The sequence below is a fragment of the Limosilactobacillus reuteri genome, from assembly GCF_020785355.1.
Classification (GTDB): Bacteria; Bacillota; Bacilli; order Lactobacillales; family Lactobacillaceae; genus Limosilactobacillus; species Limosilactobacillus reuteri_I.
Map to the genome: position 1 here is coordinate 1 of NZ_JAJGVH010000077.1, position 87,335 is coordinate 87,335.

Below are 87,335 nucleotides of genomic sequence, written 5' to 3' on the forward strand. Positions count from 1 at the left end.
AGTCATGTGGTAATAAGTCAAGATAAAATTATCACTGACAAACTTGTTTTGACCAGATTTTTGACGCACTTAAATAAGCCTTGATCCCAAGGTGTTTTAAAAGCTAAGCGTCGAGAATCAGTTTATCTTCCTATACCAATTACCTCTTTTCCTGATAGATTTGATGATTTTTGAGTAGGAAGAAAATCACCCTAATAAGTTTACGTGCGGTAAGGACGAGAGCGCGTTTTGATGGGGTATGCTTTACTTCTTGATATTTACGCCGATAATATTCACCAAAAACTGGATCTTGGATTCTAACTCTGTTGGCAGCTTCAACCAAATAGTATCTAAGATAAGCATTACCAGTTCTCTTGAGCGGAGTATTATCACTAGCGTAAGCTCCGGACTGCTTTTCTCGCCAGGAAAGCCCAGCATATTTAGCCAATTTAGCTTCATTATCAAATCGTTCGATTTGACCAATTTCAGCTAAAATACCAGCAGCGTATACTGGTCCAATTCCGGGAATGGAGCGCAAAATCTGTTCTTCATCAGTTACTTGAACTACTTTCTCAATTGCTTTGTCGAGGTCTTTAATCATCTTCTGAAAAGCTTTAATTTCCTCGGCATAAACGGAGAGAACTGTATCAACTGAATTAGCAATTACTTTGTCTAAACGATAAGAAGCACGAACTGCCTTTTGAATTATTTTCGCCAAGGCTTCAGGGTTCGCGAAGCGACCCCGGCCGTGTTCATTCAGATAATCGGCTAAATCAGTAATCGAAAGATTAAGTAAGTCATCAGTAGTCATATCTTCAGTTAGCAGACTCATCATCGTTGAACCAAAGATAGAAGTATTCAGTTCATCAGAAATTACTAATTTATTGAGCTTGTAGTATAGGTTCTCAATAAAGTGTTGCTTAGCCCGAGCTAAGCTTTGAACAAGCTCATATCGGGAACGCGTTAAGCGTTGCAGGGCAATGTAGTTCTCTTGACGAACAATCCCTACTGAATAGCGTCCAACACGTAGGAAGTCAGCAATGTAAAAAGCGTCGATTTGATCATTTTTATCTTCAGCGAAGACATCATGATAGCGCTTAGTTTTCTTAGGATCGATAACCACGGATTGTGTATTGAACTTTTTAAGGTCCGAGTCTTCTTGGAAAAACATTGCTGGGTGAAAGCTGTAAATGGAAGTGGCTTCCATGCCAATCACAACTTGGTCGAGATGATTTGAATTCGCCGTATCGATAATCATGTTTTTTAATTCTGTTGCGCCTTTCAAATCATTAACAAAGTTACCATGGAAAACAACTTCAGTTGTTTCTTCAGAAATCATTGAAGTTACTAAATCTTTTGAGCTAACGTCAATACCGACAAAAAGTTTCATTGGAATGGCCTCCTTTCATTAAAATTTACTGGTCTTAATCTGATCACTGCATGATAGCCCCTAATTACAATCACTAAAAACATCCTCGCAAGTATCAGTATTCATTGGTTAGAGAGTTAAAGCTGCACCTAATCCTACTCTGAATTAGTAAACTATCTAATCGATACAGCATGTGAGTTCGAAAATCAGTAGATTGGCTGGGCGGCAGACTTCATAAGTAGTTAAAAACTACAGGAGGTATTAACCTATACCAGTTGACCAAAGCCAATGATAATTAGAGGTTATCATGCGGTGACCAGAAAACAAGTTGTAATGTAGCAAAATCCGTAAGGATATATTTATAGAATACGAGGGATGTTTAATCATGGACGGTGCGATTTTTTCGTTTAATAATATCTTTGTTAATACAAATAAGTTATCCTTTACTGCATGGCAACGTTTTGCAATGTATGAATTCGGGATGGGATTACCCGGAAAATTAGCTTCCCAATTCGATAACCTTACTCCTTCGCAAGGGCTCTCCCTAGTCTTAGCACATTTTAATGCTAATCCTGCCCCTAGCGAAAAGGCTTCAATGATTGCAGAATGGCAAAAATTTCTTAACGAAGAAGCGGATAGCCTAAGTGAAAAAGATCAACTTCCAGGAATTAAGCGTCTTTTACTAAATCTCTATGATCATTACGTTAAAATTGCCGTGTTAGATGCTAATGGGGATGTGAAAAGTGTCCTCAAACAAATTGGTCTTGATAACTATGTCGATAGTATCGTTAAGACTAATGATAAAGAAAACCCATATCTAACTGCTGTTAATCAATTAAATCTTATCGGATCTAATTGCATTGGAGTTGGAACGACAGCTCATGATATTGAAAATATTCATCATATAAATGCAATTGCAATTGGCGTTGGTGATGCTACAACATTAGCAAATGCAGATTATCAGGTAGTACAAGTTGGTGACTTACGCTACCCAATGCTCCAAAAGATTTGGGAAGATAAACAATAAGATAAAGCCTAAGATTAATTCAGATTAACTTTTTTCTGAATCAATCTTAGGCTTTTTTGATAATTAATTATTATGATGCTTGCTCTTTACTCCAGCTTAACGGGTCTTTTCGCCATTCTTGCAGAGATTTGAGGTGGTCTGCACTAATTTGGTTATTTTCCTTGGCGACCTTAATCAAAGTCATATAATCCGTTACTGAATAGTATTTTAGTCCATTTGCCATAAAGTTTTGCTCGGCGGCAGGCAAATCATAAGTAAAGACAGAAACAACGCCAATTACTTTTCCGCCAGCATTGTTAACCGCCCGTACAGCATTTAGTACACTACCACCAGTTGAAATAAGGTCATCAATCACGACGACTTTTTGTCCTTCTTTAAGAAACCCTTCAATTTGCTTGCCTTGACCATGATCTTTCGGTTTAGTCCGAACATAAATCATCGGTAATTCCATATTCTGAGCAACCCATGCCGCATGAGGAATTCCAGCAGTTGCTGTTCCGGCAATAACATCGGCCTCGCTAAAATGGAGTTTAATTTGTTCAACCATCCCATTAAAAATTGCTTGCCGAACTTCTGGATAAGAAATCGTCAATCGATTATCGGTATAGATTGGGGATTTTAGACCACTTGCCCAGGTAAATGGTTGGTCTGGGTTAAGGGTAACAGCATGAATATCTAATAATGCCTTTGCAACGCGTTGTGAGTATGTCATTTTTCTTCCTCCTCATTTAAGAATGCTTTTTGAACTTCTTGATAAGCAGCAACCGGGTCAAAGCTCTGGGTGATTGGCCGTCCAACCACAATCGCATTGCTTCCATCTATTCTTGCTTGGGCAGGGGTAACCACTCGTTTTTGATCATCTTTTATTGCATGAGTCGGGCGGATTCCTGGCGTTACACATAGGAAATCATCCCCCGTCACTTCACGAATCGCCTTGATTTCATGGGCTGAGCATACTACGCCAGCCAATCCTACTTTTTCTGCTAAGCGCGCGTAGCTTTGGACTGACTCAATCAACGACAAATCAACATGCTGTTGTTCATGAAGAATTTTTTCATCAATCGAAGTAAGTTGGGTAATTGCTAATAACTTTGCTGGTTCAACGCCTGCTTCCTTAGCTCCTTCTTCTAGACCGGCTAATCCGGCAATCAGCATTTCACTGCCCCCCGCTGCGTGAATTGTCGTAAAATCAATTCCCAATCGGCCAATAGCTGCCATTGCGCGATGAACAGTATTTGGAATATCGTATAATTTCAAATCAAGGAATACCTTAAATCCTCGCTTTTTTGCCTCTTTAACAATTACTTGTCCCAGGCCATAATATAATTCCATTCCAATTTTTACGATCGGCTGCGGTTTTACCATTAATTTGTCAAATAGGTCAATTGCTTCCTGCTTAGTTGCAACATCGATCGCCACCATTGGTACGAAGCGTTTCAAAATCTTACCTCCCATAAATCCGTAAGTTTCTTAATCCCGTATCTATCCATTACGATTGGTAAATCAGCTGCAATTTTCGGACAAGCCAATGGATCATGAAAACTAGCTGCCCCGATTTGAACAGCATTAGCACCCGCCATCATAAATTCAAGGACATCTTCAGCTGATTCAATTCCACCCACGCCGATGATCGGTAAAGAAGAAACTTGGCGGACCTGGTGAATCATTCTTAATGCTAAAGGTTTAATTGCGGGACCTGATAAACCGCCCGTTACATTAGCTAAAGCCGGGCGCCGGGTTTTTAAGTCGATGCTTAACCCCGTTAACGTATTAATCATCGTCAGGCCATTAGCGCCCCCTTGCTCAGCTGCTTGCGCGAGGGGAACAATATTAGTTACATTTGGTGTTAGCTTTACATAGATGGGAATTCCTAGGGCAGCTTTAACTACTTGTTTTACTAGTCGTTGAAGTACTTCTGGATCAGTTCCCATTGCCATCCCGCCGTGCTTTACATTCGGACATGATACGTTTAATTCAATTGCTTTCACCCCAGCCGTATTAGCAAATTCACTAACGACTTTAACGTATTCGTCTTCAGAAAAACCAGCAGCACTCGCAATAATCGGTAGTTGCGGATAATTTTTTCGTAACCACGGAATTTTTTCATTAGTTGCTGCGGTAATGCCCACATTCTGAAGACCATTAGCATTAAGCCAACCGGCACTGGTTTCACAAACTCGCGGACGCGGATTACCTTGACGGGGATGGAGGGTAGTGGACTTTAACACAAGGGAGCCTAAATGATTAAGATTATACTTTTTAGCTGCTTCTTGCCCATATCCACAGGTCCCACTTGCCGCAATAATCGGATTTTTTAATGATAATCCCGGCAATTCAACTGCTAATCGTTGTATTTCTTGCATTATCCTTCTCCCTCCAGATATACGAGTTTTCCATCGACATAAGTTCGCTTAGTCATTCCGTATACTTGTTCACCAACAAATGGAGTATTGTGACCCTTAGAGAAAAACTGGTCTGGTTGAATTACATCTTGATGATCGATATCAAATACAGCAATATCTGCTGGGTCCCCTACCTTTAATAATCCAGCGTTATCAAGGTTAAAAATCGCTTGCGGCTTAACGGCCATCCAGTCAATCAATTGGGCAAGCGTAAAGATACCTGTTTTAACAAAGTGGGTATAGAGTAAGGCAAAAGCTGTTTCTGAGCCAACAATACCATTTGGTGATTTAAGAAATCCTTGTTGCTTCTCCGCATCGGTATGTGGCGCATGGTCGGTAGCAATACAATCAATCGTGCCATCTAACAGCCCAATTAAACAAGCCTGTTGGTCAAGACGCTGCCGAAGAGGTGGATTCATCTTAAATTCAGCATCATCCTCTTTAATATCAGCATCAGCTAAAAGTAAATGATGAGGAGTAACTTCACATGTAACGTTAATTCCTTGTTGTTTGGCATGACGAATCAGGTCAATACTTTCTTTAGTTGAAACATGGCAAACATGATAATGAACCCCAGTTGCCTGCGCAATCACCAAATTCCGAGCAATTTGCGCTGTTTCACTAATCGCCGGCATTCCTGGTAGTGCTAGTTTTTTAGCAATAGTTGCCCCATCATTAATTACCCCATTTTGTGCAAGTTGATTATCTTGCGCATGATCACATAACGGAGCGTTAACTTTCGCTAGTTGTTGCATTGCTTGGTATACAACTCCAGCATCTTGAATTCCCGCACCATCATCGCTAAAAAGACGGGCACCTGCAGTATACTGCTCAGCAACATTAACTGCTTGTTTTCCAGCCCGACCAACTGTAACTGGTGAGTATTGGAGGATTTTTACCAGTCCAGCTTTCTCGTTCCGATCAACCTGTTCTTTAAATTTTTCTGGTGTATCACATGTCGGATTAAGGTTAGCCATTGCGGCAATTGTCGTAAAGCCACCATGTGCAGCGGCTTTGCTTCCTGTAGCAATCGTTTCTTTATTGGTATAGCCTGGTTCGCGAAGATGGACATGAATATCAATTAGTCCTGGTGTAATCAAGCCATTATCCAGGTCGACTTTTTCTGCATCACTTGGTGCCTGGATATGCTCGCCAATTGCCTTAATCTTGCCATCTACAATCAAAACTTCAGTCTTAACCAATTCATCATTATAAATTCGTCGGCCATTCGTTAGTAAAACTGCCTTACTCATCGTAATCACCTTTTTACATCAATCCTTGGTAACGAAGAACTCGACTAAGAATTGCCATCCGGGTATATACGCCGTTTGTCATTTGTTGGAAAATGCGGGAATTAGGCGCTTCTACAAGGGAGCTATCGATTTCAACACCCCGGTTAACAGGTGCCGGATGCATAATGATTGCCCCCTGCTTCATCTTTGCGGCTCGCTCTAAAGTTAAACCATAAGCTTGGTGATATTGATTAGCGTCAAAAGCTTGACCGTCAGCAGTCGTTAGCCGTTCATTCTGAACTCGTAGTAAATTAACTACATCCATTTGAGGAAGCAATTCGTCAAAGTCACCAAAAGTTCCATATTGTTCCAGCGTAGGATCATACCATTTTTCTGGGCCAGCAAAATAAACCTCTGCTCCTAGGCGATTAAGCATCATTGCATTTGAGTGCGCTACTCGAGAGTGACTAAGATCACCAATAATTAGTACTTTTAAGCCCTTGAAATCGCCAAATTCTTCATTAATTGTCATCATATCAAGTAAACATTGTGATGGATGTTGGCCGCTACCATCACCACCATTTACAATTCCAATCTTAAGGTCTGAATGGTTAAGCAATTGGTTGTAATATTCATTTTCAGGATGACGGATTACCGCAACATTTACACCAATTGATTCCATTGTCTTAACAGTGTCATAGAGGCTTTCCCCTTTTTTCACTGAACTCGTGCCCGCTTCGAATTCTAGTACATTCATCCCCAACTTCATTTGTGCCATTTGGAAACTGGTCTTTGTTCGGGTTGAGTTTTCAAAGAAGAGGTTAACCGCGTATGCCGGTGCAGTGAGAACCGCTTGCTTTCCAGCTTTATATGCTTGGGCTTCATGAATTAAATCAATTGCATCTGCTGCGTCCATGTCGGCAACTGTTACTAAATTTGGTTGAATTCTTTCTGTACTAATCATCAATAGCGCTCCTTTTCCAGTCTAATTACAACAAAACAGTGATAACTTCCCATTTAAATTTCGAGAGTCATCACTGTTTGCTTTTAGGATATAAGTAGGCTAAAAACAACATACCGTTCTGCTCTCTCTGGAAACAATTAAATGGTCGGTCGTTTCAAAATACCTATTGATTTTACTGGCGTATTCTTGGTGCTACTGCTTAAAAGAAAAACCTTCTCAGCAATAGCTAAGAAGGTGTACTTAAACGCTCAATTAAATCCTTCCTAGCCTCACGGGACTAAGTTAAAGGTATTTTTGTTATTTATGATAATAAGCGTAGTTCGTGAAAATGTCAAATCTTTTTTCTATTTTTCAAAGGATTCTTTTAGAGCTTGCCATAACTCTTCTTGCCCTGCCGTGTGTTCTACATTTTTACGACGAACAAATGCAAGGTTTTGAGTAACTTTGGGAACAATCGGCACCTTAACCACTTTACTATCTAAGTTTTCACTTATTGATTGTTCCATCAACAAGGTTATCCCCATCCCCAAAGCAACCATATTTACTAATGTTTTCCCTTTTTCTCCTTCAAAAACAGAATATGGCTCAAATCCAGCCGCAGCACAAGCTTGTTGAACAAAGACTGCAAACGGATTTTGATGGTTTAGTGTTAAGAACTTTTCTGCTTTTAGATCCGTAAGCGTTAATTCCTTTTGTTTAGAAAGTGGATTCCGCGCTGGAATATAAGCTACTAAATCATCAGTTCCCACTGAAAGCACCTCAAAATCATTAGGAAGTTTGCCAGCATAACTAATAAATGCCAGCTCACTTTCCCCTTGTTGTAGCTGTGCCATTGGATCAATATCTTCAACAATATTCATTTTATGCTGCTGGGCTAATTTTTTAACAACTGGAGCTGCTTGATAATTAGCAAAGCCTGGGACGACAGCAACTTTGATCGCTTCTTCTGCTTCCTTTTTTCGATAATCCGCAACCACCGATAATAATTTAGCGTGTTTTTGAGCAATCTCAGTGATCAACGGTAAAAGTTTTGCCCCGATTTCAGTTAATTCAACTACGCCGCCTTCAGGTCTAATAAGCTTGATGTTGAGCTCTTCTTCAAGTGCTTTAATTGTACGAACCAATTCATCAACCGTTATCCCTGATTTTTTTGCCGCATATTGATAATCCAAAGTATTGGCAAGATTAACAAATGCAATTGTTTGCTTAAAATCCAACGTACTCACTTCCTAAAATAAAAGGGATTGGCTCCTTCGCAAGTTAGAAACCAATCCACTGTTTAAAGCTTAATTTAATTATAACAAAACTACTCTTATAACGCTAAACTCAGAAGCCAAACAGCAACTAATCCAGCAATTACTGAAATCGACATTGACCGTGTAAAGTATGCAATCACAATCACGATCACTGCTGCAATAATTCGTTCTGGATAACCGAATAAAGTAAAATGATAAGAGCCAGTTAAGAAGATCCCTTTTACAACCAGAGTCGCAAATAAACTAACTGGGACATATTTCATCCATTCATTAAACCATTCTGGGATTTTTCGCGTTGAGAAGAATAATACTGGTAGATAACGGGGAATAAATGCCGCTAAAGCTGCCAAGATAATCACTATAATATGGTAAACGATTTTATTACTTAATAGTTGTTCCATGTCTAGCCCTCATCAGGATGTTGATCATCATGTTTTTTCTCTTCATGTTTCTCATCATGGTGTTCAACAACATCTTCAATCTTAGTTTCCAGTTTTTCAACTTCCTTAACTTCTTTTTGTTGCGCTTGTTTATCCTCGATCGTAGTCTTTGTGATCTTCGGCCTAAACATTTTTGTCAAGAACCAGTTCGAATTTGGATGCTTACTATGGTGACGAACTGTATTTTCAATCAAGAATCCAACAAAGGAAGCAATTAAGGTTGCAATAATAATCCCAAGTGTACTTTTAGTTAATGCCTGGAAGTATACACCAAGAACAGCTGCCAAAATGCCAATAACTAGGGTCAAGTGGTTTTGAACCTGCATTACGATCATATATAAGAATAAGGCAGTTAATGCAAAATCAACCACTTCAAGGTCAATCGAAATTGCACCACCAATCAAACCACCAACCATGTTTGAAATCGACCATGCTGCAAGTGAATAATACTCCACTAACAACGCGTCATCGGGGTCCCATTTCTTATCAGTTGCAAACTTCATATAGTTAACAGCATAGTTTTCATCGTTCATTGATGCAGAAAAGATGAGGATGAAACGTGCTGATTTATCCTTAATATATTTAGATAAACTCGATCCTAACAATGCATATCGTAACTCCAAGAAGAAAAGTGAGATAAAGATAGTCCCCAATGGAGCGTTACTTGCTAATAACGATGCCAGAATAAATTGTGCCCCACCAGAGAACACTAATACCGACACCAATAAAATCATTATAAAGTTTAAACCTGCTGCGTGTAGTAAGATTCCACAGGCCAATCCAATCGGAATATAACTAAGACACAATGGCATTGAGACACCAAGCACCTCAAGCCAGCGTGTCCTTTCTGGATTTATTTGTGCTTTAGCCACAGAATTTCCTCCAATAATTTGTATCTTTTATAATATCAAGTGACACAATGCTCTTTTAGTCTACCACATATAAAATTAGTTGAATATAATTGAAAAAGAAAAAAGTCTAAAATCAAATGATTTTAGACTTTTTTCTCATTTTTGGTTGGTTTCTTTAACTTCTTGTTTTAAAGGTAATGTGACAATAAATGCTGTTTCGTCTTCATTTGAAGTAACCTTGACGCTCCCATGATGAAGATCAACAATGCTTTTGACAATCGCCAAACCTAATCCCGTTCCACCAGTAGCTCGTGAACGGGAAGCTTCTGCGCGGTAGAAACGCTCAAATAGGTGGTCAAGTGCTTTTTCAGGAATTGGTGTACCATCATTAGCAACTTTGACGACCACCATATCATTTTCTTGCCGGGCATCGATCCGAATGTAACTTGCACCATTGCCATATTTAAAGGCATTTGAAACTAAATTATTAAAAACTCGACCAAGCTTCTCCGGATCCGCCTCAATCATTAAAGGATTAGGAATAACTGAGGAAGTAATTTCGATTCCGCGGTGCTGGGCTTCTAATTCAAAACTTGCCGTTAACTGTTCAATTAACTGGTTAAGATCGATTTTCATAATATTTACTGGTGCCCCATGTTGCTGAACTTTTGTATATTCAAACAAATCGTCGACCAAGGTCTTCATTTGTTTAGCCTTCTCATAAGCAGTATGGGTGTATTTTAGAATATCTTCCTCACTACGATATTGCTTATCTTCAATCAATCCCAAGTAGCCAATAATACTAGTCAATGGCGTCCGTAAATCATGGCTCACATTAGTAATCAGCTCATCTTTTGACTTCTCAATCTTCCGTTCATCGTCCATTGAACGCACCGCGCTATCAACTAATGCATTTACACTAGTAATAACATGCTGTTGATTTCCTTTTAGCCGAAACGGAATCCGATGATCCAAATGTCCTTGCGCAATATAGTGTAATTCCGCGATAATATGATCCATTTGATAAAGGTGGTACCGGCGACGCAATCGCCACCATACCACCCACACATCAATAATTACTAAAAAGGCAATTAAGATCCGCTGATAGCTCCATATTTGTGCTTGAAGAGGGCCAATCTTCAATGATTGCTTAATCATAAAGATTCCATTGGTTACTCCCGGATTTGACTGAATGGCATCTTGAATAATTACGATAATCGCCATATTCAGCAATAACAATAGAATAACCGTTACTACCCCTTCTAAAATAAGCGAACTCTTTTCACGCCCCGTTAACTTCACAATTTTTCCTCCACATCATTAAGGCTAGGCTTTAGTGGTCTTCCACCTTATAACCAACACCCCACACAGTTTGAATAACCTTTTCACCGTTAGTTGCTTCTTCAATTTTATCCCGTAAATGACTCACGTGAACCATGACTGTTTTAGCTGATACGACACTTTCTTGTTGCCATACCCGTTCAAAAATATCATCTGCTGAGAAAACACGGTTAGGGTGACTGGCAAGTAAGTATAAGATACCGAATTCAAGGGCTGTTAACTGAATTACATCCCCTTTAATCGTCTTAACCTCGTGGGAATCTTTATTGATTAATAATGGCCCAACATTAAGAATATCCGGTTGATCATTTGTCACTTCTCCTTGGCTCCGACGAAGTAATGACTTAACTCGTGCCATTACTTCGAGCGGATTAAATGGCTTAGTAACATAATCGTCCGCCCCAGTGATTAGACCTTGTATCTTATCCATATCTGCCGTCTTAGCTGAAAGCACTAAAATTGGAATATCAGAATCTTTCCGCACCCGCTTAATTACATCCATTCCATCGATTTCTGGCATCATTAAGTCAAGAATAATCAGACCGATATCAGGATTAGTATTTAGCTTTGTTAATGCTTCTTTTCCGTCGTAAGCAGAAATTGGCTCATATCCTTCATTTCGGATGTAAATTTCAAGTAATTGAACAATTTCTTTATCATCATCAACAACTAGAATTTTCATAAGAGGTACTCCTTTTTACAGCATAATATCCTATTGAATATTATAACTAACTATGCGAAAAAAGCGATCATTCTAAGATAGCCTTAACAAAAAGTTTACCCTCCATTATTTCTCGGGAAATAAAAACTGCTGTGACTATCTCTTCACGAATAAAGCCATAGCAGTTTCTTATTTTAATTATTTATAGTTAGGTGCACTACGAGTAATTTGGACATCATGAGGGTGTGACTCAATAAGTCCTGCATTAGTAATTTGGACAAATTGAGCTTTTTCGATTAGTGTTGGAATATCACCAGCACCAACATAACCCATTCCTGAGCGAAGACCACCATCAATTTGGAAAATAATATCAGAAACATCGCCCTTGTATTCTACCCGAGCTTCAATACCTTCTGGAACAAGCTTGTTGGCTTCATTTACCCCACCTTGGAAGTAACGGTCGGAAGAACCATGTGCTTGAGCCATTGCGCCAACCGAACCCATTCCACGATAAGCCTTGTACTTCTTGCCATTGTCTTCAAAAACTTCGCCAGGTGCTTCCGTCGTACCAGAAAGCATACTACCGAGCATTACTGCATTACCACCAGCAGCAAGAGCTTTTACAACGTCACCAGAGTACTTAATACCTCCATCGGCGATAATTGGCTTGTTATATTCACGAGCAACACTAGCAGCGTCATAAATAGCAGTAATTTGTGGAACACCAACTCCAGCGACCACCCGAGTAGTACAAATTGAACCAGGACCGATACCAACCTTTACAACGTCAACACCAGCATCAAACAAAGCGCGAGTAGCTTCACCAGTAGCAACATTACCAGCGATTAAGGTTGCGTCTGGGAAGTGTTCGCGAATTTCCGCGATCTTACGAAGAACACCTGCTGAATGTCCATGAGCTGTATCGATAACGATTGCATCTGCGCCTGCCTTCAAAAGAGCCTCAGCACGTTCAAAAGTATCACTAGTAACCCCAACTGCTGCGGCAACTAATAATCGATTATTATCATCAACAGCAGCCTTAGTTGCGCCTGCAGGTACGACTACGCTCTTTACATTAGCTACTTCTCCTGCTTGGGCTTGGATTGACATGTTTTTGTGAACAACCCCTAAACCACCTTGTAAGGCCATTGCAATCGCCATTGGTCCTTCAGTAACAGTATCCATTCCGGCACTAATCAACGGAATATGAAGCTTCAAATTATCAGCTAACTGTGTACTCAAGTCAACTTCATTTGGTAATACATGACTTTCGGCTGGAATAAGTAATACATCATCGAAGGTTAAGCCCTTCTTGGCAAATTTCGTGTCCCAATTTGACATCTGTAGTGCAACTCCTTTGATTTTTAATTAGGTATACTCTACTAGGATTTCGCACTGAGGTCAATCTAAATATTTAAATTAATTTAAAAAATTAACTAGGCTATTCGCACTCTCCTGATCAATAACCAATGTATTTGCATAACCAGCAGTTAAAACACCATGCACTGCTGGTACCTTAGCAACATTGGCCGCCACTAAAATACTGTGTTTTTTCTTTCGCAACTCTGGGAGCGCAATCCCAATCGTTCGTTGGTTAATATCTTCATTCACTATCTGACCCTTGCTATCAATGAAACGAGAGAAAACATCTCCTACTGCCTCATGTTGTAACGTTAATTGCTCCTGCTTGGTGAAATAACCTAATTTAAATAACAATGCTGAGTCACGTACTGTTCCCACTGTGAAAACAGCAATATTAGATTGCTCCCCTAACTTCATAATATGTTTGATATGGGTATCGTTAGCGACTAATTCACGTGTCTTTGCATGATCAAAGATAACAGGTAACGGCAAATACTGGGGAACGGTATTAAAAGCATTCGCAAAGATATTAACCGTTTCAAACGCATAATTTCGCGTATTAGTATTTGCCATACTGCCTTTCATTTGAACAACAGTAATATCAGTAACGTCTTTAGGTTTCAAATGCAACCCTACTTGATAGACGGTTTTCCCCCAGCCTAATCCAATAATATCTTTATCTTCTACGACTTGTTCGATATATTTAGCACCCGCTGCACCAACTTCTTCAAGTGGATCATCCGTGCCTGGAACAATAATAATTTTATGCAATGATGGATATTTAGCGAGCAAGTCCACTTCCAACTGGTGAAGCGGAGCAACTGGATTATGAATTTTAATGGTTACTAATCCTCGATCCCGACCAAATTGTAATAATCGTGACACTGTTGCCCGGGAAATATTTAGTTCAGTTGCAATATCGCTTTGGTTCCATCCATCACGATAATATAAGGTTGCTACTTTTAGCGCTAATTCAATCTTATTTTTATCATCCATCTAACTTTCCTCCTTTCTCCATATTAAGGGAGCGAGACAGAAGTCACTCGTGACTTCGTTTTCGAGCCCCCGCAAGCAACAATAGGCCTTCAGCGTTCGACTTTGCCGGACGCTGAAGGCCATTGTTGTACTGCGCTGTTCGTATTTTGTGGAAGTAACCTAACTTATGTCACAGCTCCCATTATCTAAACAGCATTTTATTATAAAATGCACTCTCTAGCTTATGCAAGAAGTTACTTTCCAGCAATTGCCGTTTCAAGCGAAATATTAATCATGTCGTTAAATGTTCGCTCACGTTCTTCAGCGGTTGCTTTTTCGTCACCAAAGATTAAGTCGCTAACAGTCAAAACTGAAAGTGCCCGGAAATGAAGCTTAGCCGCTAACAAGTAAAGTCCGGCAGATTCCATTTCTGTTCCTAAAATTCCATAGTCACGAAGCTTTTCCATATCAAGCTCATCATTGTAAAAACGATCGGCAGCAAAGATATCTCCAACTTTTGTTTCAATACCTAATTTACCAGCTACATGATAGGCAGTATCTAACAACTTGAAATCAGCTAATGGTGCGTAATGGAATCCTGGTCCAAATGTATTTACCGTTACTGCTGAATCGGTTGAAGAACCTTGGGCAAGAAGAACATCGCGAACATGAACATCTGGAGCAATTCCGCCACAAGAACCAACCCGGATAATGGTTTTAACACCAAATTCGCGTACCAATTCATTAATATAAATTGACATCGAAGGAATTCCCATCCCAGATCCTTGTACTGAAATACGGTGACCCTTATATTCACCAGTATAACCAAAGGCATTCCGGACTGAATTTACTTGTTTAACATTTTCCAAGAAGTTTTCTGCAATATATTTTGCACGCAGCGGATCCCCCGGAAGTAATACAGTGTCTGCGTAGTCACCCATTTTTGCATTAATATGTGTACTCATTGAAATATCCTCCTGTCTCTTTATTCAATAATTTCATGAATTAACGTTGGTACTTTACCATCATCGCTAATTTTAATGCTTTCTCTTAATAACTGTTCTACGTCTGGAATTTCTTGGCGGTTACTATAGATTGTTAAAATTGGTTCGCCATCTTTAACATGGTCACCCAGTTTATGGTGCAATTCGATCCCTACACTATAGTCAAGGGTGTCATCTGCCTTTTGACGGCCTCCACCTAATAACATGCTAGCAGTTCCAACCTCATCTGCTGAAAGTTTTGTCAATACGCCATCCCGATCAGCTTTGAAAGGAATCTTGTATTTAGCTTGCGGCATTAATTGGTAGTTATCAACAACAGCAGGATCTCCACCTTGTGCTTCTATCATTGCCGCAAACCGTTCAAGGGCTGATCCATCCTGAATAGTTTGCTCTAACATCTTTCGTGCTTCAGTAGTATTTTGTGCTTTTTCACCCATTACAACCATATAACTACCAAGCGTCAGGACTAATTCGGTAAGATCTTTTGGGCCCTTTCCTTTTAAGACATCAATTGATTCCTCAATTTCAAGGGCATTACCAATTTTATTTCCAAGCGGCTGATTCATATCTGAGATTACTGCCATGCACTTTAGGCCTGCTTGTTTACCAATCTCAACCAAGGCTTTAGCCAGTAGTCTTGATTGATCAAGCGTCTTCATAAAGGCACCAGTACCAGTTTTAACATCAATTACAAGCGCATCTGTTCCAGAAGCAATCTTCTTACTCATAATTGAACTAGCAATTAACGGAATTGAGTCAACAGTGTCAGTAACATCCCGTAATCCATAAATCTTCTTATCTGCTGGCGCAACCTCACCAGTCGCACCTACAATTGCTAATTTTTCTTTAGCAACTTGATTAATAAATTCATTTTCGGAAAGTTCTACCCGAAATCCCGGAATCGCTTCCAACTTGTCAAGCGTGCCTCCTGTATGACCAAGGCCACGACCTGAAATCATTGGAACCGGAATTCCTGTAGCGGCGACCATTGCTGCAAGTGGCAAACTCACTTTATCACCAACACCACCCGTTGAATGTTTATCAACCTTAATTCCAGGGATTCGGCTCAAGTCTAATCGTTCACCAGACTCCATCATCTTCATTGTTAGGCTCGTCTGTTCTTCTTTGGTCATATCCTGGAAGTAAATTGCCATAAGAAGAGCACTGATTTGATAGTCAGGAATCGTTCCATTAACGACGCCATCAACAAAGAATTGTAATTGCTCATCGCTTAGGACTCCGCCATTTCTTTTGGTGTCAATGATATCAACCATTCGCATCGTGTTTCGCCCCTTTCCTTAATTAATCTTAATCGTTACTAATTTCCTTGTAGAAACTGGTACCTTTTACTGGCTCAACGTTAAAGTTCTCTAAGATAGTTGCACCAAGGTCTGAGAATGTCTTCCGCAGCCCAAGGGATTGATTTGGTTTATTCATTGAAGGAGAGTAAACCAACAATGGAACATTTTCACGAGTATGATCAGTTCCCTTAAAGCCAGGGTCATTACCGTGATCAGCAGTTACCATCAAAAGATCATCTGGCTTCATTTCATCAAGAACTTTGCCTAGACGCTTATCAAAGTCCATTAATGCTTGACCAAAGCCCTTTGGATTACGACGGTGACCATACATTGCATCAAAATCAACCAAGTTTGTAAAGCAGAAACCGGTAAAGTCTTGCTTCATTACTTCATCAACATGATCCATTCCGTCCATGTTACTTTCGTTATGGTATCCTTTATCGATCCCTTCACCAGAGAAGATATCATTAATCTTACCAACACCAATTACATCGTAACCAGCTGCACGGAGGCGATCCATATCAGTCTCACCAATTGGCTTCAAACTAAAGTCATGTCGATTAGCTGTCCGGGTAAAGTGATCTTTATCTGGGCCAACATATGGACGGGCAATAATCCGACCAACAGTATATTCTGGACCATTAACAAGTGTCCGGGCATATTCACAAATCTTGTAGAGTTCCTCAACTGGAATAACATCTTCATGAGCAGCAATCTGCATTACTGAATCACCAGACGTGTAGAGAATTAATTCTCCGGTCTCCATTTGGCGTTCACCATAATCATGAATTACTTCTGTTCCTGAGTATGGCTTATTAACAATAACTTTTCGTCCTGAGAATTTTTCAAGCTTATCAACGATTTCTTGTGGAAAACCATTTGGGAACGTTGATAATGGCTTCATTACTGGCAAGCCCATCATTTCCCAGTGACCGTCCATGCTATCTTTTCCGGCAGAAACTTCTTCCATCTTACCGTAATCACCAATAGCTGGATCAGCAACTGGAACCCCTTCAATCGGAGTATCACGCAAATTACTAATCCCTAATTTACCAAGGTTTGGTAGCTTCAAGGCACCTTTGTAATACTCACCAACGTGGCCAAGCGTATCTGATCCAACATCATCAAATTTTGCGGCGTCATGAGCGGCACCTGTACCAACTGAGTCCATTACAATAACAAAAACACGTTTATATGACATTTTCTGACTCCTCCTATTTCTGTAAATTAAGATTAGTAATTAAACTTTATTCTTATTGTTTTGCGGCTTCTTCTAAGATTTGAACAGAAGCGGAAACACCTAAACGGTTAGCACCAGCTTCAATCATATCGTAAGCTTCTTGAAGGCTGTGAATTCCACCAGCTGCCTTAATCTTAAAGTCTGGTCCAACTGCTTCACGCATAATCTTAACGTCGTCTACCTTAGCTCCTGAAGTTGAAAAACCAGTTGAAGTCTTAACAAAGTCAGCATCACCTTTTACAGTAAGCTTACTTGCACGTGCTTTTTCTTCGTCAGTAAGAAGAGCATTCTCAATAATAACTTTAAGAAGTTTACCCTTTTCGTGAGTAGCATCAGCAACCGCTTTGATATCAGCAACAACTGCATCATCATTTCCTGCTTTTAATTCACCGATATTGATAACCATATCAATTTCATCGGCGCCATCTTCAATTGCCTGCTTAGTTTCAAAAACTTTGCTTTCTGTTGAAGTTGCACCGAGAGGGAAGCCGATAACTGTACAAGTGTTAATGTCAGTACCTTCTAATCCTTCATGAACTCGCTTAACCCAGTAAGGATTGATACAAACTGAAGCTGTATTGTATTTACGAGCTTCTTCAACTGTCTTATCAATCATTTCAGGGGTAGCTTCTGGTTTAAGCATTGTGTGATCCATGTATTTTGCTAATTGCGCTTGCGTTAACTTCATAATAATATAATCTCCTCTCAACTTTGAATGCGTTTTCATAAGTTTACGTATATATCTTAACAATCTATTGAACATTTGTCCATAGATTCAAAGAAATTTATTTCAAAAAAAGAGCAAAATAAAAGAGCGAGAAAAACCTTCGCCTTTCTCACCCTCATTTATTTTACAAAGATAGCCTGACAAACAGTTCCGTTGTTAAGACTATTTGCTGGTTAACGCCGCGGCGCACGATTACCATAAAGGGAACCTGTAACATGGAATTTAGACCGGAAGTACATATCCCCAATGAAAGTAATAACTCCAATGCCAATGTAGACCCATGGATTAAGCCGTGGGTTGATTACATTTGGCAACATACTTACAAGCATGTAAATAATCAGCCAAGCTGCTAATCCAGCAACTATCAAAAGGATTCGTTGCCATAATGGCTTCTTACTTACCCGCTTACCGTTCTTATCAATTTGCGGTTGAACTTGGGTAGCCACATAACCAAAAATCAATCCTCCAGTGATCGCCACGATTAAGATTGCAGTAATACCACTGCTTCCAGCATTCTTTGTTTGCATTGCAGCTGGTGATAACCAGAACATTAAGCCAAACATAAAAGTAAAGATACTCAAGAAAATCAGCATATTATCAATTGCCAATAGCTTAATTGATTGCTTACTTGTTTCAGCAGGAGTTGGCTTAGGGTTCTTCAATTCTTTAGCATATTCGGTTGGCGTACCGAATAATGCCCGTGCGGTTTGTCCCTTCTTTTGTCCTGCCAGCAATTTATCGATGGTTTCCTTTAGCATTGGGTCTTTCTTATCAGAAGGAACACCGAGACGATCCAACTGTTTATTTAATTGATACATAAAATCTTCATTTTTTCGTGTTAGATCATAGTTGCTAAAAGCATTCCCATTTGCTTGCCGACGTTCCTTTTCTAATCGTTTTTGACGTTGGCCGGCTTGTGCATTCCGTGGTTGTTCTTCACTCACTATAAAACTACTCCTCTCTTATCCTCAGAGGTTTAAACGTTGAACCGGAATTCAACAATATCTCCATCTTGCATTACGTAATCTTTTCCTTCAAGACGGAGCTTTCCCGCTTCCTTTACCGCTGATTCAGAACCTAATTCATCAAGATCTTCAAAGCTCATTACTTCGGCCCGGATAAACCCACGTTCAAAATCAGAGTGAATAATTCCCGCTGCTTGGGGAGCCTTTGTGCCTTTCTTGTAAGTCCAAGCCCGCGTTTCAGGACCACCAGCAGTAAAGAAAGTTTCCAGGCCTAAGAGCTTGTACGCTGCCCGAATCAACCGGTTCAATCCTGGTTCTGTAACACCTTCCATTTCGAGGAAATCAGCCTTATCTGCTTCATCCATTTCGGCAATTTGTTCTTCAGCAGCTGCTGCAACACCAATAACTTCTCCGTCATCTTTTACGTGTTCTTTAATTGCATCCATGTATTTGTTGCTATCTGGATCTGCCATATCTTCTTCGGCAATGTTAGCAACGTATAAGACTGGCTTACTTGTTAACAAGAAAAGCCCTTTGACAATCTTTTGTTCATCATCGCTAAAGTCAATTGAGCGAACACCCTTGCCATCTTCAAGAACCGGCTTAATCTTATTGAGTACTTCTAATTCCGCTAAAGCATCCTTATCACGACCCTTAGCAGCCCGCTGTACTTTTGCCAAGCGCTTATTAACAGCATCTAAGTCAGCCATTACTAATTCCAAGTTGATAGTATCGATGTCTTCAATTGGATCCACTTTACCAGAAACACTAGTAATATCATTATCATCAAATGCCCGCACAACATGAACAATTGCATCAGTTTGACGAATATTTTCCAAGAACTTATTTCCCAGTCCTTCACCTTTACTAGCACCCTTAACAATTCCGGCAATATCGGTAAATTCAAAGGTAGTTGGGACGATCTTCTTCGCTGGAATTAATTCCTGGATCCGGTCAAGTCGACTATCTGGAACTTCAACCATTCCCACATTGGGATCGATTGTTGCAAATGGGTAGTTAGCCATTTCGGCACCAGCTTTAGTAATTGCGTTAAAAAGTGTTGACTTACCAACGTTTGGCAAGCCAACGATTCCTGCAGTTAATGACATAAATTGTTCACTTTCCTTTTCAATTAATCATTTATTATTTTAATCTACAATTAGTTATTTGTGATCATCAATCATTAAAAATATTAATCATCTTGATCCGCTTTTTCGATAACCTTTTTTAATCCCTTATCAAATTTTTGACGGGTCATCATGACAATATGACCACAGCCTTGGCATTCAATTTTAATATCTGCACCCACTCGTGTAATCTTCCAGCGGTTAGTTCCACACGGGTGAGCCTTTTTCATCATTACAATGTCACCTTTATCATATGCTGCCATGAGTTATTCCTCCTTAATCTAAGGTTATATTTAATAATTCAAGAATTCGAGTAAAGTCTTCATTTGACGTATAAGGTATTTCGATCTTTCCTGCGCCTTTTTTCCGACTTTGCGCGACAGCAACTTTTGTACCAAATTTACTCTGCAACTGTGATTCAGCTTCTCGAATATAGATTGGTTTTCGTTGTGTCCGCCGTTCTTCTTTCTTTTTGGCCGTTCCATTAGTCTGCGTTACAATCTCTTCTAATTGTCGCACTGTAAGATTTTGTTCAACAGCTCGTTGGGCAAGCGGAACAAGTTTTGTCTTATCTTTTAAGCCAAGGATCGTCCGTGCTTGACCCATCGATAGTTTGCCAGTATTAAGAAACTCTTTGATCACTTTTGGTAACCCTAGTAATCGCAAGTAATTGGCAATATAAGGCCGACTCTTTCCTAGTCTGCTTGCTACCTGTGCCTGCGTCAATGATAATTTATCCATTAACATCTGGTAGGCTTGCGCTTCTTCAAGTGGTGTAAGGTCTTCACGTTGAAGATTTTCGAGAACCGCGATTTCCATCATCTGGTCATCGCTCATCTTACGCACAATTGCTGGGATAGTCTTTTGTTTAGCGATCTTAGAAGCCCTAAACCGTCGTTCTCCCGCAATCAACTCATAACGATTAAGTTGGGGATCCGTTTGTCGCAGAATAATTGGTTGAAACACTCCTGATTTTTCAATCGATGAAGCTAATTCAGCCAATGCGTCTTTATCAAACGTTCGCCGTGGTTGATAGGGATTAGGATGAATTAACGATAACTTGATATCTTGAACCGTTTCATCCGCAAGTTCAGTTACTTCATTTTCCGCAAAGAGGGCCTCAATACCTCGACCAAGCCCACCTTTTTTATTCTTTGCCATGGTTAGCCAACACTTCCTTTGCTAATTGTTGGTAGACGTGTGCCCCCGTTGAATTTTTATCATAATCAATAATTGCTAAGCCGTGACTTGGTGCCTCTGATAAACGGACATTACGAGGGATAATCGTATCATAAACCTGGTCACCAAAAAACTTTTTGACCTCAGAATTTACCTGTTGTCCAAGATTTGTGCGCCGGTCAAACATTGTCAAAAGGACCCCTTCAATCTTAAGTTGCGGATTGAAGTGTTTACGAACAAGCTTGATGGTATTTAAAAGCTGGCTTAATCCTTCCAAAGCATAATATTCACTTTGGACAGGAATCAGAATTGAGTCACAAGCAGTAAATGCATTAATCGTCAGGAGCCCCAGGGATGGTGGGCAATCGATTAAAATAAAATCATATTTTTGACGAATTTCCCCAAAAGAATCCTTAAGCCGTGTTTCCCGGGCCATTAAATTAGTTAATTCTACTTCGGCACCGGATAAAGCAATTGTTGTGGGAGCAATATCAACTCCTACGTGACTTGTCTTTTGAATGACATCCTCTAATGGCACTTCATTAATTAAAACGTCATAAATACTTTGCTTAATATTCTGTTTTTCAACGCCTAAACCACTAGTTGCATTCCCTTGAGGATCAAGATCAATTAATAAGACGCGCTGACCAGTCTCAGCTAAGCATGCACCCAAATTAACACTCGTTGTTGTCTTACCAACACCGCCTTTTTGATTTGCAAGGGCAATTACAGAACCCATTTTTTGGCCTCCCTACTGTTTCTTCGGAATCTCAATTGTTAATTGATAAGTATCGCCGTTTTCTTCCTCATGTAATTTAATCTCAAAACCTTCATTTGTCGCTAGCTTAATTGATTTTTTAATCGTATTTAAAGCTAACCGTGCATCATTAGCCTGCTGAGTTTTTTTGCTTCGGGCCTTCTTAGCTGTCTTTCGTTTAGGAGCTTGTTTTTTCCCCGTTGTTTTTTCTACTGGTACTTCCTCAACGTCTGCTGTTTCTTCAGCATGGTCCTCAATAGAAGCTAATTCTTTGCGCTTAGCGGCCGCTTTTAATTCTGCAATTTCTGAAGGTAACGGACGCCCTAATAAGCGAGCAACTTCATCTTCCGTCTGCCGAACTGTTAACCGTTCATTAACAATCCGCATTAACATATCACGTTGTTGTTTTTCATCTAAATCTAGCAATGCTCGACCATGACGTTCCGTAATCCGGTGATCTAAAATAGCTGTTTGGACTGGGGTGATCAGACGCAGCAACCGTAATTTGTTAGCAACAAAGGACTGACTCTTACCCATTCCCTTTGCTAATTGCGATTGGGTAAGATGGTTCAGATCCATTAATTGTCGGTAGGCCTGCGCTTCTTCGACCGAACTCAATTGCGACCGTTGCAGATTTTCAATGAGGGCAAGCGAAGCCGTCTCTTGATCACTCATCTTTTCAATGATCGCTGGCGCTTTTTCCCACTTCAAGAGCTTCATAGCCCGGTATCGGCGTTCCCCAGCAATAATTTCATATTTTGCTGGTTCGTATTCACGTAAAACAATTGGTTGTAACAACCCGTGTTCGTCAATTGTTTGTGCTAATTCACGGATACCGTCTTGATCAAATACCTTCCGTGGCTGGTAACGATTAGGAATAATTTGATCAATTTTTACTTCTACGACCTTATTTTTTGTATTATCGGAATTATTTTTTCCAATACCAAATAATGAAAAAGCCATACTTTCAACTCCTTATCTTATTGAATTGGTTTTTTGCTTGGTAAGCCTGGACGACGTGGGTATTTCTTAGGGGTCGCCTTTATCTTATCAATCACAATAATATTACGTTCTTCATCAGTTCCTGGTAAAGTCAATGTCACCGTTTTTTGAACTTTTCCACCAAGCTGTTTAATTGCTGTCCCGCCCTGTTGAAGTTCTTCAGGAGCCGCACTTGCCTTATAAGCAATAAATTCGCCACCAACTTTAGCAGCTGGCAAGCATAATTCGCTTAAAACTGATAGGCGGGCAACTGCGCGGGCGGTAACGATATCAAATTTCTCACGATATGGGCTGTTCTTGGCACTAAAAGTCTCGGCTCGATCATGAATCAACGTAACGTCGGTTAAACCGAGCTTGGCAACTAAGTCTTCAAGAAAAGCAATCCGCTTATTTAACGAATCGACAATCGTTACCTTTAACTGTGGAAAAGCGATCTTCAACGGTAAGGAAGGAAAGCCGGCCCCCGCACCGATATCACATAATGTCAGTTCTTCGCTCTCTAAGCGTGGTTCAGCAAACGCTCCTGTAATTGAGTCATAAAAATGTTTTAAATACACTTCATTCTTTTCAGTAATCCGTGTCAAATTTACATGTTCATTAGTTTCAACTAATAATTGGTAATAGTCAGCAAATTGTTGCATTTGTTCTGCTGATAAGGTGATACCATGATCAGCTAATGCTTGTTGAAATTGTTCAGGATTCATTTATTAGGTCTCCTTTCGTGAAACATTTTTTGTTTCACGTTCTCTACTACTGTACCGTAATTTTGCCATTGTTGCAACCGGATTCCGTGAAAATTGGAGCGCAAAATAAGGGAGTAAGATAGCAGTCACGAGCGACTTTTATCTTGCTCCCTTTCCTAACGTTTTCAACACTTAATCTTAATGCTTCAGAAAGTCTGGATCAATGAAGGCCGGATTGGGATAATTATAAAATCCTTGTCCCGATTCTTTTCCTTCGTGCCCTTCTTGAATCATCTGTTCCATCTTATCGGCAATTTCCTTATGACTTTCATCCTTAGTCTGGGCATAGGCATTCCGTTCAATTTGCGTTGCCGTCCGTAAACCAACCATATCTAAAATACCAAATGGTCCCATTGGTGCACCTGTCGAAATCATCCAATCCTTATCAATCATCGCTGGATCAGCAACTCCTTTAGCCCATAAGCTAAGACCAGATGCAAGTAACGGAATCAAAAGGGAATTCAGAATATAGCCGTGTTGTTCTTTATTAAGGATAACAGGAACCATCTTTATTTCCCGGGCAAACTTTGTAGCTTCTTCAATCACCTCTGGACTTGTTTGGGAGGTGCCCATAATTTCGACCACATTAAATTTCCAAATTTGGTTAGCAAAGTGCATATTAAGAAATTTTTCTGGCCGATCAGTATAAGGAGCTAGTTGGCTAGGGATAAATGTAGAGGAGTTGCTAGCAAAGATTGTTTTTTCAGGGGCTAATCCTGAAACTTCTTCGTAAAACTGCTCCTTTAACTCTAACGATTCTGGTAATGCTTCAATCATTAAATCAGCATCTTTAACCGCGGTCGCAACATCATCAGTAATCACTTTAATATTATCAAGGCCCTGTTGAAATTCCTTATCAGTCAAATGCAAGTCACGTTCATAATCACTTTTCAGCGCCTTAATCCGTCGTTCAGCGGTATCAATATGGTGATTATATACGCTGACATTAAAGCCGGATAAAGCCGTTTGATATGCAATCTGACTACCTAATACGCCAGCGCCGGCAATCATTATATTCTTCATTTGGTATTTCCTCCTTACTTTAACTACTACTATTATATCGTGAAGCGCTTACACTAGAAAGTAATAAAAAGAGCCGAAAGCGAACTCTCAGCTCCTAATATCTTATTTCATTTTGCTTACTTCTTCTAAGAACCACTTATTGAAGTATTCAGCATCAATGTCTAAACAAACTTTTGCGTTAGTCTTGCCATCATGGTAAGCAGCGCGAATGTCACCAACAGTAGCACCGATTGCTGGACCGTCTGTTTGAACATCAACCCACATATCCTTCGTAGTAAATGCTTCTGGATGAAGAAGGTAGAAAATAGTATTAACATCGTGCATTGGACGCCCTTGATCACTACCATCATTATAGTGCGTGATTAATCCATGTAGCATTTCACCAGTCTTATTAAGACTACCAAGTTTTTCAATCGTATCCGCAGTTAAGAGCGCTTTTAAGGTAACATCCAATCCAACAGTTACAATTGGAACACCCGCATTGTACATAATCTTAGCAGCATCTGGATCCGTGAAGACGTTAAATTCAGCTACACTGGTCATGTTACCGCCAGAGAATGAACCACCCATCGCAACGATTTGCTTAATGTGACTCTTTACTTCTGGGTATTCGCTAAAGAGTAATGCAATGTTAGTGTATGAACCAGTTGGAACCAAGATGACTTCATCTTCAGCCATGATTGCGTCATGAAGTGCTTCAACAGCAGTCTTATCAAGAGGCTTACCATAATCGTCGCCAAAGTCATAACCAGGCATTCCCGATTCACCATGAATTCGGGCAGCATCTTCAAAAGGCTTAATCAATGGTTGCTTGGCACCTGCTGCAACTGGAATATCCTTACCGAAGAAGTGAATAATCTTCAAAGCGTTAGCAGTTGTCTTATCAACAGTAACATTACCAGCAACTGTTGTAACTAATTTCAAATCTAATGATGGGTCATTAATAGCCATCGTTAAAGCAGCTGCGTCATCAATACCTGGGTCAGTATCCATAATAATCTTTGTAGTCATAATTTTATCTCCTTTTTATCATGCAAGCGTTTTCGGATTTAATGTTGAAAAAAGCAGCCTTGCCAGCTGCTTTTCCATTTCTACCAAACAAAGAGACCAACAAATGCGGCTGATAATAATGAAACCAAAATACCAGAAAGCATTAAGTAACCAATGTTTGAAGCAATGTAATCGTTGTTTTCTTTGTCAACTAATCCTTTGAAGGCACCAATAATCATACCTAAAGTACCGAAGTTGGCAAATGAAGTTACGAAGACAGTCAAGACAGCCCGTAAGTGAGGTGCGTAACTGTTGATTTCACCAGTAACCTTACCCATAACAACGAATTCGTTAGTAATCAACTTCATACCCATATCTTGGGAAAGCATCCATGCTTGGTGAACAGGTAAACCAAGTAACCATGAGAATGGGAACATGATAACACCTAAGATACTTTCAAGTGAAAGGTCCTTCCAGAACAATGCTAAGATAGCATCGATCAAGGCTGCCAAAGCAACGAAGGCAACAACGTTAGCAATGATGATAAGGATTAACTTACCAGCACCTAAAATTGAGTCTCCCAAGAAACTGAAGAATGGTTCACGCTTATCAGAGTCAACTTCAGCACCAACCTTTTCGATGGTGTCATCTTCAGCTGGAACCTTAACAGGGTTTAACATACTTACAGCAATCAATGAGTTAATAATGTTAATTGGAACAGCAGTCAGAATATATTGTCCTGGCATCATTTCAATATATGCACCAAGAATTGAAGCAGTAACACAAGACATTGACATCATGGCAATCGTCAAATTACGTTCCTTGTTCATGGCACGTAATTGCATACCAGAAACAGCCAAAACTTCAGTGTTACCTAAGAACATCATTTCTACAGCAAAGAATGATTCAAACTTAGGTTCACCAGTAATGAATGAAAGTCCACGTCCGATCCACTTAATAATCCATGGTAATACACCAATGTAGTTTAAGATATCGAACAATGGAACAATCATAAGGATTGGCATTAATGCAGAACAAATGAAGTTAAGGTTCTTTGGTGTGTACCAATCACCTAATGCAAACACAGTTCCTTTTGCAGAGACGTTAACAATCCAAGCAAAACCATCAGCGGCCGCTTTAACCCCAGCACGACCAGCTGCTGAACTTACGAGGAACCATGCTAAAAGTAAGTTCAAGACTACCATGATTCCTACAGTCTTCCAGTTGATTTCCTTTCGATTCTTGGAGAAAAGCCATCCAATTCCAAGAAAGACAATCAACCCAATAATGTTGATAATAAGATACATAGACATGGCTGTGTACCCTCCTTAAATAGAATATTCGTTAACAGCCGTTCCAAATTAAGATACTATAATTGCAATTGTGGCGAGTTAACTATTTAAGAATATCTTTAAATTTGCTTCCTGTAAAGCGCTGTTTTGTAGACAATTTGTGAATTTTTATCATTTTTTAAATTATAATTTTACAATTCGCTCATTTTATTAACTTTTCAACTTCCGGAAATTTCACAAAGTTTTTTTAGAACTTATGAAAACGCTGTCATATGTTAACAAAAAGAAACGGAAAGTTACACGTGGCAAATCGTCTTTGCTATGTGTCTTTCCGTCGCCCCTGCCAAGGTTTTCTATTATACTCAATTAAAATCAATTGAGCAAATGTTCAAATATTTAGAGAAGTAATTTACAGTTTCACTAACTTTAGTATTTCCCAGGAAATAACATAAAATGTTTAGGGTTTAAACTGGCAGAAGCCCGGGACGTTTATCGAAATAACATTCCGGGCTTCTCAACCATGAAGAAGTGGGAAGAAAGGCCGAGTATTATTATTTTTAATTTTTGGTAACTTATCTATCTGCTTAATACGAGGAACTTAAGCTTATCATTATAGGTTCGTTGTAGATATGGCCACTAATTACTTTTAGCTAACATACTTTTTACGGAAACTAAAGCGTTTCATGTGGAGTGGGGTGTTGGTATTTTCATGCAAAAAGTCTAATTAACGTACTTCAAAGTAGTTTTATTATGAGAAGATGTTTGTTAAATTCGGCCTTCTATCTTTCCACACTTTCAGTATAATCCCTCCCCAACAAAAAGACAATTAAACCGCGTCACACCGGGATTTAGATCTCCTCCAACTATTAAACAAAACCAACTTTTCTATTACTTTTTAGCTCTCTCTTAAACTATTCATTATCAAATGCAAAAGAAAAGAGACTCAAAATTTTCGAGCCTCTGCCAAGTTTTTAATTTTTCTTCTTCAAAAATCCATAACCATAAGCGAGCAGTGCGAAAATGACAATTGAAAGGATTAATGGAATTCGTGTTGAATCAATAAAGAGTAAAATCACTAGGACTGCCAAGAAGAAAATAATTGTTAACCAACTAGTAATCGGATATCCTGGCATTCTGAAATTCGTAACTCCCTTTGGATTCTGCCGCCGGAACTTAATATGTGCAACCAAAATAATGATCCACGTAAAAATAAAGGTAATTGTTGAAATTCCAGCAATCACATCGAATATTCCAGCTGGCATAATATAATTCAAGATAACTGTGATAAAAAGAATCAATGAAGAGAAAGTTAATGCATGATTAGGAACTGCCTTCGCACTTAATTCACCAAAACGTTTTGGTGCGTTCCCGCTTCGAGCTAATGAGTAGAGGGAACGACTAGTACTAAAGATCGCACTGTTAGTTGCAGACATTGCAGCCGTCAAAACCACAAAGTTTAAAATCGCAGCTGCTCCTGGAACACCGATTGCTGCAAACACTTGAACAAACGGGCTAGAAGTAGTCTTAATATGGAACCATGGGTAAATTGACATCATCGCAATCATTGATCCGATATAGAATAAACCAATACGGACTGGTAAAGTATTAATCGCCTTCGGAATATCCTTATCCGGATTCTTAGTTTCTCCAGCTGTCAAACCGACCATTTCAATTCCCACAAAGGCAAAGACTACCATTTGGAAAGACATTAAGAAGCCCATCGGACCGGTAGGGAAAAAGCCACCCTGGTTAACTAGGTTTGAAAGAGTTACCGGCCGCCCTTCGACATGACCATGCATCACAAGTAAAACCGCGCCAACTGCTATTAAGGCTAAAATTGCAATCACCTTAATCATGGAGAACCAACTTTCTAGTTCACCAAACAGCCCAACGTTTACCATGTTTACTAACATCAATAAAATAACAATAATTAATGGACCAACCCATTGTGGTAAATTAGGGAACCAATATTTCAAGTAAATACCAGTAGCAGTAAGATCTGCCATTGCTAATGTTAGCCAACATGCCCAGTACATCCATCCAGCAACAAATTCCATTCGGTCACCAAGATATTCCTTAACCGAATCAATAAATGAATGTTTTGAAGTATCAGCTAAAATAAGTTCCCCTAACGCCCGCATCATAAAGAAGCAAAAGATACCGACGATCAGGTATGAAAGAATGATTGAAGGACCTGCTTGGTGAATGGCTGTTCCTGATCCAAGAAAAAGACCGGTCCCAATAGCTCCACCAATAGCAATCATCGTCACATGACGACTTTTAAGCGATCGTTCTAACTTCTGTTGTTGTTTTTCGTCCATAATATGCCTCCTTAAAAATTTAGTTAATAACAAAAACGTTTTCTTAAACAAACAAAAACGTCCCTGGTAATCATCTACCAGGGACGTTTTTTAACGCGGTTCCACCCATCTTTATAGCTCACATTTGCGAACTACCTCTCGGTTGATAAGGAAACCACTCCATTTCAAACGCTCATGCCATTTAATTGGATCCAGCTTTCAGCAAATGCTAGATTCTCTGTCAACCAATTATTAGAAGTTACTCATTATTATAATGATTATCCTAACTTTGTCAAATTTAAATTACTAAAAGTCAGTCGATAATTAAATATTTAGCACTTTATCCAAGAAATTCTTCGTATCTGGATGTTGTGGATTATCAAAAATCTCTTCTGGGGTGCCTTGTTCCCGAATATCACCATTATGGAAGAAGACCACCCGATCAGCAACTTGCTTAGCAAATCCCATTTCGTGAGTTACCACGATCATGGTCATTCCCTCTTGCGCTAACCGTTTCATTACTTCCAAAACATCCCCTACCATTTCAGGGTCAAGGGCACTCGTTGGTTCATCAAAGAGCATTACATCCGGTTTCATTGCAAGGGCACGGGCGATGGCTACCCGTTGCTTTTGACCTCCAGACAGCTTGGTTGGATCTGCCCCTGCTTTATCAGCTAGCCCAACTAAGTCAAGATAGTGCATCGCGTCCTTTTCTGCCTCTTCCTTGGTCATCTTGCCAAGTTGAACAGGTGCCAAAGTGATATTCTCCAAAACATTCATATTTGGAAAGAGATTAAAGTGCTGAAAAACCATCCCGATATTTTCCCGAACCTTATTAATATTTACTTGCGGATCAGCAATATCGTAGCCATCAATATAAATATGGCCGCTATTTGGTTCTTCAAGCTTATTAATGCAACGAAGAAAGGTACTTTTTCCCGATCCTGATGGTCCAATCATGCAAACCACCTCATTGGGTTTTACGTCCAAGCTAATACCCTTCAGCACTTCATTACTTCCATAACTTTTGTGCAGATTTTTTACTTGTACTTTATAGTTTTTATCCATATTAACCCATCCTCTTTTGTACGTAGTTTGATAACCAAGTCAACAGGGTAATGATAATGATATACATCGTTCCAATGATTAACCACATCTTAAATCCTTCCATGTTCTGGGAAATGATAACAGTCCCCGTTTGCGTAAGTTCCATTACACCAATTGCGGAAAGAATTGAGGTGTCTTTCAAGGTAATAATAAACTGGTTAACTAACGAAGGAATCATTAACTTAAATCCTTGGGGAGCAATAACCTTAATCAAGGCTTTGCTATATGGCAACCCTAAGCTCCGTGCTGCTTCCCACTGTCCAATATTAACGGATTCAAATCCACCTTTAACAATGGCTCCAATATAGGCCCCTTCGTTAAAAGTCAAGGTTAAGATTCCTGCCAAGAATAATGGAACTTTATGGCCAATAACATTTGGAATCCCCATGTAAATAAAGAAAGCTAAAACAATCATTGGAATACCACGGAAGATATAAATCAGGGTACTAGAAACAGCATTGGCAAATTTGTTTTGTGCGATACCTAATACACCTAGAATTACCCCAAAGATCATCGCAAAAATAATGCCGACAACGGTTAATTCAATTGTCATCCATAATCCACGAAGCAAGGCTGGATAATTGGCGCGGATTAATCCCAAAATTGTCCGATCAGTCGCGCTGTCCTTCGTTGTTTTGTCACTCTTAGTATATTTATCAATGATTTGATCCATTTGACCAGTATCTTTTAGCCATTTGATCCCATCATTCATCTTTTTCTGTAATTCTAAGTTCTTGCCCTTTTGGTATCCAACGGCAACTGGTTGCGCGTCAATTGGCTTCTTTGTCACAACCTTAAGTGGGACACCTTCCTTAATTCCGTATTCAAGAACAGGACCATCATCAAAAGTAGCGGCTGTGTTCCCAGTTTTCACATCATTCCACATCGTATTTGAAGAATCAAAGTAGCGAATTTTGTAACCGTACTTCTTTTGGTTATTCTTCAAAAACAATGCCGCACTTGTTCCTGATTTGGCAGAAACCGTTTTGCCTTTTAATTGGCTCAGCGACTTAATATTGCTATCTTTTGCAACAGCCATAACAACCCCACTAGTATAGTAAGGGGTGGAAAAATCATACTTTTCTTTTCGTTCATCAGTAACGCTCATTCCGGCAATTACTGCATCAACTTGTCCTGCTTCAAGAGCTTGTAAGTCACCATTAAAGCTCATTGGCTTCAATTCATACTTAAAATGCTCATGCTTGGCAATTTTCTTAAGCATTTCAATTTCAATCCCAGGATTCTTTCCTGAGTAACCACCTTTACTATCTTGAATTTCAAAGGGTTCAAAGGTGTTATTAGTTGCAAACGTATAAGTCGGTTCGGCAGCAGATACCTGCTGAGGTTCGACCATTTGCCACCCCACTACAATTCCAAGAACTGCAACAATGGTGATGATCATATTTTTTATCTTGCTGCTATGCATCTGCACCGACTCCTTTTTAATCAAATTTTAACGTTGATACTACTTTATCATCGCCAGAAAATAAAATAAATATTCTTCATTAAAGTTTGTGTTTATCTAAGATGTCAGCGTTTTAAACAATGATTTTTAAAGATAACAACCAACAAAAAGTTAATTTTATTAAGTCTATTTTATTCGTTTTCGATCTTTTCTTAGACTTTTTTAATCAAAAAAGAAGCTCAGATTTAGCACTCCGAACTTCTTTAGCGAAAAATATTCTTCTATTCTTATTTATTAACTTTATTACGGAAAGGAACCGCATTTTCCTTAGTAATCTTAGTAACACCATGCATGTATGGTATCAATACTTCTGGAATTGTTACGGAGCCATCAGCGTTTTGATAGTTTTCCAAGATAGCTGCCACTGTCCGCCCAACGGCTAAACCAGAACCGTTAAGCGTGTGAACATATTGTAATTTACCATTCTCATCCCGGTATTGGGTGTGCATCCGCCGTGCCTGGAAGTCCAAGCAGTTTGAACAACTCGAAACTTCACGATACTTATTTTGTGCTGGCATCCACAATTCAAGGTCATGTGTTTCAGATGCCGTAAAGCTCATGTCACCAGTAGTTAAGGTAATAACATGGTATGGCAAGTTTAACTTCTTCAAGATGTTTTCAGCGTTAGCAGTCATCTTTTCAAGTTCATCCCATGAGTTTTCTGGCTTAGTATACTTAACCATTTCTACCTTATTAAATTGGTGCATCCGGATTAATCCCCGGGTATCACGACCCGCTGCTCCCGCTTCAGAACGGAATGATGGTGTTAAAGCAGTAACGTAAACTGGTAATTCTTCAGTCGGGATAACTTCACCACGGTAGTAATTAGTTAACGGAACTTCGGCAGTTGGGATCAAAGTCATATCCTCGCCATTAACCTGGTAAACTCCCTCTTTGAACTTAGGAAATTGACCAGTACCGTACATTGACTCAGCATTAACAATGTATGGTGGTAAGACTTCGGTATACCCTTCCTTCATGTGCTCGTCAAGCATGAAGTTGTAAACTGCCCGTTCAAGCTGAGCACCAAGACCCAAGTAGTAGACAAAACGTGCACCAGAAACCTTACCAGCGCGATCAAAGTCTAAAATACCAAGGTTTTCACCGATATCCCAGTGATGCTTAGGTTCAAAATCAAAGTCCCGCACCTTACCTACTTTCCGCAATTCAACAGCACCGTCTTCCGTTAAGCTAACCGGAACACCATCATGAGGAACATTCGGGAGGTGAGCCATCTTATTATGAAGTTCTGCATCATTTGCTTCAACTTCAGCGTCTAGTTCCTTGATCTTATCACCAAGTTCACGAGTTTCCTTAATGGCAGCATCGGCAGATTCACCATTCCGCTTAGCTTCCCCAATCTTCTTTGATGCTTCATTACGTTGCGCCTTCATTGTTTCGGTTTGTTGAAGCAATTCACGCCGCTTCTTATCTAGCGCAATAACTTCATCAATTTCTTCTGGTTTTACACCACGCGTAGCCAACTTTTCCTTATAAAAATCAGGTTCTTGACGAATCTTTTTAATATCTAACATCGTATTTCCTCCTAATTATATAAAAAAGAGCCATTCCATCCTTTATATTTTGGGACGAAATGGCTCTAGTTCCGCGGTACCACCCAAGTTTGACTATCTTTAGTCACCCTTCGAAGTAGATAACGGCTACTATCCGTGCAGAATTACCTGCCCACATATTTTTGCACCGGAGTTTCGGTTGACAGCTTCCACCACCCGCTGCTTCTCTGAACAACCTACTTGAAATGCATTCGTGTTTTCTATTCTGCAATTATCTTATTACACTTTCTCTAATTTATCAATTGAATTTTTATTTAAAACAAAAAAGGATTTTCATTTCTGAAAATCCTTTTTTGGTTAGTTTACGCACAACTAACTTTGGTGATAAGTCCACCATTCAACATTTAAAACCTACCACCAAGCGGCTTACATTACAGTAGGCTAGCACATTTACCATACTGTTGTAATTTCTGTGCCGACTTTTGAGGCATCACTAGTACTATCTGTACTGTTGAATCATTGTTTAGCACAATTGTCATGAACAATAAAAAAACTTTTTGGTAGCAAATACACTTATATGATAAAACTAAACTGTTATCTGCTTATTGCTGTTGGCGTAGACAATAAGACTTTTAAGTTATCTGGGGGAGATATTGCTACTAATGCTTAAAGTTAAGTATTCGGGGGTTTCTTATAAGCATTATCATTCTACCGTTTGACAAATTTATCTAAACAGTGTTCAACTATTTTATGATACCTACTATATAAGGCGATAAACCTTATATCTATTAGGGAGTAGTAGTCGCAACAAACAATGCACAAAAATCGTTGCTTAACACTTAATAACTTGACTTTACCACTATCCAGTCAAGCGACAGCTACCATTATAATTAGCCTAAGTAGGCATCGGGGGGCGCCTCTTTAAGGTTATTATAATAGCCTATATCCGCCAGTTTAAAAGGAGATTATCCCAAGCCACCTGGCACATACTTACCACTATCTTTTGGAGTAAGTTAAGTCATTTAATAAACCATTTTATAAATAAAAGGTAAAGTACTCCTCGAGATAAATAGTAACCATCAAGATCACTACCAGGTGGCATTTCATCTGTAGCTGTCGACCAGATGAATGGTGGCACCTGCTGGCAAGTTACAACCAATCATTTATTAAACAAGTGGCTAAACTAGCAATTTTTAAGAACTTCATTTTATTAAAAAGCTGATAATTAAATGATGATTAATCATTTATCTTGTTGAAACAACATTTTAATAATAACTTTCAATTGTCATTCTACACTCTTAGTAACTTTTTTCAACTGATTTATCATCAGAAAATTTACTTTCTTAATAAAAATCAAATACCATTGTTATTATATCAACTTTTAAGAGCGATAATAGTATGATATTTTCTTTTTTATTCACTTTTTATAAATGAAATGTTGGTCATATGTATAAATAGCCCCCTCTCATTTCTTATCATTTGATCATCGCCAATCAACCAAGTACGCAAAAAAGCCCATGTCATTTAGACATGAGCTTTTTCGTCTGCTTCGAGTTTGTTGCTATGAATCTGTTAAGCCACTATCCATTGCATTATGTGTTAAGTCACTGCAATAAACCATCTTCAAATTAACCACAACTCTCCGCATAACTTATCTTTGACACTTCAAAGAATTATACTAATCTTCTTTGCGCCGTTTCTTTCCTGCAGCCAATAAACCAGTTAAACCTAATGCAGCTAATCCAAGGGCAGCAGCTGAATTATTTTCATTACCAGTTTGTGGTAACTTCTTAGCTTCTTGCTTAGCAGGTGCAGCTGACTCAGTCTTCACTGGAGCTGGCGTCTCTGCTTGTGGGGTAGCAGGGGCTTGTGGAGTTGCTGGTTGAACTGGTTCTGAAGTAGCTGGAGCTTCTGGAGTTGCCGGTTCATCTGGTTGTGGTGTTACTGGCGTCTCAGGAGTTACCGGCGTTGGCGTCGTGTAAACAACTGGTGTATCAACAGTTGGATGAGTTGGCGTTACAGTAGTAACGTTTGGTGTCATTCCGGGAACTGAAGGTACTGGTTCATCTGGGACAACCTTAGTTGGATCAGTTGGGTCATTAGTGTATGGCACAGCTGGAACATTTGGAAGTGGGTTGCCGCTTGGATCAACCGGTACAATGTTTCCAACTTTGCTGTAGGTTACCGTATCTTCGATATTCCGTTGAACCGTTTCCTTAGCTGGAACATTTGCCTTATCTGCAACGTAACCATTGATTACTGGAACCTTAACTTCATCGTAGCTGCCTTTATCAGCGGTCCAACTTTCGTCAGGGTTAATGATTTGACCAGTTACCTTATCGATAATTAATGTCCGAGTCCAAGTTGAAGTTTGTACATCGTCATCACGCATCTTGTTCCCGTTATTGTCCACGAAGTGAACCGTTGAAGTGTATTCCTTCGTGTAAGTGTCCTTAGCAGGCCACTTTGGACCATTTGGTTCATCAGGGTTAACTGGTGTACCTGGTTCGTGTGGATTATTTGGTCCCACTGGAGCCTGACCATGCTTCAAGGCAACAGTAAAGACTTGGTTTTGGTCTGCATTATCATCAAAGGTTGCGCCAGCTGGGAAACCATCAGTTACAAGAACATAACCTTTTGCTTCCAATTCCTTAATTTGGTCAGCCGTACTGTAGTTAATTACCGTACCCGCCTTACCAGTCAAGTTACCGGAAGTTGCGATTTGAGCGTTGTTGTTATCTTGGTCAACGTAGTTAACAATCGCGATTTGATCAACTGCTGGCTTTGGATTTACCGTATCTGGCGTGTACTTAACGGGTGTATCAACACCTGGATCAGTTGGTGTTACCGTTGGTACTTCTGGCTTGTAGCCTGGAATTGTTGGTACTGGTTCATCTGGAGTAACCTTGGTTGGATCCGTTGGATCGGTTGGGTATTGTGGTGTTGGGGCATCCGGAATTGGAGTACCATTTGGATCAACCGGAATAATCTTTCCGTTTGGTACATAAGTAACTGTCGCTTCTTGATCTTCCATTGTGACACTTGGCCCATCAACTTGTGTCCGATCTGAATGGTAACCATTAACAACTGGAGTCTTAACGCCATCATAACTTCCCTTGTTACTTACCCATTCTGTTGAGCTAATAATCTTGCCAGTCACATTGTCAACCGTAATGGAACGAGTCCATTGCGCGTTTTGAACGTTGTCTGCTGGATTATCGTTTCCCGCACCAACATAGTGGACAGTAAACTTAACATCCTTGAGGTAGTCAACATCTTCATTAGTTACCTTCGGTCCGTCTGGGTAGTTAGGGTTAATTGGTTCACCCGGTGTACCTGGTTTATCCGGTTTGAAGGTCGTTGTACCATGCTTCAAGACAACCGTGTAAGTTTGGGTAGTATTGTCATCATTGTCAAATACTGCACCAGCTGGGAAGCCATCACTTACGAGGACATAACCTTGATCTTCAAGTTGCTTGATTTGGTCAGCAGTACTGTAGTTGATTACACTGCCTGGCTTACCAGTTAAGTTGCCCGAAGTTGCGATCTGAGCATTGTCGTTATCTTGGTCAACGTAGTTAACAACAGCTGTTTGATCGTTAACGATTGGGTTGTATGGTACTGGCGTATCCTTACCAGGATCCGTTGGTGTTACCGTTGGAACACTTGGTGTGTAGCCCGGTACATTTGGCACTGGTTCGTTTGGCGTTACCTTTGCTGGATCCGTTGGATCGGTTGGGTACTGTGGAGTTGGTACGTTTGGAATTGGTTTACCTGATGGATCAACTGGAATAATCTTTCCGTTCTTAGCGTAGCTAACTGTTACCGTGTAATCATTTGTTTCATGGTTAACGGTCGTACCATCAACATTGATGTTATCAGTACTATCCCGGCTTACCCGTACAACATGATAACCCTCAACCACTGGTGTCTTTTCGCCAGTTAAGTTTCCATCACCAGTCCAAGTAATTGGTGTAATCCATTGACCAGTTACCTTGTCAAGAACTCCTTCACCGGTAAAGTGAGCAGTTTGTTCTACTGGTTCACTAACCTTATTACCATTTTCGTCCACGTATTGGATTGTCCGAGTAACGTCCTTAGTTACTTGGTCAGAACCATCTGGGTACTTAGGTCCATCCGGATCGTTAGGGTTGATTGGTTCGCCTGGCTTACCGGGGTTAGTTGGTGTTACTGGTTGTTGACCATGCTTCAAGACAACCGTGTAAGTTTGCGTTGTATTATCATCATCGTCAAATGTTGCACCAGCTGGGAAACCATCACTTACGAGAACGTAACCTTGATTTTCAAGTTGCTTGATTTGATCAGCCGTACTGTAGTTAATTACACTACCTGGCTTACCAGTTAAGTTACCGGAAGTTGCAATTTGAGCGTTGTTGTTATCTTGGTCAACGTAGTTAACAACTGCGTTTTGATCATTAACGATTGGGTTGTATGGTACTGGCGTATCCTTACCAGGATCCGTTGGTGTAACTGTTGGAACACTTGGTGTGTAGCCCGGTACATTTGGCACTGGTTCGTTTGGCGTTACCTTCGCTGGATCCGTTGGATCGGTTGGGTACTGTGGCGTTGGTACGTTTGGAATTGGTTTACCAGTTGGATCAACCGGAATAATCTTTCCATTCTTAGCGTACTTAACTGTTACTGTGTAACTGTCATTTTCATGAGTAAGGATTACACCAGCAACGTTGTTGCCATCGCCATCACGATCCACGTTTACTACGTGGTAACCTTCAACTATTGGCGTCTTAACGCCCGCAACAGATTGGCTACCGCTCCAAGTTAATGGAGTGATCCATTGACCAGTTACCTTATCAAGAACACCTTGAGCAGTGAAGTGAACTGGTTGTTCTACTGGTTCGCTGACCTTATTACCATTTTCATCCACATATTGAACCGTCCGCGTAACATCCTTAGTTACTTGGTCAGAACCATCTGGGTACTTAGGTCCATCCGGATCGTTAGGGTTGATTGGTTCGCCTGGCTTTCCTGGGTCAGTTGGCGTTACTGGCTGGGTACCATGACGGAAGGTAACAGTGAAGATTTGATCATGATCCTTATCATTATCAAAGGCAGCATCCGTTGGGAAACCATCATTAACAAGAACATAACCTTTATCTTCAAGGCTCTTAATTTCGTCAGCCGTACTGTAGTTAATCTTGTCACCTGGTTGACCACTTAAGTTACCAGAGTTAGCAAGTTCTTCATTGTTAGTTAAATCAATGTAACGAACTTGAGCATTTTGTGTGTTGTCTACTGGGTGATAAACAACTGGAGTATCGTTTGTTGGTACTTCTGGAGTTACTGTTGGTACTTCTGGTGTATAACCAGGAATTGTTGGTACTGGTTCGTTTGGCGTTACCTTAGTTGGGTCTGTTGGATCGTTAGGATAACTTGGGGTTGGTACGTTTGGAATTGGGTTGCCAGTTGGGTCAACCGGGATGATCTTACCAACCTTCTTGTAAACGACTTCTGTCACAACATTTGGATTGTCAGTGGTTGCTGTCAATCCACCGGCAGTTGTAACTTCAGCAACATAGCCATTAATTACTGGAACGTTAATTGTGCCAAACTTGTGGCTAGTTTCATTCCATGAACCTTCAGTAATTGTCTTACCAGTTACAGAATCAACTACATCTGGTGTCCGAGTGAATTCGCTAGTTTGAACATTGTTTTCACGGAGCGTATTACCATTTTCATCAACAAACTTAATTGTTTGTGAAGCTGGAATATTTTGCCCGTTTTCAGTAGTAGTACCGTTTGGTGCATAGTTTACGTAAACGTCGTAGCTTGAGTCATTGTGAGTAAGTGATACGCCCTTAACGTTAGTATCATCTGCGTCACGACTTACGTAAGTTATGTGCATACCATCAATAGCTGGAGATTGAACAGCCTTTACGTCTTGAGCCGGTGTCCAGCTTAATTTACCTGGGCCAGTAATCTTACCATTTTCAACAGTTACTAACTTACCTGTCACTTTGTCAACTGTACCATTAGCAGTAAAGTTAACCGTTTCAGAAACTGGATCAGCCACTTGCTTACCATCTTGGGTATTTACAAAGTGAATTGTCCGCGTAACTTCTTTTTGTAAATCAGTCTTGTCGTAACCAGCACCTGGATGTTCTGGGTTAACTGGTTCAGTACCATGTGTTAAGTGAACAGTAAAGCTATGGGTACCAGTAGTGGAGAATGTATATCCATCAGCTGGGAAGTCATCGCTTACTAATTCGTAACCTTGACTTTCGTAGTTAGCGATTGAACTCTTAGTTGAGTAATCACTAGGCTTGCCGTCAAGGCCAGTTAATGTATCAGTCTTAAGAGTTGAACCAGTTACATCATCAATGTAAGTTACAGCAGCTTGAACATTTTGACGATAAGTTACTGGTGTATCAGTAGTTGGCTTATCTGGAGTTACTGTAGGCGTATCTGGAGTGTAACCAGGAATACTTGGTACTGGTTCATCTGGCGTTACCTTCGTTGGATCGGTTGGATCATTAGGGTAACTTGGCGTTGGTGTATCTGGAATTGGCTTACCAGTTGGGTCAACTGGAATAATCTTACCAACCTTCTTGTAGACAACCTTATCAGTAACGTTAGGGTTATCAATTGTAGCAGTCTTACCACCGGCAGTTGTAACTTCAGCAACGTAACCAGGGATTACCGGAACATTAACTGTACCGTAAGTATGGCTAGTAGCGTTCCATGAACCTTCAGTAACATTACCTTCTGGATCAGTTACATCTGGAGTCCGGCTAAAGGTGAAGTCACTAACAGCTGGAGCGTGAAGTTCATTGCCGTCTTCATCAACGAATGTAACAGTTTGTGTTGATGGAACAGTCTTAGCGCCATCTTGGTGAGTACCATTTGAAGCATAGTAAACATTTACAATAATGTTACCGCTCTGGTTGTTAACAGTTGTCTTAGCAACGTTATCGCCAGCCTTTTGATCTGTAGGTGTTACGTTTGTTACGTGCATCCCTTTGATCGTTGGTGATACAACAGCATCAAAGTCATGGCTAGCAGCGTTCCAAGTCAATTGACCGTCGCCGGTGATCTTACCATTTTCAACAGTAACTAACTTGTGAGTGACGTTATCAACCGTACCATTAGCGATAAAGTCGAATGATTGACTTACTTGGTTTGCAACAACATCTCCTTGACCATCAAGATAGTTGATCGTCCGAGTAACAGTCTTCTTCAAGTCAGTTGCACTATAACCAGCACCTGGATGATCAGGGTTTACTGGAGAAGTACTGTGAGTCAAGTGGACATTAAAGACATGTTCACCAGTAGCAAATGTGTAGCCATCAGCTGGGAAGTCATCGCTTACTAACTTGTAGCCTTGACTTTCGTAGTTAGCGATTGAACCCTTAGTTGAATAATCACTCTTGTTGCCTTCAACACCTTGTAATGTATCAGTCTTAAGAGTTTGACCTGTAACATCATCAATGTAGTTTACTGTAGCTTGAACATTTTGATGGTAAACAACTGGTGTATCCTCGCCTGGCTTATCTGGAGTTACTGTTGGTACTTCTGGGGTGTAGCCAGGAATAGTTGGTACCGGTTCATTTGGTGTTACCTTAGCTGGATCAGTTGGATCAGTTGGGTATTGTGGTTGTGGTACATCTGGAATTGGCTTGCCAGTTGGATCAACTGGAACAATCTTTCCGTTCTTGGCGTACTTAACCGTTACCGTGTAACTGTCATTTTCGTGAGTAAGGGTTACACCTGCAACATCATTACCTGCCGCATCACGGTCAACGCTTACTAAGTGGTAACCAGCAATTACAGGTGACTTAACGCTAGCAACAGCTTGACTACCGCTCCAAGTTAATGGGGTAATCCATTGACCAGTTACCTTATCAAGAACACCTTGAGCAGTAAAGTGAACTGGTTGTTCTACTGAACTGCTTACTGTATCACCGTTTTCGTCAACGTATTGGATTGTCCGGGTAATGTCCTTAGTTACTTGATCAGAACCTTGTGGATACTTAGGACCATTTGGATCTGGATCGTTAGGGTTGATCGGTTCGCCTGGCTTACCTGGGTTAGTTGGCGTTACTGGTTGTTGACCATGCTTCATAACAATGATGAAGTGTTGGTCCGTGTTGGCGTCATCATCAAACTTAGTGCCGCTAGTGAAGTTTGAACTTACAAATTCGTAACCGCGAGCTTCAAGGGCAGCCTGAGCAGCTTCAGTACCAGTGAAGACAATGTTTTCATCCTTAATACCATCAGCATTGAACTTAGTAGTAATCCCGTCAACAATGATTTGTTGGTTATTATTATCTTGATCAACAATTGTCAAGTCAGCCTTTTGTACTTGGTTGTATATAACTGGCGTATCTTCAGTTGGCTTATCTGGAGTTACTGTCGGAACCGTTGGACGGTAGCCTGGTACGTCTGGAACTGGCTCGTTTGGCTTTACATCTGTTGGGTTGGTTGGATCATTTGGATAGTTTGGCGTTGGTGCGTCTGGAATTGGCGTTTTGCCATCTGGACCAACTGGAATAATCTTACCAACCTTCTTGTAGACAACAGTAAATACCTTATTAATATCTTCCTTACTACCAGTATTTGAAGCGTTGAAGCCACCAGCAACGTACTTACCGCCTTCATTAGTGTATCCAGATACTGCTACATAGCCATTAATTACCGGAACATCTTCAGCAGTAAAGTTGTGGTTAGTTTCATTCCATGAACCCTGCTTAGTGATTTGCCCAGTTGTAGTGTCGTAAACATCACCAGTGTAGTGGAAGCTGAAACCTTGTGACTTAGAATCGGCAAGCTTGTTACCATTTTCATCAACATAGTTTACAACTTGTGAAGCTTCAACATCGCGTTCGTTACGAGTTTCTTCGCCATTCTTAGTGTAAGTTACGGTAATATTGATATCTTGACTATCCTTAGTCAGGCCAGTAATTGCCGCAACATTGTTTCCATCAGCATGGGCAGAAACATCAGTTACGTGGTAGCCATTTTCAGCTGGTGAAGTTACACCATCAAAGCTGGTTTTGTCACTAGTCCAAGTAATTTGTGGTGTTGCAGTGTCGTCAGCATCAATTACCCACTTGCCATCTTCTTGCTTGGCATTTACTAATTGTCCAGTAACTTTGTCAACATAAGCAGTACCAGTAAATGTAGCCGTTTGCTTAGCATTTCCTGGGATCGTACCAGTAAATGTAGTACCGTCAGCATTTACGTAGTTTACAGTCAAGTTAACTTTCTTAGTTAATTGATCTGGGCGAGCTTCTGCTGGAGTATTCTTTGGAACATCTGGAGTTGGCGTATCTGGAGTAACTGGTTGTACACCATGCTTCATATGAACAGTTACAGTGATACTATCGTTTGCTGGAATTTCAGCTGGAATAGTACCATCAGTTAATACATATACATAACCTTGCTTTTCAAGATCAGCAATCGTGGAAGCAGTTGTGTACTCAACCTTAGTACCGGCGTCTAAGTCACCTGAATTGTAGCCAACGCCTGGAATAGTGGTGTTAGTAGTGTCATCGTGGTAGATAACTTGTACTGCACCTTGATCCTTAACGTAAGGAACTTTTACATCTTCACCTGGGTTACCTGGAACTGGGTCAACTGGATCGCCTGGCTTACCAGTTTCTGGGTGGTAGCCTGGAACAGTTGGCTTTGTACCTGGAGTAGTCTTAGTTGGGTCAGTTGGGTCGTTAGGGAATGGTGTAGATGGTACACCTGGAATTGGGTTTCCGTTTGGATCAACTGGAACAACATTACCAACAGGCTTGTAAGTTACCGTCTTTTCAATGTCGGCTTGGGTTACGGCAGTTGCTGGTACGTTTGTTTGGTCTGCGTAGTAACCTTCTACAACTGGCGTATTTACTTGGTCATAAGTAGTTTTTTGACCATCCGGAATTGTCCAGTCAGTGGTGTATTGACCGTTTGGAATAATTTTGTTGGTTACTGCATCAACAGTAACTGTCCGCGTCCACTTAGAGTTTTGAACACTATCAGCTGGAGTCTTGTCGCCCGCACCAACATAGTGAACTGTTTCCTTAACATTCTTAGTCAACTCATTTGGATCTACACCATGCTTATTTGGTGTATCTGGGCCAACTGGAATTTCGTTGTGGTCGTAGTAAACATTAACAGTCGTGTTAGTAGTGTTTTGGTCTACAGTTACACCTGCTACAGTTGCAGCAGAAGTTCCATTGTCAAAGCGTGGAGCCTTGTAACCATTAACAGTTAAGTCTGGTGAAGTTACACTTGCCCAGTTACCATCAACAACATAATCATTGTTAATAGTATATGACTTGCCATCTGCACTTACTGTACCGTAACCAATTACCTTACCATTATTGTCAACAATCTCAGTCCGGTGCATATTAACCGTTTGTGATACTGGGTTGTTTTGGATCAGGCCAGATGGAATCTTTTCACCCGTCTTACCATCTAAGTAATTAATGGTCCGCGTTACTTCTTTAGTCTCAGTCTTACCTGCATGGTATGTTGCTTGCTTGTTGTAAATAACATCAACAGTTAAGTTTTGTGGATCTTGATTATTTACTAAGTAGCTTGATACCGCACCGTTTCCAGCATTGTAGTTACCTGGGTTTACAGAAGTGAAGTTGTAGTCTGAGCCGTTATAAGTAATAGTCGGACGAGCAGCAGTTGCTTCAAATGTGTAAGAACTACCATTTTGAGCAGCTCCACCATCTACTGAGTAAGTCCAAGTTAATTGACCATTTTGGTCCTTGATTGAACCATCAGCATTTAAGTTTACTAAGTTGCCAGTTACAGTATCTACAACACCTGAACCAGTGAAGATAACAGTTGAAGTTACTGAGTCCGCAATCTTGACACCATTGTTATCGACATAGTTAATAGTACGAGTTGCTTGCTTTTGTAAGTCGCTCTTAGTGTACTTGTCAGTTGGGTTTTCAGGGTTTACTGGGTTAGTACCGTGTACCAAGTGAACAGTAAAGCTTTGGTCAGTATTTGCATCAGTGTCGTAGTTACCAAAGTTAGCACTTGCGTAGTTAGTTGTTGATAAAGTTTGACCGTTGTGATCATTTACAACACTAACGAACTTGTAACCATTGTTAAGGTAACCTTGAACAATTGAATCACCATTAGTAAAGCTAATTGGAGTGTTCTCGTCCCCTTGAGCGTTAAGGGTGTTCAAAATTTGACCAGTGGTATCGTCAACAATCTTTAAGTTAGCCTTTTCTTCAGCATTCTTAACCAGGTTAACTGTGACGTTAATGTTCTTATCATTGTGGTTAACAGTAACATTCTTAACAGTACCATTACCATCAACGTTTTGCGCTGTGACATCTTGACCGTTCTGCGTTGCGGAAACTGAATCAACATGATAACCAGCAAGAACAGGGGCATCGTAACCTTTAATAGTTGCTGAATCTGGAGCCCAAGTTAAGCTACCTTGCTTTACTTGACCGTTTTCAACAACGATATTACCGTTAACAATATCAACTAATTGGTTAAGAACTTTGTCCCAATGACCGGTAGCGGAAAAGTCAACACTTTCAGTCTTAGCAGGCAATTGGCTTGATGCTTGCCCATTAACAGTGTACTTAACGTTACGAGTTACAGTAGCCGATACTACTTGGTCATGAGGATTGTTCTTGTTGACATCTTCAAGACCGTGCTTCAAGTGCACTGTTACAGTTCGGTTTTCGTTAGCTGGGATTTCAGCTGGAATCGTACCATCAGTACTTACGTATACGTAGCCCTTATTTTCAAGGTCCTTAATAGTAGTTGAAGTGCTGTAATCAACCTTAGTCCCAGCATCTAAATCGCCAGAGTTGTATTCAGTATTAGGAATTTCAGTATTGGTAGTATCATCGTGATAAATAACCTTAACTGAACCCTTTTCAATCGCCTTTTTCAAGACAACGTTAAATACTGGACCTTCTTGCGCAATAGTCACCGCATTATTCAAGCCAGCCTTTTCAGCCGCTTCTTGAATAGCTGCTTTGGTTAAGCCAGAAACATTGTACTTATTAGTTCCACTCTTAACTGCTTGAGCCCATTGATCATTAACAACATCATAATTGTATCCAGCCGCATTATTTTCGGCATTGCTTAAATCACTAGTATAGTCAGTGTAATCAATGGCATTAGCAGTAGCGTTACCAGCAGCATCAAATTCAACATTACCTTGTGCATCAATCTTTACTGGATTACCAGTTACCGTACCAACAATTGCTTGGCCATTAGCGTTAGTAATCGGTGTGGCAGCATTATTACCATCTTGCTTAAGGTAATTGATAGTAGCAGTTTGCTTACCAACATGAATAATTTCATCTTGTGCTTCGTTAAGAACAGTAGTGGTTGTTGATACACCGTTATTACCCTTTGAAGTATCAAGGGTCTTTTCACCAGTTGATGGATCAACGTTGTAGTAAGTAGTAGTTGTTGTCCGCTTTAATCCTTTAATACCTTGTTGTACAAGCTTAACTTGACCAGGTTGAAGATTTTCATCGTAAACAATCTTAACATTGTAATCTTGCACTTCCTGCTTAGTATCATCTTCTTGTGTAGGGATAGTTGAAGCAACTAAAACAAGACGTTGTGAGTTAAGCGGATCGAAACCAGTGGTATGCCTAGGATCACCATCCCCAGCGTTGTAGTTACCAATTGGAGTCCCAGTCTTTTTATCAACAGGATTATAACCATTACCAGCTGAAATATCATTACCACTAACAACATGTCCTGGCCATTCAGCAGTGTTACCGCTCTTACTATACTTAGTTGCTAAGTGTTCAATATCAGTCCAATACTTATCAGAACTATTTTCAAAGTTTTTAATCGATTGAGCAATACTATTAGAACTTGAATCATCAAAAGTATAATTATTATCATTCAAGTTTCCATTATTCCACTTAAAGACATAGTACTTTTGACCAGTCGCATCAATTAAACCTGCATCCATTGAGTAGAAGAGATTACCCGCTTGACTGTGGCCAATAACTTGAGAATTCTTTTCCCAATTAACATATTTAGCACCATCAATTTGGAAAACAGTTGACGTATTAGCACCGGATGTTAACGAGAATGCAAAAATTTCACCGTAATAATCATCGTAATCACTTTGACCATCAAAGGTAGCATTGTTACCCACATAAACTTCAGGATGGGTATTAGAAGCTTGGGAAATAATGTTGAAATTATCCGCATATGGACGTGCTTCGTTGTTCATTGAATTAGTAAGTTTATAACGGAATGTTGCATCGTGTTCAACACGGAACTTAGCATCTTGACCCATTCCAATATAATTACCGCCACCGTAGTAACCAGATGCATTCTTACCATTGGAAGTCATTAATAATTGAGAATGTGGTGAAACAATAACCGTGCTATTAGCATCAAGAAGCAATCCTTCACCGTTACCTTGGTTATCAATATGAATAATACTGTGGTCCCCAGTTACAAAGGTTGCAGTATCACCTAAAACAAGGCCACCGCGACCGGTGATATTCATCTTGGTACTGTCACCAAGAACCACTGAAGTACGGTGTTTAGCAGCTCTAGATGATTGATCACCTTGACGACCATTTTCCCAGCTATCTAAACCAGCATTATGAATTGTAGCAGTACCACCAAATGGTTCATTAACAACAATTGCACGACCATGACCAGCATGAATATTAATTTCAGCACTATCACCGCTAGTAATCGTACCATTATCATAAATTCGAATACCTGCACTTGCATTATCCATGCTTGAGCTTTGTTCGTTGGCACGTGAAGCAGTTTGAGCATCCTTTAAATTAATATTTAAATGTGAATTAATTCCAGCATTAACAACACCATTATTTGGAGCTTCAATACCATCACCAACAACACTACGATTAATATTTAAAGTAGCACCTTGATCAATATTAACTTTCGAAGCCTTAATATTGGCTTTGTACCAGTTAGTATATGTCCAACCGGTATTGTTATCGCCAGTCCATGTGAGACCAAAGCCACCACCATTTTTAGTACCAATAACATCATCTAAAAGGCTTGCAACTTCACTAGTGTTACCAGTAATTTGACCACTAGTAGCATCAATATTGGAATTAACAGTACCTTTAATGTTTACCGTACCATTACCAGCAATTGCACCATTAACAGTCACATCAGCAAGCGTTAATTGGCCGTTATTATTAATCTTGTTTTGCCCAAGATTTAACACCGCACCATCAATACCATGAATTGTAAAAGTACCATTAATAGTTAAACCATTACCTAGTAAAGTACCAAAAAATCCAGGAGTAATATTACCCTTAACATTTACACCTTTAGCACCACTTAAGACAGCATTTTGAAGGCCATTCCAGTCAGTAACAGTCTCGTAATTACTGTATTCGTCATCATTTGCCGTTGAGTTAGCAACTGATGATTGAGCAGCAGTGTTTGCTTGTGGCATTGCAGCCAAACTAGCAAATACAGATGCATAGTTTAAGTTGTTGTTTACAGCAGATGAACTGACTGTAAATGATTGTGTAGCAACAGCACTTGCGGTACTTGCTTGTGCGTTTGAGCTAGCAGCTGCTGAATTTTGGGCAGCAGATGCACTGTTTTGAGTAGCTTCACTAGCAACATCACTTGAAGCATTAGCAACAGCAGCATTAACAGCAGCTTCGTAATCGTTAGCTGCTTGTGCTTTAATATCCCCTGCTGGATTTTGCACAGCAGCGGATGCATTGTTGCTTTGATTTTCAGCAGTAGCAGACTTCAAAGTAGAAGTGCTTGCTGAATTTAATGTAAGGTTATGATCTGTTTGTTCTGCTGAATCGCTCCCAGAAGCAGAATCAGCATTTGCAGTCGTACTATCTGCTGAGGCGGTTCCCGCAGCAAATGTAACACCAAGCAAAACAGACGCTACACCAACAGATAATTTCTTGATGGTGAAACGTTGCTTTTTGGGTTCATATTTTTTAATTTGTTCTTCCCAATTATTATGCGATAACATAAATTTACGTCCCCCTTGTTAGGTTTGATTGACGAGTAAATAATACAGATTAACAGTACATATAACTTGTTTACAAATACTAATATATAGTTTCTAAGAAAAAAGGCAACCTATTTAGAAAGTATTTTTAAAATGTGTTTTTGCCATTTCTGCTTATTTATTGATAAACCCTTGGTATATCAACATTTATCTTTTTTAAAAAATTTAGACTTTTTATTAAACATTTCGGGAAGATATGAAGAATATTTCATTCGATTTCGGGAGTGAATTATTCAATTTTGTTTATCACCATAAAAAGCACGTCGTTCATTTCAAACCCATATCGTCAAGCTGTGCAAGAATCATTTCCTAAACCACAGTCTATTTTTATCCTCTACGCAGTCCTCTTTCCCTATCTACCACTAAACATTTTATCGTTAGATAAATAATGCAAGAAGTGCGGACACTCACCATTTTTGATGAGTATCCGCACTTCTTTAGTTCAGCACTTTTAATTAATTTATGTCTTTCAAGGGGGGAGAAATGATGTTATCTTAATTATTTATCAGCTTTGCGTTTCTTATCGTGGTCTGCAAAACCGAAGAAACTTGCAACAGCAGCAAGACTCAAGCCAGCTAATGCACTGAACTTAGAAGAATCATTTCCAGTTTGTGGCAATGTCTTCGCTGGTTGCTGGCTAGTACTGTTAGTTACACTATTTTCAGTTGCATTTTCGATTACTGAACCGTTATTAATTTCAGTACCGTTTTGATGATCAATTGAACCATTACCGTAGTGCATGTTTCCACCATTATCAGGAGTTACAGCATCGACATGAACAATAACAGTTACTTCAGAGGTAGTTCCGTCTGGGAAGCGAACTTCAACTACACCAGTGTGATCACCAGGAGTAGAAACATCAGGTTCTTGTTTCCAAGTGTAAGTTGTTCCAGCTGGCATCTGGTCTTTATTCTTAATTGCATCTGCAGGGTTAGGGAGTTGACCTTGATCCGTTGTGATGTTTTGTCCCTCAGGTGCAGGAACATTAACAGTTACTGTAACCGTATCTTCTGAACCGTCTGGATAGGTAATAGTAATCGTTTCAGTATGTGAACCAGGCTTCTTGACATCTTGTGCGACTCGATCTGGATCAGTCCAAGTGTACTTCGTGCCATTAGGGAGATCAGTCTTGTTCTTAATACCATCTGATGCGTCTGGAACTTTACCTTCTGGAGTAGTAATTGGTTGTGTTTCTGGCGTGTACTTATCGGCATCCGTTGCTGGGTTTGTGACGTGAACAACCGTCGGAACTTCATCATTTGAACCATCTGGGTAGGTTACAACAATAACAGCTGGCTTATCACCCGAAGTTGTCGTGTCAGGAATAGTCTTCCAAGTATACTTGGTACTACCTGGTAAGTCACCTTTATTCTTGATCCCATCAGCTGGGTTTGGAGTTTCGCCTTTCTTAACAGTAACCGTTTGTGGTTCTGGACTATATTTATCCGCATCACTAGTAACATTTACATATACTGGTACAACTTCGCTTGAACCATCTGGATAAGTTACCGTTACGTAATGCATTGTTAACCCAGCTTGACTTGTTGATGGGGTACCATTTGTCCAACTGTACTTGGTACCAGCTGGTAAGGCATCCTTGTTGACAATTCCTTCAGGTGCATCATTAGTTAAGTTCGCACCAATAGTCGTAACAATTGTGCCACCTTCTGGAGTGTACTTATCCACATCAGTCGTAGTTCCTGGTTGAGTTTCTGGGTTCTTAACCGTAATAATGACCGGTACGTTATCTTGTGAACCGTCTGGGTAGGTCACAATAACAACTGCTGGTTGAACCCCAACTTTATTAGTGTCTGGAGTTGTTTCCCAAGTGTACTTGGTGTCAGCTGGCAATTCTCTCTTATTAGTAATTGCAGTGGCAGCACCCGGAACCTTAGCGCCCTTATCAACAGTAATGTTTTGACCTTGTGGAGTGTACTTGTCAGCGTCAGTTGAGTTGACATGGACAATCGTAGGAACATCTTCCTTTGAGCCATCTGGATAAGTTACTGTAATTACAGCCGGCTTATCACCAGTAGTTGAAGTATCTGGCGCATTCTTCCAAGTGTATTTAGTACCATCTGGCAAGGTATCCTTATTAGCAATACCCTCACTAGCATCTGGAAGTTTAGCACCACGATCAACATTAACTACTTGACCTTGTGGATTATACTTATCGGCATCTGTTTCGCTTGGAGTTGTCGTATCAGTAACGATAACTGTTGTTGGAACTTGGTCTTGTGAACCATCTGGATAGTTAACAGTAATAATTACTGGCTGCGAGCCAACCTTAGCTGGGTCTGGAGCAACATCCCAAGTGTACTTGGTGCCGCTTGGCAATTCAGAAGCATTCTTAATTCCTTGTTCAGCTGATGGAACTGGGTCACCCTTCTTAATAGTGATAGTTTGGCCTTGTGGATCGTACTTATCAGCATCATCAACAACGTGAACCATTACAGGGACTTCATCAACCGAACCATCTGGGTAAGTTACAGTTACAACACCATTCTTGTTACCAACAGTATTGGTATCAGGCGCGTACTTCCAAGTGTAAGTAGTGCCTTCTGGTAAGTCAGAGTGATTTACAATCGCATTTTCAGCATCAGTTGGTGTCAATACATGGCCCTTATCAACAGTGATATTACCACCATCAGCAGTGTACTTGTCAGCATCTGTTGTTGGGTTAGTTACGCGGATCGTTACTGGAACTTCATCCTTAGAACCGTCTGGATAAGTTACAATAACGGTTCCTGTTTTATCGCCAGCGGTTGTTACATCTGGAGTATTCTTCCAAGTGTACTTAGTTCCTTCTGGTAAGTCACTCTTGTTCTTAATCCCGTCTGCTGGGTCAGGAACAACGCCGGTCTTGGTGTTCACATCTTGACCTTCTGGCGTGTACTTGTCAGCATCGGTTTGAGTAGTACCTTGCTTTTGATAGTTAACCGTTACAGTCTTACCATTTTGTGGAGTCCCATCTTTTTCTACAACATCAACCGCAGGAACTTCGGTAGTCTTTGTACCATCAACATATGAGTCATAGCCAGTGATTTGAGTAACACTAGTTGATGGGAATTGAGCATCCCCATTCTTAACATGCCATGGGTTCCAAGTAATGTCACCAGTTACTGGGTCGCGGTAACCAGCCACACCATCGTTGTCTCGAATATACTCAATCGTTTGTATTACGGGTGTAATTGTTGCATGACCTGTTGGGACTTCATAGTTAATGATTCGGGTTACTGACATATTCATGTCTTTGTTTGAAGGATCGTATGGTACTGGCGTTGAACCTTCTCTGACATAAGTAATAATATCAGTAATGTTTTTAGAGGCAGCAGTTACATCAACGGCCGGAATTTGGTTGGCAGTGTTCTTTTCACCATTTACATAAGTATCGTATCCTTTTTGTGGGGTAATGGTGTAAGCAGGAATCATGTAGGTTGATTGACCATCTTTATCAACCGAACCTTCTGGACCTTGCCATGCATTCCAAGTAATCTCACCAGTTACTAAGTCTTTAATACCTGTACGTTGGAATGGAACAATAATGCTTCGTACTGTCTTAGCTTTATTCTGTCCAACTAGAACTTTTTGGATAGTTTGAGTAATCGTGCGGTAAGTATTCTTGTTGTTCTTATCAACAGGAACGACTGCTGTTCCATGTTCAACTTTGTAATCTACGGGTTGTGGATCATTTGAACCAAACTTGTAAGATCCGATAACTTGTTGGCCTGGAACTAACTTCCAGTTAGTTGGAACATTTTCAGGTACATCAACATTAACAGTTTCATCAGTCTTACCAGGAACATTGTAAGTACCTACCACATTACCATTACCGTCAACATAATTAATTACTAGCATATGTTCATTAGCAGTGTACGTTACATCAACAGTTTCATTTTGAGAATCTGGAGTAATAGTGGCAGAAGCTGGAACGTATTGTTGACCATCATTAGTTTGAATAGTAGCACCAATGGCGGTTGCAGTATAGCCAGGTTTAGTTACATTGAATTGTGAGAAGATAGTAACTGCTTGACCTTCACTATTCTTAGCAGGTGCCCAGTTAGTGTAAGTTACTTGTTGACCTGCTGGCTTAGAAAGATTAGTTACTTTGGCACGACTGTAGATAACGTGTTGAACAACTGGAGTACTTTCACCTTCAACATTAATCGTACGAGTAATATCCCGGTAAATTTCGGAATTAGTCTTGTTATTAATGCCTTGGTCAACTTTAATCACATTTACAGCTACCGGGACATCAAGATAACTACCATCAATAAAGTTAATTCTTACTGTTGCCGGAGCCTTAGCATTTGCTTCTTCAAGTGATGGTAATTTTTGCCAAACAACTGAACTAATTTCAGCATTATGAGCAGCAGTTAAATCACTAGTATTTACAAGCTTTGAAGCATCCCCTAAAGCTGCCTTCAAATCAATTGTATCTGAGTTAACTGATGGAATAGTGCCATTAGCCTCAGCACCATAAATGTAAACTGATGGGAATGGGTAAGTTGATACTGGGCCTTTTCCATAAATCGGCCAGTTTACACTTGAACTGTCAACAGTAGCTGAGTACATTGGATACCCATATTGGTCATTTTGACTACCAGTATAGATTTGAGTACCAGTATTGTTATCATGATCAGAAACTAAGCTTGATGGTTGACCATTACCTTTGATTTCACCTAATGCGTTGCTGAATAAAGGAGTACCAGCTGCGGTCCAATTAATCTTAATTTCACTAGCATTAATAGATTGTGGAGCATTAACAGTTACACCAATTGGATTATCACCAGGTTGAGTCAGAATATATTCAGTCCCAGTACCATTCAAAGTGTAAATATATGGCTTACTATAGTTCTGACCTCCTTCATAGTAGCTTAACTTAAAGTTTTCAATTACTGGTTCACCAATAATGTTCTTGTCTGAAGTCTTGTGAGTTACAACATTATTAGCATGTAAACTGAAGACATGGCCATTATTAATAATAACAACATCGCCGCCACCATTTACAGCAACAGGAATAGTAACTGTTTCAGTAGTTCCATCTGGGTAAGTTACTGTAGCAGTACCAGTAGTTGCGCCCGGCTTTGAAGTATCTGGTTTAGTAGTCCAAGTTGCGCTAGATGGATAACCATCAACTGGAGTAGTACCACCATTATCTAAGTTGGCGATACCTTCAGTAGCAGCCGGATTTCCGTTAACTGTAGTAGTAATTGGTTTAACTTCAGGATTTGCGTCAACAATTATATTAGTTGGTACATTAGCCTTAGAACCATCAGGGTAAGTGACGACAACTACGGCTGGCTTCTTACCTGGCTCATTGTTATTTGGAGTATTTTGCCAAGTGTAAGTTGTGCTCTTTGGCAATTGATCTTTATTCCCAATTCCATCTGGAGCACTAGGAATTTCACCTTGTTTAATAATGATAGTTTGCCCTTTTGGTGCGTACTTGTCAGCATCAGTAGTTACCTTGATTGAGCTTGCTGGAATATTAACGTTCAAGTAGGTTGGTTCACCATTTGCGGCTTTATCGGTAAAGGTGATCTTAATAACACCGTCTTGACCTTGTTCATTCGGCTTAGTTGCCCAAGTGGTAGATGCAATCTCGTCGCTTGGAATATTATTATCTACTAATTGGTTAAATTGTTCACTAGTTAAATCAGATTGATATTGAATGTTAACTGGAACCGTAACATTCTTAGCACCAGCACCCTTAGCATCAATAGTGAATGGATTAGTAGTTACCATATCATTCTTTGAGCCTAGGATGTTCTTAGCGGCATCATTGTTAGTAAAGTCAATCTTAATAGAATTATTTTCAATTTCTTTACCACTAGCAGTAGCAGTTTCAACGTTGGTATCTGGAGTAGTTGTCCAACTGACAGTTGATGGATCAATCGTAATTGGAGTTGCTGTAGTTGAAAGCTTGCCATCTGTTAATTCGTAACCTTCTGCAGTTACAATGCTACCAGCAGAAAGAACTTGTGAATTTTTAGTAGTTTCATGCGCATTAAGCTTAGAGACATCAACTGTCGTGACAATTGCACCATTAACACCCCAAGTTACTGTTTGACCAGCTTTAGTAACGATTACCGGAACAGTAGTGTCATCAGTGCTCTTATCTGAATAAGTTACAATTACTGGGACATTATAAGCACCAGGAGTCACATCGGTACCCGGGTTAACAGTTACAGTACCAGTTGCTGGATCAATAGTAGCCCAGTTTGGTGTATCAGTTCCAGTGGCAAAGGTCGTGCCAGTTGGCGCAGTAACATCCTTGCCATCTTGGTTAGTAAAAGTTGGATTATCAGTAGCAGATTGGCCTTGTTCAACAGTTACTGGTTTATATGATGGAGTGTATTGATTATTTTCGTCTAAGCTTGAGCCAAATTTAACGCCTGAAGTATTCCACCAACTAAAGTGATTAATAAAATTATTCAAAGCTTTTGAGGCCTTGGTTTCACTTCCCTCAGGTACAATTGCGCCATTAGAAAAACTATTTGAGCCAGGATCAGAAGCACTCGGCGTTAATATAACTTCATTAACTCCCTTAGCTGGAGTATTATCATTAACTGATCCATTCATATATTCAGAACCTACATTGTTCCAATCACCAAAATCGCGATATGAACGAAAGGCATACGCATAGTCCCCACCTTGACTAGTATTATTCAAATATTTAACATTCCAAGTTACCGGCTTAGTTTCACCAGCTGGAATTATAGTCAATGGAGTATTGTAGGCACTATCAGGTGAATTAATTACAATATGGGTCTGGTGATATGCATAATCTCCTGCACCTTCAGTTTTAATTAAATATCCTGGTTTGTTAGGTGCTGTCCGCTGTAAATTAATTAATTTCGCATTATTGAAGTTAATGTAGTTTTGACTACTCGTTCCCCACATGGTCAAAATAGCTGGCCAGCCACCACTATACTGACTCTTAGACAAGGTATAGGAGGAAGGCAAGTAGGATGAGTAAGCAGAATCTTGCAAATTCAAACTTCCGCTATTTACTTCAAGATGATAAATTTCACCATTTCCACTGTTTGGTCCCATCGCAAGTAACGGTGCATCAGAATTAGTTACGTTAGTTCTAATAACAGAAAGGACTGCATTGGGACTGATTCTTACCGTACTATCATTAGTATCACCATCATAATCTAATCCAACCAAACCAGCAGAACGAAAGCCAGTACTATTCATTTTGCTAGTGGTAATTTTTAATGAAGAATTATCTTGGAGATCAAGATTACTTGCATTGTTAACTCCCATCGAAGCTCCAGAACCCAATTCCATTGTTACTTGGGCATTAGGCATCAAACGTAATACGCCTGAAGTTGCATTATCAATTGTTTGATTGCCAGCGCCACCTTCAGCAAATGAAATACCTGCCATATTTGAAGTAGCTTCACTGTTAAAATCAACTTGAGCACTACCATCTACCACAACATTACCCGAGGCCTCAATATCTGCTAAGTCACTTGAACTATTATTATTTGCCGTAAATACGGTCGACCCATTACTAAAGTTAACATTATTTGCTTGAATTAAAGCTGAACTAGTAATATTTGAATTATTTAGACTGCCTTGTAATTTATTCTGTCCCTCAAAACTAACATTGACATTAGGATATGAGGAAGCAGTTGAATTATTAAGTAATTGACCTGAGTCTTTACTTGTTGTAACTCCATTAAAGGTCAATGTACTGTCGTTAGAAGTTGCGCCGTTAAACCAAAATGGACCATATCCACTAGTTGTTTGAAGATTTAAATCCTTTAAAATAACATTCCAATTGCGGGTAGGGTTACTTGCGTTTGGCTCATAGTAAGTATTACTGTCAAGGTCAATGTAGTTATTTCCCATATTTAAAGCATATTGGTTTTGACCATCAATTGTTACTGTACGGGCAATTCCATAGTTGTTTATATCCTGATAGCTACCATTATTTAAATTAGCATTACTGAAATCAATATTCTTATCTAAGGTAATTGTACTTATATTTTTATTTTGTAAAGCGTTCAAGAATTGAGAATAGTCATTGACTGATTGAACTTGACTATTTTGCGCAGGCTCTGCAGTCGTATTTTGTGCAATTTTATTTTGATCAATCCCTTGACTTGTTACCAAATTTTGATTATTGGCATCATTTGACACCGTATTATTTGTGCTTCCATTTGCAACCGAGTTAGATGAATTAGTCTGCTCGTTATTTAGTGTTTTTGAACCTGAATCGATATTTGTTTGAATTGCTTCTTGATTAGCAGTATTACTATGAGTATCTGTTGTCGCATCTGCAGAAGCATTCATTCCCATAAATGTAAAACCGATTAATACTGAAGCAACCCCAATCGTCAGCTTCTTAATTGTAAACCGTTGCTTCTTAGGTTCTTGCTTCAAAAGTTGTTCTTTTCGATTATTCTTTGACAACATAATTTGCTCCTCCCCCAAAACATCATACTAATACATAAATCATTACCATTATTAATCTTACTTCCTTTTTTATATTTTTTAAATTATTAACACCTATAACGTTTTATCAGAAACATCATTTAACAAATGTGATTATGTTAAAAAATATTTTATATAATTTGCGAAAATATCATACCGTCTTAAATCATTAAACTTAAATTTAAAAAGCAAAAATCCGAACCACAATTTCGTAAAAGCGAAAATTGTAGTTCGGATTTTCATATAAGGCAAAAGAATTAATAGTTAACTCCTAGCCTCTTATTTAGTTCAGCGCTTTTAATTAAGTTATATCTTTCAGGGGGGGAGAGAAATGATGTTATCTTAATTATTTATCAGCTTTGCGCTTCTTATCGTGACCCGCGAAGCCGAAGAGACTTGCGAAAGCAGCAAGACTCAAGCCAGCTAATGCACTGAACTTAGAAGAATCATTACCAGTTTGTGGCAATGTCTTCGCTGGTTGCTGGCTAGTACTGTTAGTTGCACTATTTTGTGTTTGACCAGTTACGTTTTCGATTACTGAACCGTTATTAGCATTCGTCATATTGCCATTATTAATTTCAGTACCGTTTTGATGATCAATTGAACCATTATCGGAGTTCATGTTTCCGCCATTATCGGGGTTTACAGCATCTACATGAACATCAACGGTTACTTCATAGGTAGTTCCGTCTGGGAAGTGGACTTCAACTACACCAGTGTGATCACCAGGAGTAGAAACATCAGGTTCTTGCTTCCAAGTGTAAGTTGTTCCATCCGGCATCTGATCCTTGTTCTTAATTGCATCTGCAGGGTTAGGGAGTTTACCTTGATCAGTTGTGATATTTTGTCCCTCAGGTGCGGGAACATTAACAGTTACTGTAACCGTATCTTCTGAACCGTCTGGATAACGAACAGTAATTGTTTCGGTGTGAGAACCTGGCGTCTTAACATCTTGTGCTACTTGGTCTGGGTTTGTCCAAGTGTACTTGGTGCCATCGGGGAGATCAGCCTTGTTCTTAATCCCGTCGGCTGGATCTGGAACCTTACCTTCTGGAGTAGTAATTGGTTGCGTTTCTGGTGTGTACTTATCCGCATCCGTTGCTGGGTTCGTGACGTGGATGGTTACTGGGACTTCATCCTTCGAACCATCTGGGTAAGTTACCACAATCGTAGCTGGCTTATTACCGGCTGTTGTTACATCTGGTGTTTCTTTCCAGGTGTACTTAGTGCCGTCTGGCAAGTCACCCTTGTTCTTGATACCCTCGGCTGGGTCTGGGACAATTCCAGTCTTGGTATCAATGTCTTGACCTTCCGGTGTGTACTTGTCCGCATCTGTTGTTGGATTCGTTACGTGTACTGTTACGGGAACTTCGTCTTTCGAGCCATCTGGGTAAGTTACTACAACCGTAGCTGGCTTATTACCGGCTGTCGTTACATCTGGCGTGTCTTTCCAGGTGTACTTCGTACCTTCTGGCAAGTCACCCTTGTTCTTGATACCCTCGGCTGGGTCTGGGACAACTCCAGTCTTGGTATCAATGTCTTGACCTTCCGGTGTGTACTTGTCCGCATCTGTTGCTGGGTTCGTTACGTGAATAGTTACTGGGACTTCGTCCTTCGAGCCATCTGGGTAGGTTACCACAATCGTAGCTGGCTTATTACCGGCTGTTGTTACATCTGGCGTGTCTTTCCAGGTGTACTTCGTGCCGTCTGGCAAGTCACCCTTGTTCTTGATACCCTCGGCTGGATTTGGGACAACACCGGTCTTGGTATCAATGTCTTGGCCTTCCGGTGTGTACTTGTCCGCATCCGTTGCTGGGTTCGTTACGTGAATGGTTACGGGAACTTCATCCTTTGAACCGTCTGGATAAGTTACTACAACCGTAGCTGGCTTATTACCAGCTGTCGTTACATCTGGCGTTTCCTTCCAGGTGTACTTCGTGCCATCTGGCAAGTCGCTCTTGTTCTTAATACCCTCGGCTGGGTCTGGGACAACTCCAGTCTTGGTATCAACGTCTTGACCTTCCGGTGTGTACTTGTCCGCATCTGTTGCTGGATTCGTGACGTGGATGGTTACGGGAACTTCGTCCTTGGAACCATCTGGGTAAGTTACTACAACCGTGGCTGGCTTATTTCCTTCAGTACTTACATCTGGCGTGTCTTTCCAGGTGTACTTCGTGCCATCTGGCAAGTCGCCCTTGTTCTTGATACCCTCGGCTGGGTCTGGGACAACTCCAGTCTTGGTATCAACGTCTTGACCTTCCGGTGTGTACTTGTCCGCATCTGTTGGGTTCTTAGTTACAGTTACGGTAACCGGAACTTCAACAGTTGAGCCGCCTGGGTAAGTTACTACAACTACAGCTGGTTTATTACCTTCAGTAGTTACATCCGGGGTTGTCTTCCATGAGTACTTAGTACCATCTGGTAAATCACCCTTGTTGGCAATACCTTGGTCTGCATCTGGTACTTCGCCGACCTTAGTAGTTACATTTTGACCAGTTGGGGCTACTGGAGCATAGTTAATGTCAACAGTAACATCCTTAGTTTCAGCAGTAACTTCTTCAGCAGCTACTTCAGCTTGACTTGGAGTATATCCCTTAACTGTTGGTGCATTAAATTCTGCCCACGTACCATTTGGTTGGTTAAGTTCACCTGCTACATGCCATGCGTTCCAAGTAGTCTCACCAGTAACGGGATCAGTGTACCCAGCATTACCTTGAGCATCTTCGCGAGTAAAGTGAACGGTTTGGTCATGACTTACTGGGTCTTTACCAGGTTCATGAACCACGATAGTACGAGTTACGTATTGGTTCATGTCATCGTTGACACCTTCTTGACCTGGTTTGTATGGTACTACCGTATCAGCTTGCTTTTGGTAACTTACGGTAACAGTGGCACCATTTTGTGGGACACCATCTTTTTCTGTCACTTGAGCTGCTGCTACTTCGGTTGCCTTGGTACCATCGACATAGGAATCGTAACCCTTGATTTGTTCTACTGCTGCAGAAGCAAATTCTGTCTTACCACTCTTAACGTGCCATGCATTCCAAGTAATCTCACCTGTGACTGGATCTTGGTATCCTGCGACACCGTTAAAATCACGAGTGTATTCTACAGTTTGCGTTACTGGGGCAATTGCTTCATGTCCTGCTGGTACTTCGTAGTTAATAGTACGAGTTACCGACATATTCATATCCTTGCTTGAAGGATCGTATGGTACTACCGTATCAGCTTGCTTTTGGTAACTTACTGTGACGTTGGCACCATTTTGTGGGACACCATCTTTTTCTGTTACTGCAGCAGCTGCTACTTCAGTTGCCTTGGTACCATCTACGTATGAGTCGTAACCCTTGATTTGTTCTACACTAGCTGAAGCAAATTCGGCTTTACCACTCTTAACGTGCCATGGATTCCAAGTAATCTCACCAGTCACTGGATCTTGGTATCCTGCGACACCGTTAACATCACGAGTGTATTCTACAGTTTGTGTTACAGGAGCAATTACTTCATGTCCTGCTGGTACTTCGTAGTTAATGGTACGGGTTACTGACTTATTCATATCCTTGTTTGAAGGATCATATGGCACTGGAGTTGCAGCTTGTTTTACATAAGTAATGGTATCAGTAATATCGCTCGAATCTGGATTTACTGTTACTGCTGCTACTTCGGTTGCCTTAACACCATTTACGTAACTGTCGTAGCCCTTTTGTTCCTTAATGTTGTAAGCTGGGAAAGTTTCGCTGTTTGAGTTCCATGCATTCCAAGTAGTCTTTCCAGTTACTAAGTCCTTCACACCAGTACGTTTAAATTCAACTGAAACAGTTCTTACTACAGTCATATCAGCATTAGTCTTGCCTGCTGGTACTTCTTGGATAGTTTGGGTAATCTTCCGGTAAGTGTCTTTATTATTCTCATCAACTGGAACATTTTCAGTACCGTGTTCAACCTTGTAATCTACAGGTTGTGGATCATCTGAACCGAACTTGTAAGATCCGATAACTTGTTGATTTGGAACTAGTTTCCAGTTAGTTGGAACATTTCCAGGTACATCAATATTAACAGTTTCATCAGTCTTACCTGGAACATTGTAAGTACCTACCACATTACCATTACCGTCAACATAATTAATTACTAAAGTATGTTCGTTAGCAGTGTAAGTTACATTAACAGTTTCATTTGATGAATCTGGGGCAATAGTTCCTGAAGCTGGAACATATTGTTGACCATCCTTGCTTTCAAGTTGAACGTTAGCACCTGTACCGTCAGTTGCAGTAGCAGTGTAGCCAGGTTTAGTTACTTCATATTGTGGGAAGTTAGTTACTACTTGACCTTCACTATTCTTAGCAGCAACCCAGTTAGTGTAAGTTACTTGTTGGCCTGCTGGCTTAGAAAGATCAGTTATCTCAGCACGACTGTAGATAACATGTTGAATGTATGGCTTATCTTCACCTTGAACGTTAATCGTCCGAGTGATGTCACGGTAAAGGTCGTGGTTAGTCTTATCATCAACACCTTGATCAACCTTGATTACATTTACAGCTACTGGAACATCAAGATAACTGCCATCAGTAAAGTTAATTCTAACTGTTGCCGGAGCCTTAGCATTAGCTTCAGTAAGACTTGGTAAAGTTTGCCAGTCAACTGAACTAATTTTAGCGTTATGATCAGCAGTTAAATCACTAGTATTTACAAACTTTGAAGCATCCCCTAAAGCAGCCTTCAAATCAGGAGTATCTGAGTAAACACTTGGAATAGTACCATTAGCTTCGGCACCGTAAATGTAAACTGATGGGAATGGATAAGTGGATACTGGACCTTTACCATAAATTGGCCAGTTTACACTTGAACTGTTAACAATAGCTGAATACTTAGGATAACCAAATTGATTATTTACCCAGTTAGTATAAGTAATCGTCTTGGTTCCACCATTGTTCTCTGAGTCCAAACTTGTTGGTTGACCATTACCCTTGATTGCACCTAATGCATTATTGAATAGAACAGTGTCTGCTTCAGTCCAACTGATCTTAATGTCACTAGCATTAATAGATTGTGGAGCAGTAACAGTTACACCAGATGGATTATCACCAGTTTGGGTAAGAACATATGCAGTCTTATCAGCATTCAAAGTGTAAATATATGGCTTACTATAGTTTTGACCACCTTGGTAGTAGCTTAACTTAAAGTTTTCAATTACTGGTCCACCAATAATGTTCTTGTCTGAAGTCTTGTGAGTTATTACATCATTAGCATGCAAGCTGAAGACATGACCATTATCGATAACAGTAACATCACCTTGACCATTTACAGCAACAGGAATAGTAACGGTCTCAGTAGTACCATCTGGGTAAGTTACGGTAGCAGTACCAGTAGTTGCTCCTGGCTTTGAAGTATCTGGTTTAGTAGTCCAAGTTGCACTTGTTGGATAACCATCAACTGGAGTATTACCACCCTTATTCAAGTTAGCAATACCTTCAGTAGCAGCTGGATCTCCACCAACAGTAGTAGTAATAGTCTTAATCTCTGGCTTAGCATCAACAATTACATTAGTTGGAACGTTATCTGTTGAGCCATCTGGATAAGTTACGACAACAACTGCTGGTTTCTTACCTGGTTTAGTGGTATCTGGAGTGTCTTGCCAAGTGTACTTAGTTCCATCTGGTAAGTCGCCCTTGTTCTTGATACCTTCGGCTGGATCTGGAACTTCGCCGACCTTAGTTGAAACGTCTTGACCTTGTGGGGTATTGGTTTCTGCATCAGTAGTTACCTTGATTGAACTTGCTGGAATATTAATGTTCAAGTAAGTTGGATTACCATTAGCATCCTTATCAGTAAAGGTAATCTTGATTACTCCGCCTTGACCTTGTTCATTAGGCTTAGTTGCCCATTCCGTCTTTGCAATTTCATCAGTTGGAATATTGTTGTCTACTAATTGATTGAATTGTTCACTAGTTAAATCTGAACCAAGTTTAATATCAACTGGAGCACTTACAGCCTTAGCACCAGCACCATTAGCATCAATAGTGAATGGATTAGTAGTTACCACACCATTCTTTGAGCCTAGAATGTTCTTAGCTGCATCATTATTAGTAAAATCAACATTAACACTAGTAGTAATTTCCTTACCTGCTGCAGTTGCGGTCTCAACATTAGTATCTGGAGTTGTAGTCCAACTTACAGTTGATGGATCAATCGTAATTGGAGTAGCTGTAGTTGAAAGTTTGCCATCTGTTAATTCGTAACCTTCTGCAGTTACAACGCCAGCAGCAGAAAGAACTTGTGAATTTTCAGTAGTTTCATGAGCGTTAAGTTTAGAAGTATCAACGCTAGTTACAACTGCACCATTATCACCCCAAGTTACTGTTTGACCAGCCTTAGTGACAATTACTGGAACAGTAGTCTCATCAGTACTCTTGTCTGGGTAAGTTACAGTTACTGGAACATTGTAAGCACCTGGAGTTACATCTGTACCTGGTTTTACAGTTACAGTACCAGTTGATGGATCAATATTAGCCCAGTTTGGTGTATCAGTACCAGTCGTAAATGTGGTTCCTGTTGGTACAGTAACATCCTTGCCATCTTGATCAGTAAATGATGGCTCATCAGTAGCAGTTTGACCTTGTTCAACGTTTACTGGTTTGTATGATGGGGTGTAAGTTTCTGCCATTGGTTGAGTAATGTTCAATGGAATATTTGCAAAATCAACAGAACCATCAGTGTAGGTTACTTTTGCCCAAGCTGACTTATCACTAGTCTTAAGATTGCCAGTTGGGTTAGTTGGTTCTGCTTCATTGCCCATGACAGTCTTCCATTCAGTAGCATCAGTCGCTGCATCATACCAGCTTACGTTCTTAACAGAAGAAAGATCAGTAGTTACAGTACCATCGCTAGAAAGTAAGCCTTTGATCCCGTCTTTAGCAGTTAAATCACTTAAAGTTTGGTTAGTGTTACCATCAATAGTTTGAACTACTGGTTGATACTTTTCTGCATCAGTTGGTGTTACTTTAGTTTCGAGGTTAGTACCCATAGAAATTCTTTGTGGAGTCCACCAACTAAAGTCATTTAAGAAGTTATTTAAGTATGGAGTTTGGTAGGTAACGCCTGGATTAGGTTGACCTTGAGTAATAGTACCATCTTTATACTGATATTGATTCAAGCCTGCTTGACTTCCACCAAAGGTCACAGTGCCGTTAGAGTGTAGGAACTTATCTTGTCCCTTTCCACTTTGACCGATGGCATTTCCTTGAGCAGTAAATCCTGTAATAGAATTGTTCCCCCAGTTGTTTTGGGTAATTAAATTGTTAATGTACCAATAATGTGAAGGAGTTGCTTGTTTGTTACTTTCATCCCATTGTGCAAATGGTAATGGATTACCGGCACCATTACTTTGAACATTTACATGGTTATTTTGGTCTTCAAGACGGAATAAGGTACCTGTTTGACTACCGGTACGTTGCAAGTTCACATACTTAGGATTGGTAATTGAAACGTTATCAGAGTAAGTAGCTGTTCCGTTGCCGCTTCCCCACATAGTAACCAAACCTGAGTGAGGAGTGTTATCAATAGAGCCTGCATATGAAGAATTAGCACCGTCTTGCAAGTCCAATGTGGCACCATCATGAACGTTTAAGGTAAAGATTGCACCAGTACCATTACCAGAACCAAATGAAATTAATGGTGTAGTCGAGGTATTATTATTACCTGTTCTAATAACAGTTAAAGTCCCTGCATTATCTAATAAGTTTGAGTCGGCGTTAGTAACATTAGCAGCAAATCCGACACCTAATGAAATTGGGGCAAAGTGAGCACCATTATAATTGGTTACCCCATTAGTACCTGATCCATCATTACTTTGTTCAGTATTAATAGTAACATTACCAGTCTTACCAATGTTTAAATTACCAGCCCAAATAGCCATTGAGTGACCATCTGCCATGTTGGCATTTAAATTACCATCGACTTGAACTGTACCGGTAATCGCACTATTTACAAGCATACCTTTAACATCGGTAGACTTACCATTTAAGGTAACAGTAGCACCTTGTTGAACATCAATCGCTGGAGCTGTATCGTTTTTCTCATCTTCAACCTTAGCACGCAAGATGTTTCCACCAGCGTTTTGATCATTGTTAGTCTTAGCTGTACTTACGTTAAAGATGGTATTAGTATCATTTGCAAAAATAATGTGGGAAGCTGAAACTGCACTTGAATAGTTATAAAGTTGATTACCATCTACATTTACAGCTTCAACAGTAATATTATTATTACCCTTAAAAGTTACTGTAGTATATGGATCGTCTCCAGTTAATCTTGCCATAGTGGTGTTATAGAAAGCACCATTCTTAACATCAGCAGTCACATTTTCAAAGGTAACCTTATTTTTAGCTAAAAGACTAGGAGTAATGTCATCCCCGCCCATATAAATTGGACTGAATGCACCACCTAAAGTTGACCAACTCTTGTCATAACCATCTGCATTGATAGTTAAGTTCTTGAAATCAATGTCCCAAGGATTACTATCTTTTTGATTATTAGTATCAAAACTTAAGTAGTTAGCACCGAAGTTAATGGCATGGTTTTGACCATCAATAATTAACCCACCAGAGATGTTAGAGCCTGTTAAGTTCATTTTTCCACTGTTAACTAGCGGATTAGGGCGGGTAATACCATTAATGTTAGTACCCTTATTAGCAACAGTAATATCGCCCGTTAAATTAATGATACCAACGCTAGAATCGTTCATAGCATTAACAAAGCCTTGCCAATCTGATACATCCTGAGTTTGCGTACCACGCAAAGTCTTAGGTGCTTCTGAAGTAGTTGCCACTTGTGAAGCTGGAACAGCAGCTAAGGATTGAGCAAATAATTGCGCGCTATAATTCTCTCTGGCAGTACTATTAGCATTGTCACTAGTTACAGTAGCTGCTGATTGACTACCAGCACTTGTTTGTGAAGCAACCTTTGCAGCTGTATTTTCAGTAACTTTCTTTGCGTATTCGTCTGATATAGGAGAAGCTTGCTGATCGGCCGAACTTTGAGCACTAGCTGTGGTAGCCGATGAACTGTTTTCCGCACTAGCAGAATTAGTTAAAGTAACTTGGCTAGTCTGAGAGTTCTGATTAGTAGCCTCACTACTTGGTTCTTCGACTGCTTGATCGCCAGCTCCACTATTTGCTTCTGCAGTTGTATTAGCAGAAGCATTCATTCCCATAAATGTAAAACCAATAAGGACTGAAGCAACCCCGACAGTGAGCTTTTTAATTGCAAAACGTTGCTTTTTCGGCTCTTGCTTGCGGAATTGTTCCTTTCGATTATTCTTTGATAACATACAATTATCCCTCCCAATAATAATCTATAACTTAATTTATTAGTTTACGCCCTGAATTATATGCGTTTTTTTTTTTTTTCAATCGGCAAGCCTCGCAGATAGTTATAGAACTATTGCGAGAGTAAGGAGAAGAAATTTTTAAAAATATTTTATTACATGAAAAACTAATCATGTAATAAACAAAAAAGCGTAGGTGAACATTTCGTTTACCTACGCTTAAATGAAATTAAATTTTATTCAAAACCAACATTTACCATTGATTCATCATTATGAATAAAGATAGCGCCACGGTTACCAGGACGCGCTTCCCAGCCTGTGATTGGTTCACCATTGAAGAAGAGTCGCTTAGCCTCAATTTCACCCATTACTGATTGATCAGTAAAAACAGTCACACTGCTCAAATCAGTCTCTAACGGGTATCCAGTCCGAGGATCTAGTAAATGGTGATAACGACGACCATTTTTGATCAAAAATCGTTCATAAATCCCAGATGTAACTGCCGAACAAGCCGGCTCGCGGACAGTTGCTAAATTTTCACCACGATGCAGTTGCGGATCCTGCACACCGATAATCCACTGGCCATCATCCCGCCGTGGTGACTTACCAACAAATAAGAGGTTACCCCCTAAGTCGATAATTCCCGCGGGAACTCCGGCTTCAATCCAAAGATCACGAATACGGTCCGCAATATAGCCTTTTGCAATCCCGCCAAGGTCTAATTCCATCCCCGGCTCTTCTAAATATACCGTCCGTGCGTCTCGGTTCAGTAATACTTTATAAGGGTCGATCAACTTTAACCGCTCTTTGATCTCAGCATCACTTGGCACGTGCGCCCCTGCAAAGCCGATTTTCCATAGTTTTACTAACGGGCCAATCAAAGCGTTAAAGCCAAAGTTTTCACGACTATATTTCACTGCCAGTTCAATGAGGTCAAAAGTTGTTGGCGATACCATTTTCGGGGTTTTCCCTGCACCATGATTTACCGACATTACTTCTGATTCATTACGATTAACCGTTAATTGATCCTCATAGTGGTCAATTAGGTCCATTGATTTCTTTAACAACGAAAAATATTCGTTACCAAAAATCGTTAAATTTATGCGAGTTCCAAGAGCGTGATGAGTCATCACATGCCGTTGCGCCATCAATTCATTATTCATAATTAGTTTTCGGATGCACCTGTTGTAGCATCTGCCTCATCATCATTTGCGTCTACGCTGCCTGCATCGGATGCGCCTGTTGTAGCGTCTGCATCAGTATCGTCATTTGCTGCTGGGGCTGGGGTCGCAACCACTTCGCTAGCATTGTCAGTGTTATCCTCATCGCTTGATTCTGAAGCACCAGTTGATGCGTCAACACTGTCAGCTTCTTCACTGTTGTCGCTAGCATCTTCATGCTTAGAAGCACCAGTATTACCATCAGTACTCCATGCACCATTTTCGAAGAGGTTAAGAATGTATTCCACACTACCAGTAAATTCGATGGTTCCAAGGTAATGACCATTAACATCACGTAAAGCGTAGTATTGGATCAATGAACGGTGACCATTCATCCATAATGGGCGGGTAACAACGTCTTTTTCACCATTCCGGAAACTGTTAATAATCTTCATAACAGCAGGAACAGCCAATGGTGGATGACATTCTTGAACAGTTTCCCCGAGAGAAGCTACATTCCGAACGTGTTCCCGATTTGGCTTGTCAGAGAACCATGCGAAATGGTCAGTACTGTCGATTAAGTCAATTTCAAATGGGATTGTACTGAAGATTTGTTGAACTTCTTTTAATGTCAACCGACCAGTTGGGAAGTTGATGTACGCTTCACTGATCGTTGGTTGTTTAATGGACATATCCAGTCCCTCCTTATTTGCATTTTCAAAGATTTGAATGTATTCCACAAAATGGGTAAAGCAGATTTCAAGGTTATCACGGGCTTCCGCATTAACTAACCGGCCATCTTTTGAGAAGGAATGACTAGCATTACCAATCAAAACTTCATTTCCTGGCAACAAATTAGCGTCACAGTCAGGAGAAACTAAGATCTGCCGCATTTGAACTTGTGATCTCGCAGAAGCTTGACGTCCATAAGATACACCGACAACCATAACAGGCTTATGCTTTAACACATCGGTCTTGTAGGAAAGCCATTCAACCGTGCTCTTCAAGGCCGCAGGAATACCATGGTCATATTCAGGAGTAGAGAAGATAATCCCATCAGCTGCCTTAACCTTTTGCTTTAACTTCCATACCTCTGTTTGTTCAGAAAGAGGAGTATCAACGCTAAATGCTGGCAATTGGCTAATTTCAGCGATCTCAATATCAGCCATTTGACGGAAGTGCTTTTTCATGTATTTAAGCAAAATCCGGTTATATGAGAAATTGGCATTTGTTCCGACTAAAGCAAGGATTTTCATTACTTGTTCGCCTCCTTCTTTTCAGCAACCATGCGATTGATTGCCTTGGCGTAGTGTTTGAATTCACGCATACATTTTTCTAAGAAATGAATAGTGGTTTCGTTAGTAATATCGCCATCTTTATCAATGATATGAGCAGCATCACTCATAAAGAACTCTTCGTTTTGGAAAATATAAGCATTAACACCTGGTGAGATTAAAATATCTCGTAATTGAACTTGGGAACGGGATGAGCCTTGGTCGTGGGTAGAAGCACCGATGATCATGACCGGCTTATTTTCTAATGGGTGAACTTCATAGGAAAGCCATTCGATTACACTCTTCAAAGCAGACGTAACAGAGTGGTTGTATTCTGGGCTGGCAATAATAACAGCGTCGGCGCTTGAAACACGACGATCAATATCAGCAACAACCTCAGGAATCTTTCCCTTATAATTTTCATTAAACATTGGCACTTGACGAATATCAATCACATCAATATCATCATCACTAAAATGACGGGCAATAAATTCTAATAACATCCGGTTGTATGAATGATTAGCATTTGACCCGGCAATTGCAGCAATTTTCAAACGTGTCACTTCCTTTAAGTTATTTATGCAACATTTCACATTGTTATTCTACTATATTTTACTCGATCAAAAAACATATTATTAGTAATATGCACACTTAATTGACTATTTCCATAACAATTGATTATAAGTTTGGCTAAGTTATCATTTTAAAAATTAATTACGCGATTTTTCATCCCCGACATATTTGTCCAGTGGTATTTGGAGATGTGCTAAAATATTAAACACATTGAATTAATAGAACGGAGAAATAATATGACACAAACTAAACAACATGAACAAGATGTTGATGTATGGGTTGGGAAACGATTTCCACTCACGATTCGTCGCCTTGGCGTTAACGGACACGGAATCGGCTACTATAAGCACAAAGTATGTTTCGTCCCTGGTGCCCTGCCAAATGAAGTCGTAGTCGCGGAAGTTACACGCGTTCTGCCACGCTACCTTGAAGCTAAAATTCACCGGATCCGGAAAAAGAGTCGGGATCGAGTAACACCACGGGATGAATACGCTGATATCGCTGGTGGTTTTGAACTTGAAAATCTCGCTTACCAACAACAATTAAAGTTTAAACGGCAAGTAATCATTGATAGTCTCGAAAAGTTTCAACCATACGGCTACCGTAATTATGATGTTCGCCCAACTATTGCAGCCCCTGAAGAATACGGTTACCGTAACAAGGCCCAATTCCAGGTGCGGATGGTCAACGGCAAAGTGGCAGCTGGTCTTTACCAGCCAAACAGTCATACCCTCGTTGATATGGAAACTTGCGCTGTTCAAATGCCCCGCACAATGGAGACGGTTCGCGCCGTTACAAAGATGATCGAAGACTTACAAATCCCAGTTTATGATGAAAAGCACAATAGCGGTATCATCAAGACCTTAGCAGTTCGTGAATCATGGTCAAGTGGGGAAGTCCAATTAACCTTCATTACTAATTCTGCTAAACTTCCTCACAAACGCGAATTGCTTGAACGCATTGAAAAAGAACTACCAGCAGTTGTTTCAGTTATGCAAAACGTTAACCCAGGTGATACACCCTTAGTTTGGGGTGATAAAATGATCCACCTCGCTGGAAAAGATTCAATCCTTGAAAGCTTGATGGGACTTGATTTTAAACTCTCAGCACGTTCATTCTTACAACTAAATCCTGAACAAACAGAAGTGCTGTACGAAGAAGCTTCTAAGGCCCTTGAACTAGACCAAGATGATACCTTAATTGATGCATACGCCGGGATCGGGACAATCGGTCTTTCCCTTGCATCGCGGGTAAAAGCTGTTCGCGGAATGGAAATTATTCCCGAAGCAGTTGCCGATGCTAACGAAAATGCCAAGCTAAATAATATTACTAACGCTAAATATGAAGTCGGCAAAGCAGAAGAAGTTCTTCCCCGCTGGCAAAAAGAAGGACTCAACTTTGATGCCCTTGTTGTTGATCCTCCGCGAACCGGGTTAGATGACCAATTAATCAAACAAATCTTAAAAGTTAAGCCGCGAAAGTTTGCCTACGTCTCATGTGGTATGGCTTCTCTCGCCCGTAACTTACGGCGGTTAACTAGCGTCTATCACGTTGACTACATTCAACCAATTGACATGATGCCCCAAACAGCACGTTGTGAAGCAGTCGTGAAATTATCATTGCGAAACGGAAATAAGGAATAGCTATGTAGGCTGGAAGAAATTTTCTTTCGGCCTATTTTTGTTTTAAATAATGATTAAGCCCAATTGAAAACGTTTACAAAAAATTGCAATTTCATTATAATAGATTTAATAAGAAAACAATAAAGGAAGCCCGCCTATGAAGCCAACAATTAAAGATATTGCTCAACGGGCCCACGTTTCAACGGCCACTGTTTCTCGTGTTTTATCCAAAAAGGCGAAATCCTACCGTCCCGAAACTGCGGCTAAGATTGAAGCAATCGCTAAAGAACTAGGATACAAGAAAAACCTCGCAGCAGCTGAATTAGCAGCCAACAGTAGTATGTTAATTGCCGTCATCTTAAATAATACTCAAACGAATTTCTCAAATGATATCATCGCTGCTATTCAAGCAGAAACGGACAAAGCTGGTTACCAAATGTTTATTCTTTATGCTGGGAACCATGATGCCCGACTGCTTAATCAAGCAATTAGCGTTGCCCTCGAACGACATGTTGCCGGCATTCTGCTAGTCGCAACCTCCCTCGACGAACAAGCAGCTCGCACCTTACAAGAAAGCAATACCCCTTGTCGGTTAGTATCGGTCTATGACGAAACGGATCCCCGATATATTGGATTTAAATTCACAAGTTCAAATAACGAGGAAATTGGTTATTCAGCCGCTAACTATTTAATTGAACGGGGACACTCACGGATTGGATTAGCCGGCATCGATCGTTCTTCAACCGGTAAGCAACGACTTCACGGCTACCAACGGGCAATGACTGAACACGGCTTGATCCCTCATATGGAGTGGGTTGAATATGGCGATTACAGTTTTGGTCCTCAACAAAACATGCTCAAAACACTAATGAATAAGGATCTTGACGCGATCATCACAGCTAGTGATATGGTGGCCGTGGGCATGATCAGAGAGGCTCATTTGCTAGGCCTTGATATCCCAAAAGACCTATCATTTATTAGTATCGATGGGACTTTTCTCTGTGACATTACCATCCCAACTATTACAAGCGTAACTCAGGACTTTTATCAAATGGGACTCATCGCAGTTAGGAGCCTATTGAACGATGATGACTCACAATTTATCCCAATCCATATCACACCGCGAAATAGCGTAAGATTCCTAGGTGAAAAATCATTAGAATATTAGAAAGTCGCGATTTTAATTGAAACAAACCGCGACTTTTTAATATTCTTTTTTGCAAGCGGTTGCATAAAAAGAATAAGTTTGTTATATTAATCGTGTAATAGCTTACATCAGCTCAAATTGCAATTATTTTATACATTTTTTCGTTAGGAGTTGTTTTTTCATGAGTCAAGATGAGTCTGTTGTACTTAACCAAGACCAAGAAACTTCGACGAGTGGATTACCAATCTTACCAAAGAGTACCATCTGGATGATTAACTTTGGTTTCCTTGGGGTTCAAATCGCCTTTACGTTACAAGGTTCGCAAATGAGCCGGATTTTCCAAACAATTGGTGCTAATCCTAATAATTTGGGATGGTTCTTCTTACTTCCACCACTTGCAGGATTGATCGTGCAGCCAATCATCGGTTATTACTCTGACCGAACATGGGCGCCCAAGCTTGGTGGTCGGCGTCTTCCCTACTTGTTAATCGGGATGGTCATTGCCGTCATCGTTATGATTTTACTGCCTAATTCAGGAAGTTTCGGTTTTGGATACGGTTCATTAGCAGCCCTCTGGTTTGGGGCTATTACCGTTGCCTTCCTTGATCTTTCATCAAATATGGCAATGCAGCCATTCAAGATGATGGTTGGTGATATGGTTAATGATGACCAAAAGAGTTATGCATACGGGATTCAAAGTTTAATTTGTAATACCGGTGCCGTATTAGCAGCCATTTTCCCATTCCTTTTGACATGGTGGGGTGTATCAAACACTGCTAAAAAGGGTGTCGTTCCCCAATCAGTTGTAATTTCATTCTACGTTGGCGCTGTTATTTTAGTCATCACCTGTCTCTTTACTATCTTCCGGGTTCACGAATATGATCCCGCAACTTATGCTCGTTACCATGGCATTTCAGAGGAAGATAATAAAAAAGGCGGAAACTGGTTTACCCTCTTAAAGCATGCTCCACGGGTATTTTGGAATGTCGCATTAGTTCAATTCTTCTGCTGGTTCTCTTTCCAATACCTTTCAACTTATGCGGTTGGGGCTATCGCTAAGAATGTTTGGTTAACAACGGATGCTTCTTCTGCTGCCTACCAAGCTGCTGGTAACTGGTACGGTGTTATGACTGCGGTTCAATCAATTGCGGCAGTTGTATGGTCATATGTTTTGGCTAAAGTTCCTAATAATCACCACAAAGCTGGCTATGCTTTCAGTCTTTTACTCGGGGCTATTGGGTACACATCAATCTTCTTTATCCATTCACAAAATGCCCTTATCTTCTCCTTCGTTTTGATTGGAATTGCCTGGGCTTCAATGAATACCTATCCATTAACAATGGTTACAAATGCCTTATCTGGTAAACACATGGGTACCTACCTTGGCCTATTTAATGGTTCAATCTGTGTACCACAAATGGTTGCCTCACTACTTAGTTTTGGTCTCTTCCCATTACTCGGCAGTTCCCAAGTCAACATGATGCTTGTTACTGGTATTTCTGCCCTCTTAGGTGCAATTTCAGTTCTCTTTATCAAGGAAACTTACCAAGCCTAATTATTCTAAAAAAGTAGAGTTTGCAGACAAAATTTGCAGACTCTACTTTTATTTTAAATAAGATTTGTTATAATACCTAAAAGTCTTTATGCAGTTTTTTGTTTATAATAAACATATTTTTGCATAAAAATTCATTAACAACTTGACAAAAGCATAAAATTACAGTAGTTTAGTATCAATCATTATCCTTTAATTTGGTCCTGTGAGGCTAACAAGGGCAGCGTTGTATTACTAACATTGAATTATACATATATATTCAATTTTTCGTATACGCTTAAGCCCATCACCAATGGTTTAAGCGTTTTTTATTAAACTTTTTTACAACGCGCAACTAGTTTATGTGATCAGTGGAAGGGTTTTGCAAGAAAGGATGAAACTCATGAAACGATATTTAATTCTAGAAGATGATACTGTCTATACCGGTGAAGGTTTTGGTGCTACCAAGGCAACTCTTGGTGAGGTCGTCTTCACAACAGGGATGGTCGGCTATCAAGAAGCAATTACCGATCAATCATTTGCCAATCAGATTTTAGTCTTTACCAATCCCCTCATTGGCAACTATGGGATTAATAGTGAAGATAACGAAACATTGCATCCCCAAATCAAGGGCGTAGTTTGTCATCATGTTGCTCGTGTTCCCAGCAACTGGCGCATGACTGACTCACTCCCTAACTTCTTAGCAAAGCACCAAATTCCTGGCCTTCAAGGAATTGATACACGTGAACTAGTCCGAAAGCTTCGTCAATATGGGACATTACGCGGAATCATGACCGATAATATTACCGATATCAAAGGTAAGCTTGAACAATTAAAACAAACTTCGCCAACCCAGAACATTATTAGCAAAGTATCTACTAAAGAATCCTACGCTAATCCGGGAACTAAGCGAACTGTTGTTGTTCTTGACTTCGGAATGAAAAATAGCATTCTCCGTGAATTAAATAAAAGAAACTGCAATGCGATCGTCCTTCCTTATAACGCCTCGATCAGCGAAATAATGGCATTCAATCCAGACGGCATCCTCCTTTCCAACGGGCCTGGTGATCCACTTGAAATGACAGACGCAGCTGCAACCGTCGCGGAATTAGAAAAACATCTTCCCATCTTTGGCATTTGCATGGGCCATCAAATCTTTGCCTTAGCTAATGGTGCCAAAACTTATAAGATGAAATTTGGTCACCGTGGTTTTAACCATCCCGTCCGTAACCTCCAAACAGGAAAAATTGCATTTACCTCCCAAAATCATGGTTTTGCGGTTGATCCATCCTCCATTGATGATACCGACCTCCAAATCACCCACCTTGAAGTGAACGATGGCACGGTTGAAGGACTCCAGCATTCAAAGCATCCTGCATTTTCCGTTCAGTTCCACCCAGACGCTGCGCCAGGACCCCACGATGCTGAACAGCTTTTTGATAAATTCATGGCATTAATTGACAGTAATAAGGAGGTCCTCACCTATGCCTAAGCGAACTGATATTCATAAAATTCTCGTCATCGGGTCTGGTCCTATTATTATTGGTCAAGCAGCTGAATTTGATTATTCCGGCACGCAGGCTTGTCTTGCCCTCCGCGAAGAAGGATACGAAACCGTCCTTGTTAATTCTAATCCAGCAACAATCATGACTGACAGGGAAATTGCTGATCATGTCTACATCGAACCATTAACGGTTGAATCCCTCTCTCGAATTATCCGTCAAGAATATCCCGATGCAATTTTACCAACCCTTGGCGGACAAATCGGCCTCAATTTAGCTGTCTCCTTATCTAAAACTGGTCTCCTTGACGAATTAGGGATTGAACTTCTTGGAACTAAACTGGATTCGATTGATGAAGCAGAAGATCGAGAAAAATTTAAGGAATTAATGAATGAGCTTGGTGAACCTGTTCCCGCCTCACAGACAGTTAATACTGTTGATGAAGCAGTTGAATTCGCACACCAATGCGGATATCCAGTAATCGTCCGTCCCGCTTTTACCATGGGTGGTACAGGCGGTGGGATCTGCCATAATGATGCAGAAATGCGTACTGTTGCCAAGAATGGCTTGGAATTATCCCCTGCCACCCAATGTTTAATTGAAAAGTCAATCGCGGGTTATAAGGAAATCGAGTTTGAAGTAATGCGGGATGCAGCTGACAATGTAATGGTCGTTTGTTGCATGGAAAACTTTGACCCAGTGGGAATTCATACCGGTGACTCCATCGTATTTGCCCCTAATCAGACCCTTAGCGACCGCGAATACCAGATGCTCCGTGATTGCGCGCTCAAGCTGATCCGTGCCCTCAAAATCGAAGGGGGATGTAACGTCCAACTAGCCCTTGATCCGCAAAGTTTCCAGTATAACGTTATCGAAGTTAATCCACGGGTTTCCCGTTCGTCTGCCCTCGCTTCCAAGGCAACTGGTTATCCAATCGCTAAAATGGCTGCTAAAATTGCGGTTGGCCTTACCCTCGATGAAATTAAGAATCCTGTTACCAAGACGACTTTTGCTGAATTTGAACCGGCACTTGACTATGTTGTCTGCAAAATTCCCCGCTGGCCGTTTGATAAATTCGCTCAAGCTGATCGACACCTGGGCAGTCAGATGAAAGCCACCGGAGAAGTAATGGCAATTGGTCGGACGGCTGAAGAAGCCCTCCATAAGGCTGTCCGCTCACTTGAAATTGATGAAAAAGACCTCTTTTCAGCAGAAGCACACCATGCGCCAACAGATATGCTGGAAAAAAAGTTACGTTATCCCCAAGATGATCGGTTATTTTATTTAGCAGAAGCATTTCGGCGTGGATATTCCCTTAAGCAAACTCATGACTTAACTAAGATTTCCCCCTATTTCCTCGATATCGTCAAACACTTGGTAGAACTTGAAGACGATCTTAGTACCAAGCCATTTGATGTGGAAACACTGATAACCAGCAAAAAATATGGCTTTAGCGATGCAACAATTGCCCGCCTTTGGCATACTTTCTCACAAGAAGTTCGGGAATTCCGAAAACAAAATGAAGTTCTCCCCGTATATAAGATGATTGATACCTGTGCTGCTGAATTTGCTTCTTCAACCCCTTATTTCTACAGCGCATATGACCATGAAAACGAAAGCCAACGAACAAAGAAACCATCGATCCTTGTCATTGGTTCAGGGCCAATCCGGATTGGTCAAGGAGTCGAGTTTGACTACGCGACCGTTCACAGCGTTAAGGCAATTCAACGGGCTGGCTACGAAGCAATTGTCATCAATTCTAATCCAGAAACTGTTTCAACAGATTTCTCAGTTTCCGATAAACTCTATTTCGAGCCCCTCACGCTTGAAGATGTCCTAAACGTGGTTGATCTCGAACAACCAGTGGGCGTGATCGTGCAATTTGGTGGACAAACGGCGATTAATTTAGCAGAAGGTCTTGCTAAAAACGGGGTTAATATCCTTGGAACAACCGTTGACGATCTTGATGCCGCGGAAGATCGAGAAGTATTCGATCAAGTTATTACTGATCTAAATCTTAAGCAGCCAATCGGTTTAACCGCGACTACTCACTCTGCCGTTATCAAAGCGGCTGAAAAAATCGGCTATCCCGTTCTTGTTCGTCCAAGTTATGTTCTCGGTGGTAAGGCCATGGAGACTGTTTATAATCAAGAAGAACTGCAACAATACCTTCAACAAAACGCCTCCATTACTGCTGATCACCCTATTTTAATCGATGCCTACCTTGAAGGACGGGAATGTGAAGTAGACGCAATTTGCGATGGAAAGGACGTCCTTATCCCTGGAATTATGGAACATATTGAACATGCGGGCGTTCACTCGGGAGATTCAATGGCAGTTTATCCCCCACAACATTTTGATGATGATATTAAACAACAAATCGTTACTGCTACCGAAAAATTAGCAGTTGCGCTTAAATGTATCGGCATCATGAACATCCAATTTATTGTTCATAATCATGAGGTGTACATCCTTGAAGTTAATCCGCGAGCTAGTCGGACAGTGCCATTCCTCAGTAAGATTACAGGAATCGAAATGGCCCAAGTTGCTACTAAAGTTATCCTTGGACAGTCCCTTGCTGATCAGGGCTTTACTAACGGGCTTTACCCAGAGCCACAAACTATTCACGTTAAAGCTCCCGTCTTTAGTTTTAACAAGTTAGCGAACGTTGATTCTTATCTCAGTCCAGAAATGAAATCGACAGGCGAAGTGATGGGGACAGATACCACCTATGAAAAAGCACTTCATAAAGCCTTTTCTGGCGCACACATTCAAGTCCCTAACGATGGTAAAATTCTCTTTACGATTGAAAACGGGGATGAAAAAGAAGTTCTCCCACTAGCAAAACGGTTTGCTCAGATTGGCTACCAAATTTTCACTACCCCACAAACAGCATCGCACTTTAAGGATAATGGCATTCACGTCCATCAAAAAATATCCAACATTGATGAACTCAACCGACTCTTAAAAGCCGGGCAAATCGATCTTGTTATCAACACTATGCGCCATGATTATGAGCAAGATTCACTTGGCTTTCAGATCCGCCAAAGTACAATCGCGCAAAATGTTCCCCTCATGACTTCACTTGATACAGTCAATGCATTGCTGCACGTTAAAGAAGATCAATCTTTGGAAGCCATCACAATTAAATAGATTGCAAAAGCGAGACCGGATAAATTTCCAGTCCCGCTTTTATTTTAACTATTTATATTTAAGGAGAGATTTAATTAGTTCTATGCTTCTTTAACAGTTACCCCCTCATGGATTGCTTGCACTGCAAATGCCCCGATAAGAAGAGAGATTCCACCAAGCAAAAGCATCATTGGTTGATTGTGTCCTACCATTGGGAAAAGGAAGAAACTGCATAATGAAGCGATAATTTGCGGTACACAGATACCAACATTGAAGAGCCCAAGGTAGGCCCCTTCATTTTTCCCGTTCAAAGATGAGGTAAGAAGGGTAAATGGAATTGTGTTGATACTAAAGTTACCAATCCCAAACATGATCATTGCGATAATTGAAGTTGTCTTAGTTGTGACAAAAGTCATCCAAATTAATCCTAAGCCACCAACAATCATTCCAAATGTGTACCATTTTTTCCGTGAACCAGCCTTAGCATGAGCATAAATTAATCCCCAAACAATACCAGCAATACTATAAACAGCAGTTAAAATCCCATACCAGTTACCGGCAGCTTGATAACCAGCAGAAGTTACATCAGACGTATGCCAAATATTCCGAGCACAGGTACCAGTTGTGTATGTCCAAACATACATAATCGCAAACCAACTAAATAATTGAACTAAGTTGATTTCCCAGAAAGCGCGCGGTGCCGTCTTAATCAATTCCCAAAGGCTGACTGATTTATTTCGCTCTTCTGGATCAATGTGGTGGTATTTTGCATATGTTTCCGGATCATATTCCTTAACATTAAAGACCGTCCATAATCCAGTGAACAGGAGAACCGCCGCTGCACAAAGGTATGACCAGATAACGGTGTTTGGCACAACTCCTCGCTTAGCAGTATTGGACATCCCGAACATCGTAAAGATAAATGGTAAGATCGTTGCTAAAATTCCCCCACCATTGGAAAAGACTTGTTGCCAGGACCAAGCAAAGTTCTTCTGCTTGTTATTAACCATGTCACCGACGATCATCCGTGATGGCTGCATACAAATATTACTAAATAAGTCCATCAAACATACCGCTGTCGCAGCATAAATCATCGCAGCCATTGAACCATAGCCGAAGCCAAGGGAACCGGAGAACGGTAACATAATCAAAACTAATGCCGCAATTGGTGTTCCAAATAATAGGTAGGGCAACCGGCGACCAAAGCGATTCCAGGTTCGATCTGACATCTTTCCCATAATTGGTTGTACAATCATCCCCATTAATGGTGGAAAAATGAAGAAGAAACCTAGGTTGTTAGGATTTGCCCCAATCGTTTGACAAATCCGACTCATCTGAGAACTCTGCAGTGAGAAAGCCATGTTTATTCCCAGAAAAGCAAATGTAATCGCAAATAGCTCTTTCTTTGGCAAATCTGGCATCCCTGTATCCAGATCAACCTGCTTCGTTTCAACTTTTTGTTTCGAATTCGAAAGTGATTTATCCATGATTATTCATCCCCACTCTAGTATTGATAAACCTTAGCTTCGTATGGCCGGATAGTATCATTTTGATCATCCTCATAATTGCTAATTAGTAACTTCGCATCAGCTGGCACATTATAATGGCGGTTAACAGTCTCATCAGTATAGTTCAAGATTACCAACAAAGTAGTGTCATCATCTTGCCGAGTGTATGCAAAGATCTGTTCATCTTCTTCATTACCAGGAACTAATGCATATCTTCCATTAGTAATTACTGGCATCATGTGTCGTAGTTCAATCAATTTTTGATAGTAATAGAAAATCGAATTCTTATCAGCTAATGCACTTTTGACATTAATCTGCTTGTAATTTGGATTAACCTTTTCCCATGGGGTATGGTCGGAAAATCCTGCATATTCGCTATCATCCCATTGCATTGGTGTCCGCGCATTATCACGTGAATGGATCGCAATGTACTTCATCATCGTCTTGCCATCAAGTAAATGTTGGTCATCAACAAGTTGGTGATAGGCATTAATCGATTCAAGGTCGACGTAATCTTCAAGCTTTGGGAAATAGGCGTTAGTCATGCCAATTTCTTCCCCTTCATAGATATATGGTGTTCCTTGCATCATGTGGGTCATAGTCGCTAACATCTTGGCAGATTTAACTCGATAATCTTCCGTCTGATCATTACCAAAACGTGATACAACGCGTGGCTGGTCATGGTTGTTCCAATAAAGGGAGTTCCAAGCCTTGCCATACAATTTTTCTTGCCACTTCGTTAAGTTTGCCCGTAAGTCTTTAAGGCTCGTCTTACGGTCATCCCACTTACCAAGGGCTGGATTAGGATTACTATCAAGGCCCATATGTTCAAATTGGAAAATCATATTTAATTCCTTATTATCAAGACTGGCATACTTCTCAGCATCTTCCGGCGTCGCACCTGGCGTTTCACCAACTGTCACCATTTTATGCTTACTCATAACATTCTTATTCATTTCTTGTAAGAATTCATGAATGCGGTGACCATTTGATACTAATGGCTCAACATTGGCGTATTTCTCATCTTCGTTCTTGTTAGCATCTGGCAATCCATCCGGCTTAGAAATTAGGTTAATAACGTCCATCCGAAAACCATCGACACCCTTAGCAGCCCACCAGTTCATCATGTCATAAACAGAGTGCCGAACTTTCGGATTTTCCCAATTTAGATCTGGTTGCTCTGGAGCAAAAAGATGAAGGTAATATTGACCGGATTCATCATCATATTTCCAAGCGGCACCGGAGAAATATGATCCCCAATTATTTGGCTCTTCACCATCCTTACCGTCACGCCAAATATAATAATCACGGTATGGATTGTCTTTGCTCTTTCGTGATTCCTTAAACCAGTCATGTTGATCAGAAGTATGGTTAACAACTAAATCCATGACCAATTTCATTCCACGTTCATGGATGCCATCAATCAATTCTTGAAAATCATCCATGTTACCAAGGGTGGGGTTAATTGCTTCATAGTTACTAATATCATAACCATTATCAACTTGTGGCGATTCATAAATAGGGTTTAGCCAAATAACATCAACGCCTAAGTTTTTAATGTAATCAAGCCGATCAATTATTCCACAAAGATCACCGACACCATCATGATTGGTATCCTGAAAACTTTTGGGATAAATTTGATAAACAACCGATTTATTCCACCAATGATTATTTTCCATAAAATAAAACCTCTCTCCATAAAACTACTACACTTTTTCCTTTAGCCATTAATGTAAACGTTTACTTAACTTCAATTAAATATTAACACCTATATTTTTAATTGCAAGCATTTTATGTAAACGATTACATTTTAGTAAAAAGAAAATGCCAGGATAATCTCTCCTGACACTTTATTTTTTCTATTAGAATCTCCGCAAATGGCGCAACGAATGATTCGATCGTGTTGTATTTTGAAAACGACTGTGCCGGCGGGGTGGTCGTCGTCCTGGCATTGGTAATGGTGCTGCGCTTGTCTCCTCTTCCCCATTTGAAGCTTCAATTTCTTCTGTTAGATCTTCTCTAGTCTCTGCTGGTGCCGCTTGCGGAGTGATGTCAAAGGAGATTGATAATTCATCCCCACCAACTGCTGCACTGACTGTAGGAGCTTCCGCCTGATTTTCTTCTTGTTCAGTAGCAGCAGTCGACTCTTCTTCATCATCTGAATTAAATGAAATTATATAAGCTGATGAGTCAGATTCTTCTTCAACGGCTGCATCATCTGGAACTGAAACTGCACTTTGCGGGAAATCTTCTTGGGGTTCAACTTGCCCTTCTGTAGCAACATCATTAATCGGGATGTCTTCCTGGTTTTCTTCGATCGGCATTTCCTCTTCTTCCGCTTGAGAACTAGTAAACTGTTCCTGGTTATCAGAAGCAAAGGGAATATCAACATCTTCCGCCACTCCTTCAATTGCTGAAGATTCAAAAGGTTCTTCTTGCTTCAAGTCTTCTGTTGTGATCGCTGCCGCCTCTACTAATTTCTCCTTAGAAATAGCATGACCACTTGCGATCATCGAAGTTCCAGTAGCTGTTGTAGCCGTAGAATTACTCATATAAACATTTTGCTGGTCCATCCCAAATAAACGAGCCCGTAATCGTACTGTTCCATCAAGCTCATCATTATATTGGCCAACCACCCTAATAATATAGGAATCATTAGTCTGATCCGCACCAAAATTCAACCGCATCTTGTTATCAGCAAAGGACATTGTATAAGGTGTCTCGACAAGGTGATCGCCTTCCACTACTGGGAATCGATTAGAAATATCCCGTAATCGTTGGAGGTTTACCCCATATGATTGAGGCAACTTTAATCCCCGTGAATTACGATAAATCTCAATCCGCATTGTTGACGGTTTTACTACGGCATTAGATAACTCTTCTACTAGGTCACTCGTGTTAAAGACAATATAGGCATGATTAAGGTCTTTTTGTGCCGGATTAACATAGATAATGTCCTCAAAGAGCTGCTGATCCTTATCAAAATGCATCATCCGGCTAGAAATCCCGAGAAACATGTCGTTAGCAAGATCTGGATAGTCGATATCAATCGTAAAGTCTTTTCGGTAATCATCAACACTTATAAAACATTCCAAGCCAAATTCGTTCTCTGGAGTTGTGAGTGGATCAATTGCTAATTCTCCCTCTAATTCACCAATTATTTGTCGATGCTCGGTTACATAATTGGTAAAAGTATAGACAAGTTCGTGCTTATCACGGTCATAGGCCCCCATCGCAATAACAACCCCATCTTGATCACTAAAGTCAGGAACTGGTTTTTCAGGATGACCATTAGGCGCAACCATCAAATTTGATGATAGTTGAACAGTAAATTGATCGGCCGGTCGGACATCTTTAGCAACCGTAAAACTAACATGCCACTTGACGGTATCTTCCCGGGTCGGATCGAGGAAAAAGTCTGATTGGGTATTAATCTTGACATTATGTAAAATATGACCATCTTCATAAAATGATCCAAATTCAACTTGATCATGCTTCAATTGTTCACGGTCTTTACTTAGATCCTCGTCCACAGTATGATATGCCGTTGCTGATTGTTGATTTTCATCAGGTACGCTTTGTGCGATCGCCATTAGTATTTCGCATAAGTTAGCCTTAAAGAAACCGGCACGTAAATTAAGAAGTCCATAGTAAAAATTCATTGCTTGATAATTATCCATCATTCCGCCCTCATTTTCGTCTTTAGATTATCAATAGATAACGACCAAAGGCTTCAAAAACATTTGATTATTTTCTGCTTTTCGTCTTCTGAATATATTATAACCAATTTTGACTAAATAGCTGATAGTTGTTGCCATTGCTTCCAAGTTTTTTCTTCTGCCAATTCATCTAGATTGTCATAGGCACCAGTACTCAAGCTTTGCAGTTTATCTTGGTCTTGTAATAATTTGACGACGGTTTGAATGAACTGTCCCTGATTATTCAAAGGAATGATCTCACCATTTTTACCTGAAATTACCATTTCACGTGGTCCATAAAGGTAATCATAAGAAACAACTGGTACCCCATGATTTAAGGCCTCACCCATCGCTAATGGCTGTGCATCGATTCGACTTGCATCAACAAATAATTGAGCTTGATCATATGCCTCATCTAATGATATCTGGTAACCGGCAAACTCAATTGACCCATCTAATCCAAGGCTTTTAACCTGCTTTTTATAGTTATCCATATCTTCACCAGTGCCATACCCATAGAAAGTTAGCTTACTTCCAGGTACTTGATGATGAATCTGCGCAAACATATTGATTAGTTGACTAGTTTGCTTATCTTCTGCCAGTCGCCCAACATAAATCAACTGTCCTGGTGTCCGATCAGCTTCATTAATCCGTACATAGCTAGCAAGAACGGGGGCCCCATTAATCACATAAATTGGCATAGCATTGTGAATTTGTTGCTGGAGAATCTCAGCTTGCTTAGCAGTCATGACGATTACCCCATCCCACTTGGCCGCATCCGTAGTAACAGGGTCTTGTAGCATAGCGTTTAAAGGACCATTTATTAAGTCCTGACCATCATTAACCTGGTTCATCGGAAGCCACAAGAACTTCTTTGCTTTTGTCATCATTGATTGAACCGGTTTGATCGCAACTGCTGGTCGATCAGCAATAAACACATTATCCTCACCATTTGCCTTATTCAATTCATCCAAAAAGAAGATAAAGAGGTCTTCTAAAGAATCAAAGAAGCGATCCTGTCCCTGATAATTACGTAAAACATTCAGAGAATTGATCGGGGTATTTTCAACTGATTTTACAAAATACCGTTCAAGATACGTTTCTCCATTTGGGCGGTAATAACGCGCATAGTATTCCTGTCCATCTTCACCAAAAAATTCGTCAGCTGCCTTAAAGCCACGAATATCATATTGTTGGCGAAGAGTCATATTACCAGCAAGATCAAAGTAATCAACATGGTTAACTTGCCCAATCGTTCCAGCCGCAAAGTGAACTTCGCAAACAAGGCGGTCACCGTCTTTTACTTCGCGATAGTTATTTCCAGTTCCTACTTGATAGTCAATTGGTAAAGGTAAATCCTCAGTATGGAGCTTTTCGCCTTGGTAATCAGTCGTGTTTGCAAAAAAATCATACATATTAACAATTTGGTCGTTAGTTAAACCAAATTTTTTGATGGTATCATGAAGAACGAGGTCGAAGTCACGAGTCACCAACTTAGCTTCTCCACCATGCTTTTTAAATAGGGCTAGTCGTTTTAATTCAGCATGTTCAACACTGGAATTGCTACTTAATAAGTATTGATTTACAAAAAAGTACACTTTACTCTTCCCCCTTTTCCTTCATGTCAGCAACTAATTCATTCCATAACTTCATCACGTTTGGTTCAGAATAACGCTCACTATCAGCATAAGCATTTTCACTCATCTGCGCTAACTGCTCTTGATTTTGCAATAAGCGAATGATCGCTTGAGCCAGCCCATCAATATCGCCGTTCTTGGTCAGCAATCCATCCTGTTGATCAATAACGACATCGGAAGGACCATATTTTATGTCATTAGCAATAATCGGCAACCCATGGGACTGAGCCTCCACTAAGGATAGTGGTAAACCTTCTGCCCGACTTGGCAAAATGAGTAATTGCGCATCTTCGTAAACCGAATTGACGTCATCTGTATACCCATGGAAGGTCACAGAACTATTAATCGCTTCCTCTTTGACAATTTTATTGAGTGTCTTATCAAAATCATCATTAGCATAACCCCAAAAATCGAGCTTGGCATCTGGAACGGCGGCTAGTACTTGTGGCCATGCTTTCAATAGGTGATCTTGCTGTTTTTCGGGAGACAAGCGAGCAACCATGACAACTTGTTTTTTCGTTCGCTTTTTAAAAGGAACATGACGCTTATTAATAACTGCCGCAGGAACAATCGGACCAGGAATCCGGTATATCTTCACGCCAAACTTGCCAAACCGGTCTTGAAGATCTTCTTGTTGTTGCGGAGTTAAGGCAATGATCCCATCCCAATCTTGGAGGTGCTTAAGTCCCCAATCATAGTTATAATTAAGGGTAGAATGAAGCATATCATCAGGATTATTAACATGGTCATTATGCAGTTGAAGAACCCGAAAAACCCGGTGCTTCATGTGCAGAACTGCCCAGCCTAGTTCATAAACTCGGTCAACGACAAAGCCAACCGGACCTTCACCACAGATTTGCTTGTCAGTGACCAACTCATCGAGGAAAAACCGGGTTAACTGGTCAAAGCCACTGAATTGATAATCACGACCATGGTAATTAAAAAGATGGTAAGTTTTAATTTCCTTTCCCCGCTTATCCTGCTGGTGGGCTAGCTGGATTGCTAAGGTTCCATCTGGACGGTAATAGTTTTCCGTTGCCATTTTTCCATCCCAGTCATAAAGTTGTTCGACCGAGATAAAACCGCGGCTATCAAACCAACTAACCTTAAGCAGTTTTCCGTAATGGTCAAAATATTGAATATTAATTACCCGCCGATCAGTATCACTGCGCCGACGGATATAGAGAACGCGTTTGCCATTTTGATAATAATTATAATTGATCCCATCGGCCTTGCGCTCCCAATGAGGGTTAACCGGAATATCTTTAATCCGAATATTCCTTTGTGGGACTTCACAAGCCTCCTGAAAATAATCAAACAAGTTAATAAAGTTACGATCATCAATCCCTGCTTCTGCTGTTACCAAGTGTAATTCATTCGAATATTGCCGAGTAACAATCTTAGCCGGTTGATGATATTTTTCAAACAGATGCAGACGCTTAATTTGCGCATGCTCAATTCCTGATTTGTTTCGTTGAATATTATCGTTTAGGAAAAAAAGCATCCTCTATTTCCCCTTTCATGGTTATCACTTTGAGTTTACCATATAATTGTTAACATTCCTTGAAAGCCTGATAGAGACATTTCCTATCCATTACTCATTGTGTTAATATTATTATTTATAGAAAGAAGTGGACGAGATATGCAAAACCCATTTGGTAATAACAATAATGATAACCAAAATCCGTTTAATTTAAACAATCTCCCCCTCCCACCAAATTACGCTAAAATCGTTAATGACCAGGGGGATATCCGAATAGCCAAAGTTGGCTTTTCATGGACAACTCTTTGGTTCGGGCCACTACCAGCTCTTTTTCGGGCTGACTACTATAACTTTATTTTAATCATCGTATTAACTATGGATTATGCTTTGGTTGCCCTCTTTTTTGGGTTGACGAGCTTGCTTCAATTCCCTTGGCCATCTGTTTTCTTCGGTTTCTTTTACAATATGATGTATTTCCGTCATCTATTTAATAAAGGATATCGACCAGCTGACCAACGTTCACGGGAATTACTTACCCGGGCACGGTATTGGAAAGGCAATTAATATAAAAAGAATTTCAGATAATCGAGTAGGAGATAATTGATTAGTTCAATTATCGACCTCTCACACCACCGTACGTACGGTTCCGTATACGGCGGTTCGACAACTTAATCACATTGAATTGAC

The 87,335-nt window shown here is 40.3% G+C and carries 49 protein-coding genes; 7 read left to right on the plus strand and 42 right to left on the minus strand.

Translation table 11 applies throughout. The annotated features are described in order from the left end of the window. Positions 1 to 139: 139 nt before the first annotated feature. Positions 140 to 1,369 carry an IS110 family RNA-guided transposase gene (locus tag LMB56_RS07380; RefSeq protein ID WP_229282092.1) on the minus strand — a complete coding sequence of 410 codons (1,230 nt, stop codon included), beginning with the start codon at positions 1,367 to 1,369 and terminating at the stop codon, positions 140 to 142. A gap of 364 nt (positions 1,370 to 1,733) precedes the next feature. On the opposite strand from LMB56_RS07380, the gene LMB56_RS07385 reads away from it, so the two are divergent. Then, complete coding sequence (locus tag LMB56_RS07385) at positions 1,734 to 2,375, plus strand: HAD hydrolase-like protein (RefSeq protein ID WP_229269907.1); 642 nt, start codon at positions 1,734 to 1,736, stop codon at positions 2,373 to 2,375. Between the two features lie 70 nt (positions 2,376 to 2,445). Here the strand turns inward: LMB56_RS07385 and pyrE are convergent, their stop codons facing one another. The 36 genes from pyrE to LMB56_RS07565 all read right to left on the minus strand — a co-directional run bounded on the left by pyrE (position 2,446) and on the right by LMB56_RS07565 (position 69,369). Beyond that, complete coding sequence (gene pyrE / locus LMB56_RS07390) at positions 2,446 to 3,087, minus strand: orotate phosphoribosyltransferase (protein ID WP_229283965.1); 642 nt, start codon at positions 3,085 to 3,087, stop codon at positions 2,446 to 2,448. After that, entirely contained in the window at positions 3,084 to 3,830 is a 747-nt protein-coding gene (gene pyrF / locus LMB56_RS07395; RefSeq protein ID WP_019253190.1) for an orotidine-5'-phosphate decarboxylase, read from the minus strand. Before pyrF ends, pyrE begins: the two co-directional genes overlap by 4 nt. After that, a complete protein-coding gene (locus tag LMB56_RS07400; RefSeq protein ID WP_218046827.1) occupies positions 3,812 to 4,738 on the minus strand; it encodes a dihydroorotate dehydrogenase in 927 nt (308 codons plus the stop codon). Before LMB56_RS07400 ends, pyrF begins: the two co-directional genes overlap by 19 nt. After that, positions 4,738 to 6,030: a dihydroorotase gene (locus LMB56_RS07405; RefSeq protein ID WP_153703332.1), complete on the minus strand. Its 1,293-nt coding sequence runs from the start codon at positions 6,028 to 6,030 to the stop codon at positions 4,738 to 4,740. Before LMB56_RS07405 ends, LMB56_RS07400 begins: the two co-directional genes overlap by 1 nt. A gap of 13 nt (positions 6,031 to 6,043) precedes the next feature. Next, entirely contained in the window at positions 6,044 to 6,973 is a 930-nt protein-coding gene (locus LMB56_RS07410) for an aspartate carbamoyltransferase catalytic subunit (protein ID WP_122480848.1), read from the minus strand. A 344-nt stretch (positions 6,974 to 7,317) separates the two neighbouring features. Continuing rightward, entirely contained in the window at positions 7,318 to 8,199 is an 882-nt protein-coding gene (locus LMB56_RS07415; protein WP_229273329.1) for a LysR substrate-binding domain-containing protein, read from the minus strand. Positions 8,200 to 8,285: 86 nt separating this feature from the next. After that, on the minus strand, positions 8,286 to 8,630 hold the full coding sequence (locus LMB56_RS07420) for an AzlD domain-containing protein (RefSeq protein WP_042746019.1): 345 nt from the start codon (positions 8,628 to 8,630) through the stop codon (positions 8,286 to 8,288). 2 nt (positions 8,631 to 8,632) lie between these two features. After that, positions 8,633 to 9,541 carry an AzlC family ABC transporter permease gene (locus LMB56_RS07425; protein WP_013923921.1) on the minus strand — a complete coding sequence of 303 codons (909 nt, stop codon included), beginning with the start codon at positions 9,539 to 9,541 and terminating at the stop codon, positions 8,633 to 8,635. Between the two features lie 135 nt (positions 9,542 to 9,676). After that, positions 9,677 to 10,822, minus strand: coding sequence for a sensor histidine kinase (locus LMB56_RS07430; RefSeq protein WP_003670350.1), 1,146 nt, complete (start codon positions 10,820 to 10,822; stop codon positions 9,677 to 9,679). A gap of 31 nt (positions 10,823 to 10,853) precedes the next feature. After that, the gene (locus LMB56_RS07435; RefSeq protein WP_003665397.1) at positions 10,854 to 11,543 is read right to left on the minus strand and encodes a response regulator transcription factor; all 690 of its coding nucleotides are present in this window, start codon (positions 11,541 to 11,543) and stop codon (positions 10,854 to 10,856) included. A 177-nt stretch (positions 11,544 to 11,720) separates the two neighbouring features. After that, on the minus strand, positions 11,721 to 12,863 hold the full coding sequence (guaB, locus tag LMB56_RS07440) for an IMP dehydrogenase (RefSeq protein ID WP_003665395.1): 1,143 nt from the start codon (positions 12,861 to 12,863) through the stop codon (positions 11,721 to 11,723). Between the two features lie 78 nt (positions 12,864 to 12,941). Then, a complete protein-coding gene (locus LMB56_RS07445; RefSeq protein ID WP_122480853.1) occupies positions 12,942 to 13,880 on the minus strand; it encodes a sugar-binding transcriptional regulator in 939 nt (312 codons plus the stop codon). Positions 13,881 to 14,113: 233 nt separating this feature from the next. Then, positions 14,114 to 14,824 carry a purine-nucleoside phosphorylase gene (gene deoD / locus LMB56_RS07450; RefSeq protein WP_003665392.1) on the minus strand — a complete coding sequence of 237 codons (711 nt, stop codon included), beginning with the start codon at positions 14,822 to 14,824 and terminating at the stop codon, positions 14,114 to 14,116. A gap of 20 nt (positions 14,825 to 14,844) precedes the next feature. Beyond that, positions 14,845 to 16,143: a pyrimidine-nucleoside phosphorylase gene (locus LMB56_RS07455; RefSeq protein ID WP_153703335.1), complete on the minus strand. Its 1,299-nt coding sequence runs from the start codon at positions 16,141 to 16,143 to the stop codon at positions 14,845 to 14,847. A gap of 28 nt (positions 16,144 to 16,171) precedes the next feature. Further along, complete coding sequence (locus LMB56_RS07460; RefSeq protein ID WP_153703336.1) at positions 16,172 to 17,365, minus strand: phosphopentomutase; 1,194 nt, start codon at positions 17,363 to 17,365, stop codon at positions 16,172 to 16,174. 52 nt (positions 17,366 to 17,417) lie between these two features. Further along, positions 17,418 to 18,092: a deoxyribose-phosphate aldolase gene (deoC, locus tag LMB56_RS07465; RefSeq protein WP_003665386.1), complete on the minus strand. Its 675-nt coding sequence runs from the start codon at positions 18,090 to 18,092 to the stop codon at positions 17,418 to 17,420. Positions 18,093 to 18,304: 212 nt separating this feature from the next. After that, positions 18,305 to 19,075, minus strand: coding sequence for a DUF1129 domain-containing protein (locus LMB56_RS07470; protein ID WP_229283964.1), 771 nt, complete (start codon positions 19,073 to 19,075; stop codon positions 18,305 to 18,307). Between the two features lie 32 nt (positions 19,076 to 19,107). Further along, positions 19,108 to 20,205 (minus strand): redox-regulated ATPase YchF, encoded by a 1,098-nt coding sequence (gene ychF / locus LMB56_RS07475; protein WP_003670336.1) that lies wholly within the window; start codon positions 20,203 to 20,205, stop codon positions 19,108 to 19,110. An 83-nt stretch (positions 20,206 to 20,288) separates the two neighbouring features. Then, positions 20,289 to 20,486, minus strand: a complete 198-nt coding sequence (locus tag LMB56_RS07480; RefSeq protein WP_003665382.1) for a DUF951 domain-containing protein — start codon at positions 20,484 to 20,486, stop codon at positions 20,289 to 20,291. Positions 20,487 to 20,499: 13 nt separating this feature from the next. Continuing rightward, the gene (locus LMB56_RS07485) at positions 20,500 to 21,384 is read right to left on the minus strand and encodes a ParB/RepB/Spo0J family partition protein (protein ID WP_218046616.1); all 885 of its coding nucleotides are present in this window, start codon (positions 21,382 to 21,384) and stop codon (positions 20,500 to 20,502) included. Then, positions 21,371 to 22,141, minus strand: coding sequence for a ParA family protein (locus LMB56_RS07490; protein ID WP_004562448.1), 771 nt, complete (start codon positions 22,139 to 22,141; stop codon positions 21,371 to 21,373). The genes LMB56_RS07485 and LMB56_RS07490 overlap by 14 nt, the downstream gene beginning before the upstream one ends. A 12-nt stretch (positions 22,142 to 22,153) precedes the next feature. Then, complete coding sequence (locus tag LMB56_RS07495; RefSeq protein ID WP_229283963.1) at positions 22,154 to 23,122, minus strand: ParB/RepB/Spo0J family partition protein; 969 nt, start codon at positions 23,120 to 23,122, stop codon at positions 22,154 to 22,156. Positions 23,123 to 23,139: 17 nt separating this feature from the next. Further along, positions 23,140 to 23,865, minus strand: a complete 726-nt coding sequence (gene rsmG, locus LMB56_RS07500) for a 16S rRNA (guanine(527)-N(7))-methyltransferase RsmG (protein WP_153703338.1) — start codon at positions 23,863 to 23,865, stop codon at positions 23,140 to 23,142. A 177-nt stretch (positions 23,866 to 24,042) separates the two neighbouring features. Next, the gene (locus tag LMB56_RS07505) at positions 24,043 to 24,927 is read right to left on the minus strand and encodes a 3-hydroxyacyl-CoA dehydrogenase (protein ID WP_229283962.1); all 885 of its coding nucleotides are present in this window, start codon (positions 24,925 to 24,927) and stop codon (positions 24,043 to 24,045) included. A 102-nt stretch (positions 24,928 to 25,029) separates the two neighbouring features. After that, entirely contained in the window at positions 25,030 to 25,938 is a 909-nt protein-coding gene (gene rihC / locus LMB56_RS07510) for a ribonucleoside hydrolase RihC (protein WP_003669659.1), read from the minus strand. Between the two features lie 80 nt (positions 25,939 to 26,018). Next, positions 26,019 to 27,224 carry a NupC/NupG family nucleoside CNT transporter gene (locus LMB56_RS07515; RefSeq protein ID WP_035153464.1) on the minus strand — a complete coding sequence of 402 codons (1,206 nt, stop codon included), beginning with the start codon at positions 27,222 to 27,224 and terminating at the stop codon, positions 26,019 to 26,021. A 956-nt stretch (positions 27,225 to 28,180) separates the two neighbouring features. Continuing rightward, the gene (locus LMB56_RS07520; RefSeq protein ID WP_229283961.1) at positions 28,181 to 29,530 is read right to left on the minus strand and encodes an amino acid permease; all 1,350 of its coding nucleotides are present in this window, start codon (positions 29,528 to 29,530) and stop codon (positions 28,181 to 28,183) included. A gap of 303 nt (positions 29,531 to 29,833) precedes the next feature. After that, positions 29,834 to 30,577, minus strand: coding sequence for an amino acid ABC transporter ATP-binding protein (locus tag LMB56_RS07525; RefSeq protein ID WP_003665372.1), 744 nt, complete (start codon positions 30,575 to 30,577; stop codon positions 29,834 to 29,836). 1 nt (position 30,578) lies between these two features. Then, positions 30,579 to 32,042 carry an ABC transporter substrate-binding protein/permease gene (locus LMB56_RS07530; RefSeq protein WP_153703342.1) on the minus strand — a complete coding sequence of 488 codons (1,464 nt, stop codon included), beginning with the start codon at positions 32,040 to 32,042 and terminating at the stop codon, positions 30,579 to 30,581. Positions 32,043 to 32,308: 266 nt separating this feature from the next. Continuing rightward, positions 32,309 to 33,616, minus strand: coding sequence for a serine--tRNA ligase (gene serS / locus LMB56_RS07535; protein WP_229283960.1), 1,308 nt, complete (start codon positions 33,614 to 33,616; stop codon positions 32,309 to 32,311). A 1,657-nt stretch (positions 33,617 to 35,273) separates the two neighbouring features. After that, positions 35,274 to 48,572 carry a mucin-binding protein gene (locus LMB56_RS07540; protein ID WP_229283959.1) on the minus strand — a complete coding sequence of 4,433 codons (13,299 nt, stop codon included), beginning with the start codon at positions 48,570 to 48,572 and terminating at the stop codon, positions 35,274 to 35,276. Positions 48,573 to 49,109: 537 nt separating this feature from the next. Further along, positions 49,110 to 57,044 carry a Rib/alpha-like domain-containing protein gene (locus tag LMB56_RS07545; RefSeq protein WP_229283958.1) on the minus strand — a complete coding sequence of 2,645 codons (7,935 nt, stop codon included), beginning with the start codon at positions 57,042 to 57,044 and terminating at the stop codon, positions 49,110 to 49,112. Between the two features lie 364 nt (positions 57,045 to 57,408). After that, a complete protein-coding gene (locus tag LMB56_RS07550) occupies positions 57,409 to 66,384 on the minus strand; it encodes a Rib/alpha-like domain-containing protein (RefSeq protein WP_229283957.1) in 8,976 nt (2,991 codons plus the stop codon). Between the two features lie 233 nt (positions 66,385 to 66,617). Then, the gene (locus LMB56_RS07555; RefSeq protein WP_144226483.1) at positions 66,618 to 67,544 is read right to left on the minus strand and encodes an FAD:protein FMN transferase; all 927 of its coding nucleotides are present in this window, start codon (positions 67,542 to 67,544) and stop codon (positions 66,618 to 66,620) included. A gap of 2 nt (positions 67,545 to 67,546) precedes the next feature. Beyond that, positions 67,547 to 68,797, minus strand: coding sequence for an NAD(P)H-dependent oxidoreductase (locus LMB56_RS07560; protein WP_229283956.1), 1,251 nt, complete (start codon positions 68,795 to 68,797; stop codon positions 67,547 to 67,549). Beyond that, the gene (locus LMB56_RS07565; protein WP_003665363.1) at positions 68,797 to 69,369 is read right to left on the minus strand and encodes an NADPH-dependent FMN reductase; all 573 of its coding nucleotides are present in this window, start codon (positions 69,367 to 69,369) and stop codon (positions 68,797 to 68,799) included. The genes LMB56_RS07560 and LMB56_RS07565 overlap by 1 nt, the downstream gene beginning before the upstream one ends. A gap of 255 nt (positions 69,370 to 69,624) precedes the next feature. Here LMB56_RS07565 and rlmD point away from each other — a divergent pair, with 255 nt between their 5' ends. The 5 genes from rlmD (at position 69,625) to carB (ending at position 78,343) form a co-directional block, all read left to right on the plus strand. Continuing rightward, on the plus strand, positions 69,625 to 71,031 hold the full coding sequence (gene rlmD, locus LMB56_RS07570; RefSeq protein ID WP_229283955.1) for a 23S rRNA (uracil(1939)-C(5))-methyltransferase RlmD: 1,407 nt from the start codon (positions 69,625 to 69,627) through the stop codon (positions 71,029 to 71,031). Between the two features lie 136 nt (positions 71,032 to 71,167). Continuing rightward, the gene (locus tag LMB56_RS07575) at positions 71,168 to 72,178 is read left to right on the plus strand and encodes a LacI family DNA-binding transcriptional regulator (protein ID WP_229283954.1); all 1,011 of its coding nucleotides are present in this window, start codon (positions 71,168 to 71,170) and stop codon (positions 72,176 to 72,178) included. A gap of 160 nt (positions 72,179 to 72,338) precedes the next feature. Then, positions 72,339 to 73,712, plus strand: a complete 1,374-nt coding sequence (locus LMB56_RS07580; RefSeq protein ID WP_078009425.1) for an SLC45 family MFS transporter — start codon at positions 72,339 to 72,341, stop codon at positions 73,710 to 73,712. Between the two features lie 379 nt (positions 73,713 to 74,091). Then, entirely contained in the window at positions 74,092 to 75,180 is a 1,089-nt protein-coding gene (gene carA / locus LMB56_RS07585; RefSeq protein ID WP_229283953.1) for a glutamine-hydrolyzing carbamoyl-phosphate synthase small subunit, read from the plus strand. Then, a complete protein-coding gene (gene carB, locus LMB56_RS07590) occupies positions 75,173 to 78,343 on the plus strand; it encodes a carbamoyl-phosphate synthase large subunit (protein WP_229283952.1) in 3,171 nt (1,056 codons plus the stop codon). Before carA ends, carB begins: the two co-directional genes overlap by 8 nt. Positions 78,344 to 78,423: 80 nt before the next feature. On the opposite strand, the gene LMB56_RS07595 is transcribed toward carB, so the two are convergent. From LMB56_RS07595 to asp1, 5 genes are all read right to left on the minus strand, one after another. Continuing rightward, positions 78,424 to 79,809, minus strand: a complete 1,386-nt coding sequence (locus LMB56_RS07595) for an SLC45 family MFS transporter (RefSeq protein ID WP_229283951.1) — start codon at positions 79,807 to 79,809, stop codon at positions 78,424 to 78,426. Positions 79,810 to 79,826: 17 nt separating this feature from the next. Further along, positions 79,827 to 81,509 carry a glycoside hydrolase family 13 protein gene (locus tag LMB56_RS07600; protein WP_229283950.1) on the minus strand — a complete coding sequence of 561 codons (1,683 nt, stop codon included), beginning with the start codon at positions 81,507 to 81,509 and terminating at the stop codon, positions 79,827 to 79,829. Positions 81,510 to 81,692: 183 nt separating this feature from the next. Then, entirely contained in the window at positions 81,693 to 83,513 is a 1,821-nt protein-coding gene (locus LMB56_RS07605; protein ID WP_229283949.1) for a fibrinogen-binding adhesin SdrG C-terminal domain-containing protein, read from the minus strand. Between the two features lie 110 nt (positions 83,514 to 83,623). Beyond that, on the minus strand, positions 83,624 to 85,126 hold the full coding sequence (locus LMB56_RS07610) for a glycosyltransferase (RefSeq protein WP_229283948.1): 1,503 nt from the start codon (positions 85,124 to 85,126) through the stop codon (positions 83,624 to 83,626). Position 85,127: 1 nt separating this feature from the next. Next, positions 85,128 to 86,669, minus strand: a complete 1,542-nt coding sequence (gene asp1 / locus LMB56_RS07615) for an accessory Sec system glycosyltransferase Asp1 (RefSeq protein ID WP_229283947.1) — start codon at positions 86,667 to 86,669, stop codon at positions 85,128 to 85,130. 138 nt (positions 86,670 to 86,807) lie between these two features. Here asp1 and LMB56_RS07620 point away from each other — a divergent pair, with 138 nt between their 5' ends. Next, a complete protein-coding gene (locus LMB56_RS07620; protein WP_153703266.1) occupies positions 86,808 to 87,212 on the plus strand; it encodes a hypothetical protein in 405 nt (134 codons plus the stop codon). Positions 87,213 to 87,335: the final 123 nt, after the last annotated feature.

Bases quoted from the DNA above. Each gene is read 5' to 3' on its own strand.
- carB (WP_229283952.1), top strand. From the start codon at position 75,173: ATGCCTAAGCGAACTGATATTCATAAAATTCTCGTCATCGGGTCTGGT.
- pyrF (WP_019253190.1), bottom strand. From the start codon at position 3,830: ATGGGAGGTAAGATTTTGAAACGCTTCGTACCAATGGTGGCGATCGAT.
- carA (WP_229283953.1), top strand. From the start codon at position 74,092: ATGAAACGATATTTAATTCTAGAAGATGATACTGTCTATACCGGTGAA.
- LMB56_RS07555 (WP_144226483.1), bottom strand. From the start codon at position 67,544: ATGAATAATGAATTGATGGCGCAACGGCATGTGATGACTCATCACGCT.
- LMB56_RS07460 (WP_153703336.1), bottom strand. From the start codon at position 17,365: ATGTCATATAAACGTGTTTTTGTTATTGTAATGGACTCAGTTGGTACA.
- LMB56_RS07620 (WP_153703266.1), top strand. From the start codon at position 86,808: ATGCAAAACCCATTTGGTAATAACAATAATGATAACCAAAATCCGTTT.
- LMB56_RS07550 (WP_229283957.1), bottom strand. From the start codon at position 66,384: ATGTTATCAAAGAATAATCGAAAGGAACAATTCCGCAAGCAAGAGCCG.
- LMB56_RS07445 (WP_122480853.1), bottom strand. From the start codon at position 13,880: ATGGATGATAAAAATAAGATTGAATTAGCGCTAAAAGTAGCAACCTTA.
- LMB56_RS07505 (WP_229283962.1), bottom strand. From the start codon at position 24,927: ATGAAGAATATAATGATTGCCGGCGCTGGCGTATTAGGTAGTCAGATT.
- guaB (WP_003665395.1), bottom strand. From the start codon at position 12,863: ATGTCAAATTGGGACACGAAATTTGCCAAGAAGGGCTTAACCTTCGAT.
- LMB56_RS07380 (WP_229282092.1), bottom strand. From the start codon at position 1,369: ATGAAACTTTTTGTCGGTATTGACGTTAGCTCAAAAGATTTAGTAACT.
- ychF (WP_003670336.1), bottom strand. From the start codon at position 20,205: ATGTCATTAACTGCAGGAATCGTTGGCTTGCCAAACGTTGGTAAGTCA.
- rlmD (WP_229283955.1), top strand. From the start codon at position 69,625: ATGACACAAACTAAACAACATGAACAAGATGTTGATGTATGGGTTGGG.
- LMB56_RS07420 (WP_042746019.1), bottom strand. From the start codon at position 8,630: ATGGAACAACTATTAAGTAATAAAATCGTTTACCATATTATAGTGATT.
- LMB56_RS07435 (WP_003665397.1), bottom strand. From the start codon at position 11,543: ATGAAAATTCTAGTTGTTGATGATGATAAAGAAATTGTTCAATTACTT.
- pyrE (WP_229283965.1), bottom strand. From the start codon at position 3,087: ATGACATACTCACAACGCGTTGCAAAGGCATTATTAGATATTCATGCT.
- LMB56_RS07600 (WP_229283950.1), bottom strand. From the start codon at position 81,509: ATGGAAAATAATCATTGGTGGAATAAATCGGTTGTTTATCAAATTTAT.
- LMB56_RS07410 (WP_122480848.1), bottom strand. From the start codon at position 6,973: ATGATTAGTACAGAAAGAATTCAACCAAATTTAGTAACAGTTGCCGAC.
- LMB56_RS07490 (WP_004562448.1), bottom strand. From the start codon at position 22,141: ATGGGTTCTGTAATTGCCCTTGCAAATCAAAAAGGCGGTGTTGGTAAG.
- LMB56_RS07455 (WP_153703335.1), bottom strand. From the start codon at position 16,143: ATGCGAATGGTTGATATCATTGACACCAAAAGAAATGGCGGAGTCCTA.
- LMB56_RS07520 (WP_229283961.1), bottom strand. From the start codon at position 29,530: ATGGACGAAAAACAACAACAGAAGTTAGAACGATCGCTTAAAAGTCGT.
- LMB56_RS07545 (WP_229283958.1), bottom strand. From the start codon at position 57,044: ATGTTGTCAAAGAATAATCGAAAAGAACAACTTTTGAAGCAAGAACCT.
- LMB56_RS07540 (WP_229283959.1), bottom strand. From the start codon at position 48,572: ATGTTATCGCATAATAATTGGGAAGAACAAATTAAAAAATATGAACCC.
- LMB56_RS07400 (WP_218046827.1), bottom strand. From the start codon at position 4,738: ATGCAAGAAATACAACGATTAGCAGTTGAATTGCCGGGATTATCATTA.
- deoD (WP_003665392.1), bottom strand. From the start codon at position 14,824: ATGAGTACACATATTAATGCAAAAATGGGTGACTACGCAGACACTGTA.
- LMB56_RS07385 (WP_229269907.1), top strand. From the start codon at position 1,734: ATGGACGGTGCGATTTTTTCGTTTAATAATATCTTTGTTAATACAAAT.
- rsmG (WP_153703338.1), bottom strand. From the start codon at position 23,865: ATGAATCCTGAACAATTTCAACAAGCATTAGCTGATCATGGTATCACC.
- LMB56_RS07405 (WP_153703332.1), bottom strand. From the start codon at position 6,030: ATGAGTAAGGCAGTTTTACTAACGAATGGCCGACGAATTTATAATGAT.
- LMB56_RS07580 (WP_078009425.1), top strand. From the start codon at position 72,339: ATGAGTCAAGATGAGTCTGTTGTACTTAACCAAGACCAAGAAACTTCG.
- LMB56_RS07575 (WP_229283954.1), top strand. From the start codon at position 71,168: ATGAAGCCAACAATTAAAGATATTGCTCAACGGGCCCACGTTTCAACG.
- serS (WP_229283960.1), bottom strand. From the start codon at position 33,616: ATGTTAGATATTAAAAAGATTCGTCAAGAACCTGATTTTTATAAGGAA.
- LMB56_RS07560 (WP_229283956.1), bottom strand. From the start codon at position 68,797: ATGAAAATCCTTGCTTTAGTCGGAACAAATGCCAATTTCTCATATAAC.
- LMB56_RS07515 (WP_035153464.1), bottom strand. From the start codon at position 27,224: ATGTATCTTATTATCAACATTATTGGGTTGATTGTCTTTCTTGGAATT.
- LMB56_RS07595 (WP_229283951.1), bottom strand. From the start codon at position 79,809: ATGGATAAATCACTTTCGAATTCGAAACAAAAAGTTGAAACGAAGCAG.
- LMB56_RS07605 (WP_229283949.1), bottom strand. From the start codon at position 83,513: ATGATGGATAATTATCAAGCAATGAATTTTTACTATGGACTTCTTAAT.
- LMB56_RS07530 (WP_153703342.1), bottom strand. From the start codon at position 32,042: ATGCATAGCAGCAAGATAAAAAATATGATCATCACCATTGTTGCAGTT.
- LMB56_RS07495 (WP_229283963.1), bottom strand. From the start codon at position 23,122: ATGGCTTTTTCATTATTTGGTATTGGAAAAAATAATTCCGATAATACA.
- rihC (WP_003669659.1), bottom strand. From the start codon at position 25,938: ATGACTACAAAGATTATTATGGATACTGACCCAGGTATTGATGACGCA.
- asp1 (WP_229283947.1), bottom strand. From the start codon at position 86,669: ATGCTTTTTTTCCTAAACGATAATATTCAACGAAACAAATCAGGAATT.
- deoC (WP_003665386.1), bottom strand. From the start codon at position 18,092: ATGAAGTTAACGCAAGCGCAATTAGCAAAATACATGGATCACACAATG.
- LMB56_RS07485 (WP_218046616.1), bottom strand. From the start codon at position 21,384: ATGGCAAAGAATAAAAAAGGTGGGCTTGGTCGAGGTATTGAGGCCCTC.
- LMB56_RS07480 (WP_003665382.1), bottom strand. From the start codon at position 20,486: ATGGCAGCATATGATAAAGGTGACATTGTAATGATGAAAAAGGCTCAC.
- LMB56_RS07525 (WP_003665372.1), bottom strand. From the start codon at position 30,577: ATGGATAAAAACTATAAAGTACAAGTAAAAAATCTGCACAAAAGTTAT.